General features: G+C 42.3%; 59 protein-coding genes, 3 tRNA genes, 1 pseudogene and 1 riboswitch (1 of these 64 cut by a window edge). Of the genes and pseudogenes, 20 read left to right on the top strand and 43 right to left on the bottom strand.

Going from position 1 to position 82,758, the window contains the following annotated elements:
* The first annotated feature begins 1,562 nt into the window (after nucleotides 1–1,562).
* The gene (locus L2729_RS12140; RefSeq protein ID WP_248988508.1) at nucleotides 1,563–2,570 is read left to right on the top strand and encodes a DHH family phosphoesterase; all 1,008 of its coding nucleotides are present in this window, start codon (nucleotides 1,563–1,565) and stop codon (nucleotides 2,568–2,570) included.
* Between the two features lie 380 nt (nucleotides 2,571–2,950).
* Here the strand turns inward: L2729_RS12140 and L2729_RS12135 are convergent, their stop codons facing one another.
* Both L2729_RS12135 and L2729_RS12130 read right to left on the bottom strand, forming a co-directional pair.
* A complete protein-coding gene (locus tag L2729_RS12135; protein WP_248988507.1) occupies nucleotides 2,951–4,495 on the bottom strand; it encodes a glutamate synthase-related protein in 1,545 nt (514 codons plus the stop codon).
* Nucleotides 4,496–4,790: 295 nt separating this feature from the next.
* On the bottom strand, nucleotides 4,791–5,795 hold the full coding sequence (locus tag L2729_RS12130; RefSeq protein ID WP_248988506.1) for a DUF4382 domain-containing protein: 1,005 nt from the start codon (nucleotides 5,793–5,795) through the stop codon (nucleotides 4,791–4,793).
* 690 nt (nucleotides 5,796–6,485) lie between these two features.
* On the opposite strand from L2729_RS12130, the gene L2729_RS12125 reads away from it, so the two are divergent.
* Nucleotides 6,486–7,463, top strand: coding sequence for a zinc-dependent alcohol dehydrogenase family protein (locus L2729_RS12125; protein WP_248988505.1), 978 nt, complete (start codon nucleotides 6,486–6,488; stop codon nucleotides 7,461–7,463).
* Nucleotides 7,464–7,900: 437 nt separating this feature from the next.
* Here L2729_RS12125 and thiE read toward each other — a convergent pair whose 3' ends face one another.
* From thiE to dnaQ, 12 genes are all read right to left on the bottom strand, one after another.
* Complete coding sequence (gene thiE / locus L2729_RS12120; protein WP_248988504.1) at nucleotides 7,901–8,530, bottom strand: thiamine phosphate synthase; 630 nt, start codon at nucleotides 8,528–8,530, stop codon at nucleotides 7,901–7,903.
* A gap of 10 nt (nucleotides 8,531–8,540) precedes the next feature.
* The gene (gene thiM / locus L2729_RS12115; protein ID WP_248988503.1) at nucleotides 8,541–9,344 is read right to left on the bottom strand and encodes a hydroxyethylthiazole kinase; all 804 of its coding nucleotides are present in this window, start codon (nucleotides 9,342–9,344) and stop codon (nucleotides 8,541–8,543) included.
* Nucleotides 9,345–9,377: 33 nt separating this feature from the next.
* A complete protein-coding gene (tenA, locus tag L2729_RS12110) occupies nucleotides 9,378–10,040 on the bottom strand; it encodes a thiaminase II (protein WP_248988502.1) in 663 nt (220 codons plus the stop codon).
* A 31-nt stretch (nucleotides 10,041–10,071) separates the two neighbouring features.
* Nucleotides 10,072–11,019 carry an ABC transporter substrate-binding protein gene (locus tag L2729_RS12105; protein ID WP_248988501.1) on the bottom strand — a complete coding sequence of 316 codons (948 nt, stop codon included), beginning with the start codon at nucleotides 11,017–11,019 and terminating at the stop codon, nucleotides 10,072–10,074.
* A gap of 26 nt (nucleotides 11,020–11,045) precedes the next feature.
* Nucleotides 11,046–11,825, bottom strand: a complete 780-nt coding sequence (locus L2729_RS12100; RefSeq protein WP_248988514.1) for an ABC transporter permease — start codon at nucleotides 11,823–11,825, stop codon at nucleotides 11,046–11,048.
* A 64-nt stretch (nucleotides 11,826–11,889) separates the two neighbouring features.
* Nucleotides 11,890–12,657: an ABC transporter ATP-binding protein gene (locus tag L2729_RS12095; protein ID WP_248988500.1), complete on the bottom strand. Its 768-nt coding sequence runs from the start codon at nucleotides 12,655–12,657 to the stop codon at nucleotides 11,890–11,892.
* Entirely contained in the window at nucleotides 12,657–13,514 is an 858-nt protein-coding gene (thiD, locus tag L2729_RS12090; protein WP_248988499.1) for a bifunctional hydroxymethylpyrimidine kinase/phosphomethylpyrimidine kinase, read from the bottom strand. The genes L2729_RS12095 and thiD overlap by 1 nt, the downstream gene beginning before the upstream one ends.
* A 101-nt stretch (nucleotides 13,515–13,615) precedes the next feature.
* A riboswitch (TPP riboswitch) is annotated at nucleotides 13,616–13,713 on the bottom strand.
* 532 nt (nucleotides 13,714–14,245) lie between these two features.
* A tRNA-Asp gene (locus L2729_RS12085) sits at nucleotides 14,246–14,322 on the bottom strand.
* 84 nt (nucleotides 14,323–14,406) lie between these two features.
* A tRNA-Asp gene (locus L2729_RS12080) sits at nucleotides 14,407–14,483 on the bottom strand.
* A gap of 84 nt (nucleotides 14,484–14,567) precedes the next feature.
* Nucleotides 14,568–14,644 (bottom strand) — tRNA-Asp (locus tag L2729_RS12075).
* A gap of 132 nt (nucleotides 14,645–14,776) precedes the next feature.
* Nucleotides 14,777–16,093, bottom strand: coding sequence for a TIGR03503 family protein (locus L2729_RS12070; RefSeq protein ID WP_248988498.1), 1,317 nt, complete (start codon nucleotides 16,091–16,093; stop codon nucleotides 14,777–14,779).
* A gap of 10 nt (nucleotides 16,094–16,103) precedes the next feature.
* A complete protein-coding gene (dnaQ, locus tag L2729_RS12065; RefSeq protein ID WP_248988497.1) occupies nucleotides 16,104–16,832 on the bottom strand; it encodes a DNA polymerase III subunit epsilon in 729 nt (242 codons plus the stop codon).
* Nucleotides 16,833–16,904: 72 nt separating this feature from the next.
* Between dnaQ and rnhA the strand changes: the two genes are divergently transcribed.
* Complete coding sequence (gene rnhA / locus L2729_RS12060) at nucleotides 16,905–17,384, top strand: ribonuclease HI (RefSeq protein WP_248988496.1); 480 nt, start codon at nucleotides 16,905–16,907, stop codon at nucleotides 17,382–17,384.
* 20 nt (nucleotides 17,385–17,404) lie between these two features.
* Here the strand turns inward: rnhA and L2729_RS12055 are convergent, their stop codons facing one another.
* Nucleotides 17,405–18,301, bottom strand: a complete 897-nt coding sequence (locus L2729_RS12055; protein ID WP_248988495.1) for a LysR substrate-binding domain-containing protein — start codon at nucleotides 18,299–18,301, stop codon at nucleotides 17,405–17,407.
* A 16-nt stretch (nucleotides 18,302–18,317) separates the two neighbouring features.
* Nucleotides 18,318–19,052, bottom strand: a complete 735-nt coding sequence (locus tag L2729_RS12050) for a class I SAM-dependent methyltransferase (RefSeq protein ID WP_248988494.1) — start codon at nucleotides 19,050–19,052, stop codon at nucleotides 18,318–18,320.
* Between the two features lie 107 nt (nucleotides 19,053–19,159).
* Between L2729_RS12050 and gloB the strand changes: the two genes are divergently transcribed.
* Both gloB and L2729_RS12040 read left to right on the top strand, forming a co-directional pair.
* Nucleotides 19,160–19,936: a hydroxyacylglutathione hydrolase gene (gene gloB / locus L2729_RS12045; RefSeq protein WP_248988493.1), complete on the top strand. Its 777-nt coding sequence runs from the start codon at nucleotides 19,160–19,162 to the stop codon at nucleotides 19,934–19,936.
* 91 nt (nucleotides 19,937–20,027) lie between these two features.
* A complete protein-coding gene (locus L2729_RS12040; RefSeq protein WP_248988492.1) occupies nucleotides 20,028–21,590 on the top strand; it encodes a LysM peptidoglycan-binding domain-containing protein in 1,563 nt (520 codons plus the stop codon).
* Between the two features lie 114 nt (nucleotides 21,591–21,704).
* Here L2729_RS12040 and L2729_RS12035 read toward each other — a convergent pair whose 3' ends face one another.
* The 3 genes from L2729_RS12035 to L2729_RS12025 form a co-directional block, all read right to left on the bottom strand.
* Nucleotides 21,705–22,145: a YcgN family cysteine cluster protein gene (locus L2729_RS12035; RefSeq protein WP_248988491.1), complete on the bottom strand. Its 441-nt coding sequence runs from the start codon at nucleotides 22,143–22,145 to the stop codon at nucleotides 21,705–21,707.
* 458 nt (nucleotides 22,146–22,603) lie between these two features.
* Entirely contained in the window at nucleotides 22,604–23,605 is a 1,002-nt protein-coding gene (locus L2729_RS12030) for a lytic murein transglycosylase (protein WP_248988490.1), read from the bottom strand.
* A gap of 30 nt (nucleotides 23,606–23,635) precedes the next feature.
* The gene (locus L2729_RS12025) at nucleotides 23,636–23,917 is read right to left on the bottom strand and encodes a YcgL domain-containing protein (protein ID WP_248988489.1); all 282 of its coding nucleotides are present in this window, start codon (nucleotides 23,915–23,917) and stop codon (nucleotides 23,636–23,638) included.
* A 119-nt stretch (nucleotides 23,918–24,036) separates the two neighbouring features.
* On the opposite strand from L2729_RS12025, the gene minC reads away from it, so the two are divergent.
* The 3 genes from minC to minE are packed head-to-tail and all read left to right on the top strand — an operon-like array spanning nucleotide 24,037 to nucleotide 25,800.
* Nucleotides 24,037–24,702 carry a septum site-determining protein MinC gene (minC, locus tag L2729_RS12020; RefSeq protein ID WP_248988513.1) on the top strand — a complete coding sequence of 222 codons (666 nt, stop codon included), beginning with the start codon at nucleotides 24,037–24,039 and terminating at the stop codon, nucleotides 24,700–24,702.
* A gap of 25 nt (nucleotides 24,703–24,727) precedes the next feature.
* On the top strand, nucleotides 24,728–25,537 hold the full coding sequence (gene minD / locus L2729_RS12015) for a septum site-determining protein MinD (RefSeq protein ID WP_101091860.1): 810 nt from the start codon (nucleotides 24,728–24,730) through the stop codon (nucleotides 25,535–25,537).
* A 2-nt stretch (nucleotides 25,538–25,539) separates the two neighbouring features.
* Nucleotides 25,540–25,800, top strand: coding sequence for a cell division topological specificity factor MinE (minE, locus tag L2729_RS12010; protein ID WP_101091859.1), 261 nt, complete (start codon nucleotides 25,540–25,542; stop codon nucleotides 25,798–25,800).
* 183 nt (nucleotides 25,801–25,983) lie between these two features.
* Here the strand turns inward: minE and rnd are convergent, their stop codons facing one another.
* The 8 genes from rnd to L2729_RS11970 all read right to left on the bottom strand — a co-directional run bounded on the left by rnd (nucleotide 25,984) and on the right by L2729_RS11970 (nucleotide 34,714).
* The gene (rnd, locus tag L2729_RS12005; protein ID WP_248988488.1) at nucleotides 25,984–27,093 is read right to left on the bottom strand and encodes a ribonuclease D; all 1,110 of its coding nucleotides are present in this window, start codon (nucleotides 27,091–27,093) and stop codon (nucleotides 25,984–25,986) included.
* 112 nt (nucleotides 27,094–27,205) lie between these two features.
* A complete protein-coding gene (fadD, locus tag L2729_RS12000) occupies nucleotides 27,206–28,879 on the bottom strand; it encodes a long-chain-fatty-acid--CoA ligase FadD (RefSeq protein WP_248988487.1) in 1,674 nt (557 codons plus the stop codon).
* Nucleotides 28,880–29,046: 167 nt separating this feature from the next.
* On the bottom strand, nucleotides 29,047–29,940 hold the full coding sequence (locus tag L2729_RS11995; protein WP_248988486.1) for an alpha/beta fold hydrolase: 894 nt from the start codon (nucleotides 29,938–29,940) through the stop codon (nucleotides 29,047–29,049).
* Between the two features lie 275 nt (nucleotides 29,941–30,215).
* Nucleotides 30,216–31,049 (bottom strand): class I SAM-dependent methyltransferase, encoded by an 834-nt coding sequence (locus tag L2729_RS11990; RefSeq protein WP_248988485.1) that lies wholly within the window; start codon nucleotides 31,047–31,049, stop codon nucleotides 30,216–30,218.
* 89 nt (nucleotides 31,050–31,138) lie between these two features.
* Nucleotides 31,139–31,873 (bottom strand): M50 family metallopeptidase, encoded by a 735-nt coding sequence (locus L2729_RS11985; RefSeq protein WP_428848241.1) that lies wholly within the window; start codon nucleotides 31,871–31,873, stop codon nucleotides 31,139–31,141.
* On the bottom strand, nucleotides 31,866–32,174 hold the full coding sequence (locus L2729_RS11980; protein WP_248988484.1) for a hypothetical protein: 309 nt from the start codon (nucleotides 32,172–32,174) through the stop codon (nucleotides 31,866–31,868). The genes L2729_RS11985 and L2729_RS11980 overlap by 8 nt, the downstream gene beginning before the upstream one ends.
* 57 nt (nucleotides 32,175–32,231) lie before the next feature.
* Nucleotides 32,232–32,948, bottom strand: a complete 717-nt coding sequence (tsaB, locus tag L2729_RS11975; RefSeq protein ID WP_248988483.1) for a tRNA (adenosine(37)-N6)-threonylcarbamoyltransferase complex dimerization subunit type 1 TsaB — start codon at nucleotides 32,946–32,948, stop codon at nucleotides 32,232–32,234.
* Between the two features lie 269 nt (nucleotides 32,949–33,217).
* Nucleotides 33,218–34,714, bottom strand: a complete 1,497-nt coding sequence (locus tag L2729_RS11970; protein ID WP_248988482.1) for a dipeptidase — start codon at nucleotides 34,712–34,714, stop codon at nucleotides 33,218–33,220.
* 213 nt (nucleotides 34,715–34,927) lie between these two features.
* Here L2729_RS11970 and L2729_RS11965 point away from each other — a divergent pair, with 213 nt between their 5' ends.
* Nucleotides 34,928–37,105 carry a M3 family metallopeptidase gene (locus tag L2729_RS11965; RefSeq protein WP_248988481.1) on the top strand — a complete coding sequence of 726 codons (2,178 nt, stop codon included), beginning with the start codon at nucleotides 34,928–34,930 and terminating at the stop codon, nucleotides 37,103–37,105.
* A gap of 811 nt (nucleotides 37,106–37,916) precedes the next feature.
* On the opposite strand, the gene L2729_RS11960 is transcribed toward L2729_RS11965, so the two are convergent.
* Nucleotides 37,917–38,687: a hypothetical protein gene (locus tag L2729_RS11960; RefSeq protein WP_248988480.1), complete on the bottom strand. Its 771-nt coding sequence runs from the start codon at nucleotides 38,685–38,687 to the stop codon at nucleotides 37,917–37,919.
* A 172-nt stretch (nucleotides 38,688–38,859) separates the two neighbouring features.
* On the opposite strand from L2729_RS11960, the gene L2729_RS21695 reads away from it, so the two are divergent.
* Nucleotides 38,860–39,291 (top strand): prepilin-type N-terminal cleavage/methylation domain-containing protein, encoded by a 432-nt coding sequence (locus tag L2729_RS21695; RefSeq protein ID WP_283104218.1) that lies wholly within the window; start codon nucleotides 38,860–38,862, stop codon nucleotides 39,289–39,291.
* Nucleotides 39,292–40,126: 835 nt separating this feature from the next.
* Here the strand turns inward: L2729_RS21695 and L2729_RS11950 are convergent.
* Nucleotides 40,127–40,543, bottom strand: coding sequence for an ester cyclase (locus L2729_RS11950; RefSeq protein WP_248988479.1), 417 nt, complete (start codon nucleotides 40,541–40,543; stop codon nucleotides 40,127–40,129).
* Between the two features lie 165 nt (nucleotides 40,544–40,708).
* On the opposite strand from L2729_RS11950, the gene L2729_RS11945 reads away from it, so the two are divergent.
* The 6 genes from L2729_RS11945 (at nucleotide 40,709) to L2729_RS11920 (ending at nucleotide 47,455) form a co-directional block, all read left to right on the top strand.
* Nucleotides 40,709–40,852 (top strand): hypothetical protein, encoded by a 144-nt coding sequence (locus L2729_RS11945; protein ID WP_248988478.1) that lies wholly within the window; start codon nucleotides 40,709–40,711, stop codon nucleotides 40,850–40,852.
* A gap of 132 nt (nucleotides 40,853–40,984) precedes the next feature.
* A complete protein-coding gene (locus L2729_RS11940; RefSeq protein WP_248988477.1) occupies nucleotides 40,985–41,860 on the top strand; it encodes an MBL fold metallo-hydrolase in 876 nt (291 codons plus the stop codon).
* 213 nt (nucleotides 41,861–42,073) lie between these two features.
* On the top strand, nucleotides 42,074–43,171 hold the full coding sequence (locus L2729_RS11935) for a sigma-54-dependent transcriptional regulator (protein WP_248988476.1): 1,098 nt from the start codon (nucleotides 42,074–42,076) through the stop codon (nucleotides 43,169–43,171).
* On the top strand, nucleotides 43,141–43,440 hold the full coding sequence (locus L2729_RS11930; RefSeq protein ID WP_248988475.1) for an AAA-type ATPase lid domain-containing protein: 300 nt from the start codon (nucleotides 43,141–43,143) through the stop codon (nucleotides 43,438–43,440). The genes L2729_RS11935 and L2729_RS11930 overlap by 31 nt, the downstream gene beginning before the upstream one ends.
* Nucleotides 43,441–43,482: 42 nt before the next feature.
* Nucleotides 43,483–44,274 carry a DsbA family protein gene (locus tag L2729_RS11925; protein ID WP_248988474.1) on the top strand — a complete coding sequence of 264 codons (792 nt, stop codon included), beginning with the start codon at nucleotides 43,483–43,485 and terminating at the stop codon, nucleotides 44,272–44,274.
* Nucleotides 44,275–45,103: 829 nt separating this feature from the next.
* Nucleotides 45,104–47,455, top strand: a complete 2,352-nt coding sequence (locus L2729_RS11920) for a COG1361 family protein (protein WP_248988473.1) — start codon at nucleotides 45,104–45,106, stop codon at nucleotides 47,453–47,455.
* A gap of 166 nt (nucleotides 47,456–47,621) precedes the next feature.
* Here the strand turns inward: L2729_RS11920 and L2729_RS11915 are convergent, their stop codons facing one another.
* From L2729_RS11915 to lpxK, 3 genes are all read right to left on the bottom strand, one after another.
* The gene (locus tag L2729_RS11915) at nucleotides 47,622–50,678 is read right to left on the bottom strand and encodes an Ig-like domain-containing protein (RefSeq protein ID WP_248988472.1); all 3,057 of its coding nucleotides are present in this window, start codon (nucleotides 50,676–50,678) and stop codon (nucleotides 47,622–47,624) included.
* Nucleotides 50,679–51,214: 536 nt separating this feature from the next.
* Nucleotides 51,215–51,391, bottom strand: a complete 177-nt coding sequence (locus tag L2729_RS11910) for a Trm112 family protein (protein ID WP_248988471.1) — start codon at nucleotides 51,389–51,391, stop codon at nucleotides 51,215–51,217.
* Nucleotides 51,392–51,395: 4 nt separating this feature from the next.
* A complete protein-coding gene (gene lpxK / locus L2729_RS11905) occupies nucleotides 51,396–52,394 on the bottom strand; it encodes a tetraacyldisaccharide 4'-kinase (RefSeq protein WP_248988470.1) in 999 nt (332 codons plus the stop codon).
* 1,381 nt (nucleotides 52,395–53,775) lie between these two features.
* Here lpxK and L2729_RS11900 point away from each other — a divergent pair.
* Both L2729_RS11900 and L2729_RS11895 read left to right on the top strand, forming a co-directional pair.
* Nucleotides 53,776–54,051 (top strand): hypothetical protein, encoded by a 276-nt coding sequence (locus L2729_RS11900; protein WP_248988469.1) that lies wholly within the window; start codon nucleotides 53,776–53,778, stop codon nucleotides 54,049–54,051.
* An 8-nt stretch (nucleotides 54,052–54,059) separates the two neighbouring features.
* Entirely contained in the window at nucleotides 54,060–54,461 is a 402-nt protein-coding gene (locus L2729_RS11895; protein ID WP_248988468.1) for a hypothetical protein, read from the top strand.
* Nucleotides 54,462–54,547: 86 nt separating this feature from the next.
* On the opposite strand, the gene L2729_RS11890 is transcribed toward L2729_RS11895, so the two are convergent.
* The 8 genes from L2729_RS11890 to hhe all read right to left on the bottom strand — a co-directional run bounded on the left by L2729_RS11890 (nucleotide 54,548) and on the right by hhe (nucleotide 72,598).
* Nucleotides 54,548–55,852 carry an McrC family protein gene (locus L2729_RS11890; RefSeq protein ID WP_248988467.1) on the bottom strand — a complete coding sequence of 435 codons (1,305 nt, stop codon included), beginning with the start codon at nucleotides 55,850–55,852 and terminating at the stop codon, nucleotides 54,548–54,550.
* A gap of 3 nt (nucleotides 55,853–55,855) precedes the next feature.
* Complete coding sequence (locus tag L2729_RS11885) at nucleotides 55,856–58,183, bottom strand: McrB family protein (RefSeq protein ID WP_248988466.1); 2,328 nt, start codon at nucleotides 58,181–58,183, stop codon at nucleotides 55,856–55,858.
* A gap of 38 nt (nucleotides 58,184–58,221) precedes the next feature.
* Nucleotides 58,222–61,677, bottom strand: a complete 3,456-nt coding sequence (locus tag L2729_RS11880) for a type I restriction endonuclease subunit R (protein WP_248988465.1) — start codon at nucleotides 61,675–61,677, stop codon at nucleotides 58,222–58,224.
* 235 nt (nucleotides 61,678–61,912) lie between these two features.
* The gene (locus L2729_RS11875; protein WP_248988464.1) at nucleotides 61,913–63,376 is read right to left on the bottom strand and encodes a restriction endonuclease subunit S; all 1,464 of its coding nucleotides are present in this window, start codon (nucleotides 63,374–63,376) and stop codon (nucleotides 61,913–61,915) included.
* Nucleotides 63,366–65,003: a type I restriction-modification system subunit M gene (locus L2729_RS11870; protein ID WP_248988463.1), complete on the bottom strand. Its 1,638-nt coding sequence runs from the start codon at nucleotides 65,001–65,003 to the stop codon at nucleotides 63,366–63,368. Before L2729_RS11870 ends, L2729_RS11875 begins: the two co-directional genes overlap by 11 nt.
* Before the next feature lie 55 nt (nucleotides 65,004–65,058).
* On the bottom strand, nucleotides 65,059–65,493 hold the full coding sequence (locus L2729_RS11865; RefSeq protein WP_248988462.1) for a hypothetical protein: 435 nt from the start codon (nucleotides 65,491–65,493) through the stop codon (nucleotides 65,059–65,061).
* 244 nt (nucleotides 65,494–65,737) lie between these two features.
* Nucleotides 65,738–66,442 (bottom strand): hypothetical protein, encoded by a 705-nt coding sequence (locus L2729_RS11860; RefSeq protein WP_248988461.1) that lies wholly within the window; start codon nucleotides 66,440–66,442, stop codon nucleotides 65,738–65,740.
* A 414-nt stretch (nucleotides 66,443–66,856) separates the two neighbouring features.
* Nucleotides 66,857–72,598 carry a DUF4011 domain-containing anti-phage protein Hhe gene (hhe, locus tag L2729_RS11855; RefSeq protein ID WP_248988460.1) on the bottom strand — a complete coding sequence of 1,914 codons (5,742 nt, stop codon included), beginning with the start codon at nucleotides 72,596–72,598 and terminating at the stop codon, nucleotides 66,857–66,859.
* Between the two features lie 1,843 nt (nucleotides 72,599–74,441).
* On the opposite strand from hhe, the gene ltrA reads away from it, so the two are divergent.
* Complete coding sequence (gene ltrA, locus L2729_RS11850) at nucleotides 74,442–75,914, top strand: group II intron reverse transcriptase/maturase (protein WP_346347759.1); 1,473 nt, start codon at nucleotides 74,442–74,444, stop codon at nucleotides 75,912–75,914.
* Nucleotides 75,915–76,544: 630 nt separating this feature from the next.
* Nucleotides 76,545–76,772, top strand: coding sequence for a hypothetical protein (locus tag L2729_RS11845; protein ID WP_248988458.1), 228 nt, complete (start codon nucleotides 76,545–76,547; stop codon nucleotides 76,770–76,772).
* 76 nt (nucleotides 76,773–76,848) lie between these two features.
* On the opposite strand, the pseudogene L2729_RS21825 reads toward L2729_RS11845, so the two are convergent.
* The 3 genes and pseudogenes from L2729_RS21825 to L2729_RS11825 form a co-directional block, all read right to left on the bottom strand.
* Nucleotides 76,849–77,604, bottom strand: a pseudogene (locus tag L2729_RS21825) (IS6 family transposase).
* An 80-nt stretch (nucleotides 77,605–77,684) separates the two neighbouring features.
* Entirely contained in the window at nucleotides 77,685–81,422 is a 3,738-nt protein-coding gene (locus tag L2729_RS11830) for a DUF2357 domain-containing protein (RefSeq protein ID WP_248988456.1), read from the bottom strand.
* A protein-coding gene (locus tag L2729_RS11825) for a hypothetical protein (RefSeq protein ID WP_248988455.1) crosses the window boundary here: on the bottom strand, nucleotides 81,423–82,758 show its 3' portion. It continues 1,238 nt past the right edge of the window; the window shows 1,336 of its 2,574 coding nt (coding positions 1,239–2,574); its start codon lies beyond the right edge, outside the window; the stop codon is at nucleotides 81,423–81,425. It abuts the gene before it with no gap.

Below are 82,758 nucleotides of genomic sequence, written 5' to 3'. Positions count from 1 at the left end.
TCAGGAGATGCACTAACTTCGTTTGAAGCCATCATTTGCGTTTCTCCTTGAATAAAGTTCTTCAAATCATCTTGCAACGGGAGACCAGCTAGAAGTCAGCTCGCTTTCGCGTCAGATAAAATCAGTATCCGCATCATTACAATGCGGCATTCGCTTTTTCTAGCCTCCTTTACCTGCATTACTATCGGTAGCCTTCGCAGGCCACTTTCCCCAAGGGGGAGCAATACAGGCTTACCCTGTTCCGTATGTCGCGCAATGTCAGGTTAGATGCCCACTATAGTGCGAAGAGTTATTTGATCACGAAAGAGCACTGTCCAATCTCTTTCCAACTCTCGTGCCTTTTGGCCACAGCGTATAAACCACTTCCGCTGTTTCTCATATAACGCACCTTAAATGGATTCACTTACGTTCATCATACTGACACCCTAGCACTTACCCGATTGTGGTTATCAGGAGGAACATCCTCTCACGATTCTGTTCCCGTCCAATGGACTTCGTTACATTGTCAGACTCGCTGCTTTATTCAGAGTCTTAGGGTCATCTGGTGATACAGATGGTTCACTCTTATCGGGGTGAACAGCGCTTCATACGACCTCAGGTCGCACGGATAGGAATTAGTTAAACCCAAAGCTCTAATGTTGGCGACTAGCATTAACAAATAATGTCTTAATTTTAGAAAGACGATATCAATCTAATTTTTAATGGCTTTAAGGCATTAATGCTTTTCAGCTGAGGGTTATTATAAAATCGAATGCTTTCGATGTTATTATCCTTGGCACCGATCAATATAAGATCTTGATTATATGAAACATCTAAAGCACTTATCCCAGTATTATAGATAGTTAACGCTGTTAAATCCTGCAGGTTAGACAGGTCAATATTGGTAATGGGGTTACCCGTTAAGGTCAAATCACGAATGCTTCGAGCATTGCTCAGGTCAATGTTTTCAATTAAATTATTTTCAAGTTTAGGTACCTGACATCAGTACCATCGAGTTTAAGCGCTTTAATATGATTGTTATTTAAAAAAGCATGATCAAGCTTAAGTAAATTTGAGAGATTGATTTCCTCTACGGCATTTTCGTAGACATATGACAATCCCAATGAATTAGTTACTCAATTTCACAGTTAACCTGGGGAAGATAGAATCAAATAAAACGAATAAGCCACACATGCTAGTTGGCAAGCTTTTGCAGGGATATCGATACTTTTGAATGTTCAATTTTGGATGTTTCAGGAGGAAAGGCGAAGGTAGAATGAACTCTTTGAGCGAGAGCCATGGAAACCTTGATCAAAGTAGGTTATTGTCGGTAAAACAAAGGAATGCTAGCTGCCAATGAACAGCAAGAGTCAAGGATGAAGCATTAGCCAAAGGGTCACTAAACAAGGTTCTTATCATTAAGTACCGACTCAAAGCGCTAAAGCCTTCCATTTTAATCTCACTAAAGCATTTCAAACTACAAATAGGATAGCGGGTCTGAATTTTTTGATATTTGAAAAGTTTGCTCTGCCCTCACTTATCCATGACCTCACTGATTAAAAATTAATAAAGTAAATAACATAATGAAAAACACTACATTAATTAATTTTATACAAAAGTTATCTTCTTTACAGCGTGTAGTTATTCAAGCTCATGATTTCCCAGACCATGATGCGATTGCATCGGCCTATGCAATGTCATACCTACTTAAGGAGCTGGGGATAGATTCACTCATTGTTTATAATGGCGAAATTGATCGGATCTCTTTATCCAATATGATTGAGTGGCTAGATATACCAGTAACGCATTGCAGCAAAGCTCAGTTAACTCCTATGGATAAAATTATAACTATCGATGGTTGTATTGGGGAAAGAAATGTCACCGATATGCCAGGGGAAGAAATTGCTGTTATTGATCACCATGTTGTGACGCCGCCAAAAAACTTATGGTTTTGTGATGTGAGGGAAAACTATGGGGCAACTGCATCAATAATATTTGAATATTTTCAGGCTTTAAATATCAATATCCCTAAAAAAGTCGCTACTGCGCTGCTCGTTGGTCTTAAGATTGATACTGCACATTTAACCCGTGGTGTTTGTTCTGCGGACCTAAAAGCTTTTATTGTGTTTAATCAATGTGCAGATCTAGCTTTAGTTAATAAAATTTGCCGAAATGAAATTACTTATACAGAGCTAAAATTGTTTGAGCATGTTTGCCAGTCTGTTGAACAGAATAAAGGGGTAGGTTTAGCAACCGTCTCTATAGACTGCCCTAAAAATATGTTGGGAATTCTTGGAGACTTCCTACTGACTGTCAACGAGCTTGATGTCGTTGTCGTGGCACAGTCTAATAATCAAGGGATACAATTATCGTTACGGTCAGAATGTGAACATGTCGATGTTGCTAAAATTATGAGAGAACAATTGAACTTCAAAAATATAGGCTTTGGGGGAGGACATCCACACATGGCTGGCGGCATTGTTTTTAAAGATTTTTTTGATAAATTTGTCGATAACGAAAACGTTCATTTATCTCCCATCATCGATTCAATTTTAACATTGAGAAGTTTGAATTTAAGTACAACCCAATAGTAAGTAGCATCAAAGTTCAGACAAAATATGTAGCTATATCCTTTAACTATATTTGCTTTGTAAAGGGAGCTTGCACATGCTTAGAACACCAAATAATGAGTCCTATTTAAGCATCACTAAGATTTAAAAATCATTGAATATATCCGTCAAGCACCCCACAAAGGCATGGCTATTGAAAGTGTAATGCCTAGGCCATGTGGGGGTGTTCGTATATGTCTTTGTTGCTCATCTGTATAAATAAAGCCAGTTAGTCACCGTCAAGTAAACGAATAAAGGCCCTTTGCTAATCTTTAGCAAGGGGCCTTTATTCGCTGTTAACCTAGTTGAACGCGATATCATGTAACATACTGATAAAAAATAAAAATCATTACTGCTCCATACTAAAATTTAGCCATTCCAGAGTATTTAACACCCGATAGTTCTGCCATCTCTTTATTCCAAGTGGCAAGGTCGTGTTGGTTGAATTTGTTTAAATCATCATGGCCACACGCTCTCGACATCACTTGCATCAGCTCAACTGAAGCTTCAAAGAAGTTCCGCAACTGCTTTGATGCTTTAATCACATTAAGCCTTTGTCTTAGATCCGCTTTTTGAGTAGCAATTCCTGCTGGGCAGTTATTGGTATGACACATCCTAGCAGCGACACAACCAATCGACTGCATCGCACTATTTGATATCGCAACGCCATCGGCTCCCAACGCCATTGCCTTAACAAAATCCATTGGAACACGAAGTCCGCCGGTGACTATCAAGGTAACTTTTCCACTAACACCTTGTTTATCAAGATAAGCTCTGGCGCGTGCTAACGCGGGAATGGTGGGCACACTGATATGATCTCTAAACATCTGTGGTGCCGCTCCAGTACCACCACCACGGCCATCGAGAATGATATAGTCAGCACTCGCATCTAACGCGAATTGAATGTCATCTTCAATATGGTTGGCGCTGAGCTTAAAGCCGATAGGAATGCCTCCCGTCACCTCGCGCACTCTATCAGCAAACTGCTTAAAATCTTCTACGGTATGCAGATTTTTAAAAGTGGGTGGAGATACTGCTGCCGTTCCCGCTTCGATCCCCCTAACCATGGCAATTTTGCCAATATTCTTATTACCAGGTAGGTGGCCTCCCGTACCCGTTTTAGCGCCTTGCCCGCCTTTGAAATGGAACGCTTGCACCGTTTTCAACTTGGACTCATCATAGCCAAACCCTGCACTGGCATATTCATAGAAATAACGAGAGTTTGCCGCCTGCTCTTCAGGCAGCATCCCGCCTTCACCTGAACATATCCCCGTTCCGGCCAATTCTGCTCCCGTGGCCAGTGCAATCTTGGCCTCTTCAGACAAAGCACCAAAGCTCATATCTGAAACAAACAATGGAATATTTAATATAAGGGGTTTTTTCGCTTGCGGGCCAATCACTAACTCAGTGCTTACTGAGACATCTTCCTGCAATGGTTTTTTTGCCATCTGTGCCACCATGACTTGCAGATCATCCCAGTGAGGAAGCTGATATCTTGGCACCCCCATCGACGTCATTGGACCATGGTGTCCCATCTTAGATAGCCCTTCACGTGCGAGCTGATGGATAAACTCGACCGTCGGTTCTTCTTTGGTAGCCGTAGCGACAGGAGCCTCGCCTGTGACTTGGATCTGCAGCCCTGGGCCTTCATGCCCTACTTGCTCACTAGAGAACTGCTTATGAGAACCATCACAAAAGGGTAAGGTCGCGCTGTGTTTACAGCAGCAAAGGTAGGCATCGCCGCTATCTTGAGCTATAAAACTCTTAGGTTTGAAGTCCGTTCCAGCATGAGAACCATCACAAAAGGGTTGGTTTTTAGACCGACCACAGGTACAAAAATAATATTCCTGATCTTTGGTCAAATCGACTTTGATCGGTTTGTTGTCCGCAACAATAGGTTTACTCATGTTCCATCCTTCTAATTATAGTATCCACTTTTCATGGCTTATCTATAAGGTTAGAAGAAGGATAACCTCTTTGGTATTTCTAAAAAAAGTATCTCTTATTCAAGGTGATTAAATGATCCGTTGGCTAGAAGTCATCAATAAGGGCAACGATAGGCACTAACAAGCCATCCATGCTACTCATTAAGAAAATGCAGCGGTCCTAACATGCTAATATCCCATAGCCTGTTACAGAGAAAACTAATTGTCACTTTGTGTTCCAGGCTCCGAAAGTGAATCAGAGCCTGAATCACCATCGCTAGCCGCCCATACCACCGTGCATGCCGCCGTGATGGCCACCATTACCATTCCCGCACTCATGTACCGTCTGCTGACCGCCCTGTGTTCCAGTCTCTATGGTAATTGAACCAGAATCTTTAAACATTACAAAAGAACCACTGCTGATATCATCGGCGATTGGGTCATCTAAATGCCCTAAACAGCTGTAGCCAACCCGATAGTTTCCGGCTGGCAAGTAGCCCATGGAAAAGTGCCAGTTACCGTCGATATCCTGCATCATAGGACTTACCGCTGTAGGGGCGGTGAAACTCGCTGGCGGATTGGTTCCCATATCCGCCATTTGGTTTATATTGGTTACCTGTTCTGGGTACAGGTAGGCCAAATGGTTAAATTGGCCTCCCGTCGGGGTCAGATCCGTGTAAGCCGTCTCACAATCGGCAATCCATTGGGGGTCTACCTCACCCAACAAGTGGCCCATATGGCTATTATCGATGGACCACATAGCCTCATGGCTTAAGTTGTATTGTCCCTGCTCCTGAGACAGGCCACGATACAAATCAATTTCCATGGTGATGGCAAGATGCTGCCCAGCGACAATCTCAACATCTGAAACGGGCAGCTGTCCATTTTCAACATGCAAACCGTGACGCCCCTGACCATCTTCAACATAGCAGCCCTGATTGCCATCGCCCTGATGAATGGTGACATAAGCATCATGGTATTGCCCTGAGGGCAAGTCGATGCTATCGACCATAAGATGGCTATCAATCCCCTGATAATCGAGTAGATTAAATGCCATACTCTGTAAGTCATGCCTATGGATAACGCCCGCGGCGTCTGTCATGACCAGTTCCCCCATGACCATACCCACATGGGAAACGCCAGTCATAGGTGAATCAGAAATGGCTAAAGAGAATTTACCCTGAGGTAATTTCGGCGCCGTCACAGTGCTATCACCATCACTACCACAAGCCCCAAGCCAAAAAATCGAGGACAACACCAACACTGTTTTACAAATCGTCATAACGCCCCATTATTGAACCTATACATTTCCACAAGCATAACCCTTTAGGGGTATAAGGGCTGACTTTTTTAACTGTAAAGATGATACAGATCAATATGCAACATACGGGTACATATGATTTGTTACATCTACTTGTAAATAAAGGGTTTTGATTCATGCAAGCAATAATGCAGGTCATATTAAAAGAATAAAAAACCACTTTTACGGCGTATTTATTCGACGACGGTATTACAAATCAAACAAAAAACACCATTTGCAGGATGATAAATTTACCAACCCACTATATCTACTGAGGTTTATTCCGGCGGCAGTGTCGGTGAATTTATTCTTATCTATTGCAGGTAAGTCGGTGGATTGTGGATGGTATTAGCAACAGCAAGCACCATTCATGCCCTCATGGTAGCGTTGCTCTCTGCACTATAAGGTACCCCGCCACTCACCCTGTGAGCCTAATAACAAGCTGATCCCTTGTTAGCAGTCATAAGCAACGAGTGATAAGCCCAGCGTCTTGCGATAATCGCTACCATTGCCATCTACGTCGCTATGCTTCTTTCTCCCACTGAATTTGATAATTGTCTAAAAAGCAAAAGTGGTTTGCCCCGCGGGTCATTGTTGGTTCATTAAACAAAACATAGAATAGCCCCATCTTGTTAAGCAAGCCCCAAACTATTCTATTAAAAGGCATCAACCATGAAAGCAATGATCATTAAAGAAATCGGTTCAAGCGACGTTTTTCAATTAGTAGAAAAAGCAAAACCAACATTAAAATCAGGCCACATGGTTGTTGAAGTAAAAGCAACCAGCGTAAACCCACTTGATACTATGTTACGTTCAATTGAACTGCCGTGGTCTGCCAACTTACCTGAAGTATTACACGGTGATGTTGCTGGTATCGTTGTTGAAGTAAGTGAAGATGTATCAAACTTCAAGATTGGTGACGAAGTTTACGGTATGGCAGGCGGTATTAATGGTGTTGACGGTGCACTAGCAGAATTCATGTTAGTAGATGCACGTTTAATGGCGCAAAAGCCAAAAACATTAACCATGAAACAAGCGGCGGCATTGCCACTCGTTGCGATCACATCATACGAAGCACTTGTACACAAAATGAATGTACAAGCTGGCGATAACGTACTTATTCATGGTGCAACCGGTGGCGTCGGTCACATCGCAGTACAGCTTGCAAAAGTACTTGGCGCAACAGTGACATCAACTCATTCACCAGCGACTGCTGAACTAGCGAAAACAGTCGGTGCAGATAACCTAGTTGATTTCACAGCAGAAACAGTGGCTGACTATGTGCAAGCACACACTGGCGGCAAAGGTTTTGATAAGATCTTTGATACGGTAGCTGGCGAAAACATTCAAAAGTCATTTGAAGCAGCAAAATTCTATGGTCATGTAACAACAATTTTACCCATTGAAAACGTACTGCAAGTGGCCCTTAAAAGCTTATCATTCCACAGTGTATTAATGTTGATCCCGCTATGTCACGGCATTAACCATGAATCACACGGCCGTATCTTAACTGAAATTGCAGCATTGGTTGATGCAGGTAAGATCACGCCAATCATTGATGACAGCAATTTTTCTATCTGGGAAGTAGCACAAGCACATGATCACCTAGGATCAGGTAAAGCGGTAGGTAAGATCACGCTGACAGCATAATGATACTGACAGTGTAAATTCTCTGAATGTCTAAAAGCCCCACAACCTCTAGATAATAGACGCTATGGGGCTTTTATATTCCTGTATATTTATAACCAGATATTTCTATAACCCGCTCTTTTTATAACAGGGTTATGTCTAAAAAGATTAGGGGCTATTGATCTTTCGAGCTTAGTTTTTGTTCGATTATTCCCCGTAAGGAATAATGATTTTAGTACAAGGCTTGAGCGATGCTTTAGCAATCTAAGCGAAAAGCGCGTAACGCATTCTAGTCATAAAAGATTAAAAGCATTGAAACGAACCCAAAGGGCCGCGCTTCTTGGCTATTTTTACGGTGTTGTAGGTTATTTGTGGAGAATGACTAAACGACATAGCCTCCGCCTTGTCAAAATAGCCAATAAACTGCGGCAAAAACAACCGTGAAAGATCAACAGCCCCTAATCACTATCTGCTGCCATCAAGCCTAACAACGCTTGGCTTGCTTGTTTAGGAGAGGCGGCATGACAAATGGCTGATACCAGCGCAATCCCATCAACTTGGGTTGTCGCTATCTGTCTAATGTTAGCGTCATTTATTCCACCAATAGCAACCAGAGGCAATTGACTCTCTTGTACCGCTTTTGCTAAGCCTTCAATGCCCCACTCTTTAATGATATTCGTCTTCGTTGGCGTCGAAAAAATAGCACTGATCCCAAGGTAATTAACGGGTAAATTTTGTGCTTCATGTAACTGTGTTTCATTTTCAACAGACAAGCCCAATATCATATCAGCGCCAATCAGATCACGAGCAACAATAGCAGGCATATCCGATTGCCCCAAGTGCACCCCATCGGCCTGAACCGCCAATGCTACATCGACTCGATCATTAATAATCAATGGCACACCACTGCCTTGCAATACCTGTTTGACCGCAGCCGCTCTTTCGATAAACGCGCGTACATCGCCGTGCTTTTCACGTATTTGCACCATAGTAACGCCACCTTTTATCGCCTCAGAGACGACTTCGCATAACGTATCAATGTCTTGCTGATCATCGGTCACTAAATACAGTTTATAAGGGTTATTCATACTGTATTGCCTATGCATTTACGGAAAATTTTAAACGACGGGTCAGTGTTTCTTCGTCTAATTGATAAAGTGCATCCAGCAAGTTCATTTGCAAACTGCCTGGGCCTGCTGATTGCTCTGCTGCTATTTCACCCGCCACCCCAAGAATCGCCGTCGCTGCTACGCCAGTATCATCACCAATCGCAGCGAAAGCCCCTATTAATGCCGTATGAGTACAGCCCATTCCAGTCACAAAAGGCATCATCGCGTGACCATTATTCAATTGATATTGCGTATCAAGGGTAACTACATAGTCGGTTTCACCAGAAATAACGACGTTACACTGATACTCTTGTGCCACATAACGCGCGGCCCCTAATGCGGCATCACTGCTGTCTAATGCATCAACCCCTTTGCTTTGCGCGTTTTCACCCGCTAATGCGATAATTTCAGACGCATTACCGCGAATGATCAGCTTATTCGCGGCATCTGCAATGTGGCGAGCTGTTTGCGTACGAAGTTGGCTCGCACCACAGCCAACAGGATCAAGTACCACCACTTTATTATTGACATTGGCTTGCTCAACAGCAAAATGCATTCGCGGTGTCCAAACACTGTCTAACGTACCAATGTTAATCACTAAGGCACCTGAGAAACTCATCATCTCTGCCATTTCTTGTTGGCTATGCGCCATGATGGGTGATGCACCTAACGCTAATAAGGCGTTCGCTGTATTGTTCATCACAACGTAGTTTGTGATATTCACCACCAATGGTTTGGTCTCACGCAGTGTCGCCAATGCTGCAATAATTTTTTGCGTATTCATGACTGTCATGATGCTTTCCTATTTTGTATTTGCAGTGCCCATTTAGGCCCCGTCGAGACCTTGTTGCCAAAATGCGACTTCCATTCGAGTGGCGGTTTTAAAAATATGACATAAACGCTGGCCTCGTTGGCTGTTTATATCAATATCAGCCAGCAGTTCATCCAATTGTGTCATGCTTTTTTGAACAGCAGATTGGAACTCTTCTCCACCGTACATCTTGATCCAATTAGCGTAAGGATTACCCTCAAATATCGTTGATCCACTTGCTAATAATTGCGCGCCAATTACAGCATATCCCTTTGAACATGGCGCTAGCGCGGCATATAAATCAATCACATCACCGGACATTCCCGTATCCAACACAAAACGCGTATACGCCACCGTGCCAAAGGCTTCGGGTTCCGCTTCCATCTCAGATTCTGAAATGGCCCATTCAGCACAATACGTTAGGTGATGCGCGATTTCTGAATCCAATAACGCTTGCACATTCGGTAATGCCATGCGCATTTCAGCTAAGGTTCTCGCTTTATAAATCGCCAAGGCATACGCTCGGGCATATTGCTTTAAAAACAGAAAATCTTGTTTTAAATAATGTAAGAAAGACGAATGAGCTAACTCGCCGACTGCTAATGTCTTCACAAAACGGTGCTCAGTATATTCATTCCATTCACTTTGACACGCTTGAATTAAGTCTTGATGATTCATATTTTTCTCTAAATTAAAAAGGGAGCGCCGCTTACAAAACAGGTACAAAATCTTGTGCTTTAGGCAGCGTTTTAATGATCTTATGTTGATACATGAATGCAGAAAAACGATCATAGCGTTGTAAATCAACGGCGGCAGGACGCAAAGCAAAGCGCGTTAATGTATCGTTCCATGCTCGCTTATTTAATTCATTATTCAAGGTGTCTGGCGCGTAAGAAACGAAGGTTTTCCATGATTCTTCAGGATGATTAACAATAAATTGTGTTGCCTTTTCAATTGCATGATTAAACATCTTTAAAGCTTCTGCATCATAGGTTTTTGCATTCGCCACAAAAACCAGTTCATCATACGATGGCACTCCATGCTCCTCAGGAAAAAAGGATTTTGCTTTATAGCCTTCTAACGCTAGTTGATTGGTTTCAAAATTACGTAATCCTCCCCAAATCGCATCAACTTTACCCGATGCTAATGATGACGATAGCGCCCAGCCAACATTGATAATTTTTATCTCAGAGAAATCCACACCCTCTGTTTTTAACATGGTGCCAATGGTCGCTTCTTCGTTACCCGCAATCGAGATCCCGACTTTCTTACCTTTTAAATCAGCCAGTGAGTTAATGTTTCCATTATCAAGCACCATTAAGGTGTTGAGTGGTGTCGCAATGAGTGTCGCAGAGCGGATCAGTGGCAAACCGGCAGCCACATCGATGGTTAAACTGGTTTGGTAGGAGATCGCTAAATCGACATTATTAGCGGCTACCAATTTGGCCGGCATGCTGGGATCCGCAGGCTCTTGAATGGTAATTGTCAAGCCTTCGTCTCTGAAATAGCCTTTTTGTTGAGCAATAATCACAGGGCCATGATTTGGATTAACAAACCAATCCAACATTAGTGTCATCGCTTTATCGTCAGCACTCGCCATTAAGGAGTAACTTGCAATAAGCACAGCCATCGCCCCTTTAATCATAACTTTTTTCATTTGTTTACATCCCTTACGCTATCAATCTATTTATCGTGTTGCCACGGTATGAGTTTTTGAATCAGTACATCTACGAGAAAATAAAGGCTGACGGATAAAGCAGCAAGAATGAATAAGGCGGCAAACATTTCATCAATCATCATTCGAGCATTGGCTTGCAGCATTAAATAACCGAGCCCTTCACTTGAGCCGACCCACTCCCCTACCACGGCACCAATAGGCGCGACCACGACAGCAACGCGGATCCCTGACGCTAATGCAGGTAAGGCAGCAGGCAAGCGAACGTGTTTAAGTAACTGCCATTTTGATGCGCCCATGGTATGCGCTAAATCGAGGTAACCGATTGGGGTATTACGTAAACCGTCGTAACAACAGGTCGTCACAGGAAAGAAGATAATCAGCGCCGCCATCACAACTTTTGACGCAATACCGTAACCTAACCACAGCATTAAAATCGGTGCGATAGCGAATACCGGAATGGCTTGGCTCGCAATTAAAATAGGCAATAACCAACGTCGAAGTGGCTCAAATAGCAGCATTTGGAGCGCAAACAGTAATCCCATAGAAAGGCCCAAACCAAGACCAAGAATAATCTCTTGTGCGGTTATCCATGAATGGGCTAACAACACATCGTAACGCTGTATTAGTTTTTCAAACACCGCTATCGGACTCGGTAAAATGAAACTGGGCAACGCGAAAATCACAATAATAAACTGCCATATCGCCAGTATTACAGCAGCACTGACAATAATCCTTCCTATGGATTTAGCGCTTTTCTGTAACGCTTTTGGCTCAGCCTCCTCCATTTTTAAAACAATCATTTCGGGTACAATGTGTTTGACTGAGTGCTCATGATTGATTGAAAGTGGCTTAGACATAGTCAACTTCCAACGTATCAATGATCTGTTGCTGAAGATCCGCTAACTCCGCATCAAATTTTCGTGGAATGCTTGAGTTTGGCACCGGTAAAGATACCGCCGAAGCTGGTTGACCTTGCATGATATAAATCGCATCACTCAATCTAAGTGCTTCTTGGGGATCATGCGTGATGAGTAATACTGTTTTCCCCGCCAAAACTTGTACTGCAAGTGCTTGCAGCCGATGACGGGTGACAGCATCTAACGCAGAAAAAGGCTCATCCATTAATACCATCGGCTTGTCTTGCATTAACGTTCTTGCTAACGCCACACGCTGACGCATTCCTCCAGACAATTGCGCAGGCATACTCTGTTCATGCCCTTTCAAACCGACACGCTCTAGCAGCTCAATCGCGCGGGCTTTATTGATTTTAAATTGAGTGTTCACCGAAAATTTATGAGTAAAACAGACGTTATCGAGTACGTTTAACCACGGCATCAATAGATCTTGCTGCGCCATGTAAGCAATATGGCCTTCTAAGCATTCTCCCCCATCGATGTGAATGTCACCCGACCACATCACTTTATCTGTCAATAAACCAGCCATATAACGCAAAATTGAAGTTTTACCACAACCACTTTTACCCAATATCGCCGTCCACTTTCCCGCAGAAATGGTCATGTTTAAACCCGACATAATGGCCACGGTGCTGTCTTTGTATTGCAAAGTGCCATTTGAGATAACCGCACCGAGGCTGTTATTACCTAAATCTGGCTTCACTACGACTGCCCTTGAGTGTTTAAGGCAAAAAAGTGATTCACTGGCCCATGCCCTTGTCCAATATTCAACTCATCAGCATGGGCAATCGCTTGAGTAATGTAGTGCTTACCCCGTTTTACCGCTGCGGGTAATTCATGGCCTTGAGCTAAGTAAGAGGCGATGGCTGAAGATAAGGTGCAGCCTGTTCCGTGTGTATTGCGGGTTTTGATCCGCTCCGTTGATAAACGCTCAACGTTGTCGGTAAGGATCAGTAAATCGGTGCTGTTGTCATCCGTTTCTAGATGCCCACCCTTTAGCAAGACTGATTTAGCGCCTAATTGACGAAGTTCGTCGATCATAGCGATCATTTCATCTTCGTTCTGGGGGACTTGGCAGCCAATTAACGCAGCGGCTTCTGGCAAATTAGGGGTAATGACATCGGCCAGAGGCAGCAGTTCCGATTTAAGGCTATCAATGGCAGAGGATTGGAGAAGAAGATCACCGCTAGTTGCGACCATAACGGGATCAACCACGAGATATTTAGGAGTGTACTGTTTAATTTTTTTAGCGACAGAATGAATGATATTTGAGTCACTTAACATGCCAACTTTTACGGCAATCACATTCAGATCAGAAAATACGGCATCAAGTTGTTGTTCGACAAACTCAGCATTGATGGGGTAAATACCCGTAACCGCTTGTGTATTTTGTGCCGTTAACGCCGTAATAACGGAGCATGCATAACCGCCAGTCGCTGAAATGGCTTTAATGTCGGCTTGAATACCGGCACCACCACCGCTGTCTGAACCGGCAATGGTCAATACAATAGGAGTTGTAACGAATGGAGTTAAAGATGCTGTGGTGACTAATGAAGACATATTTATTTTCCCTAACTAACAGTCAGGAAAAAACAGTCGTGTGAGAATAAATGCGCCAAAAGGAGCTATCTCATCAAAAGAAACGGATCAGGAAGTACGCCTCAAAATGACCATTAGTTCCCTACGTCAGTATTAACTGAATCAGGTTCAACGGGTTCATTTTTATGATCTCAGCCTATTGGCTCCCCGACTAATCACTACACACTATCATTAATCGATTTGTAAAGAGCATGCTTTTTGATAAGAATGCTAACTGAGTTAACTAATTATCATCTTATGCATTCAATGTGGATACTAATTAAACAATCATCAGCGCAGTTAGAAAGCCTTGACGCTTCGTCAACTTGCCATGCCAAATAAGACATCCCCACCCTTGGCGGACAGATTTAGGAGGTACGAGTCCACGGATGGACGAAGGTAGAATAATGCAGGAGCAATTATCGAGAGTCATGAATGGAGCAATTACCGAGGATGCCAGAGCCGAGAATAACGATTAGCTACAATCCCCCATCTTGCCTGTAGGGCTTTGAATTCCCGCTGAATGGTCAAACTTTTAATGCAACGGGTATTACATAAGAAAATATCGGATTTATTAATCTGAATAAATGATGAGTGAGTAACGGCGCTAATAAGCGTTGGGGAATGTGAGTGAGTGCCAATGCCTGATGGGTGTCCGAAGGGGCTAGAAACGAAAAAAGCCTCATCTTTCGATGAGGCTTTCGTCTTTGTGCTGGCGGAGTGGACGAGACTCGAACTCGCGACCCCCGGCGTGACAGGCCGGTATTCTAACCAACTGAACTACCACTCCTAACTCTTATAAAAACTAACTAAAGATTAGCCTTTATGCTATTCATTATGTCACTAATAAATAGTTTGAAACTTGACACTAAATTGGCGGAGTGGACGAGACTCGAACTCGCGACCCCCGGCGTGACAGGCCGGTATTCTAACCAACTGAACTACCACTCCTAAACTCTTATAAAAACTAACTAAAGATAGCCTTTATTCTATTCATTATGTCACTAACAAATAGCTTTAAATTTAGCACTTGATTGGCGGAGCGGACGAGACTCGAACTCGCGACCCCCGGCGTGACAGGCCGGTATTCTAACCAACTGAACTACCGCTCCACATCAAGTGCGATGAATAATACGTAGACTGCCAAACTCAGTCAATCATTTTTTGCTTCAACCATGACTAACCAGCTAAAAAATGACCAATCCCGATATTCAACGCGTTGCAACGGCTGTCGCGGTGGTTAATTACCCCGCTTTGGGGTCATCGAAATCTTCAGGCATCGATAAATCAATCTCGTCCAACGCTAATGTCATTTTCTGTTGCTGACTTTCTTTATCCATTCTCGCCTGCGTCGCAGCGAGTGCTTTCTTTAAGTTACTGCGTTTGCGAACAAACAACAAAACCAATATACCTAAAATAAGCAATACCGTATTCACGGTTATCAGCCAAAACACCGCATCTTCTTTTGCTGTGTTTTCAGCTTTTTTAGCTTGGATATCTGCTTTCGCGGCGAGTGCTTCAGCTGACGGTGGTGGTTCTGGTGGTTTAATAAAATTAAAAAACAATTCGGGTAACGTCAGGTAGATCTCTCGGCCATTTTGGGTGGTGCTGACCGCCGTGAGCTTTATTCTATAGCTGCCAAAGTCATTCACCTTGCGTAGGCTATACAAGGTCTCGGGGCTATTTATTTCGGCAACAGTGACTTGCAGACGCATTCCCGCAGGTCCTACGATTTCAGCTTCAACATGTGTCTCAGCCAAAACCAGTTCATTTTCATCTACATTGATCCGCAGATCCCACTCACCCGAATCAAGGTTTTGTGGGGCTACAATATCGACAGCAATGGGTCGAGTCGACAACCTAAAGGGCTCAGAATACTTACGCTCAAGCACCGCATTTTTAGCCATCACTTGCAGTGTATAGCTGCCCCAAGCCTGGGTTAGATTCAGTTTACTGGTGAATACACCGTCATCGGGTCGCTCATCTAATGACTCGCCATTATCCCGATAGGTCCCCACGATAACGCTACCGGCAGCAAAGTTTTCATCGGCTGGATTATTATCACTGATAAATTTTGCCGTCCAGCTCATTAAGTAATCTAACCCGGGTAGGCGTACCTTTTGCTCGTCACCTATCAAACGGGCGGTGAGTTTTAAGCGCTCGCCTTGATACAGCGGCTGTGGGATCGGATCTACATCAATGGACAGCACTGACACTTTATCGATGACAGAACCTTCAACCACCTTACCGATTAACTGCCAGGGGCCTGGCATTGGGTTTTTAATCGTGATCATGTCGCCGGTTAGGCCGTCCATCCATTTAACATGCTCAGGATGACGACTGATATACCACTTACTGCCGTCAGGTTGCACGATAATGACGGGTGAGCTGCCGTATTCACGATGGATAAGTAGCGTGACACTGTCGACCATATGGTCAATTCTAAATCGATTTTTTAACTCTGATGCCTGCGATGAAAGCATCACTTCGGCGACGGCACAATGAGTTATCATTAGCCCCAAATATGCCATCACCACACAAGCTGTTACGCGTTTAATCATAGAATGAGGTCTATCCCCGCCAAATACACTGTCCAGATTTAGCCACTAAATCGAGTCGCTCTTCATGTCTAGTTAGTTCATCGGCCGTTGCGCTGATCACTTTAAGTTTTGCGCGGTCTCTAGGCAGTTTATTTATGCCTCCGCCTTCTTGTCCTGCTTTTTCACTCGATAGGTTAAAGTTTGTTTGCCCACCGGTCATGATGAGGTAAACGTCAGCTAAGATCTCAGCATCGAGCAACGCGCCATGGAGATCACGACGTGAGTTATCGATGCCATAACGTTTACACAGAATATCAAGGTTATTCTTCTGACCTGGGTGCAGGTGCTTTGCTATCGCGAGTGAATCGAGAATTTGGCAAATATTCGCGGTTTTAGGCCCAACAGGCTGCAACATCGAAAACTCGTGGTCCATAAAGCTAACGTCGAAGCTGGCGTTATGGGCCACAATTTCAGCGCCATCGATAAACTCAATAAAGCTCTGGGCTATTTGATGAAATTTGGGTTTATCCGCCACAAACTCATTGGTGATCCCATGAACCTCAATGGCCTCTGGGTCGATAGGCTGTAACGGATTAATATATTCGTGGTAATGCCGACCCGTTAACTTGCGGTTGATGACTTCAACACAACCAATTTCAATAATTCGGTGACCAAGATGAATGGCACCACTGGATTGGTTCATACCTGTGGTTTCGGTATCAAGAATAATCTGACGTTTAGCGCTTGAAATAATATTCATGTGAATTAATGCATTTCTCAGTTAAATTTTTTGGGTATACTCGCCCGGCACTTTAGCTATGGTACCAACTTGATGACTGGACTGAAACAGATCTCTATCTTTACCGACGGTTCTTGCTTAGGCAACCCTGGACCTGGCGGCTACGGCATTGTAATGAAGTATAAAAAGCAGACCAACGAACTCGCCGATGGTTTTGCGCTAACAACGAACAACCGCATGGAGATGCTCGCGCCTATTGTGGCATTAGAAGCATTAAAAGTCCCCTGCCAAGTGACTCTAACTAGCGATAGCCAATATATGCGACAAGGGATCACACAGTGGATCCATGGCTGGAAACGCAATGGGTGGGTAACTTCTGCCAAGCAACCCGTCAAGAATGTCGATTTGTGGCAACGTCTCGATACGGTGTCGCAATTGCACAAAATCGACTGGCGTTGGGTAAAAGGGCATGCTGGCCATATCGAAAATGAACGTTGTGATGACTTAGCTCGCCAAGCTGCGGAGAAAAAGCCAACCCAAGAAGACCGAGGTTATCTTTTACAGCAAGGTTAGCGGCTAGGTATTGATTATCGCTAACTATCGGTGTTTAAAAAGTCTTGGCAAAAAGTGGTGAACGCGTTGCCAATAGCGCTGAATTTCCGGCTTTTATGATGGATTCGATAAAATTTTCGCTCAAGAAACAGCCCATCGACATTGATAACAGCGAGCTCTTTACGGCTGATCTCTTTTTCAAGGGTTAATTCTGAGAGCACGCCGAGTCCTGCCCCCTGATTCACGGCTTGTTTAATGGCATCGGGCGTTGAGAACCTAAACTTTTCTTGTGGCTGCATATCAAGCATGTTGGCTGCATTGACAAAACAATCACGGGTGCCTGAGCCCTCTTCTCTCATCACCCAAGACTGACCGGCTAATTCATGCGGGCTCACTGTTTTCCCCGCCAGAGGATGCGCTGGGTGGCAAAAAATGATTAAACGGTCTTTATGCCAAGCTTCAACGGTAATACGGCTATCGAGACACTGCCCTTCAATAAAGCCCATTTCGCTTCTAAATTCGAGCACTGCATTAATGACCGCTTGGCTATTATCAATATCAACATTAACCATTGTGTTGGTATGTTGCAGGCAAAATGCCACTGCACTTTTTGCTAATAAGTAGTTGCCTATGGTTGAACTTGCACTGACGTTAAGGTCACCGCCTAACTCAGTGCCTGCGGGAGAAAATGCATTTTCTATCTGATCTATTTTGTGTAGCGCATCGGTTGCCAGTGGCAGTAGCATACTGCCTTGTGAGTTTAGTCGTAGTCGATTACCAATCCGCTCAAACAGTCGAGTATCGAGTTGCTTCTCTAGCTCTGATAGTGCCATTGATGCTGCGGGAGAGGACAAGTTAACGATTTCAGCCGCTTTAGCCACTTGGCCACTGCGGGCAACGGCTTCAAAGATAGCGAGTTGTTTTAAGGTAATACGCATTAATAGTCTTAACCATTCATTTGATTGATTGAGAAGTATGTCCTGTTCGACCAGCACTCGGTGCTGTCGACCAATTGGGTTGCTTAACTTTTCGCTTTGCTCTCATAGGAGTGAGCGGTGTTTCTAGCTTTCTTGCCACCAAAACATAAAGGCTGCCAGTACTCGGTAACCAGGATTTTAAAGCATGAGACCAAATACTGTCACTTTTAACTTCATTTAACAGGTGATGGTGCAGGAGTCGCTCGTCGGCAACCACTTGATAACCTAGAAGACCAAGCCAATCTTTAACGCGAGAAGGCATAAAAAAGCGGCCATTCCAAGGGATCTCTTGTTGATGCTTTGGTAGCACTTTACCCAAGAACATTGAACTTAACGGATTAAACCCAACAATAATCAAATAGCCGCCCGAAATGAGGACTCGGTCGACTTCGCGAAGTAACCGATAAGGATCTGCCTCAAACTCAAGGAGAAAGTTCATCACCACAGCATCGACACACGCATTTTGAATTGGCAGTTGACTATAATCAGCCACGATATCGGCTTCAGGTTCATCAAAAAGCGAATACTGACAACTGACGCCAACACCGGTTTTATCCAGCTTGGCACTGAGTGGCCCTAGGCTTAGCATATAATAGCCAAACACCCTCGGCCACCATGGAAACAACGCCTCTTCTATACTTTCACGTATCACGGCACCGTTTGGTAATTCTGACCAATGATAAGGTTTTAGCGGAATACCTGTATGAGTCAAAGCAATCTCCTGATCGGCTGAAGCTCTACTTTAATGACGAAAGCGGTATACAAGCAATAGCTTTGATAAGTAAACTTGTTTTAACGCTCAAATTATCGGGATTTACTATGTTAACAGTCACTCCATTACCCGCTTTTGATGACAATTATATTTGGGCACTGCAAGTTGCTCATATCCACGGTGCCTATGTTGTTGATCCCGGTGATGCTAATGTCGTTATCGATTTTCTTGATCAGGCCCAGATGCCTTTACTGGGTGTACTGATAACGCATCACCATCATGACCATACTGGTGGTATTGCTCAACTCCTTAGTCATTATGGCAGTAACACCCCTGTTTATGGACCTTTAAAGGAAAATATTGCAGGTGTAAATCAGCCCGTTAGTGCGACTAAAAACCTGCAGCTACACAATATTGAGCTAAACGCAGAGGTCATTGAAGTCCCAGGGCACACCTTAGGCCATATTGCTTATTTGATTGAAGATGTCTTATTTTGCGGTGATACTTTATTCAGTGCTGGTTGTGGCCGTTTGTTCGAGGGCTCGCCTGAGCAAATGTTAGCGTCGCTAACGCAGTTAAGTAACATCGTCGATAGCACCAAAGTTTGTTGTACTCACGAATACACCCTCGCTAACCTCGCCTTTGCCAATGCCGTCGACCCCAGCAATAAACAGCTGCGACAATACACAGAGCAAGCGCAGCAGTTGAGAGCCGCTAACACCCCGACGTTACCGTCGTCTATCGCCCTAGAAAAGGCAATAAACCCATTTTTACGCAGCCATACCGAAGAAATACGCAATTCTTTAGCTGATAAATTCCAACAACCTATAATCGATAATGTGAAAAGCTTTGCACTTCTGCGCCAATGGAAAGACAATTTCTAAAAAATACTCTATGATAACTCGCTAATCCAGCGCCACAAAGCCAGATATACTCTGGCTTTTTTTGGGCCTACATCAAGGACACACATTTTACATGCGCGTACCCATTTTATTTGTCGCGGGGGGGATTGCCCTGCTGACTGGTTGCCAAACGTTAAGCAACCAACCGACTTCAGAAGGAATTTCAACTGCGCCAGTCGTGGCAGAAAAAGTCACCATAGAACCCCCTCAAGCTGACGTTGTTGAGGTGGTCGAAATCACTGACATCTGGCAACGGATCCGTCTCGACATGCAGATGGACATTCCAGATGAAAAATTAATCAGACAGTACCGCGATTGGTATATCAAACATCCAGAACACCTAAAACGTATTTCAGAACGAGCAACACCGTTCATGTTCTTGATTGTGGAAGAGTTGGAAAAGCGCAACTTACCGATCGAATTAGCACTTTTGCCCATCGTTGAAAGTGCATTTGATCCTTTTGCCTACTCTCACGGTGCAGCATCTGGCTTATGGCAGTTCACCTCTCCAATGGCACGCCACTTTGGCTTGCAGATGAACTGGTGGTATGACGGTCGCCGTGATGTGCCCGCTGCAACCATTGCCGCACTTGATATGCTTGAATACTTATATGATAAGACAAGTAATAACTGGTTATATGCGATTGCCGCTTATAACACCGGTGAAGGCCGAGTCATCAACGCAGCTAAGCGCAATAAGCGCAAAGGTATACCGACTGATTTCTGGCATTTGGATTTGCCACGCGAAACAGAGCGCTATGTTCCGCAACTATTAGCGCTAGCCGATGTGATTAAGAATGCCGATAAGTATGGCATTATCTTAACCCCAATCAGCAACGAACCAAAGATTGAAATTGTTGAAATTGGCAGTCAAATTGATCTCGCGCTTGCTGCAGATCTCGCCAATATGACGACTTCCCAACTGCATAAGCTCAACCCAGGATTTAACCGCTGGGCGACCGCGCCTGAAGGCCCACACAATTTGGTGCTACCCGTTGAAAAAGCGGCGGCGTTTAAAATTGCCCTAAGCGAGACCCAAACTAGCGATAGGTTAAATTGGGAGCGTTATAAGATAAAATCGGGTGACAGCTTAGGCCTTATCGCTAAGCGTTATCGCACTACAGTGTCGGCGTTAAAATCAGTCAATAATATCAATGGCAATACCATTGTTACTGGCAAGTTTCTATTAATTCCTGTCGCAGCCAAGAATTTAGATGAGTATTTACTGTCAGCTGACCAGCGTAAAAATCGTAAGCAAAACAAGACTCGTGGGCAGCAGAAGCTAACATACAAAGTAAAATCAGGTGATTCACTTTGGAAAATAGCCAAGCAACATCAAGTTAAAATATCACAACTGGCAAGTTGGAATAGCATGGCGCCCAAAGATCCACTTCGAATTGGCCAAAAATTGGCGATTTGGACTGGAAGTCGCACGGCCAGTAAGCAAGGCTTAAGCGAAGTGATGCGTACGATTAATTATAAAGTGCGTAGTGGTGATTCATTAGCGAGAATTGCGAGCAAGTTTAACGTTAAGGTAAGCGATCTTGTGCGTTGGAACTCACTTGAGAAAAGTAAGTATATTCAGCCGGGACAAACGCTTAAATTATATGTCGATATGACTAAAGTGAGAGCATAAATAAGCTCTGCTAACTCTGAACGTTAGCACTGACCGCCCCCCTAAGTTCAAAAAACGAAATGCCGATAAGTTTAACTTATCGGCATTTTTGTTTATCTGGTAGATATCGATGATTCAATCTACATCTTTCATTGGCCAAATAACGATGTGGTCTTCCATATAACGAATTTTGGTTTCGCAAGTCACTTTACCCGCAACTGACATTCCCGCTTCGATCATCGCGTCCTTTGAGCCTGTCTTTAACGGATGCCAAGTCGGTAAACCACGCCCTTCATTGAGACGTCGATAAGTGCAACTATCGGGTAACCAAGTTAGCATTGCCAAGTTATCAAGGGTGACTTTGGTACACGATGGAACAAAGCTGAAACGTTGCTCATAATTCTGGCAATGACCCTGTTTGGCATCTAATAGCTTACACCCGGCGTTGGTGTAATAAAGTTCCTCGGTTTCATCGTCTATCAACTTATTGAGGCAACATTTACCACAGCCATCACACAATGACTCCCACTCAATCGTGTTCATCTGTGCTAGTGTTTTTTCATTCCAAAATGCCATGCTAAAATCGTTAACTCTATTTTGCTCAAAGAGACGCTATTGTACACCAGCAGTATGTTCTCTTGCACTACAGTTCAAGCCATAAAAATAGGTTTGCTTAGGGGCTGTTGTTCTTTCGAGCTTAGTTTTTGTTCGAATTCAATGATTTTAGTACAAGGCTTGAGCGATGCTGCTTAGCTGGCTAAGCGAAAGCTCGTAACGCAGTAATAAAAGCATTGAAACGAACCCGAAGGGCCGCGCTTCTTGGCTATTTTGACTGTGTTGTAGGTTATTTGTGGAGAATGACTAAACGACATAACCTCCGCCTTGTCAAAATAGCCAATAAACTGCGGCAAAAACAACCGTGAGAGATCAACAGCCCCTAGCGTAAATTAACAACGCGGCTAGCAATGACGCTTGGCTTATATGTGGCGCATACAAAAATAGCGGCTTAAAAGCCGCTATTTTTTGTATTTACGTTAACTGATCGGTGGGTACTTAATTCTTTCTGAAAGATAAGTCACTGAAATGGCGAAGTAGTTCGATTTATTCCAACGCAGTAATCCGCGATAGTTATCGTATACCAAGTATTTTCGACCTTTTGCACCATCTGGCATCACCATAGAGATCATCATGTCATCTCGGTTAGGAAGATCGCTACCATTAAATCTTCTAACACCTAGCGCTTGCCATTGTGAAAATGTTTTCTTAACCGCTAAATCTGCCAGGGTATGGTCAAATGTATCAGGGACTTTAACTTGTCGGCCCCACGTTTCAGACTCTTTCCAACCGGCTTGCTGCAGGTAATACGCTGCGGACGCAAACGCGTCACTGGCGTTGTTCCAAATATCTTTTTTACCGTCGCCATCGCCATCTTGAGCGTAAGCTAAAAAGGAGGTGGGCATAAACTGGGTTTGTCCCATTGCCCCAGCCCAAGAACCTTTCATCTCTTCAAAGGAAAACTGTTCTTGCTCAGCGATTTTAAGCGCTGCAAAAAATTCCTTTTTGAAAAAGGCTTCTCGGCGACCTTCATAAGCTAATGACGCTGTTACCGATAACACCGGATAATTGCCGGTTAACTTGCCGAAGTTTGACTCGACTCCCCACAAAGCCACTATAAATCGTGGTTGCACGCCATATAACTGACCAATGCGCTCTAGCTCTACTTGGTGAGTTTTGAACAAATTACGCGCTTTATCGACTTTCCAGTCAGGAACCACTCTTGGCAGGTAGGTCTCTAACGTTAACTTTGTTTCCGGTTGTGCTTTATCAGAGGCTACCGCTTTCTTAAACATTTTGATTTTGGGAAAAACATCATCAATGATCTGTGTGCTAACGCCCTGCTCCACAGCCTCTTGTTTTAGCTGAGCAACATAATCGCTAAAGTGACCTCTATCGGCAGTATCGGCATGACTTACCATCGCAGTAAAAGAGAGCATTAACCCACACGTTAATGTAAAAGCCTGTTTACTCAGTAGCATAAATATTCCCTTTGTCCTGACTAAATGCTGTTAATCAGGGTTATAACCAATGTCTTTCTTGTGTTGTTCTAATAAATTAATCACAGGTGGCGGTAACTGTAAATAAAATCCTTTGGCATTTAATTCGGATTCCACTTTTTTGATATCAGCAAAACCTAAATGATCGCGCTTTACCAGCGGCAACATCATCACTAATTTAGGGGCGCCAAACATCTCCATTAGGGCGTCAGGAACGCGTTCAAAATGATCACGTTTTTCAACAAAAAGATAGCTATCCGCTTTTCTTAAACTTTTATATACAGCACAGATCATATACGACTCGATTTCCAGACTATTCAACTTGCCAGCTTATGCCACACACTATAACATGGACTGTTAGGAATATAATGGATATCAGCGATACGCTGACTTTTCTAGAGAGTTATACAGGAATGCAAACACCCCGCCTCGAATTAAAAGGCTCCTCTTTTACTCTCTCTGTTCTGCATATTAATAGTCAGGATATGGCAGTTATAACAGCGGAGTTAGACAGTAAACTTGCTATTGCACCTCAGTTTTTTCTTGGTGCGCCTTTAGTGGTTAATTTAAGTGCCATTAAAGCGAGTAATTTTGACCTATTAGGCTTAAAAGAAATTTTAACCAGCCGCCAGCTTATTATTGTTGGGATCACCAGTGCTTTACCTGAAATTAACGAAATGGCTAAATCAATAGGCTTAGCCATCATTAAATCAGGGAAAGCGGCTTCTAACCAACCTCAGATGCCAAAAACAACCAAAATCGTCAAACAAAACATCCGTTCAGGTCAGCAGATCTATGCTAAAAACGGTGACTTGATTGTGATCGGTGCTGTGGGCAATGGTGCGGAAGTGATTGCAGATGGCAGTATCCATATTTATGGCACGCTGCGAGGAAAAGCAATGGCTGGCGCCGCGGGTGATAGAAATGCCGTGATCATGGCGCAAAAAATTGAAGCTGAGCTAGTATCGATTGCAGGTCAATACTGGTTAACTGAAAATCTTCAACAAAACGGAGCCGCTCAGAGCGGTTGTATTCGCCTAGAGGGCGAATCGCTTACGGTTGAATCATTGCCTCTGTAAGAGCGCAAATAAAAAGGAATAACAAATGGCGCAAATAATTGTTGTCACGTCAGGAAAAGGCGGTGTGGGGAAAACAACCACAAGCGCAGCTATTGCCACCGGCCTTGCATTAAAAGGTCATAAGACCGTCGTCATTGATTTTGATATTGGTCTGCGTAATCTAGATTTAATTATGGGTTGTGAACGACGTGTGGTTTATGACTTCGTCAATGTCATTAACGGTGAAGCAAATCTAAACCAAGCACTGATTAAAGACAAACGTTGCCCTAAGCTATTTGTATTACCCGCATCTCAGACACGCGATAAAGATGCGCTCACCAAAGAAGGTGTGGGCACGGTACTTAATAACTTAGCGAAAGATTTCGACTATATCATTTGTGATTCTCCAGCGGGTATTGAAACAGGTGCCATGATGGCGCTTTACTTCGCGGACATCGCCATTGTAACCACAAACCCAGAGGTGAGTTCCGTTAGGGACTCAGATCGCATTTTAGGGATGTTGCAAAGCAAGTCTAAGCGGGCTGAAGAAGGACTTGAGCCAGTAAGAGAATACCTTTTACTGACTCGATACTCCCCTGCTCGTGTCAAGACTGGAGAAATGCTCAGTGTGGAGGATGTTGAAGAGATCCTCGCCATCCCGCTATTAGGTGTTATCCCGGAATCACAAGCCGTATTAAAAGCGTCGAATTCTGGTGTACCTGTTATTATTGATACAGAGAGCGATGCTGGTATGGCCTATAGCGATGCTGTAGAGCGGTTGCTTGGTGAAGAAGTGCCTTTCCGATTTATTACGGAAGAGAAGAAAGGTTTCCTGAAACGAATTTTTGGTAGCTAATTATGTCATTACTTGATTATTTTAAAACGAAGAAGACCCCGAGTACTGCTGCAACCGCCAAAGAACGTTTGCAGATCATTGTCGCCCACCAGCGTGGTGAACGCGATGCACCCGATTATTTCCCGCAAATGAAGCAGGAAATCATCGACGTTATTCGCAAATACGTCAAAGTAGGTGCCGATCAAGTCTCAGTGCAACTTGATCAAAATGACGACAACTTATCGGTATTAGAACTCAATGTAACCTTGCCAGATCAAGGGTAGCGAGTAAAAAGCGTAACGGATATGGCTTGAGCCATGTGTTGGCGATTTTATCGCTCAGCGTTGATTAAAGCTGACTTATAAAAGTCATTTTTAGCCGATAAAAAAATGCCCGCTATATGCGGGCATTTTTGTCATTTTAACATTTGAGACTAAAGCTCTTGAGCAGAGCTATTGATATAAGCTCTACAACGCAAGCGCGTTGAGCGCATCGCTAACAACCGTTTTACGCCAGCCACTTAACACTAAAGGCAGCTTACCTTTTTTACCATCCCATACCCATTCTAAATATTCATGGATCAATTTTTTCGAACCAAGTTGCTCAATGGGTACATCTTGCGCTTCAGCTTGTTCAGCTATGCACTGTTTAATACTCTTAAAGGCCGCTTTATAGCCAGTCTTAAGCGCTAGAACATCCAATGCTTTAGGGAGATCGTCAAAGTTAACGTTTTCGATGATGTTTAAGATATCTTTACCATGAATACGTTTTTCTTGTTCTGTAACCTCAGACATTTTATACAGTTCATTAGACGTTTTCGGCATCTTTTTCGCTAAAGCAATCAGAGCATGATCTTTAACCACAAAACCTAACGCTAAATCTTTAACTAACGCTCGATTTAAACGCCAACTAGCTAACGCTTTCAATACGGCTAACTGCCGAGGCAACAGCTGAAATGCATTTTTAACTTTAAGATAAGCCACTTCTGGAGCGGGAGCATCAAGTCGACCTAACGTCATCCGCTCTCCATCCTCATAGACCCAATCTAATCTTCCCTGAGACTCTAGCTTTGCGACTAACTGAGGGTAAAGTTCGTACAAGTAATAGACATCGTTCGCAGCGTAGCTTAATTGGGCTTCAGTCAGAGGACGTTTCAACCAATCGGTGCGAGACTCACCTTTATCCAGTTTTATATCAAGGGTTTGATCTACCAATTTGGCATAACCTAAACCATACCCCATGCCACAAAGGCCTGCTGCTATTTGACTATCAAACAGACGATTAGGTTGGCAGCCACCATTATTGGCAAAGACCTCTAGATCTTCACTGCAAGAATGGAGTAATTTGATAATATTGTCATCGGTTAACAAGCTCCAGAACAAGCTAAGGTTACTGACCGCAACAGGATCAATTAATGCTAACGTTTTACCGTCATAAGCTTGAATAAGCCCAAGGCGAGCATAATAAGTGCGAGTCCTGACAAACTCAGTGTCTATCACAAGTAACTTGGTTTCACGGTATTGCGCTACGAGCGCCGCTAAACTGGCATCATCGTCAATATATTGAAACGCTAACAAAGTCTTCTCCAAAAATCCTGAAATAACCTGAATTCGGCTTAGAAATGCTAAAACCGGCATACGCCGGCTTTAGTTTATAAAAAGTGGCGATTACCACTAATGATTAAGAGTGCTAATCGTTCTTAGCTTCATCTCTCAATTCACGACGTAGGATCTTACCTACATTCGTTTTGGGTAATTCATCTCTAAATTCTACCAGCTTAGGAATTTTATATCCCGTCAAATGTACGCGACAATGCTTGATAATGTCCTCTTTGGTTAAAGATTTATCGTTTGTCACTACAAATACTTTCACCAGCTCACCCGAAGCCTCATGCGGCACGCCCACAGCGGCGACTTCGATGACTTTAGGATGTAGAGCAATCACCTCTTCAACTTCATTTGGGAATACATTAAACCCTGAAACTAAAATCATGTCTTTTTTACGATCGACAATAAAGAAAAAGCCTTTCTCGTCCATATAACCAATATCACCAGTGGCTAAGTAGCCCCCTTTATCGATGACATTAGCGGTTTCTTCAGGACGGTGCCAATAACCCACCATCACCTGTGGACCTTTGGCAAATAGCTCACCCGTCTCGCCTTGTGCTAACACTTTACCGTCATCATCTCTAATTTGGATGTCGGTGTTAGCCACAGGGAAACCAATAGAGCCATTGTAGCCTTCAAGATTATAAGGGCAACATGTCACCAATGGTGAGGCTTCTGTTAGGCCATAACCCTCTAGCAAACGTGTCTTAGTGATCCCCTGCCACTTGTCTGCGACAGCACGCTGCACTGCCATGCCGCCACCAATAGACAGTTTTAAATCCTTGAAATCGAGCTTCGTAAACGCTTCCGAGTTAACCAATGCATTAAATAGCGTGTTAACCCCGGTTAATGCCGTAAACGGATGTTTTTCAAGTTCGCTAATAAAGGCTGGTAGATCTCTTGGATTAGTTATCAGCAGGTTATTTGCACCTTTATGCAAGAACAACAAACAGTTAACGGTTAATGCGAAAATATGATAAAGCGGCAGTGCGGTAACAACAAACTCTTTACCGTTCACCAGCAGTGCCCCATAAGAAGCATCTGCTTGAAGTAAGTTGCTCACCACGTTGCCGTGACTCAACATCGCACCTTTAGAGACACCCGTAGTGCCACCTGTGTATTGTAAAAAGGCTAAATCCTCTTTTTTCACTACCGGTTTTACATATTGTAAACGACGCCCTTTTGAAAGCGCTTTACGCATCGAAATGGCATGTGGCAAATGGTATTTAGGCACCATCTTTTTAATATACTTAACCACAAAGTTGACCACGGTACGTTTAGGCGCACTGAGTAAGTCACCTAACCCCGTTAATATGACGCTTTCGACAGGTGTTTCAGCAACCACTTTATCTAACGTATGGGCGAAGTTAGAGACAACCACAATCGCTTTAGCGCCAGAGTCCGTCAGTTGATGTTTAAGCTCTCTAGGGGTGTAGAGTGGATTGACGTTAACCACAACCATACCGGCGCGTAATATGCCAAACAAAGCGATGGGATATTGCAATAAGTTAGGCATCATAATGGCAACACGGTCGCCCTTACTTAGCTTTAACTCATTTTGCAGATAAGCCGCAAATGCTCGACTACGCTCTTCCAGTTTACGATACGTCAAGGTCGCGCCCATATTCACAAATGCGGGCTGATCTGCATATTTAGAAACCGATGTTTCAAATAGATCCACTAGCGAAGCATATTGCTCCACATCTATTTGAGAAGGTACATCGTCTGGTAGATTATCAATCCAAAGTTGGTCCACAAAAATCTCCTAATATTTCCACCTAATGGAAACAATACCTCAACGGTCGTTTGCAGCTTGCCAATAAACAAGCTAAACACTGTTAAATCTTTATATTTATAAGAAACGCCAATAAATCATACAAGCGTTTAAATTTTGATTATCATCACATAAATAAAACAAAAAACCTAGTCTCTTTTTTTGCCTTTAGCAGTCAAGAATAATTCAATTGCTAGAGCAACCTCTTTCGCATTACCCATATGAAGATGATGATCTCCCTCAAGTTCCATGACTTCAAGCTTTTTAAACCAACGTTTAGCTGTAGGTATTGCACTGTTCAGTTGGGAGAATCCCTGATGGCCCAAAACAAGTAATGTTTCGACTTCATGTTCTTGCATTAATGCGTCAACTTGGGTGTAAGCGAGTCTTAATGGGGAATCTAACTTTAAGCGGGGATCACTGCGCCAGCATACTCTAGAATCAATTTTTTTCATATTACGTTGAGTGATAATTTCGCACCATGCCACATCTAAAGCAGTCAGTTTATGACGTGCATTGACAGCGACAGAAATATCTTTATAGGTGCTGGAAATATTTAGTTTATTTTGTCGGTAACGCTGATGTGCAACAAAACTATTGTTGAGTCGCTGTTTGAGTTTACTTTCTTTTTCATAAAGCGGGGACAAGGCTTCAATAAGGATCAATTGACCCACTTTATTCGGAAATGCTGCCGTATAGGCTGACGCAATAATACCCCCTAAGGAGTGTCCTAAAATCGCGACGGGTTGTTGATGTTGGGGAAGTGTATCTAACAATGCATCTAAATCGTAGAGGTAATCAATCCAGTGCAGCGGGTATTTACCTGGTCGGTGCTCAGATAATCCATGACCAGGCCAATCAATTGCCATTATTTGGTAGTTGGTTAAATAACGGCTTAACGGCAAAAAACTATTAGCGTTGTCTAACCAACCATGCAACGCCAATATTAATGGCTTGTCCTGCGTGCCCCATACTTTCGCTGCTAACGTAATATGAGGTAATTGAATTGTTATTTCGTTTTCTTTTTCGCAGGACAGATCCATATTATACCAATTCCATCAAATAGTTACTCATTCAGCGGGAATTAAAATCACTTTAGGCAAGCAAGTGGCTTGTAGCTAATAGTTATTCTATATCGAAAGCTACATGCGCAGTATAAAGTGATTTAAAACCCGCACGTAGTGAGCATTTCAGGACTTTCACTGCTGCGTTGCATTGCCTTAAAAGGGAATAACCATTTCTTCCACAATGCGCCTGGAATTGAAAGCCCTGAAAGGGCTCTGAATTGAGCACATATTTAGTGGAGTTGGTATTACAGTTATTTTTTAGTGAACTTGAGCGTCATTCTATCGCTTTCACCAATGGCGAGATACTTATCTTTATCTTGATCATCAAGTGCTAAGCGCGGTGGTAATGTCCAAACTCCTTTTGCATAATCTTTTGTATCTTTAGGGTTGGCATTAATTTCTGAGCTTTCAACAAATTTAAAACCGGCTTTTTCAGCCAGCGTTATCATTTCCGCTTGATCCATGTAACCCGTTTTAGCACCCATACCAGGGTTCGATCGATGTTCAACGATACCGAAAGTTCCGCCTGACTTAAGCACTTTATATGCAGAGTCAAACACGGGTTCTAAATAACCTTTCATAGCCCAGTTATGTAGATTTCTAAAGGTAAGTACGACATCGGCACTATTGTCATCTCCCAACGCATAAAAGCTAGGAGGATCGAAGGTGACCGTTGAGCTATTACCTAACTTGGCTTGGTTATCTTTTAGCCATTGCTCAAACTTTTTACCAGCTTTGGCGCGATAGCCATTGCGTTGTTTTTCATCTTTTGGATTAGCGTCAAAATTGCCGCCAATGTAATGCCCTTTATCTGCAAGGTAAGGCGCTAAGATTTCAGCATACCAACCTCCGCCAGGCCAGAGTTCAATGACGGTATCAGTAGGCTCAACCTCAAAAAATGCGATGGTTTCTTTTGGATGTCGGTAAGTATCTCTTGCGGCATTCTTGCTTTGGCGGAAATCACTACTAACAGCGGTATCTAATGCGGCGTTTTCATGAACATGTGCAGCGGCAGTATGACTAACAACTGATAGACCAAACGCACCGGTAAGAATAAGACTTGCAGCGAGGGTATTCATTTTCATTCGATATCTCCATATATAGGCTGGCATCAACCTAGCAGTCAATAGGTTAAAATCCAAGCCCAAGAAACAGAGATTTACACTTTGTTATATTATTTTAATTTTCGCTTATCCGCTTGACTGTCGACTCTACGCCAGCAGAGAAATAACATGAATGCACTGGTGACTAGCCAAACAAGCACCCAAAACCATGCGGGGAGCCAGCTTTGTCCGGCTAACATATTGGCGTCACCCTGCCCTTGAAGGCCAAATAACACCGTCGGGCTAGCAAGTGCATTTAAAATCACCATTAATGCCATAATGCGTAAACTAGTGGCTAAGTATTTATTTAGCTTAAGCTTTAACGGCATTAAAAACAGCAGTGCCAACGACACCAATATCGATATCGTCAGTAGATCTCTAGCCCAAAGTAATGTCGTTAAGATGACTCCTGCGCCTAGCAAGCCAAAGCTAAAGCGGATCCCTTTAGGCCAAGTCGCAAACGTAAAAATTAAGTAGCCCCATAACGCAGCGCCAAAATAGCCCGAAAAACCAATAACCAAAGGCCATCCACCTTGGCTAAAACACAAACCAGCACCGTTAGGGAACAGCTGTATATGGCTCACAGCACCGCCAGTGAGCAGTGTTGCTAACCCATGAGACAACTCATGAAAGTAACTTTCTAACCATTTAAACGGCACACTAATGAAAGGCAGTTTAGTCACTAAAAATGCAATCAGTAGCTCGAGAAAAAAGCGACTTCGACTGGGCGTGCCTGAAGAGGATTGAGCAGGAGATTGGCTTGAGTGCAGTTGAGAAGATTGAGTTGTCGGACGCATGCTAGGCATAGGTGTCTATACCCACCATTTGTTGGATCTCTTCACGCTTGGCAGCATGTTGATTAGTAAGATACTCAGCCACTGCACCGCGGTGGCCTTGAGTTTCATTTTCATACTCTACATGAGCCCCTAGCCTAGATGTTAGCGCTGCGGCATCCTCAGTATAATCATTAAACTGATAGGACTGCTGTGCCTGGATTGGCAACACAGGATCCGTGGCATCTACCGACACATTAGCGTGCTGGTTTATCCCTATCGACTTATTAACTTCAACTTTTGAAGGTGCAAGTTGATTTGAATTAATTTGCATCAAATCGTCCTTAATTTATAAAAATAACGCCGCTAACAGTATTCAGAAACCTAGGTGCTACTCTTTTCCAGGAAGTTTTTTCCACGTCACCGTATCACGCAGATAAACAGGCGTTAGCTCATCCACACTGGTGCTTAGGCCTAAAGCATGCCCTTTTTGAGCCAAAATCGCCATGAATTTAGCATCTGGGTATTTAGCTAACTCACATACTGTAAGGCCTCCCGCTAATGCCAGTAACTGCGGGTATGCATCAAAACCCGTGCCACAGGCAGTAATCGTGTGAGCTTCATTCAAACTTAACACTACCGCTTCTGGAGCACTGACAACCTCCTCATTAACGAGAGTTGCTACGCCATCAACGTTGATATATTGTCCCCAATAAACTTCACCCATACGCGCATCAATAGCCGCTAATACTTGATTAGCACCATTCTCAATCGCAGCTTGTGCCATCGTCGCAAGCGTAGAAATACCTATCACAGGTAACGACTGACCCAAGGCTAACCCTTGAGTGATACTGGTGCAGATCCGGATGCCAGTAAAGCTGCCAGGGCCTCTGCCATAAGCAATTAGGTCAACCTCGGTCAGTTTTATATCTGCTTGTGATAACACAGACTTCACCATAGGTAATAACCTTTGGCTATGTTCGCGTGGAGCGTCAGCTTGCTCGCTGAAGACGTTGCTATTGTGCGTTAGCGCAGCGGAGCATGACTCTGTACATGTATCAAGAGCAAGTATACTCAGCGGAGTTACTTCAATGTGCTGTTCTGTCATCTATTACTTACCAAACTCTATAATCGGGCTAAACACGTAAAATGTGTACCTACGTATCGCAGTAGAAACTCGCTATGACAAACTCAGAACTCAGTACCAAGTCATCATCCACAGCATAGTTCACTATAAAAGAACGAGGATTATACCTAACTCGCCCCGCAGCTTTAAGTAGAAGTGAAAAATAGTTTTATTATTGCCCCCTTTTTTTCAAAAAAGAGGCTGTGAGCAACGCTGAATGGTGACCACTCACTACAATTGATAAAAAGTCATTACTGAGCCAACTCGATAAATGCAGCGGTATACATCTTAAGATTCAGCATAAATTGATCGTAAGTGATAAATTCATGCTCGGTATGACCCGTATATTCAACACCCGGCATAGCGGGTCCAAAACTCAAGGCATTAGGGAATAACTTGCTGTTGGTTGAGCCGCCTATCGCCACTGGCTGCGGGTTTTCGACACCGGTAAAATGGGCAAAGACGTCAAGTAGAGTATCAAGCTGCGGCGCGTCTTTCATCACCATTGGCTCTCCCCAATAGGTCTCCAGGCCGACTAACTGAACCTGATGCTTAGCTTGCCAGTTGTCTAGGGCGGCATGTGCTTGGCTATCAAGCAGCTCAGGTGTTTTCCCCAGAGGACGGCGCAGGTTAATCATCACTTGAGTGCCCTTTTCGCCTGCTTTTACAATTGTCGGCGCTAAACTCATCGGCCCCATAAAGTCATCTTGATAAGCAATATCACCAAATTGCTCAGCATAAATGCCCATCCCTACCATTTCATGAATAAAAAGTTGAGTTAACGAGGCTGTGGTTTTCGGCCACGGGTGAATGGCAAGTAACTGCGCTAAATGCGTGACAGCATTGACACCATCTTCAGGGGTTGAAGAGTGTGCGGCCTTACCATCAGCAAAAATGAGTAAACGACTGCCTTGCAGTTCAAAACGATAATGCATCCCCTGCTGGGTTGTCGCCTGCTGTTTTAATTGATTAATCAGCTTTTGATCTGCAAAGCTAATTTCTGCTTGGGCTTGTTGAGGCACTTGACTACCAAAATAACCTCCTGAAAACTGATTAAGGGTTGGCCGCTGGGTTGTTACAGTTGCATCAGTGACTTTGGGGATCACAAATTCAATTTTACTCCAGCCTTTTTCCGCGGTGACAACCGGATATTCTGCATCAATGGTGATATTGATATCCGCGGGTGTAAAAGTCGTCAAAAACGTTTTAAGCGGTGTCCAGTCAGATTCTTCAGCCAAATAAACCATCAGCTCTATGCGCCTGTTAAGCTTAATGTCATGGTCTTTTATCGACTTCATCGCATACATAGCCGTGACAATGGCACCTTTATCATCTTCAGTACCGCGGCCAATGAGTTTTCCAGGCTCTGATGTCATATCGAGTTCATAAGGGCTTTGCTGCCATAACGCTGGATTGGCCGGTTGTACATCTCCATGGGTGATAATCCCCAGTTTATCGCTCTGCTGCCCCAGTCCGATTAAGATCACGTAGCCATGATCAACATAATCTAATCCTAATTGCTGGCTTAGGCTTTTAAGCTCATCTTTAAAGCCGATAAACTCTGGGTTGGTATCGGGCGTTTTGCCATCAACCGCAACGGTATTGAATTTAACCAAAGTTTGCAGGCTTGTCACCATCTCGTCGGCATAATGAGCAACAGCATAATGGGAAATTTGTTCAGATTGAGGTTCAACGGCAAAGCTAGGCAAAGAAAATAAAGCGGTAAATAGCAAAGGTAAACGTTTCATAGTCATCCATTTTATTATTATATTTCGAAAACGCGCCAAGTTTGCCATAACTTTTGCCGCTAAAGTGATAAAAAGTAACCAATCAAAATATTTGTTACAAACAATACTGTTTTTTAATAGATTTAACATGTCCAACCGTGATATTTAATGACGTTAACGTCAATGCAAAGATATTGATGAAAATTAAAACAAGTAGAATCGGGGATTTAAAATATGAAGGGATCTACCCTTAAACCATTGGTTGCAGCCATTGCAATCACGCTCTCTCTTGGCGCATGCAGCAGTGTAAATAACAGCAGCGACAGCCAAATAGCACCTAATGTTGTTGCTCAGAAAATTATTGAAAACAATGCGGGCAATCCATTTTTTGCCCCATATGATACCTATTTTGGCATCCCTGATTTTTCTAAAATCAAAGCAGAACATTATTTACCGGCTTTTAAAGCAGGTATTGCACAGCACCAAGCTGAAATTCAAGCGATTATCGATAATTCAGATGCCCCCACCTTTGCAAACACTATCGAAGCGATGGAGTTTTCTGGTGAGCTAACAACTAAAGTCGCCAGTGTTTTTTACAATTTAACCGGTGCCGACACTAATGAGCAGCTGCAAGCTATCTCTAAAGAAGTGTCACCAATGCTATCAGCCGCAGGCGATGACGTATTACTTAACGACGCATTGTTCCAAAAAGTTAAAGCTGTTTATGACCAACGTGACACGTTAAACCTGAATGTAGCACAAGCAAAACTATTAGCTGATACTTATAAGTCGTTCACTCGTGGCGGCGCTAACCTAAATGATGCCGACAAAACAAAGCTACGTGCTTTAAATGATCAAATAGGCAAGTTAAGCCTAGAGTTTGGCGACAACTTACTTGCGGAAACCAACGCTTTTGAATTGGTTATCGACAGTAAAGATGATCTTTCTGGTCTACCTGAAGATGTTATCAGTATTGCAGCTCAAACAGCGACTAAACGTGGCCATGAAGGCAAGTGGGTATTCACCACTTCACGTCCCTCTATCACGCCTTTTTTAACCTATGCAGATAGCCGTGAACTTCGCGAAAAAATCTACAAAGGTTATGTTGAGCGCGGTAACAACAATAACGAGCATGACAACAAAAAAATCCTAGCCAAAATGGCTGCACTTCGCGCCGAGCGCGCACAGCTCATGGGTTATAAGACTCATGCACATTTTGTATTAGAAGAGCGCACAGCTCAAACGCCTGAAAATGTTTATGGCCTATTAAATAAAGTATGGCCAGCAGCGTTAGCTCAAGCTGAAGCTGAAGTTGCAGACATGCAGCAGTTAATTGATTCTGAAGGCGGTGATTTTAAGCTAGCAGGATGGGACTGGTGGTATTACTCAGATAAAATCCGTGTGGCTAAATATAGCTTTAACGAACAACAAACTCGCCCTTACTTCTCGCTAGAAAACACGCTCAAAGGTGTATTCTATACGGCTAACCGTCTATACGGCATTACCGTTAAAGAGCGTACAGATCTGCCAAAGTACAACGACGAAGTGCGTACTTGGGAAGTATATGACAAAGATGGCGAAATCATGGCTATTTTCATGGGCGACTATTATGTCCGTGACAGTAAGCGTGGCGGCGCTTGGATGAACTCTTATCGCCAGCAGTACAACATGAATGGCGTTGACTCTAAGCCTATCATCGTCAACGTACTTAACTACCCTCGTCCCGTGGGTGATGCGCCTGCATTACTGACATTTGATGAAGCCAGTACCTTATTCCACGAATTTGGTCATGCATTGCACGGCATGTTGTCTGATGTTAAATATCGTTCACAAGCAGGAACTTCAGTGCCTCGCGACTATGTTGAGTTTCCATCTCAAGTGATGGAAAACTGGATGACACAACCTGAAGTGCTAGCGCAGTTTGCAAAGCATTACAAAACAGGTGAAGTGATCCCACAAGAGCTTGTTAAGAAAATTCAAGCGGCGAGCAAATTCAACCAAGGCTTTGCCACTGTTGAATATATGGCCGCGACCAAACTTGATCTTGATTGGCACACAGTGACCGACTTTATGCCTAAAGATGCGGCTAAGTTCGAAGCTGAATCCTTAAACAAAATGGGCCTTATCAGTGAGATTGCACCGCGCTACCGCAGTACTTATTTCTCACATATCTTCTCAGGCGGATACTCTGCGGGTTACTACAGCTACCTTTGGTCTGACATTTTAGGTGCTGATGCATTTGAAGCCTTTAAAGAGAATGGTATTTTCGATAAAGCCACTGCAGACGCCTTTAGAAATAACGTGTTATCGCAAGGTGGCAGTGAAGATCCTATGCAGCTCTATAAGCAGTTCCGTGGCAAAGAAGCGGGTATCGACCCACTACTACGTAGCCGTGGCCTGCTAGCAAAATAACCGCCCACCTAGTGGTTGGCTAATTAAGTATTAGCATCAAAATCCGAGTTCTAGTCATAGAGCTCGGATTTTTTATGCTGGAGTTTTAGGATAAATTAAACAAGCATTGTCACAGTATAAATCAACCAAGTCCTTACCCAATTAAAGCACAACTTAGCGATAACTAATCATCGCTATATTTATGCTTCTCCTCAAAAAATGCGACTGGACTGCTCGTTTTCCAGCACATATCAATGTTGATCAAGGCTAGTACCTATAACGATAAAACAGTGGCAATCTAGTTTGATCATTTCTGGCACACTATTGGACAGAAATATTTTAGAGCTAAAGCTCTGGAAATAACTATTGGCATTAGGGAAAGTATTGCAATCGGATATACGGTAACGCCTTGCTAAGCGGAAAATAATGGTTGGCTATTATCGCGTAGCGATGGCCAACGGTTAATTTTCCGTTTCAGTGACTTGTTGACGCGTCTGCGCACGGCCTATCCTTATTCGTTATATTGTTATGGATAAATAACTTTTATTTTTGAAACCAGGCAGATATTTTCACCTTGAGAAGACAAGTATATATTTACCGAACCTGATTCAATTTCTAATAAAAGTGATTTTTTTATAGTACCCGTATATTTCCAGTCTTTAAATATCTCTTCTCAAACAAGTATGTATGACTTTGGCATTGCAAATATTTCAACAGATGGAGATTCACATTTACCTGTTATTGTAGAGGCTACAATAACAGGTAAATGTGAATCTCCATCTGAAAAAACTCACTCGATTGAGTGGGGTTTTATATACGTGTTGCGCTGTATTTAGTTGTATATACTAGCCTTTATCATGACATCCATTAAAATATTAAACGCTTCTTCGCTCTTATCTAGATCAATTGATGATGTCTCTGAAAACTTAGTAACCTTTACGCCGTCATACTTCTTAAACGTTGTGATATGCGTAAGTTTGCTATTTGCTTCTCTATATCTTAGACGCTCAAGATCGCCATATCCCAATGTTAAACGAGAGATAATTTCTTTATTATCGGTGCCGTCTACTTTGCCATATATGTTGCAATAGCCATTACCATTAGAAACAACATTAGTTGCAGCCGATATATCGCACCTATACTCATAATCTTCAGAGTCTATATTCTTTACTAGAATCCTTGCGGTAATGTTGTATGCGCTTTCGTTTGTATGAAATGAAAATGTATTTCCATCATCTGCAACAACGTTAATTGTTATGGCGTGATCAATTGTCTTATTATCAAAGTTAAATGATGTATCAATCTCGCACGAATACCCATCAGATTTGCATAGCGTCTTAGCTTCGTTGTAATCAATTTCTAGCGCCTTAGCCACCTTTTCAAGATCTTCATCTATAACAGGTTTACCTATTACTGGAAGAATAATTTCTTTTGGTGCAACTGGCTCAATAACCTCAATAACAACAGGTGTTGTTGGCATGATGATTACTGGTGGGATTGGCTTAATAATGGGTGAAACTATTTCAGGCATTTTCCTCTCACCTTCACCACCACAACCAATCAAAGCAAAAGATACCGCTGTAGCTACTACTATATTTCTCATCGTTTTATGTCTCTGTATTTAAATAGGTCTTGTCTTGCCTGATGTAGAGATCTTATCAATGATTAGCTCTCAATGATACATAGCGATACCATTGTTGGTATTATTAATCCTTTATAATCAATAGCATGTAACGAGATGCCGTCATTTGTATACAAAATATTATTAGGGCGTTATGAACAAATCAAAAGGCTTTACATTAATTGAACTTGTTATTGTGATTATCATCATTGGCATATTATCGGTAATGGCTGCGCCTCGCTTCCTGAACTTATCTAGCGATGCCAAGAAAGCAACGTTAACCACCTTTGCTGGAGCTTATAAAAGCGCTGAAACGATGAGCGCAATGAAAGCCAATCTAGATGGCGTTAATCCATATACAAAAAATGTTGTCACTACATCTGACAAGCTTGTTGATATGGCATATGGCTCTATCGTTCCAACTTATGCCAACGTATCAAAAGCGCTAGAATTTGATGGGATTATATTCACATCGTTCAAACCAACTCTAGGTTATGAGGTTCGTGTTTATCCTGCTGGAACTGACATTAAAAGCGGTGATATTCCTGATACTGCAACCTTCAACTCTACAACCATTGACGATTGACGATTGACGATTGCTATATTCAGGTTATAACAGGTAAAGATGGAAGTTTAGGAACTACGTTTAAAGAGTATTTCAAATACTGTTAGGTGGGCAGAGCAGCTAAACGATGATAGCCGCCTTTTCGCGGAGGCAACCGCTAGCCAGAAACGATCAAGCCCCCGTATATAGCAGGGGCTTTTTTTTGGTGCTAATTCTTATTTACTCGCAAATAGTTGGTGAAATTGAGGTCAATAACAAAGATAAAACTAAAGAGATTGTCCACAAAGCCATCCAACAATTAAGGTTGTACAGCACGGCTACAGTAATGGTAATAGGGCGAAACTTCGATGCGAATGAGTGTTCTTCTTGGGCGAGGCATCAATCCCTCCGACTAAATTACCATGATTTAGGCTTAGTCACGAAGGTGACAGGGAGTATTAACTATGCCTGTCCATATTTACCTAATGCTTACCTAGTGTTTACTTACGGTGATCGACCGTAGATACTTTTCTGATCTTGGTTCTCCAACCTTAAAGCGTCTCTCGCGGCAGCATCGCACAAGAACTGAATGAGTGCTGTATTCTATAGAAAAAGGCGGTACACATTGGCCTTTAATGCTAAATAGAGTGAATGATCATGATGACAAGATATAATCATTTATTAACAAACAAGCAGTGTTATTTATGACCTTTCCTAGTAAGTCTACTCATCTCAACGGAGAAGAGCCGGAAAAGTAACGCCAGCGGATATAAAGATACAGTTATCCCTTAATAATGGACAAAAATCATTCGCTAAGTTGTTGATGGACGAAAATAGCAAACTATTCTTGTCCGTTATTAATCTAATGGTTAGCTGACTACACCCATCCAAGTTGCTGCAGACTAATTGAATCATTCCATATTTTTGTCATATGCTTAATAAGTCCTCCTTCAAATTGCATTGCATAGACATAATCAGCCACGATAACTTTACCCGTCGGTTCACAAGGGCCGCCAGGTCCTGTTTGAGTTCCATGAAAGACAGCAAAAGCAGTTACACATTGACGCTTTTCGTCTGTTGAGAAACTTTTCAACTCATAATGACCATCAGGGATAGGTGTTAATAACCCTTTCATCCATTCTGTATAACTTTCAATATTGTGTATGTCGGTTAGTGCTGTTGCTTGCGCTGAAAATATTGCGTTGGAATGGCAGTATTCTTTACATCCTTCCCAGCCTTTACCTGTTTCACAGGCATCAAAAAACAATTTGGCTATCTCTGTAATATTACTCATTTTGTTTTCTCGATTAAATGAATTTAGGCTTTATGACTATAGTCCACGCTATAAAAATAGACACCTAAGCTTGGTATAGTACGCATGCACGTTCACCTCATTAGGCCAGTAAAAACGCGCATAGATAATCACCTGATTAATTTACCCTCATAAGATTAATGCCTTATGTTTAAATTCGCGCTGTTTACGCTTATCGCCTCTAATAATCCTGCCAGTATGGTCCATTTATCTAAGGACGGAACACCATTAGGACTAGGAGGGATACACCAAGACGTTGCCTTGCCTTACGATAATGGCGCAGCTCGATAGATCGACTTCGAATTCCATAAATGGGTTAACGCTTTTATCGTTAGCTATACTGTGCAGATAACTAACGCAATAAAATTAACCTACCTGTAACATCGTCAAATACAGAAAGCCGCTTAATGTAAGGTTTAAAATATGACAAAACTCCCTAAAATCGTCAAATTGTCCTTGGTCAGCTGCACTCTATTTGCACTGACACTGGGCAACTTGGCTAACGCTGACGATAGATTTAAAGATGTCGAAATAAAACCCATTAAACTCAGTGAAACAACCTACATGTTTGTCGGCTCTGGCGGCAATATTGGTGTGTCTGCAGGAGCCGATGGCATACTTATTATTGATGACCAGTTTGCACCACTCGCCGATAAAATATCTGCAGCGCTTAATCAAATTCAAGCTGGCGCGCCAAAATTCATTATTAATACCCATTACCATGGCGATCATACTGGCGCCAATGCCCATTTTGGTAAAAAGGGAACCATTATGGCGCACCACAATGTGTTAAAACGCTTGGCTTCAGACAGTAAAACGACAGCAGATGCGTTGCCGGTTATTACATTTGAACAAGGCATTACAGTACATTTTAATGGTGATGCTTTAGAGGTTCGCCATATGGGACCTGGCCACACAGATGGAGACAGTGTGGTTATATGGAGTCACGACAACATTGTTCATATGGGCGATCTATTCTTTAAAGATAAATTCCCTTATATCGATTTGAAAGCTGGCGGTTCAGTTGAGGGCTATCGTGACAATGTTGCAGCAGTATTGCGTGACTTAGACGCACAAACCAAAGTCATTCCTGGTCATGGTGCGTTAGCTAACAAAAGTGATTTAACACGCTTTAAACACATGTTAGATGCATCGATTAACTGGATGAAAGACCAAAAAGCATCAGGCCTAACCTTAGATCAATTAAAGGCATCAGGTATGCCTGAAAAATGGAAAGACTGGAGTTGGAAATTTATCTCTGAAGATAAGTGGATAGAGACCTTGTACCAAGGCCTCTAACATTAAAATCACTAATGCCCATTTAACCTATAAAGAGAATATCAACATAATATGAGGGTGTTAGCACAGCTAGCAGCGTTAAAATATTGTCATTCGTCAATTATATGGCGTATTATTTCACTGCTGACTTGCGATCCCTCCAATCCTTCCTAGAATTTAACCATTAATCATTCGCTATCACAGTACTGACACTGCATTCCTCTAGGGAATATCGTGAACAAATTCCAGCATGAAATAAATATCATTTATAGAGATATTTTGATACTCGATCTCACAAGTGAAAGGATTTGCTGCGGAGAAGAACTCAAACAATTTCATTGGCGCTGTTTCCATGCCAATACACTTTCGGCTGCCATAAAATCGTTGCAAAAATATAATTTTCATGTCGCTATAGCGCTGATATCAGCGACTCAGCTACAACGAGTATTGCATACTATAAACGCGCTTAATGAGGCCCAAGACAACCTCATATGGGTGGCTATATCGGTGGACTGCACGCTTGAAAATGATCAATTAGCATCGTGTTTACCCCGTTATTTCACCGACTATCATCATCTACCTATCGACTGGGAACACTTCAACCAAACATTAGGTCATGCCTATGGTATGGCGCGACTAAAGCAACAAAGTCCACCGCCAGTTAATCACCTTAATCATGAAAACCCGTTATTAGGTAACTCAAGCCTGATCAATACACTAAGATCACAGATAGCGAAGGTCGCTAAGGTTGATGAGGCGGTTTTAATCAGTGGAGAAACGGGCACGGGTAAAGGCCTGTGCGCACATTTGATTCATAGCCAATCAAAACGTAGCAATGGTCCATTCATTACCATCAATTGCGGGGCTTTACCTGCCAGTCTGATCCACTCAGAGCTGTTTGGCCATGAAAAAGGCGCCTTCACTGGCGCCGACAAACAATATATTGGCCACATAGAACGCGCTGAAAATGGCACTTTGTTTCTTGATGAAATTGGTGATCTCTCATTAGAGTCGCAAGTGAATCTATTACAGTTTCTGGAAGAGCACATCATTGAACGCTTAGGCGGCAGCAAAACCATTACCATTAATTGCCGGATAATATTCGCCTCTCATATTAACTTAGAAACCGCTATCGAAGAGGGTCGTTTCCGAGAAGATCTCTACTACCGGATCAATATATTACATCTTCATGCGCCGAGCCTGAGAGAACATAAAGCTGACATTACATTGCTCGCAAAGGAGTACCTTCATCAATATAGTCCTACCCACCAACCATACGCCCTTATGCCGCGATGGAGGCGATGCTTAAGTATGAATGGCCAGGCAATGTGAGAGAGCTTAAAAACCGTATACACCGCGCCATTATTATGGCCGAGAGTGAAAATTTAAGCGAAACGGACTTAGGGATCAAAGTTCCAAAATATCCGTCAGATGGAAGCGACATCGTCAACCTCGCACAGCATAGAGTTGAGATAGATACAGAACTGCTACTAGACGCTATCAAACGTAATGACCACAACATATCAGCCGCCGCGCGCGAACTAAAAATATCCAGAACGACATTTTATCGTCTCATTAAAAAATGCAAAATCAAACTCTAGTAATAGCAACCCACATTTATTTAGACATCGAGGATCGCGGCAATGTTAAGATATAAAAAACAATCTATTGTGTTAATCCTGACATCGCTATTTATTGTAGCTTGCCAGCCACAAGGTGACGCAAAATTAAAAGAGGAGATAAGCTCACTCAAGCAAGACGTTAGCCTATTGAAAAAAGATATCAGTCGCATAGGCAGCCAAGTTAGCGATATACATACCATCGCAATGAGCTCTCAAAAGCCTCAATATAAAACCTTAGCCACGCAAACTAACTTCAATGCAAACGGCAGTCTTCCATTACTGGGCAGCACGGCTTCACAACTGGCAATCATTGAGTTTTCTGATTACCAATGCCCTTACTGCAAGCGTTTCATCGATCAAACATTCGCAAAGATAAAGTCCAAGTATATCGATACCGGCAAAGTCCAATACCTGACTCGAGATTTCCCGCTTAATTTTCACCCAAAAGCTAAGGGTGCCGCTATTGCCGCCAATTGTGGCCTTAAACAAGATGCATACTGGCCAATGCGTGAGTTGTTGTTCAACAATATGAAAAATCTCGATGATGCGCTATACCAACAGACTGCTACAGACTTATCTTTAGATATAACTCAATTTAACGACTGCCTAGTAGATGAAGCTATTGCGAGTAAAATACAACAAGATGTCGCCTATGGATCCTCTTTAGGGATAAGAGGTACACCCAGCTTTATCATTGGTCGAATCGAAGGCAATCAATTGATAAGTCCACAACTTGTCGTTGGCGCGCAAAGTTATGAAACCTTCGCAGTTCTTTTCGATGAGCTGCTCGCAAAGCCTGCAACAAACGATTAATTAGCCACAGGCAAGAAGGCGCTATCGGTTAATCCGTTACAATATTAGATTGCACAATGCCAGTACAGTTCATATCAATCTCTTACTGGCAATTGTCCTATCAATAACTCCACATCAACGGTGTATCACCTTGATAACAGCTCAAATCGGTGACTGTAAAACCCGTTAAAGGGCCAGCCATTACCCCAGCCGCTTAACTACAGAGCTGCTATTTATAAAGCTCTATTGCACTGACTCTATGACTCCAGCCTGACTTTCACTATTACCCAAGCCAAACTGCCCCGCCGCTAATTAAATTTAAAACAGAGCTAAAGTAACGTCTACCACAACCCACAACCCGAATTATTTCCAATTGATATTTTCAACCTATTCTGCAAAACAACAATTGAGCCAGTCTGTTGACTCTGCATTACAACAGCAACTGTAACAGGCGTTACAGCGCCAATGTGAACAGCTTCAAAATCAAATCATTTACAAACAACCACTTAAGATAAATCTTCATTAGCCGCTGTTACATCAACGATACAGAAGTGCATTAAAAATGCAGCCGATTAAGTTGTTTAATTAACATATTCAATAACCTACCAAAACGGCCTAATGCTTGCTTACTCTTTAACCATAAGTTTGAAATTAACCTCACTGTAACCCAGTAGCAAACGCTTGTTTCAGCCAGGTAATCAGCCTTATCGGCAATATGCCAACCATGGCGCAACCATGCTTTTACGCCAAATATTGAAAAACCCCAAGCAACAACTTTGTTTAAAGTTGTTAATAAACAACAAGTAATTAGCACGTTTTATCCTTATTCACTTATAGGACGGTAAATATTATGAAACGATTTAGATGCAAACGACTTATCAGAGCGCTAGGTATTGCGCTGATAAGCACAACAGCCCTTTATGGAGTGACCAGTCTTAGCTCTGCCAACGCTGGCGCTTATGACTGGCTCGGTTTAGGTGAAAATCCAGAAAAATTCTGTATGGCAGATGCCTACCTACTCGAATCTGGTAATAAACTCAGCCAGGGTAAGCTCAACTGTACCGCTAATGACGTCGAGATCACCAACGTGACACCGACTGATCCTAGCGCAGAGTGTAACCTCGGAGACGTGTTCACCTTCAGTGCAGATGTGACGGTGCGAACCAATGCAAGCGCGCGTTGGGACACCACCTTCTATCTACCTTTGACAGATGCAAGTCCCCAAATCGTGCATGGACCAGGTCTTCGTGACTGTAGTATGATTTTACCTATACCGGGTAACAGTGGCGAGACTGCTGATGTTGAGTTAGACGGCGATCAATGTGGTGATATTACCAAAGCTTTCGGCCCAGATGAATACGTACTTGTGGGCGAATCTGTCACCATGCTGTGTTCGGATGAGGATCAGGACAATCGTGCCGACTTCACTTACTGTGCGGCCTGGGATAACCAGGAGCGGGATAACTGTACTACCGATGAAGATCCTTTTGCTGGGCAGATCCCAAGCACCCGATCTAAGTGTAATTGTGACACCTTTAATATTGATGTATTTATCAAACCTGCCGCACCAATGGTGGTTAAAACGCTAACTAGCGCATCATCATCGAGAAGTGAACCGGGCGGCACCTTTAGCTATTCGGTCAGCTTCACTAACCCTAATGCGCAAACCTCACTGTTTATTACATCACTAACTGATGAGATTGACATTGGCGGCGAAGGAACCTTCGACCAAACTGTGGATCTATGGAACGGCCTAGATACTGTCTTGCCTATGGTAGACGGCGTGTATTTGACTGCGACTAACTGTTCACAACCTGCTAACGGTGGTGAAATATTACCTAGTGGTTCATACAGTTGTGCCTTCACGGTGCATATTGTCGACCAAAACTTACCCAACGATCAAAGCCCTGAGTTCTATGACGACTTAGTGAAACTCGCGTTGCTTGATAAGAACGGTGATGCCGTCACTAACGGTGATAGCTGTGCAGCCATTCCAGGTAGCATTGAGGGCGATCATTGTAGTAACGAAATCACGGTGCAGATCACCAATCTGGCACCAACGATCACGGTGACCAAGACTGCCAACCCTATAGAAGTGTTAGAACCGGGTGCTAATGTCGACTTTACGGTAACCGTCGCGAATAATGCCGCGTTCTGGGATTCTCCACTGACTCTGACCGTGTTAAGTGACACCGTATTTGGTGACCTTTTAGCCGATGAGTGTTCTGCCGTGTCCACCACTATCGCCTTCGGCGGCACTTATACTTGTACCTTTACTAAGTTCATTGGCGGCGATGCCGGCGATCTGCACTCCAATACAGCGTCTGCAACTGCCATCGATAATGAGAACGATGTAGCAACCGGCAACGACTCAGCAATGGTCGATATCCGCGATGTGCCATCGATGATCACCTTGGTTAAAACTGCGACCCCAACCTCAGTACTAGAGACTGGTGACGATCCAGACAACTATAGCAATGTTAGCTATAACTTTACCTTTAGCGTTAACTCAGCAGGTGTGGATGACGTAACCTTCAGCAGTCTAACTGATGATATTTTCGGTACCTTAACCGGTGAATGTACGGTCGACAGCAAAAACGGATCGGCTATCGCTGACACCCCTCTTAGTGGCTTTGTGCTAGAGCCTGGCGAGTATGCAAGCTGTAATATTAGCAAGGGACTACAGGGTCAATTCGGTGATGATCCCCACGTTAATGTCGCCACCATCAGAGGTGTCGATGAAGACGATATGGACGTAGACGCATCAGATAACGCCACGGTGAACTTTACACCGCAAGCCCCTGATACGGATATGGCGTTCGCTGCGAGCATGTTAGTGGTGCTCGAACTAACCAATGCTGGTGTTGAAAATGTAACCTTAACTGCACTCACCGTACGTGGTGTCACTGTGGCTAACGGCAATGCACATCCAGCCTTTACTATCCTGAATGCCATCGGCGGGGAACATGCCGGCGTGGCATATTCAGCCTGTAGTATAGGAACGGTATTAGGTTACAGCGGCTCTGGCAGCGAAGTCTATAACTGTGCCTTTACTGTAGAGCTCAAGCCGGGTCTTGGAGATACTCTGCCTATCGCGTTTACAACACAAGGCGCATTAAACGGAATTGTTGTCACCGTAGAGGATGACGATGGAGCTGAAGTTGTTAACTTCATTTCAGCAGAAGTTAACATTATCGAGTAAGTAAAATGAGTCTAATCACTCAAATACTCACAATATGACAAGCTTGACCTAGCAAGAGGGCAACGGTTAGTCCCGTTGCCCTCTTTTATAACCAAACACCTCTCAAACAACTCCCAATTACCTTAATGATATAGCGCAATTGATAGCAGCTTGCCCATGGCTAAGATTATTTTTTACCCTTTCCTTTATTACCACCACTGGAGCCGCTCAGGCTCAGGCTAACCAAGGCCGTTGCCGTCATATCACCGTCGCTAATGGTGTAGCTAAAACTGTCGCTACTCTTAAAGCGCTTGCCTGGGGTGTATAACAGCTGCCCACTGCTAGTGATTTGTACACTGCCCTTGGCACCTTGGCTCACCGAGACGATAACAAGCTCATCGCTTTGCGCATCGGAGTCATTGCCTAGCACATCAATAGTGACCGACGTTTTAGCGGCCATACTCACACTATCATTAACCGCAACAGGCGCAGTATTAGTGGCTGATTGAACCGTATAACTGACACTGTCACTGTCTATATAGCTTGTTTCAATGGCATTTTTCGCGTTAACGGCGATGTTAAATGAACCCTCGGTCGTTGCAGCGTCAGAAGTGATCATAATATTCACCACCGCACTGTCACCCGGTGCTAGGTTCACTTTCGTATTGCTTGCGCTCCAGCCAGTCGGGACATCGGCAAACACCTCAAAACTGGCCTCTAAACAAGCCTCGCTATCATGACTGGTTACCGTTGCACTGTAACTCACCTGAGTGGCCGCTACCACTTCGGCTCCTTGAGGATCTGATACCACAATAGCAGGCGCTGCTAGCGTACAAACGGGTAATGGGTTTGATACCGTATAACTGGCTATAGCATTGCCGGTATAGCGATTATCTAGTCGATTTTGTGCACTTAAATCGAAATCATAAGTACCATCTTGCGCCACTGTGGATGACTCCACGTTTAAGCTAATATTACGGCTCTCACCCGCAGCTAAACTTACAGCTAGCGTATCAACGCTCCAGCCTGCAGGCACATTAGCGGTTATATCAAAATCACTGCTCGCACAGCTGCTGCTATCCTGACTGGTTATGCTGCCACGATAGGTCGCAACCGTCCCAGCAGCCAGTTCACCACTGTTGTCAACTGACAACATCAATCTTGGACTCGCCATGACGCAGGTCGCGACAGGAGAGTCCACCACATAACTGACAATTCCGGTCTGAGCATAATCGCTATTACTGCTGTCTGCTGACCTTATTTCAATATCGTAAAATCCATCGGCAGCGGTATCTGATGAGCTTACATTCAGTGTCACCATCCCACTCATCCCAGGCGCCAATCTGAGGCTTGTCTGAGTAGCTGACCAGCTACTGGGTACAAATGCAGACACATCATAATCAGAGGTTGAACAACCAAGACTGTCATTATTAATCACCGATGCACTGTAAACCACAGCGGTACCCGCTGCGACCCAAGCACTCTCGTTTGGCAGCAATGACAAACTTGGATTAGCCTTAACGCAGCTTAGACCTGAGTAGCTAACATTTACGCTCGCTCCAGTAGTATCGGCCCATTCAGTCGTTATCGTCACGCCGGCATCAATATCGGTATAGCTGGCGCCGGCCAACAAAGCCGAATCGTCCAAGTCACGCAAGCCACTATTTGGGATCATGTCGAGTAGCAGATTACTCTGCACATCATTTTCCGTTGCTAAATGCAACACCACACCGTCTGTAACGCCACTTTTTCCTTCGAGGAAATTATCAAAGCCTATTGGCTGTCGATACTCAAGGTAGTACCACAGCGGCTGCCCGGTATCAGCATCAATGCCGCGTCGTACCTTTAGCCCCTTGGCTTTACCCGCAATCGCTGTTTCATAGGGTTCAAGTTGATAGCTGCCATCACTCTCGGCAGTGATAATTTCGCCCGCAGAAGACGTGATCCAACCGAGTTGTTGCTTACTAAAAGCATTAAAATGACCTGTTATTCCAGATTTACCCATGATATCCATGGTATCGCCATATTCGGCTGAAGCGCAGCGGGCACCGATAATATCCGCTCCACAATCGAGATCCTTAGCATGGTGCAATCCAAGGTTGTGACCCAATTCATGTCCCACTGTGCGGAGTGTCATTGAACCGTTGATAAATGCACGAGAAGGGCTTCCGCCAATGGTTCCCTGCCCCGTCCAGCCGCAATTGCTATTCTCTGGATAGAGATAAATCCAGCGATCGTAATTGTTGACATCAATGCCGCTGTCGATAACCGCTTGGCGTCCGTAATTGTCGACTGCGTTAGTACTACAAGTCGCATCAATTGGTAGGGTGAAATAGCCTTGTACATCTCCGCTTAACCAAGTTCGCCCATAAGACGCTTCTTGGTAATAGTCGTTTACACGACCAAAAACTAACTCCTGCGCCTGTTCAACAGTCCAGGGCTGGCTGGTATTATTTTGAAAATTGACCAGCAGCACCAAGGTGCGTTGCTCGCCAGTGGTATTCGATAACATTGACTCGGAAACGGTGGCTGTCGTTATCGCAACGCTGGGATCCGCGAGCAGCGCCAAACTATCTAACTCATCATTGAGCACTAACGCGCTTGAGTCCATCTCATCCGAGTTATCGTCTGTAAACATCCAGCCTTTAGCGGTTACCCGAGTCCCGGGGTACAGTGCATCAGCTTGGGTATTTTTAGACAAATACAACTCAATAGGTCCATTCTCTGTCATTAATGAATGGCGCAGGTGACTCTGACTGCTATCAGCATAATCCACATATGAGACTTGCAGCTCGCCTTTAAGCTCACGCTTTTGAGTCAGCATAGCGAGCACGTCGTCCGGCATACCGGAACGGGTCGCGGCCGGCAATACGGCACGCACCGCCGCTGTGGGATCGGTTTTTACCAGTTCGATAAGCAGTGCCTGACGTGCTTGCGCGAGTGTCATCAACTCTAACTTAAGTTGTTTTTTACTAGATTTGTTCGCATGACGATACTCCGCCATACGATTGGCAAGCACCAATGTCTGTTCTTCTGCTTGTTGTTTGTGGGCGTGTTTGTCTTTAGTTAGCGACTGACCTTGGGCTGAGGATTTCTCGTGAGCTACTATATTGGCATGTGCGTTTGCAGCAGAATTTGAAAATGCTGAAAAGGTGAAGGCCGAAAAAACCAATAAACCGACGCCTGATAGTTTGCAAAAATTGGTAGCCGAGTTCGATGCCAATCTGACATTTTCTTTGTTCAAAAATCATTACCCCTAAAAATCAAACTTACTTATTTAATCCGATCTAATGACAGATTTTTATTGTTGAGCTTTCTGGTACTACAGTGATCAAATTATCGACTGCAGAGCGTCGCAGCGCTTGCCCACTCTGGGCTGACCAGCTAAGTCTGCGGGCATACTAGCAAAAATATTGGCGAATTTACAAACAGCAATTGATCGTTTTTTGATCGATCGCTCACTATTTAGCCAGTAGCAGCGCTAAGTAATTGAAAAGGAGGAGTTGCTAAAATTATCAATGATTATTTACTATTTTGGTGCAGGATTGTTATCAGAAGCTAGAGAGAGCGACATCTGAAAGTTTCAATTTATGCTAACGGGTATTAACCATTAGAGCTGTTAACGCTATCAATAAGGTGTTGTGCAAACCAGCTATTAAAAATGATTTATAGCGAGAGTGAGAATAGCAAAAAAGCGCTCAAAGGCGCTTTTTAAAATACATCAATTCAGAGCTTAATTTTAATCTCTGTTTCGCGGGTCCTAACGACCCTTTAATGTAGTTAGCCTTCGATTAGCGGCTCTGCTTTGTTTTCAAGTAGCACTGGAATGCCATCATTGATCGGGTAAGCTATCTTATCAAATTTGCAGATAAGCTTTTGATCTTCTTTGCTATACTCTAGCTTTCCTTTGCATACTGGACACGCCACAATTTCGAGTAATTTTTTATCAAATGCCATGCTGTTACCTTTGTTTATCTATGGCCAGTTGTTTAATGCGGGCCAGGAGTTGTTGATCAAATGAAGGTGGTAGCTTCGCATCTACGGCTAAATACCACCAGTTATCTTTTGCGAATTCGCGACATTTCACCGCATCTTTTTCCGTCATCAGTAACGGACGTTCACCCGCGAGCGCTGTTAGCTCCGCTTCGGTATAAGCGCTGTGGTCGTCAAATGCCTGTACTTTATCAGGCCTGAAACCTAAGTCCGATAAAGTATCAAAAAAGCGGCTTGGGTTACCAATGCCCGCCATGGCCACAACGGCTTGCTCAGGTTCAGGGGCTTTTAATTGACTTATATTTGCGCTGACAGAGTGCCAACGTGTTGGTTGCAGCCGCATTTGCTGTTCATTCGCTTTGGCAGTCCCGCCATTAATAATAACGTGATCGACCGTAGAAGTACGCCAACGCCCTTCCCTTAATGGGCCAGCAGGCAGCAGCATACCGTTACCAAGACGTCGCTCACCATCAAGAATAATAAGCTCAATATCGCGCCCAAGCGCATAATGTTGTAAGCCATCGTCACTGATAATGATATCGACTTCAAAATCAGTAAGCAGTTGCTTTGCTGCGTCGATACGTTTTGAACCGACCACCATAGGAGCACCAGTTCTCGCCACTATCATGGCGGGTTCGTCCCCGACCTGATGGGCATTATCGCCGAGCCGCACGGAGCGTACACCTTGGATTTCTACGCCATATCCGCGGCTAATGATGCCGGGTTTATAGCCCTGTTTACGCAACAATTCGACTAAGTAGATCACGGTAGGCGTTTTACCACTGCCACCCACGGTGATATTACCCACAATAATCACCGGCACAGGCAGAGTAACTTGCGTCATTAAACCTGTCGAAAATAATTGCCGTCGAAGCCAAGTGACTAAACCGAACAATACCGATAACGGCCAAAACACAAATCTGAGTATATGCCCGTCATACCATAATTTGTTTACCCAAGACTGCATTTAGCTTCCTACTGAGGTCTGAATGATGATAAGTAATGATTAGCCATAGAATGCATGTTTTAAGGACTCAACTACGTGGATTAGCACTTAACATTAACGATAAATACTAATAATTTGGCCCCTATTTGGCCCCACCTCAAATAAAAGAATCTAACTAAAGCCAAAAACCCTACAGCTAATGGGCTAGAAATAGCATAACTCACAGTAGCTTTTTTATGCTCAAAAATACACAAAATAGCAATCTATACCATCGGTGCCCAAATCGAGTTATGAGCAAGCGGCGCTGATTTTACAGCAGATAGTGGACTAATGCTTATACATTTTAAATATTGCTCTTTTCAATGAATAAGCCACATCTTTAGACCGGACTTCAATTTGAATTTTAATTCACTAAATTCGACATGCCAATCAATTATCGTTGATTTACAGAGTAACTGGATAATTTTTAAACCTAGAATAATCAACAAGATAAAAAATCAATTTTAAGCATATAACTCAATTGTAGCCACTTTCACACCTCGAAACCATAAGCGACTGAAAATATGATGTAAATTAGTATTTAAATGGCTACCAACGAGTTATAACTCAATTGTAGCCATTTAGTGAGCTCAGGATTAAAAAAATCAGTAAACCTATAAATAATATATGAAAAAACAACAAGACAAAATCGATTCGGCTACGAGTGAGTTAGTAAAAGTGGCTACGAATGAGTTAGAAAAACATAACTCATTCGTAGCCACTTTTAGACTTAAAATTCATAAACTTAAAATAATGAGTACATAACTCACTCGTAGCCATTAGTCCAAATATAACTCGTTCGTAGCCACTATTAACCTTTAATATCAAGCATTAAGATTTAAACAACGCATGGTCGTCAATTTGTTCTCTAGATTTAAAGCAAGAGAGAATTTAGATAGAATAGAGAGTTTTTTTAAATTTTTAGAACTAATTTTTATCAAGTTGCAGATGGCAACTTTAAGAGTGTAATATTGCTAATGCTACCATAGTATCAAACTGCAAATATAATCCATTAAAGCGATGGTTAAGAAGCCCTAGCACACTCTCCATCGCATAGTTTGTAACCAAGAACTAATTTATACAAGAGTAACGTCCAGCTGAGCTCATTTCAGAGTCACATTCAAATATTCATATCTAACCAATAAAATACGGACACCCAGAATATTCATGTATATGCATAATGCTTTTTTGATTTCTAAGCGTTAGCACTGCGTTAATGTTAGAGCTCCCACTTTTTCACTCAATCTCATAAACTTGTTCAATTTTAAAATTCCTTTCATTTAAGCAAGAAAGCTAAATTCGCTACACCCGTCCCTATTTATTGATGACTTACTACGCCGTAGCCAAAAGGAATCAATAGATAATGAAATCACCATATCAACTTAAACTTCAATCACTAGGCTTCTTACTAAATGTTCTTTTAGAGGGGATCCATGCAGAAGTGGAACTGGAAGATAAAGTGCAACTTTCAAACGAAACAGAACTGGCTTATTTAACCTATGTCTTAAATAACCAGCTAAGTCGACAATCTGTATCAGACGTTGATCAAACCATTGCCATGAAGTTTGTTGAGCAATACTTCAGTAGTTTGCTCACTACGCACCTAGTTAACCATGAGGACAAATTAACCAACGACTAGGAACTACAATGGGCAATACCAAATCAGCGTTTATCCGTGAGTACCAAAGAAAATCGAAGTCTCCTTGGGAAGATCACTCTACAGTGTTACTGCTTGCGGACTTTGAGTTTGATGACGATGAAAACATTAAACTAAGCTTTACTCAATATGTTTATCAGCATCGTGATTCAGCAGGACGAGTGCTCGGTATCAGTGTCAGTAAATCGATACTGGAGGACAATCCAGAGTTTGATAGCCAGTACCTTACAGGTATTGATATGTACATAACATTGCTGTTACTTAAAGAAGACATACAAGGCTTTTGTGGTCACTTTGCTTCAGAGTTTGAAGCGATATATGGTCTACCACCTCAGATTTATTTTGAGGCTACAGAGTTACATTGGGCCGAAAAGCTCAATGAAACACTGTAAATTTACTAGCGAGCCATTAGGCTCGCTTTTTCTACGGAACCATCGAAATTTAATCGACTGATTTAAGGCCATAAAACAAGAAAGCACTAATCTCGAATCAACTCACCCTCGACAATATCAAATGGTAATACCTTTATCACTGCTCCATTGTTAAATCTAAAATCTGGTAACGGCCGCATAAATTGATTTGTTCTTGGATAGATTAGCCAAATTTCAGATTTATCCTGTTTCTTCTGATAAGTCTGGTTATACGCCAGCATTTGATAAATATCAGCTTCCTTAATGCCATACTTTTCATTCGGTAGCTTCTCGTCAATCAATTTCCATTTAGTGTCACCAATCACAACGCTAACGGTTTCATTATCATTATGAGTAATATGTAAATCAGGTTTTAACTGAAATAGCATACGAGCTTTATCTGCAGCTGGTGCCTTATGGCTGAGTAGATACTCCTGCCTAACCTGAGATTTAACTTCACAGTCATGTAGTTGCTGCTTAAGTTTTAATGCTACGTAATCTTCGAATACTCTCTCCATAGGGAATAGCATCGATAGCATTTGGCTTTTACCCGCTGTAGAAGTTGGGCTCTGTTCACTAAAAATCATCTCTATCCAAGGACGAATAGACTCATAATGCCTTACATGTCTTCCTCGTTGCCAAGATCTTATATCTTGCCTAATACTCTTTGACTCTGGAATATCATTTAAGTGAAACAGATATTCATGACAAAGTTGTTTGGTATTAGGTGTTACGCGCTTAATTGCCCACAATAATGCAGATCGAATAAGCCTATTTTCAGGACGGTTAGCTGAAAAATCATCAAAGGCCAAATAGTGTTTATGCTTTAGTACCAGATTGTGTTTAATCTGCTGTGACACAAGTAATTTCCCCTTCAAAAAAGGGAGATTGTCTTCAGTGGATTGATAACTTCTTGCAACACCGCGCTTAATTAAGTTAGCAACCTCTTCAAGAAAAAGAAGAATAAACACATCAAGCAAAGGCATTCTAGTCATGTTCAGGGAAGCGTTATTAGCCACTTTACTGGGGATGTGTCGAGTAGCCTTCAGCATATTAATTAAAGCATGGCGAATTATCTTTAACTCTCCATCATGATCATCTGAAGCAGTAGATGTTTTAGAAATCTTCGGTAATATCTCTAGTTGATCACCGTTAGGCAAACATATAACACCTACATAGTTTTGGCAGACTAATACCTCTTGCCTTTTTTCAAAACCATAACGAAAAATCTGGTTATGATCGGACTCGTTACACAACATTAAACGTTTTAATGCGTCAAAACATTCATCATCAAGATACAAGTTTCCAGCTTTGAACGACGTAACATCGTCTCGATATAGCCTAGCGAACTCATAAACAGACCAGGTTGACATAGTCTACTTTCCAGCCTCATCACACAGAGAAAAAGCAAGGTCATTAATACCAGCGTAAATATTTGTATATGCTTCAAGACTTTTTAAAGACTCTTGATTCACGCTGTATACCTTAGCTGCATATTCATCTTTTGAACCAAGCCAAATACTCCGAGCATTTTCTTGCTCTTGGATCATGCCATTGTTGTTAAGAACCTGAGATATCTTCTCCCAATCTTCAAAAAAGTACTCTTCAAGCAATGGTAATATTGCTGTTTTAAATTGATTCGATAACTCATCAACAGATTTAATCTTCATCAGTAACGCGTGACCTATGATGTGCTCTCTATCCAACAATAGCTCGATGCGTTGATTCATGGCAAACAACATACGCCGAACATTTACTCCTTCAACATTATTGGCTAATAAACTGTAATCAGTGCGTAGCTCTTTAAACTCAAAGCGGCGGCGTAGTGCAACATCAATATGCGTCAAAGACCTATCCGCGGTATTCATTGAACCTATGATATCCAGATTGGCGGGTACGCTAAATAGTTCTCCGGAATAAGGCAGAGTGACAAACAACGCATTTTCGGTACCTGTGCGCTTATCCACTTCTATCAAGCTGATTAACTCACCAAAAACCTTACTGATATTACCGCGGTTAATCTCGTCAATCACGATTGCATAGCGATGTTCCGGATCAGCTTTAGCAAGCTTACTTATACGCTTAAATACGCCAGGCTTAACGGAATAACTTATGTCGCCATTATCATTTGTTTCAGGGCGTAAGCCCTCCACAAACTCCTCGTAGCCATATGATTGATGGAAGGTCACAAATTCATATCGCTTCACTGTCTCAACTTTTGTAGGCCCTTTATTAAGAAACTCTAGTTTAGAAACGTACTCCGAGAGCTGTTCATTTTTATCCTCTACAATGAACCACTGACTTTTTTGTGTCTTATCAAATACTAATGGTTCCGTACGTTTGTCATATTTTACCGTCTTTGAATCAGCAATAGTATGAGTCTGAAGAGCTGCCCAAGCAGTTTGAGCAAAATTAGATTCTCGGCCATTAACCTGCAATTTTGCCAAGAAGAACTTGTGCTTAGTTATATCCGAAACACCATTTTCGCCACCGATATCTATCAGAATGAGTAAGACCACCTCAAACCAACTCAGCTTTTCTACTTGCTGATTGAGCCACAATGACTCATCAATAATGGTATTAGGTGCTGAATAGTTATTTTTAAGTAATTTTTGTAATTTGAATGTTTTACCTGTTCCTGGAGGCCCATAAAAAATAATGTTTCTAGCTAAACAGAGTCCCGTTGCTGAAGATTCCGATTCATAAAAGCTATCTTGACCTTCACTTATACCCTGTACTTGCTTCTCCTGCTCGTTAACCACAAGATCAATATACAGCTGCCAGATAAAAGTGTTAACGATAAATGGGTCATCATCTACGATGCCAACATTAGCCAGGGACGTTTTCAGGTTAATATTCTTTTCAAGCCAGTTTCCATTCATAGAAACTTGAACATCAAACTTACTCTTAAGCGCTTTAGCTAGCTTCTTTATATGCTCTTCATTTAAAACTGTTGTTAACTTGATTGGATCCGCTGCAGCAAAAACTCTGTGGATCACTCCCCATTTTATCGAGTTAAAGTTACCTTCACTCTTCGATTTCTTGGCCCAAGTATAAACTTCTTCCAATGTTTTGCTTGTTGGCGATTCGAGGATTTTTACTGTAATACCGCTTAACTCTGAGAAGAGCTTAGTATATTCATCTTCGCTTAAAAAACCTGGACTAACATTCGCAAATCCTGCATCAACATGCTTCCAAATTTTTAAAATGAAACTTTCCTCTAAATCATCTTTTGAACTGATTTTATGTTTAGCAACTTCATTACAGCACTCGCGATATGGAACTATCCACTCCATATCAGGATTATCTTTATAACGACTAAATCGTTCTAATAATGTTTCGCCGTCTACTACAGCTAATACCTCAAAGCCAAGTTTTTTTGAATAACTTACAAAATTACGAATATTCCCAATGCCCCATTGGCTATTAACCAATACCTCAACACCGTCTTTTGTACGTAGCTTTTGCGAATCATTTTTAAAATAGCGGCGTAATACGTCATCACTTACAGCTAATTTCTCTTCAAATGTTGCTAGAGAAATAACACATTCTGTAGTACCAACTTCAGGCTTACCAAAGACGTCTACTAATTCTTTAAATGTAGGTGACCGCTCTTCAATGTACTTAGTCATCACAGCAAGTACCAACTGACCCTTTCCGTATATTTGACCATTAAACTGATACTTGGTGTTATCTCTAGGCATTCTACTTTCCTAATAAAAATCGTTAATTAACTATAAGCTTAAGCCACCTGATTGGCTTTAAAGTTCTCGGCTTGGTCAAAGATCTCTTGGTACACTTCGTCACGGCTAATTGGCGGGTAGCCAAATTTAGCGAGTATCAGAATAAGCTCTACTTTTAGAGTCGCTTTAATGTCGTCTCTATGGTTCCAATCAGTGAACTTAGCTTTATCATCAACAATCACTTTTACCGCTTTAGCGAGCTCTATGAGCTTGTCTTCTGGATAGTCAAAGTCGTATTTAATCGCTAAAGATTTAAGCGCATCGTAAAAGGCTTTCTCTTCGATATCGATACCGAGTTCATCACCTGAGTTCATCTCGTCTCTTACGCCATAGATAAGGTCGACCATGCTATCTGAGAACTCATCGAGAACCTCACTGACCAGTACATCGTCTTCTTTACGTTCGTTGTAACGTTCAACCAATGCCTGGAAACGTTTAGTAAAGTCGATGCCTTGAACTTGGTTAACCTTTTTAAGTTGACCAATCGCCTCTTCTAATAATTTTTGCAGTAGCTTTATCTTGGTGTTGGGCAGCTTAATTTTACTGATCTTATCGATATAATCATCATTGAAAATGTCAATTTCACTACCGTCTTCATTGCCCAGTTTAAAGATCTCTTCCACACCATCACTTTGCAGTGCTTCGCTGATCATTTGACGCACTTTAGCGTTCATCTGAGCGGTGTCAGGTGCTTCACCTTTAGTGAGTTTGTACACAATAGAACGGACTGCTAAGTAAAAATGAATATGATCACGTTCAGCTTCATTAAGTTTTTCACTACCACAACAAATGTCATAAGCCGCTTTTAATCGCTTCACCATATCCATAAAGCGTTTTTGGCGTTTCTCTGTGATCAACACAAATTCAGCTGCTTCATTCAAACAATTTAGCTGTGCCACAACTTCGCCACTAAAGTAAGGTGCGGTGTTAAATCGGTGAAATAAGCTGGCTAATAACGATAAATGGTTTTTAACCTCTTTTACCGATTGCGCCACATCTTCAAAATTTGTTTCATCCGTTTTAGAATATTGAGCCAAGGCTTTATTCATCGCTGATTTAATACCAATATAATCGACGACTAAGCCTTTATCTTTGCCTTCAAATTGTCGATTAACCCGCGAGATAGTTTGAATCAAGCTGTGCTTTTGCAGCGGCTTATAGATGTACATGGTATCGAGGAACGGCACATCAAAACCTGTCAGCCACATATCCACCACAATGGCGATCCTGAAGTTTGAGTTCTTGTTTTTAAACTGCTTATCTAACTCTTTACGTTCGTCTTTGCTACCGAGCAGATAATAAAGACCTTCAACGTCATCTTTACCACGAGTCATCACCATTTTTACTCGCGTTGATGGTGCCGCTATCCGACCTTCGGTAATCGCTCGTTGGCGTTCTTTATCACTCAGCGCACTGGCGTTGTCGGTATCAATCACTTCAAACCAATCAGGTCTAAGTAGTTCCAACTCTTGATAAACTTGATAGGCTATCTGACGACTACTGCAGACAAACATCGCCTTACCCGCAATCGTCGAGCCTTCATCTAAGCGTTTTTGGTAATGCTCTACAAAGTCTTTCGCCAACACGGTTATGACGTCAGGATCGCCCAATATAGAATTCATATTAGTGGTCGCTTTTTTGCTTTCCTCTATCTGCAACTCGTTACTACCAGCCGCCTCACAATCTTTATAATATTTTTCAATCTCAGCAAGCTTGCTGCTGTTTAATACGACCTTAGCTGCTCGGCCTTCATACACAATGCGTACGGTAATTTCATCTTTTACTGACTCGGTCATCGTATAGGAATCAACAATCTGACCAAACACGTCTAAGGTCGCATCCACGGGGGTGCCAGTAAAACCAACATATGTCGCATTCGGCAATGAATCATGCAAATATTTTGCGAATCCAAAACTTCTCTTCACAGTGCCCTTTTCTGCATCAACAACCACTTTTTGATCTAGGTTAACTTGGCTACGATGAGCTTCATCAGAAATACAAATAACATTACAGCGCTCGGTAAGCAGCTCTGTATCTTCGGTGAATTTATGAATAGTCGTAAGGAATACACCACCACTGTTACGGCCTTTTAGGGCTTCACGTAAATGAGCTCGGCTAGTGACCGTTTCGATGGTGTTATCACCAATGTAGGTTTTGGCTTTTCCAAACTGCTGTGACAGTTGGTCATCTAAATCAGTGCGATCAGTAATGAGTACAATGGTTGGACTTTTAAAAGCGACACTCTTCATCAACAAACGTGATAAAAATTGCATGGTAAAGCTCTTACCGCAGCCTGTTGCACCAAAATAGGTACCGCCTTTACCGTCGCCAGTGATATTGCCCAATCCATCATCTTGTTTTTGATGCAGCTTAATATTTTCAAATAGCTTTTTAGCCGCGTAATACTGCGGATAGCGAGGCACAATTTTCACTTCACTTTTCCCTGTATCGGGGAAGAAAATGAAATGGCGCATCACATCTCTCAAACGTGCTTTATCGAACAAGCCTTGCAGCATAGTATGTAACGACGAAATCCCCTCTTCTGCTACCAGTTCATTACCCGACACTTTTCCCCAAGAATAGAAAAATTGATATGGCGCAAACAGGCTACCCATTTTATTGTTTACACCGTCGCTTATCACGCATAGCGCGTTATAGACAAACAGTTGCGGAATATCACGGCGGTAACGAATAGTGAGTTGCTCAAAGGCTTCGTGAATCGTCGCTTCTTCACGAATGGCGCTCTTAAACTCAAACACCACCAGTGGCATGCCGTTAATGTATAAGATCCCATCGGGAATACGTTTTTCACCTTGGTTTTTCGCCAAGCTTCCTTCAATCTCTAATTGATTAACGATGCGATAAATATTGGTATCGGTACCCGTGCTTGAAGATTCAATTTTAGCTTGCGTATCGGTCGTTCCATCATCAACAAAGAGGCTGGAAGTCTTCCCTGTAATAGGCTTGGGCTGATAGCTCGCAGACCCTTCGTCTACCCTGTTTGTCGACAATGCAGTTTGTGACATTGAATTCGGCACTTGAGGCGGTGCTAATAGGCTTTGACGAACGGTTTCATCAACATTGTCGTAGTCAATAAGCTGTATATACAGATCTTTTTGGGATACCGAAGCAACTTTTCTATTAGTTGCACGCTTTATCCCTTCTCGTTTTAATAAAAAACCATCGCTAAGCCACTTACAAAAAGTTTTATTACTTTCATACAAATCACTGGCAGACAAATCTTCAAGCTTTTTGATGATAGTGGCAATTTCACTATCGGTAATTTTCGCATGTTGATATCGAGTCGCCAAAAATGCCTTAAGATCATCCTTAATCAACACTTCTGTATTATTGCGACAACCTATAGCAGAAGAAGCGCCATTAAGATGCGGATAGCCCTTCTCATCTAACAGCTCAATAATTGCTTGCTCTAACTTAGTTTCAGTGAATTTCATTTTTATTTTTATTTTCCTAACAAATCCATTTATTATGTGAATCTTGATTTTTTATTCATGCCCCCTTTATAAATAGAGGGCTAGTTTAACCAATGTGAAGCCATACCTTTATTAAAGCGCAGACATTAAAGCAAGAAGCGTCAAAGCGCGAATACCAAAACGCTCGCTATAGTTACTTTTGTCACCACCTTAGCGCCAATCAATATATTTAACATTGACGATATAGCGCTAAGCGTTACCCCTCACCCTTGAGCAAATCCTCAGCATCAGGAATTTGTAACTCGCCAGAAATGAGCTTGGGGAGTAAGGTGTCACGAATTTTGGTTAGGCTTTTATTTTGGTCTAAGTTACTTTTAGACTTTAAAGTTAGCGAATCCAATACTTTATCAAACTCACGTAATACAGGCTCACTAGGTAAAAGGAAGTCAATGCTCCTTAACACCTTTAACGATAAATACTTCTGAGTTGTTCCCGCCATTCTGGCGTTAAGATAATTCTGCATGAGTGGTGATTTTAGCAGTAGATAGAAATAGTTTTTCAAACTCATAGAGGCTGATGTTTTAAATAATCCTACATTCTTGATTGCGTAGTCTACGGGACTATCAACTACCAGGTATGGAATACCAACAGTTCCTATCATTGTTAATAAAATATCTCCGGTATCGACCTTACTTCTGGCATTAACCTTTTCAAAATCTATTTTTGATATTAAATATGAGCTACTTAAGTCTAAATCGCCAGATGTGATGTGTTTGGACGTAACCAGAGGAAAACCTTCGTCAGATTTTTTTGGGGAGTCATGAGTCCCATCCCTTACATCTATAAGCTTACCACTGATTCCTGATTCCCACCCCTTCGGTATCCAACCGAGTTGTTCGTTGTGTTCGAACTCGCTTGGGAAGTGTGGGTGGATGGCATCGTTGAGCTTTTTATTGAGCTCTTTATTAAGAGCAGGCGCGGTTAATGCTGGCGATAAAAGGTCGTCAGTACCTTGTTGCGTGCACAGAGCCTTCAGGCGGGCAGCGGCCTTAGGTAATAATACGTCTGGGAAGTCACTCGGTAAGTTCTCTAGCTTAAAGTCATGCTTAGCCAACAGATTATCGAACACAGGATCGAACTCGACAAACCAGCTTTTAAACAGCGTTTGCGCCATTTTCTCAAGAGTTTGGTTGGTTTGCTGGTTCAAACGCCGTTTATCGTCAATTGCTTTTAGAATTTCAACTATTTTCGCCTGTATAGAACGAGGAGGAAGTGGAACTTCCAATTTTTTGGCAGAACCAACATTAAAGTGCTGTTGAACAGCACCTACAATGTGAGCATTAACCTGCCCATATGCTAGAGCGTTCATAAAGTAAGACAAATAATGCGCACACAAGACATCATTATTCACTCTTGCAATTACAATATCAGAACAGTTTGCTTCAGCAAGCCCATCAGGAATTACACATGTTGTTCCAGGCTTTCCTGTTCTAACTATTGCGACATCACCTGGCTTTAAATTCGATTTAGACAGTTTCTTATGGAATTCAGGAGATACAAACTTCATGTCATTCCAATCAACTTCGTATTCACGTATATTTTTTGAACGAAGAAAAGGAATTCCAGCATGAACATATTCATGCGTCATAGAGCCGACAAACCCTACAGTGATCTCTTCACAAAGCTCCCCTAGTCGCTCACTTTTCCACTTATTCGCCATAACCCAATGCCTCCAAGTTTCTGCGGATAGCAGCATCCAGATCTTCGGCTCGTTGCATCTGGCGATAAAGGCTTTGGCTAAGTTCTGTCATCTTGGTTTCAAACGGAATGCCGTCATCGATGATATCGGCAGCGCCGACGTAACGGCCTGGGGTTAACACATAATCATTGGCAGCCATTTCAGCGAGTGTGGCTGATTTAGAATAACCCGATTTATCTTGGTACGTTTTTAATTCACCCGCTTCGTCTAAAACCGTCTCGCCACGCCATGTGTGATAGGTTGCGGTGATGTGGGCGATGTCTGCATTGGTGAGTTCTTTAAGCGTGCGGTTAACCATGGTGCCCATCTCGCGAGCATCGATAAACAAGGTTTCACCTTGGCGATCACGGCGCTTAAACATGCCCTTCTCGTCATTGCCACGCTTGTCTTTACTGATGAACCATAAACACACCGGAATCTGAGTGGTGTAGAACAGTTGGCCTGGTAGGGCTATCATGCAATCGACTAAGTCGTTCTCGATGATTTTTTGGCGAATATCGCCTTCGCCACTGGTATTAGATGACATTGAGCCGTTGGCTAGAACGAAGCCTGCGGTGCCGTGTTCGCTAAGCTTGGAGATCATGTGCATGATCCACGCATAGTTAGCGTTGCCAGTTGGCGGTGTTGGGTAACCCGCCCAACGGGGGTCATCAACGAGTTCATTTTCGGCGCGCCACTGCTTTTGGTTAAACGGTGGATTAGCCATAATGTAATCAGCTTTTAGGTCGGGGTGTTGGTCTTTAAAGAAACTATCACCAGCCACATCACCTAAATTACCTGAAATCCCACGAACTGCGAGGTTCATCTTGGCCAGTTTATAGGTGGTATTGGTATATTCCTGCCCATAAATAGAGATGTTTTTCTGGTTACCATTGTGGCTATTAATAAATTTAAGCGATTGAACAAACATACCGCCAGAACCACAGCATGGGTCGTAAATTTTGCCCGAAAACGGCTCTATCATATCGGCAATTAATGTCACGATTGATTTTGGGGTGTAGAACTCCCCTCCGCCTTTGCCTTCGGTGGCTGCAAATTTACCTAAAAAGTATTCGTAGACGCGGCCAACAATGTCTTCTTCGCTCTTAATATCGCTTTTGATATCATTGCCGCTGTCGACACTCTTAACGATAGTGTCAATATTATTGATGGTGTCGATAAGCGCCGATAACTTGCTGGCATCGAGGCCAAGGCGTGAAAAGTAGTTGTCTGGCAGTGCGCCTGCTAAGGATTTATTGTTCTTTTCTACGCTATGTAACGCACTATCGATTTTAACGGCGATATCGTCTTGCTTTGCATTAACTTGAATGTGTGACCAACGCGCCTCTTCTGGTAAGTAGAACACGTTTTCCATGGTGTAAAAATCCACCATATCAATATACTCGGTACCGTATTCTTGCGTAATGGCGGCTTTGCGTACTTCAAACTTATCGCTGATAAACTTAAGAAATATTAGGCTGAGCACAATGTGTTTATATTCAGACGACTCAACACTACCACGCAGTTTATTAGCGCTATCCCATAGTGCCTCTTCAAATCCGAGTTGGGGTTTGTTGCTTTTCGCTTTTTTCGTTTTTGGCTCAGCCATTGTACTTCCTAGTTAAATTCTGGATAAAATCACAGCTAAAATCTGGATTAACACGTTAAAAAAATATCGCCATGGCGGTTAATGCTATTGAAACTATTGCAATCCATATGGATCTTTTAGCATTTTGATTCGATTGTTCTGCCGCGTTGAGAGATTGCTTTGCAAGCTCGATAGCCTCTTCTGACCGTAACAGTGATACATAAGAAAGGTAGCTATAGTACGTCTGCGGATTAAGCTGCCAATAACCAGGGTTAGCGTGAGATTTGTGGCTATCAACTGTTGTTAAACTCGTCATGCTATTTCGGCCATTCGGTTCTAGGCATATCGTTGTTAGTATTTCGGCAATTCGATATACATCTATACCATTAAGTTGAACGGTTTGCGCCCCTTCAGCGACACTAAATGGTTCGTTTGCTTCACTTTTAGCCAATACAAATGCCGTGACCCTAAGTACATCTGGTGCCGTTCTCGCAATATCCGGTATTTTCACGTCTACTTCCCTGTTAATAACGTTCTACAACAATACTTTATCTTGTTTAATCCAAAAAAATATTCTTTAATTTTGGCAACTGAGCTGCGGTTGATACTTAGCTCCCAATATTAACTGCGCTATTATTGAGGCGATGGTATTGCTTTACAGCTAAAGCTGAATGATGACGGTGATTGAATTCGGTAATTAAAAAAACAAGCTCAAACAAATTCAGCTTGAGCTTGACTGTATTACCTATTGGGCTTTATTCGTCAAATAGGTACTCTTTTTGTTCTGCAAAAACTTCTTCCGTAACTAATTTTGCTTTATGCCCGCGCCCCGTTTGCTGCACCACAAATTGCATAGAATCTTCTAAAGAGATCTGTTCATTATCGTAGTTCCATCCAATGGGAAAATTAGCTGAGAAGGGAGAGATAGCATTAGCAAATGCTTCTATGATGCAATCTTTATCTTCAAAGTCGTCATCATTTAAAATAGAAAGGCGTGATAAAATAGCACAATCAATCATAGTACCTTCAAGCCACTTAGATGAAGAAGCATACCCAGCACACCACTTGATATTTGTCCCTTCAATAAACACTTCTATGGTGGTTGTATTCTCCCCTACAAAGCATGAGCCAAGCATGACTCCGGTGATGTTAAATTGTTTCGAGCGCTCACCGACCATAAACATCAAGTCACCAATATTAACCTTACCCACTTTTTTCTTGTATCCATGGGCAGCAATATAGACCACTGTGCTTTCAAATTTGCGTTTGCATAAACAGTCTAATGCTTGTTCAAAGCTTTTTTTATCGTAAAAATTAGCATGGAAAACCTCCGTGTTACCTGCCAATTTAGCAATCCCTTCAACAAAGGGAAGTACACTTGTTCGATTAGAGTCTTCGTTATCCAGCTCCCAAGGTGATTCGAGAACTAGAATTGCTCTATTTGTACTACATACACTCATGCTAAACGTCCTTTTTTGTAATGTTGTTGCATATGGTTTTATGTGTTCGTTAACGATTAATGTAAAAAAAAACATCTGCTTTTTTCAGCTGTGGCTTTATGGTTTAAGCTCCCAATAACCAGCGTAGACGCAGGACTTTTGGCTAACGCCTACAGTTAAACTTATCATACGATTCAGGGTATTTTGTTCCAGGCATATCCTTGCCAATATATCGGAATCTCGATATACGTTTATGCCATGAATATTGAAAGTTTTACGCCCCTTCAGCGACACTAAATGGCTCGTTTGCTTCACTTTTAGCCAATACGCCGTGACCCTAAGTACACCTGGTGCCGTTCTCGCAATATCTGGTATTTTCACGTCTACGTCCCTGTTAATCATCACCAAAATTAAAGTTATATCCGGTAGTATTGATTAAAACACTACCTTTTCAAATATCGGCTTATCACCATTATTAGTCATTAATTCTTGTTCATTATCAGCAATGATATTCAGCACTTGTTCGAGGTATACCCCTTGTTCCGATGCAGTGGTGTTGCGCAAGTAGGGAGGTATAACTTCCAAGAACTCATTTTTAGAGATAGGCTTGAACTCACACAAAGCAGCGACCATCGCGGGACGTAGCAACCTGTTAGCTAATGGTATGTTATTACTTGATTGGGAAATCACAGCTTGTTCAAACTTTTCAAGTCTGGCCATTAGCGAATCATCATTATGACAATAGTCTTCGATTAACTGTTTTTGATGCTCTTCCTGCTCAATAACTTGCTCAATTTCATCTTGTTCGCTATCTGGCTGTACAGCTTCATATTGCTCTGGAACCTCAGTCTTTAACTGGTGTAACAACTCGATAATAGGCTTGAGCTGTGCTTGAGGATTTTTAAACCAATCAGTCGACCATATGCGATTAATAGTCCAGCCTAAACTTTCTAATACTGACTGTCGAAGTCTATCTCTATCACGCGCAGATTTAGCGGAATGGTAAGTAGCACCATCACATTCGATGCCCATTAGGTAGCGACCAGGTTGACCTGGATCTTGTACAGCAAGGTCGATGAAGTAACCTGCGACGCCAACCTGCGGCACACAAGTAAAGCCTTCTGATTTAAGCGCATCCATTACTGATATTTCAAAATCACTATCTGGCTGTTTACCTGTATGAATTTGCTGAGCTAACTTGCCTGTTTGTGCGTAAGCTAAAAAGCTCTTTAGCGCGTGTACACCATCACTGGATGTATCGGATGCCAATATATGACCTTCGGTCATCGAACTAAAGACATGCATACGCTTTTTCGAACGCGTGAACAAGACATTAAGTCGACGGCCACCTGCTGCTGAATTGATTGGGCCAAAGCGCTGTGGCATTTGTGCAGCCCCTGCCTCTTGTGGGCCATAAGTACAGGATATGAAAATAACGTCGCGCTCATCTCCCTGCACGTTTTCAAGGTTTTTAAGGAACAACGGCTCATCTACGTCGGCATTGACTGCTAAAGCGTCTCTGAATTGCTCATCATCTTTTGACAACTCCTCAACACAGCGCTCGATCTGTTCACGTTGCTTAGAGCTCATAGCCACAACACCAAGTGATTCATTTGGTCTATTTAACAAATGCTTACGCACCGCTTCTGCAATGACTTTTGCTTCTTCTATATTGTGCTGATTAACAAAACGGCCCAGTTTCACGTGGGTAAACTTAATACCAAACTCTTCACTTTTACTCGACGGTGATGGGAAGACGACAAGATTACTGTCGTAGAACTTCTGATTTGAAAATGCAATTAAGCTTTCATGACGTGAACGATAATGCCAACGTAAGCGCCTTGCATTAAACATGGGTAGTGATACATCAAGTATGCTTTCGGACTGCTCAATAGCCGTTATATCTTCATCATCAATTTCTATGGCCTTATCGAAAAAACTAGTCGGTGGTAATTGCTTTGGATCACCAACCACCACTAACTGTTTTCCCCGTGCAATAGTCCCGAGTGCGTCTTCAGGTTTAATCTGTGATGCTTCGTCCATCACAATAATGTCAAACTCTATCTGACCAGGTGCTAGATATTGTGCAACAGAGTGTGGCCCCATCATAAAGCAGGGTTTTAACTCTACTAGAGACTTACTTGCGCGTTTAATTAACTGACGGACAGGAGCATGACGTGTTTTTTTATTCACTTCATGATTGATGAGGCCCATTTCTGTGTAGCCATTAACCTTTCCACTTGCTATACCTGATACAACTTTTTTCATGCCATTTTTGGCCACTTCAAATGCTATTTTCTCTTGCTGTAGCGACTTTAATTTATTGTCATACTCAGCAAACTGTTTACGAATCGCGTTCTGTTCAGCACCCGAAAAGTAAGCTAGTTCTTGACGTTCCTTGATGATTTCTCTTGCTAGGATGTCATATACTGAATAAAGATATATTTTCTCAAGATCATCGAGGCCGATAGCTCCAGTTTCAGTGTAACGTAGCAGTTTTTCTAATCCCTTATCAGATAGTGCACTTCTAATCCGAATAAAGTCGACCCATGTACCAAGCCATCTAGGCTGGCTTACTGCTCGTTGATTACGCGCTATCCAAGAGTCAACTGTAGTTGACTCAATGTCGTACCAAAATGGTTCATCCAAATTGGCTTTTTCTGAAAATATTTCGAATGCTTGATTATAGTTTTGATATTGAGATTCTATATTTGTTAAGGCTTTACTTAGTAATTCGCTATCTTCGTTTGTTGGGCAGGTTAAGTAGTACTTTTTTAATTGTGTAGATTTTAGATTCTTTATCGCTTTATTGAGCACTAATGTCGACGCTATAACTCCTTCACTGCGTTCGCAGTCATCACGTGCCGACAATTTAACTTGATTGCCAAATATATCGTCGAGTAATGTTTGCGATAATAGTTTTTGCTCTAACGTCTTAAACTCTATAATTTGTTGTATATCTGTACCTAACTCGACTAACGACACATCTTTTTTACAAGCAGATTGTAGGCTTTTAATGTTTGATTCCAATTGCTTAGATAAAACATCGAACCCCAAAACCTGGTCATTAAAGTCAATTTCGTGATCATTGAATATTGCATGAGAAAGAAGCTCTCCCAAGGTCTGATGAGATTCAGAGAAGCTTTCTAGTTGTTGTAGTGTTTTGGATGTGGAAAGGTGTTTTATACCCTTAAATATTTCATTGGTAGATTCAAATAGTGACGTTGCGAATGGGACTTTTTTACCGAAACCAATACCAAATGACGCCCTGACCTCCTTGTACCACTGACGTATTACAACGATATCTTCAATCGGTGTGTTAATTCCGTTGTATTCACTCTGTAAAAGAGATAGATACATCGGCTCTCGATTCAGCTCATCCAATAAGCCTTTATAAGTAATCAAGTCCTGTAAGTGTTGCGTCAACTTATTGAACTTATGCTTACTGTTATTTGAAATAGTGAGTAACTCATGCCTTGCAGAACGCCAGTCGCTGTCGAGCCAACGAAAGAAACCAGCCTCACTGATACTTTCATCTATCGTGATGAGCTCTGAAACTGTTGGTAATGTATTCAAATCAAAATATAAGCCTAAAGCTTCATGCAACCTTTTAAGCTCTGGTAGTACTTCTAGTAGTTTTGGTAAATGCGCATCAAGTAAATCATTGTCAAACAATTCATTGCGGCGAGGTACGTAGACGCTATCTAACTCTGAGAAGTGCTTTATAAACTTATTCAAGTCCACAAAGCCTTTGAAATCACCTGTTAGATTACCAGCCAATTTGGGTTGATGTTCTTTTAGCGTACTTATATCGTCCATTAGTGCTAAATAAAGCGAGTTTAAATCATTCAGTTTTTTAACTGTTTGAAACAATGCCGAAAGCTGAGTATCACTATCAAGACAGAGTTTATTTAACGATATATGTGCCTTAATTATTGCAGATAGATCACTTGGTTCATCAAATACTGACGCTTCAAACTTTGAAATTAGGTGCCGATGCAATCTTCTGGACAAGCTGTAGTCTTTTAAACATGACTTTAAATTCTCATCCAAGCTCTCATTTTCATGGATTAAATTTAAAGCTTTAGGATCTTCTTTACCTGTAACTGTAGGCAGGGTTTGTGCATCTATAAAGAGTAATTTCAATACCTCGATATCGCCCAAATTCTGTTCGCCTATTTGCTCACTAAACGGGGTGATGGCAGCATTGAGCTGATTTAGGTTATCAATAGCATTCTGAACTAAGGCACACACTTCCTCACACTCAAAAAGTTGTATTGACGTGTTATAAACGCCAAACCATGGATGATCAGATAATTCAGCCTCTAAGCCTAATTGCGCCTTAACTTGTTGATAAACATCTGCATAACGACGTAGACTATCAATGGTTCTTCTGGCCGAGATTTCATCGAACTTTTCACCATTAATTTGCGAGGGCTTGATATCATCCAATGATACTGAATCAAACTCTTCTCTATAACGTGTGGCTGCGGAAAAAATTTGGTGAATAGTTCTACCAGTATTCTTCCATTCACTATTGATCAAATTAGCGTATTCACTGAGAGCTTTCTTTTTCTCCTCATACATACCGATGTCGATTGAAATCGAATGAGGGTAACGATAATCATCTTGTTTATTGATTCTTCGCTCTATGTTTTCATAGACCTGTTTTTTCTGGGTTTTGTGGCTATGCAGCTCTAAACAAAAATCTCCTAAGCCTGCTCTTTCTAAACGAGATTTAACCACTTGAAGCGCTGCCATTTTCTCCGCAACAAATAAAACCTTTTTACCCTGAGAAATCGCTGCAGCGATTAAATTCGTAATCGTTTGCGACTTTCCAGAACCTGGAGGCCCTTCGATAACAAGATTTTTACCCTTTATTGCATCCATTAAAGCGCTGTGCTGTGAGCTATCCGCGTCATCAATCAGTGGATATTTTTCGTGGACGCCTTCGACTTTATCAATAGGGTATTCAACTGAAAAACCAGATCCAGTGCTAGTATTCTCTTTGCCTTCCTTTGCAAAAAACATCTGTAAAATATCGTGATTCTGAATGTTGCTTTGTCCATCCGGCCAACGTGAAGGGTCGAGATCCAAGTACATTAACAATTTACCGAAGTCGAACATTGCCAACGTAGAATATCGCTTTATTTTCCACTGTGGTTTATTCCGAAACACATTATTTTCTACTTGTTTAAAGTACTCTTCAGGCAGAATGTCTTCATTCAATTCTGGCAGATGGATTTGAAAATCATGTTTGAGTTTTTCACTTAATGACAGGTTGGGTATTATATCTTCACTAGTATATTCAATAGTATATGTGTAGGTACCTGTTTTCTTATTTAATGAAGCACGATCAACTTTAACAGGGATTAAATACAAAGGAGCTTGTCTGACAACATCAGAGTTGTCATCTTCAAACCATTCCAGAAAACCAAAAGCCAAGTAAAGTATATTTGCGCCAGCTTCTTCTATAGCCGTATTAGCTTTAGATCTGATATTTCGAAGTTGAGCTTCTAACTCTCTTGGGTAGAGCATAGATTGGATATTTGAATCTGTATGTTTGGAGTCTTTAGTTTTGTAACTAAGTGGTAATTCGTAGCTGGTATTTAAGCCCAGAACTTTAGCCCACTCCTTTGCTGTTGGATCGGCCTTAATTCTGACTTCTTGGCCTTTTTCATCGATAGTTATATAGCCATACTCGATGAGTTCTTCTCTTTTAGGTTCTTCAACAGGAATAAACGTATATGGTTTACTTTCGAGAATATCTGCAGCGAGCTGATTTGGCATCTCATCGATAACTCTAATGAATCCAGTTTTACCATGTCGAAAGTTGAGAAGACGGTTTCTTCCTGTAAGATCTAGTAGCCTATTGCGAATCGATTGCAGTGAATCAAAAGCAAAATTATCATTTGATGTTCTAATTATTGGGCTGTCCATAGTATTCTCGCAATCCTTGTCTTTGCCCTCAACAGGCTTCGTCGCTGCAGAACTTATTTTTATGTCTACTAATGACCATTGATAATATGGGTTTATTTGAACTTTGTCTTTCAAATCATAATATAAACACTGATTAATTGATTTTTTGTTAGTATTACATTCGAGAGCTAACTCTTTTGCTGTCTGGTTGGGATTCGTTGTTAAAATAGCCAGAACGGCTTGGGTTATTTTGCTCATCGCTCTCTCTTTTATTTAATACTACTGTAATTATATTTAACGCTGGCTTTCTACAACCAACATTAGGGTTTGTTGTGGGTACTTAGAACGTGCTCATTTTTAAGTTTCCGACCTCCAACTTTATAAGAACAACATATCACCATTAAAAATGGCGTTACGTCTGTCACAAAATACACTTAAAAAGTGATGAAGCACTTACTAAATGAAAGCGAGAACAGCAAGAGGTAAACACCTTGAAAAATATAAGTTAAAAGCAATATAAAAAACAACGAACAACAACCAAAACCTATGAATTGCCATTACTTTCCATTAACTCCCCTCACACGTGACTACTTAGCAGTGTGATGATAAAGAAGTCACAATGTGACAACTCTCAAAGCCTAGTAATTGTGCGCCCAGTTTGAGCGAATATACTGAGAGGGTGATTATTGATGGGCAAATAAGTGCTGAACACCTACCACGAAACCGATGATAGTGTTTACGTTGCAAGGCATCGCTCGCACAATTACGGAAACGACACCTTTGGCGTTTTTTCGTTATTCATCTGGGCGAATTATCCAAGTCAAAAATAGAACTGTGAAAATAGCTAACAAGAATGATTCAATAGGAGTAAACAACCCTGAAAATAGAACGACCGAAGTGGTAAACGCGGTTAGTAAACAAGCAAGCCCCGTTGGAAAAGTTTTTTCTGTTCTTTGTCAGGATTAATCAATTTTTTCATATATTACCGCATCCTTTATCATCACTGTCGAATTACGGTAACACTAACGCAGACAAAGCAAGAGATCAACATACTGTTTTAATTGATATTTTAATATTTTAATATTTTAATATTTTAATATTTTAATATTTCCGCCTTCGAAAAATTTCATCACTTAATACACACAGTTTAAAATGTCACTACGCTAATTTGAAACGCCGGATAAATATCGATAATTTTGTTTTCAATGAAAACTAACAGTCATAGAAAATGGATGTTAGCTCGCCACATAATGACGTGCGAAATACCAAGCTATTCTCAAGCAATTGCACATCCCCTGTAAGCATATTTCTCATTTTCTTATTTTTATCTCCTCTTGTGGGCATCTCTTCTGTAGTGGATCATCAAATTTGACCTCCCCTTTGGAGACTTTCTATCTGGATAAGGTAATCAATATACTATCACCAACATGATTCTTGCTGCTCAGTTCAGTTTTTGTTATTTGTTCTAAAAGAGGACATTCAACTGACTTCCAGTCGTACAATACATCGTTGTAGCTCACCTTGGGGCGTGCGACGTGAGGTCGTATGAAGCGCTGCTCACCGCTTTTGAGTGAACCATCTGTATCACCAGATGAACCTAGGGCTCTGAATAAAGTAGCGAGCCTGACAATGTAACGAAGATTGGTTATAGACCAATCGGGATCTAAATCGTGAGAGAACGATCCTCCTGATAACCACAAATCGGGTGAGTGCTAGGGAGTCAGTAAGATGAATGAAAGTGAATCCATATAATATGCGTAATTTCACAAGCAGCGGAAGTGGTTTTTACGCTGTGGCCAAAAGGCAATGAGAGTTGGAAAGAGATTGCCCCATGCTCTTTCGTGGTCAATATAACTCTTCGCACTATAGCGGGCATCTACCCTGACATTGCGCGACATACGGAACATGGTAAGCCTATATCGCTCCCACTGGGAAAGCTTTTATGGCCGACAGGGATGTAGGTATAGGAGGTTGGAAAAAGCTAAAGCTGCATTGTAACGATGCAGATACAGACTTGTGTCTGGTCACGAAAGTGAGCCCACTTCCGACTGGTCTCCCGTTGCAAGATAATTTGAAGAACTTTATTCAAGGAGAAACGCAAATGATGATTTCAACAGAAATTAGTGCCTCTCCTGACGGCGAACAATGGCAGTCAATAGACTGGAAATCCGTTGAAACGCATGTATTAAAGCTTCAAATGCGTATTGCAAAGGCAACACGAGAAGGTAAACACGGTAAGGCGAAAGCGTTGCAATGGATACTGACTCACTCGCATTCAGCAAAACTTCTTGCTGTTAAACGAGTATCAAAAAGCAAAGGCAGTAGAACGCCTGGAATAGATGGTGTTATCTGGAACACGGATACACGCCGCATGAAAGCAGTAAATCAATTGAGTAGGAAGGCATATCAAGCCAAACCACTTAAGCGTATCTATATCCCCAAAAAGAATGGCAAACTTAGACCTCTTGGTATCCCATGCATGATAGACAGAGCACAACAAGCGCTCCACCTTCTGGCATTAGAGCCTATATCGGAGACCCTTGCTGACCCAAACAGCTATGGATTTAGACCAAATCGTAGCACTGCCGACGCAGTCGATCAGTGCTTCAAATGCTTGGCTCTAAAGAAATCAGCGCAATGGGTTCTTGAGGGAGATATCAAATCCTGCTTCGACAAAATCGGGCATCAATGGCTTGTTGATAACATCGCCATAGATAAACGAATGTTGGAACAATGGTTAAAGTCTGGTTTTATGGATAAAGGGCTGTTTTATCGTACTGATGAGGGCACACCACAAGGAGGGGTTATATCCCCAACCTTGATGCTAATGACTCTTGCAGGACTCGAACAGCGCATAAAGTCTACAGCACTCAAAAAGGGTGCTAGAGCCAACTTTATTGGATACGCCAACGATTTCGTCGTCACCTGCGCTTCAAAGGAAGTGCTCGAGAACGATATCAAACCGTTGATCGCAGATTTCTTAGCGGAAAGAGGCTTAACACTCTCCGAAGAGAAAACGCACATTACCCACATCAATAATGGTTTTGACTTCTTAGGATTCAATCATAGGAAGTACAAAGGAAAATTGCTCATTAAACCGAGCAAGTCCAATACCTTGTTGTTCTTGAGTAACCTGCGCGAACTCATCAAAAAGCACGCAACCATCCCTGTTAACGATCTTATCAAACTGATAAATCCGAAACTAAGGGGCTGGTCGAACTATTATCGACATTGCGTTGCTAAACAAGTATTCGGATATGTTGGGCACAAACTATTCTACGCGTTGTGGCACTGGGCAGTAAGGCGCCATCCAACAAAGTCTAAGACTTGGGTAGCCCTTAAATACTTCATCAACCGCAAAGGCCAATGGCAATTTCACGGTTGGCAGAAGGTCAAGGATATGGATTGCCAATTCAATCTATTCCAAATAGCCAAAGTGCCTATTGAGAGACACGTGAAAATCCGAAGTTCGGCTATACCATTCGATCCTCAATACCAAGAATATTTGGCTAGGAAAAAATCGAAAAGGCAAGCTCGTAACTCTTGGAATGAACCTGCTCTCACTGCTTTCTAAGTTGCTGGGTATCTAACGATACCTTTGTGGAGGCTTGAGCCTAGTGCAGTGAAAGTTGCACGCTGGGTTCTAAGGGAGACGGCACTTGGTAACAAGTGTCGTCCACCCGACAGAAATGAGCCACACCAACACCATGGTAATTGTCGTTACCATTAAGTAAGAGCATATTAACTCGACTAGCTATGTAGGTTTGACCTCTGCCCTACAGTAAAAAAATATTCACTAATAACTAAAATTTGCTAATGGAGTGCTTACCTATCATTAGAACGGTTTGAATCATCAAAACGTTCTATGCGACAACTCTCATGGCCTAGTAATTGTGTCCCAATAACAGCGAATTCTGAGAGAACGAGTACTAGTGGGATAGTATGGTGTTGAATGCCTGATACGAAAGCGAAGAAGGTGTTTAAGTTGCGAGGCATCGCTTACACAATTACGGGAACGGGCGCTTCAGCGCCCTTTTCTCCTTTCTATTATTGATAAAAGCTTTTTGTTGACCACTTCAAAGTGTCTGGACACCGATTATGAGCAACAAGATTAAAACTGCTGCAGTAAAGCAGCCCTCTCCTCAAGTAGAGGGGCGACTTGAAGCTACACACCACCTAGCTAAACTCTTTACTTGAGAAAGTATTGATTTTTCCAACGGGCTTAACCGTTAAGCAAGCAAAGTACAATGTAAAAGAGCTTGAAAAGGAACAATCCCTAAGCCACATAGAGACAATGCAATGCATTTTTTGGGGTAATGGTATTCATAATGTACAGAGCTTCAACCAAGCGCTACCTCACTTGGTAAAACCCACTTTTGAAATCGAGCATACTGAATTTGGCCTTTACCCTAATGGCGATAGTTACACTTGATTTTGGTGGGTTGAAGGAGATATGTAGGTACTGTCAACTTATCAGAGCTTGACGAATTAAAGCTATAAAACTAGCTTTAAGCTAAATTATGGACACAACCAACCTGCATCCATTGATAAAACGAGCGATCGCGTAGCGCTCGATAATGTTTCACTTGCAGTAGATGACAACCAAAGCGAAACAGGTTATTTACCACTCCATGACAACTAAGAAACCGTTGAGCTTGACCCTGAGATTTAAATTTACGCATCTGTCGTTCCTGTTGCCGAGTAGGCTGATGAGATACTCATAACCGTTATTTTCATATTGAACGGTTGAATGCTCTGCGCTTGGCATTAACTCCTTTTTTGCTGCTGAGTAACTTGCCAGCTTATCAGTCACAACCTTCAACGGTGTTGATCCCTCACCTTTCAGTAAACGCTTTAAAAAACACATGGCAGCCCTTTTATCTTTACGTTTTTGAACTAAGATATCTATCTCATCACCATCTTGATCAACTGCTCGCCAAAGGTAATGTAATACGTCATTTATTTTGATGAAAACCTCATCCAGATACCAAGTATCATCAAGTATCATCAAGTATCATCAAGTATCATCAAGTATCATCAAGTATCATCAAGTTGGCCACGATTCTTTTTGAACTGATTACAATAGATGCTGGCATATTTTTACACCACTGGCGGATCGTTTCATAAGTAACAACAATTCCTCTCGCGGCAAGTACTTTGTCCATATCACGAAAGCTGAGTGTAAAACGATGGTATAGCCAGACTACGTGGCTGATGACTTGGGCTGGGTAGCGATAACCTCCATAGATATTTGAGTTTTTCATTAGCTGATTATCGCATAATTGTTGGGGTAGTCGCCAAGTTGACAGTACCCACTCATGCCCCCCTATATAACTAATGTTAATTATGCGCTATTGACCAGCTCAGTAATCGTGATTAGGTCAGCCCCATCTTCTCCAGACAGGTAAAGCTTCAGTCCATAAAGCAGATCTGGTGTTCGGTGATAACTAACCGGTTTGTTTACTGTTAACTTAACACGAGCAACCACTTTCGGCTGTTGAAGTTGATAAGAAAGCGCCTCGCCTTGTTTATCCGTGATTTTTTCTACCGTGTTTAGTAGCTGGTTGCTTAAACTACTGCCATAGGAAAACAGCGTGCTAATTGCTGGCACTAAGCTTTCCCTAGTACGCAATAGACCAAGTAATAGCTCTAAGCGCAAAATAAAGGGATTCCATTTGTAATGTGGACCCTTTTTCTTTAGCAGAGTAATATCTTTAGTCAGATATTCGTTGAGCCTTTCAGCAAGGGCTGTCACTTGCTCTGCCGTTAATGTATGAATCATTGTTTTATTGCGCCACATAGCTACCGATAAGATATCTAGAGCCGCTGCTCGCGTATCATTACTATCATCAACAGGTTCCAATATTTGCTGGAGTAATTGTTGCTGCCATGTCTGACTCACACTACCTAATGCATACTTGAACCTCAGGTGCTCACGACAAAGCAGTTTAGAGTCGGTAGCCGCTTGTAGTAAATCATTTACCTCCGATTGCGGCATCAACGTGTGGCAGTAGCTTAAGAATTGTTTTAACTCTATCTTGAGAGCCTTATCGACACCTTCGACAGCTAGCAATTCCTCCGCTTGTTTAATTGCTTTATTCCCTCGCTGAGTTAAATTATCTGGCACATCATCATCAGTAAAGCTGCGCTCTTGATCGCTAAAAATAAGCATTGGGAAGCGCCACCTACCAGGTAAGCTTTTGAGATCTCTTTCTGTTAACTCACCCTGAGCACCAATACTCTCCAAAGAAAACTTATTGTCTTTCTTAGCAAGTACATCTCCAGAGAAATAACTTTGATTTACAGTATCTAAACCTTCAAACCCACTTCGATGTACAAAGATATTCTCGTAATCAGGGTGGGTTCTATAAAAACCAAAATCCTTATTAGCAATCCAATCAATGTCTTTATAAGAAAAATTGAAACGTTGCCCACCCTTACCGAACAACATAAAGTGATAAATATTATCCATCTGCGCTAGATTGCCCTCTAACCAATCAACAATATCCTTTGATCTCTCATTGCCCTGGAATGCTCGTAACTCCTCGAACGATCTTCGTTCTGGAAAAGTCGGAATAGCAATATCACGACTATCGGTATCGCCCTGCTTTTTACCCCATAGAGCATCGACATAATTAAACGGTTTGTTGTCAGCATCATCAGGGATAAAACGCAACTTATAGGGCTGTTCTTCGCCATAGGTATAGCTCAGATTTAGCATACATATACAGTCTGTTTTAAGTGGCTTTCGAAGCGATAACAATAATGAAAACACCTGTCGTTCGCTTCCTTTGCCCTGGTAGACTGTAAAGCGCAACTCTTCTTTTCCACCAGGCAGAGTGAATGGCGTGTCGATGGGGATATCAACTGGAACACCACGCTCCGGTTTAACGGAGGTGCCACTATCAACAAAATAGAAATCCTGCTCGATTCCCTTCACTGGCAAACGAGTCATCAACTGCGGCAGGTGATCTTTCCAAAAAACTTTATTAGGTCGTTCATACTGTTTTTGTAGTAGCTGCTGTGATCCTAAAAGAGGGTTCCCAGCAAGCCACTGTGTAGACTTAATACCCTTTTGTGGTTTGATCGCAGCAGATACAGAAATGAAAAAGGTTTGTTCTACTTTTTTCTGCAATGCTCGAGATTCTTTGAGCAGAATATCACTGACATCAACACTTGCCACTTTGAGGCCAGAAGGAATACGATACCACTGTTCAATCTCTTGCAGTATCAGCTGCGCTTTATTTGTTACTATCTCTCGATAGCTGTACAGTTCGATAAAGCGCTCAGTTATACCCTCTGTCAACCCTGAGTTAACTAAAGCATTGCGTAGTAGTTGTCGCTCTCCTTGCAGGGAGAGCCTAATCGACGGGTGTCTTTCAAAATAATCCTCCCTCGATTTTTTTCCACCGCAGTAAAAGATCGGGGTAGCATAAATGCCATCATTATCTGAGCTGAGAACCATAATCAAATCATTAGGTTTAAACTGATTTTTCTCCAGTGTGGCATACACTGCTGCGATACTTTTTGGTAATGGAGTCGCATTATTAAAGTTGCGGTTAATTTCACGACGCAGATCACTAGTCTCAAACTCACTATGGTGATCACTTACAAGATAATGCATTGCTTTATGTGCATGAAACTGACTCGCTAACTGGTCTGAAAAACCTCCTAACTGGCGGAATTTAGTGTCACCATTTATCTGGGTTAACTCTCGAACACTAAACACTTCTTCTTCAACTGGCAAAGCATGGCTTTGACTGCAATCTAATCCTGCTACGTCCAATAACTGTGGTCCTATCGAGCGTGTTGCCGATTCATTTCCCAGTTGCAGCTTATAGCTGGCCCCTTCGATCATCATCGTGACAAATTCGCCAGACACTTTTATCAATGGCCTTGCCACCTTCCTAGCTTTGCTTTCTCCAGGAAGGATTTCGCCAACAAGCTGTTTGGCCAAGCTGGGAAAATCTGCTGGCATTGCCACTATCAAGGTTTCATTTTGGGTACAGCTTTTAGGATGGGAAATCACCCTTACACTGATCAATCCCTCTGTTTCCTGAAATTTAACATCCCAGCATCGTGACGCTCCTGAACTTCCTCGCCGCTGAATTCGAATATGGCCATCAATCGACAACGACAATACAAGGCTCGCCTCGGGTTTAATCTGTGCTTGGCCCTTCGCTTCTTTCTCACCAAGATCTATAGCCAACAACTCAATTGGGCTTAGTTTTTCAGTTGGTTCAAGAGAAGAAACCACAGACAAGTAGTCAAGCTTAAATTGCCAAGTCTGATCCAATAATACGCAACGAGTCATACCAGCTAATTGCTTGAGCAGTTCACTAAAGACACCGAACCCAGAAGCAACAAAGTCTTTCTGTTGGCGCTGACAGTCTTCCTCCAAGCGCTGCAATAGCTGCCACGCGCGCCACACTTTACGGTATTGTTTATCCTGCAATAACACATTATTAGGTGGCATATGCTGCCACGATTTGATTGCTAAAAAACCTTCAAACCGTAACGTTTTCTGTATAGCAACAAGAAGTCCTTCCTGCTCCTCAGCTAACTGTAAACCCGCTTCTTGGCGATATAAAAGCAGCCCTTGGACACGGATTAATAAAGCCTTTAATAGACGGTTTTCAAGGGTGTCAAAGCTCATTTTACGCGTGGCAGCCAAGATGTGCGGATTTGCAGCCAACTTCTCACGCATATTATTACCGGGCTTGCGACTCAGCCATTGCACTGATCGACTATCTAGGCGCTGGGCTAAATAAACAGGTGTCATCTCATGAACTCGCACTACAGTTTGCCGAGGCGACAATAAAATATGGCCGATAGCATCCATGCAATGATCAATAATATGCGTAAAACTATCACACAGGTTTTGTTCCGGTCCTAGGATATTCTGACTCAGCCTGTGGCTCATTCGCTGTGGCAATGCCTGGCCATTGAGAGGATCAAAAGTGAGATTACTCAGGTAACGGTGCTGCCCCTGTAATAACTGTTTGGCTATTGGCTCCTGGTTCTGATAGCGATTATAGAGTTGTCCAAAATCGCTCAGCGGCTCTGTAACAGCGGCGGTCATCTAAACATTTTCCTTGGTCTTCTTTTTGAAAAACTCAGGCATTTTATATTTGTTTGCTCGCGAGTGCTGATCAGCTGGTTCCTTTTTATCAGTGGTCTCTGGTTCTGACTTAATTACCTTTTTTTGATGAGATGATGGCGCTAAAGCAAGCTTAAACAATTCTTGATAACGTTCATTACTTTGTTCATTATTTAAATAGTCAGCACTAGCCCAACTAAATTGACCATGGCCAATTCGCATCGCTTTATCGAAGTCATCCAGAATATCCAGTTTGTTATCAGCCAGGAGATCACGAATAGGATTTAGACAATGCTCTTTAGCATAACCACGGGTTTCAATACCTCGTAGCTTAGGCATTACCTTCTGAACCAACTGATCTTCAAAGGCAAACTTGAGTGCGTCTTTGTGCTCGTCGGGATATTGCTCAGCATCCAAGCCAATGACCAGAGGGTGGTTCACCATATAGTACTCGATCGATTGCCATACACGGTGACCAAGGGCTCTGCCGTCTGTGCCCAAATACTTATTAATACCTTCAATCAATTGCTTGTAGTGAGTTACAATCACCTCACTTAGATCGCTCTTTTTATTAATCCAACCCCACCAAATTTTCATTGGTAATAACGGCGCTTGTTCAGGTAATGAAGTAAGTTCTTTTCGACGATGCAAAGATTCTGGGCGCGGGAAAAAGATGGATGTACCACGGTCGATCACTTTATCCGATAACGATTTGGTCGTTTCATCCTGGTTCATGGTGCCGGCAAACAATAGGTTACGTCCTAGAGAAAGCTTATAAGGATCAAGCTTTGCCCCTAAGTCAATATCGATAAATGGCAACTCGTCATTTTTGGTTGCACGACGTTGCTCCAACTTACTTAAGAAATCAGCAAAATAAAGCTCTACATGAGCCAAGTTCATCTCATCTAGTAATACTAAACTTACAGTATCATCAAGACCGTTATAGTTAGCTTCTGAATTATCACTTCCCGTTATCAGCTTCTCCCGACTTTGCACCAAAAAGTTGAGCATCGGCTTTGTTTGGTAGCTGTTACTGATTGAGTTAAAGTAGCCCAACATTGCCTCCTGCGAATCCCAGTTAGGCTGTACAGGCACATTGATAAAGTTAATACCGCCAAAGCGACTGTATAATTTTGGTAGCTCCGACTTACCTGTACCACTAACACCTGCGAGTACCGTTAACGGTGACCATTCAGCAATTTTTAAAGCGGTGTGGAAAGCACATAGAATACGGGGCGAGAAATGCAAGCCGTGTTTATCAATGCCTGTAGAAATCGCTTCGAGCCATTTGAGCTCATTGATACTTTTTTCTTGACGG

It is taken from the genome of Shewanella gelidimarina, from assembly GCF_023283945.1.
Taxonomy (GTDB): Bacteria; Pseudomonadota; Gammaproteobacteria; order Enterobacterales; family Shewanellaceae; genus Shewanella; species Shewanella gelidimarina.
This window is presented reverse-complemented; position numbering and strand designations above follow the sequence as displayed.

Coding starts and splice junctions, on each gene's coding strand:
- L2729_RS12140 (WP_248988508.1), top strand. CDS start 1,563: ATGAAAAACACTACATTAATTAATTTTATACAAAAGTTATCTTCTTTA.
- L2729_RS12135 (WP_248988507.1), bottom strand. CDS start 4,495: ATGAGTAAACCTATTGTTGCGGACAACAAACCGATCAAAGTCGATTTG.
- L2729_RS12130 (WP_248988506.1), bottom strand. CDS start 5,795: ATGACGATTTGTAAAACAGTGTTGGTGTTGTCCTCGATTTTTTGGCTT.
- L2729_RS12125 (WP_248988505.1), top strand. CDS start 6,486: ATGAAAGCAATGATCATTAAAGAAATCGGTTCAAGCGACGTTTTTCAA.
- thiE (WP_248988504.1), bottom strand. CDS start 8,530: ATGAATAACCCTTATAAACTGTATTTAGTGACCGATGATCAGCAAGAC.
- thiM (WP_248988503.1), bottom strand. CDS start 9,344: ATGACAGTCATGAATACGCAAAAAATTATTGCAGCATTGGCGACACTG.
- tenA (WP_248988502.1), bottom strand. CDS start 10,040: ATGAATCATCAAGACTTAATTCAAGCGTGTCAAAGTGAATGGAATGAA.
- L2729_RS12105 (WP_248988501.1), bottom strand. CDS start 11,019: ATGAAAAAAGTTATGATTAAAGGGGCGATGGCTGTGCTTATTGCAAGT.
- L2729_RS12100 (WP_248988514.1), bottom strand. CDS start 11,825: ATGGAGGAGGCTGAGCCAAAAGCGTTACAGAAAAGCGCTAAATCCATA.
- thiD (WP_248988499.1), bottom strand. CDS start 13,514: ATGTCTTCATTAGTCACCACAGCATCTTTAACTCCATTCGTTACAACT.
- L2729_RS12070 (WP_248988498.1), bottom strand. CDS start 16,093: ATGATTAAACGCGTAACAGCTTGTGTGGTGATGGCATATTTGGGGCTA.
- dnaQ (WP_248988497.1), bottom strand. CDS start 16,832: ATGAATATTATTTCAAGCGCTAAACGTCAGATTATTCTTGATACCGAA.
- rnhA (WP_248988496.1), top strand. CDS start 16,905: ATGACTGGACTGAAACAGATCTCTATCTTTACCGACGGTTCTTGCTTA.
- L2729_RS12055 (WP_248988495.1), bottom strand. CDS start 18,301: ATGCGTATTACCTTAAAACAACTCGCTATCTTTGAAGCCGTTGCCCGC.
- gloB (WP_248988493.1), top strand. CDS start 19,160: ATGTTAACAGTCACTCCATTACCCGCTTTTGATGACAATTATATTTGG.
- L2729_RS12040 (WP_248988492.1), top strand. CDS start 20,028: ATGCGCGTACCCATTTTATTTGTCGCGGGGGGGATTGCCCTGCTGACT.
- L2729_RS12035 (WP_248988491.1), bottom strand. CDS start 22,145: ATGGCATTTTGGAATGAAAAAACACTAGCACAGATGAACACGATTGAG.
- L2729_RS12030 (WP_248988490.1), bottom strand. CDS start 23,605: ATGCTACTGAGTAAACAGGCTTTTACATTAACGTGTGGGTTAATGCTC.
- L2729_RS12025 (WP_248988489.1), bottom strand. CDS start 23,917: ATGATCTGTGCTGTATATAAAAGTTTAAGAAAAGCGGATAGCTATCTT.
- minC (WP_248988513.1), top strand. CDS start 24,037: ATGCAAACACCCCGCCTCGAATTAAAAGGCTCCTCTTTTACTCTCTCT.
- minD (WP_101091860.1), top strand. CDS start 24,728: ATGGCGCAAATAATTGTTGTCACGTCAGGAAAAGGCGGTGTGGGGAAA.
- minE (WP_101091859.1), top strand. CDS start 25,540: ATGTCATTACTTGATTATTTTAAAACGAAGAAGACCCCGAGTACTGCT.
- L2729_RS11995 (WP_248988486.1), bottom strand. CDS start 29,940: ATGGATCTGTCCTGCGAAAAAGAAAACGAAATAACAATTCAATTACCT.
- L2729_RS11990 (WP_248988485.1), bottom strand. CDS start 31,049: ATGAAAATGAATACCCTCGCTGCAAGTCTTATTCTTACCGGTGCGTTT.
- L2729_RS11985 (WP_428848241.1), bottom strand. CDS start 31,873: ATGCCTAGCATGCGTCCGACAACTCAATCTTCTCAACTGCACTCAAGC.
- L2729_RS11980 (WP_248988484.1), bottom strand. CDS start 32,174: ATGCAAATTAATTCAAATCAACTTGCACCTTCAAAAGTTGAAGTTAAT.
- tsaB (WP_248988483.1), bottom strand. CDS start 32,948: ATGACAGAACAGCACATTGAAGTAACTCCGCTGAGTATACTTGCTCTT.
- L2729_RS11970 (WP_248988482.1), bottom strand. CDS start 34,714: ATGAAACGTTTACCTTTGCTATTTACCGCTTTATTTTCTTTGCCTAGC.
- L2729_RS11965 (WP_248988481.1), top strand. CDS start 34,928: ATGAAGGGATCTACCCTTAAACCATTGGTTGCAGCCATTGCAATCACG.
- L2729_RS11960 (WP_248988480.1), bottom strand. CDS start 38,687: ATGAGAAATATAGTAGTAGCTACAGCGGTATCTTTTGCTTTGATTGGT.
- L2729_RS21695 (WP_283104218.1), top strand. CDS start 38,860: ATGAACAAATCAAAAGGCTTTACATTAATTGAACTTGTTATTGTGATT.
- L2729_RS11950 (WP_248988479.1), bottom strand. CDS start 40,543: ATGAGTAATATTACAGAGATAGCCAAATTGTTTTTTGATGCCTGTGAA.
- L2729_RS11945 (WP_248988478.1), top strand. CDS start 40,709: ATGTTTAAATTCGCGCTGTTTACGCTTATCGCCTCTAATAATCCTGCC.
- L2729_RS11940 (WP_248988477.1), top strand. CDS start 40,985: ATGACAAAACTCCCTAAAATCGTCAAATTGTCCTTGGTCAGCTGCACT.
- L2729_RS11930 (WP_248988475.1), top strand. CDS start 43,141: ATGCTTAAGTATGAATGGCCAGGCAATGTGAGAGAGCTTAAAAACCGT.
- L2729_RS11925 (WP_248988474.1), top strand. CDS start 43,483: ATGTTAAGATATAAAAAACAATCTATTGTGTTAATCCTGACATCGCTA.
- L2729_RS11920 (WP_248988473.1), top strand. CDS start 45,104: ATGAAACGATTTAGATGCAAACGACTTATCAGAGCGCTAGGTATTGCG.
- L2729_RS11910 (WP_248988471.1), bottom strand. CDS start 51,391: ATGGCATTTGATAAAAAATTACTCGAAATTGTGGCGTGTCCAGTATGC.
- lpxK (WP_248988470.1), bottom strand. CDS start 52,394: ATGCAGTCTTGGGTAAACAAATTATGGTATGACGGGCATATACTCAGA.
- L2729_RS11900 (WP_248988469.1), top strand. CDS start 53,776: ATGAAATCACCATATCAACTTAAACTTCAATCACTAGGCTTCTTACTA.
- L2729_RS11895 (WP_248988468.1), top strand. CDS start 54,060: ATGGGCAATACCAAATCAGCGTTTATCCGTGAGTACCAAAGAAAATCG.
- L2729_RS11890 (WP_248988467.1), bottom strand. CDS start 55,852: ATGTCAACCTGGTCTGTTTATGAGTTCGCTAGGCTATATCGAGACGAT.
- L2729_RS11885 (WP_248988466.1), bottom strand. CDS start 58,183: ATGCCTAGAGATAACACCAAGTATCAGTTTAATGGTCAAATATACGGA.
- L2729_RS11880 (WP_248988465.1), bottom strand. CDS start 61,677: ATGAAATTCACTGAAACTAAGTTAGAGCAAGCAATTATTGAGCTGTTA.
- L2729_RS11875 (WP_248988464.1), bottom strand. CDS start 63,376: ATGGCGAATAAGTGGAAAAGTGAGCGACTAGGGGAGCTTTGTGAAGAG.
- L2729_RS11870 (WP_248988463.1), bottom strand. CDS start 65,003: ATGGCTGAGCCAAAAACGAAAAAAGCGAAAAGCAACAAACCCCAACTC.
- L2729_RS11860 (WP_248988461.1), bottom strand. CDS start 66,442: ATGAGTGTATGTAGTACAAATAGAGCAATTCTAGTTCTCGAATCACCT.
- hhe (WP_248988460.1), bottom strand. CDS start 72,598: ATGAGCAAAATAACCCAAGCCGTTCTGGCTATTTTAACAACGAATCCC.
- ltrA (WP_346347759.1), top strand. CDS start 74,442: ATGATGATTTCAACAGAAATTAGTGCCTCTCCTGACGGCGAACAATGG.
- L2729_RS11830 (WP_248988456.1), bottom strand. CDS start 81,422: ATGACCGCCGCTGTTACAGAGCCGCTGAGCGATTTTGGACAACTCTAT.